Origin of the sequence: Leclercia sp. UBA5076 (genome assembly GCF_002416465.1) — a bacterium.
In the GTDB taxonomy this organism is placed as follows: domain Bacteria; phylum Pseudomonadota; class Gammaproteobacteria; order Enterobacterales; family Enterobacteriaceae; genus Enterobacter.
Window position 1 is genome coordinate 233,898 of the sequence record NZ_DIAO01000014.1, and the last position, 92,053, is coordinate 325,950.

91 protein-coding genes, 1 tRNA gene and 1 pseudogene are annotated in these 92,053 nt (G+C 56.8%); 48 read left to right on the plus strand and 45 right to left on the minus strand.

All coding sequences use genetic code 11. From position 1 onward, the window contains the following. Positions 1-86 precede the first annotated feature (86 nt). From mnmH to ppiB, 7 genes are all read right to left on the minus strand, one after another. Entirely contained in the window at positions 87-1,157 is a 1,071-nt protein-coding gene (mnmH, locus tag B3X29_RS14460; protein WP_103178534.1) for a tRNA 2-selenouridine(34) synthase MnmH, read from the minus strand. 74 nt (positions 1,158-1,231) lie between these two features. Continuing rightward, complete coding sequence (gene purK, locus B3X29_RS14465) at positions 1,232-2,299, minus strand: 5-(carboxyamino)imidazole ribonucleotide synthase (protein ID WP_156654018.1); 1,068 nt, start codon at positions 2,297-2,299, stop codon at positions 1,232-1,234. Next, the gene (purE, locus tag B3X29_RS14470; RefSeq protein ID WP_032616904.1) at positions 2,296-2,805 is read right to left on the minus strand and encodes a 5-(carboxyamino)imidazole ribonucleotide mutase; all 510 of its coding nucleotides are present in this window, start codon (positions 2,803-2,805) and stop codon (positions 2,296-2,298) included. Before purE ends, purK begins: the two co-directional genes overlap by 4 nt. Before the next feature lie 171 nt (positions 2,806-2,976). After that, complete coding sequence (locus tag B3X29_RS14475) at positions 2,977-3,165, minus strand: hypothetical protein (protein ID WP_156654019.1); 189 nt, start codon at positions 3,163-3,165, stop codon at positions 2,977-2,979. 70 nt (positions 3,166-3,235) lie between these two features. Further along, complete coding sequence (locus B3X29_RS14480; RefSeq protein WP_103178537.1) at positions 3,236-3,445, minus strand: YdgH/BhsA/McbA-like domain containing protein; 210 nt, start codon at positions 3,443-3,445, stop codon at positions 3,236-3,238. Between the two features lie 145 nt (positions 3,446-3,590). Continuing rightward, entirely contained in the window at positions 3,591-4,313 is a 723-nt protein-coding gene (gene lpxH, locus B3X29_RS14485) for a UDP-2,3-diacylglucosamine diphosphatase (protein ID WP_159339729.1), read from the minus strand. A gap of 3 nt (positions 4,314-4,316) precedes the next feature. Next, on the minus strand, positions 4,317-4,811 hold the full coding sequence (ppiB, locus tag B3X29_RS14490; protein WP_159339730.1) for a peptidylprolyl isomerase B: 495 nt from the start codon (positions 4,809-4,811) through the stop codon (positions 4,317-4,319). Positions 4,812-4,983: 172 nt separating this feature from the next. On the opposite strand from ppiB, the gene cysS reads away from it, so the two are divergent. Further along, on the plus strand, positions 4,984-6,369 hold the full coding sequence (gene cysS / locus B3X29_RS14495) for a cysteine--tRNA ligase (protein WP_159339731.1): 1,386 nt from the start codon (positions 4,984-4,986) through the stop codon (positions 6,367-6,369). An 81-nt stretch (positions 6,370-6,450) separates the two neighbouring features. On the opposite strand, the gene B3X29_RS14500 is transcribed toward cysS, so the two are convergent. The 5 genes from B3X29_RS14500 to folD all read right to left on the minus strand — a co-directional run bounded on the left by B3X29_RS14500 (position 6,451) and on the right by folD (position 10,998). After that, positions 6,451-6,972 (minus strand): metal-dependent hydrolase, encoded by a 522-nt coding sequence (locus B3X29_RS14500; protein WP_103178540.1) that lies wholly within the window; start codon positions 6,970-6,972, stop codon positions 6,451-6,453. Between the two features lie 72 nt (positions 6,973-7,044). Continuing rightward, positions 7,045-8,061: a Mal regulon transcriptional regulator MalI gene (malI, locus tag B3X29_RS14505; RefSeq protein ID WP_103178541.1), complete on the minus strand. Its 1,017-nt coding sequence runs from the start codon at positions 8,059-8,061 to the stop codon at positions 7,045-7,047. A gap of 74 nt (positions 8,062-8,135) precedes the next feature. After that, positions 8,136-9,635 (minus strand): PTS transporter subunit EIIC, encoded by a 1,500-nt coding sequence (locus B3X29_RS14510; protein ID WP_290556454.1) that lies wholly within the window; start codon positions 9,633-9,635, stop codon positions 8,136-8,138. A gap of 282 nt (positions 9,636-9,917) precedes the next feature. After that, complete coding sequence (gene ybcJ, locus B3X29_RS14515) at positions 9,918-10,130, minus strand: ribosome-associated protein YbcJ (protein ID WP_023334767.1); 213 nt, start codon at positions 10,128-10,130, stop codon at positions 9,918-9,920. 1 nt (position 10,131) lies between these two features. Then, entirely contained in the window at positions 10,132-10,998 is an 867-nt protein-coding gene (gene folD / locus B3X29_RS14520; RefSeq protein ID WP_103178543.1) for a bifunctional methylenetetrahydrofolate dehydrogenase/methenyltetrahydrofolate cyclohydrolase FolD, read from the minus strand. 220 nt (positions 10,999-11,218) lie between these two features. Between folD and B3X29_RS14525 the strand changes: the two genes are divergently transcribed. From B3X29_RS14525 to pheP, 7 genes are all read left to right on the plus strand, one after another. Continuing rightward, a tRNA-Arg gene (locus B3X29_RS14525) sits at positions 11,219-11,295 on the plus strand. Between the two features lie 114 nt (positions 11,296-11,409). Beyond that, positions 11,410-12,708, plus strand: a complete 1,299-nt coding sequence (locus B3X29_RS14530) for a Fic family protein (RefSeq protein WP_103178544.1) — start codon at positions 11,410-11,412, stop codon at positions 12,706-12,708. 67 nt (positions 12,709-12,775) lie between these two features. Then, the gene (gene yajD, locus B3X29_RS14535; RefSeq protein ID WP_159339732.1) at positions 12,776-13,120 is read left to right on the plus strand and encodes an HNH nuclease YajD; all 345 of its coding nucleotides are present in this window, start codon (positions 12,776-12,778) and stop codon (positions 13,118-13,120) included. A gap of 120 nt (positions 13,121-13,240) precedes the next feature. Then, complete coding sequence (locus B3X29_RS22600) at positions 13,241-14,035, plus strand: hypothetical protein (RefSeq protein WP_139156322.1); 795 nt, start codon at positions 13,241-13,243, stop codon at positions 14,033-14,035. A 440-nt stretch (positions 14,036-14,475) separates the two neighbouring features. Next, positions 14,476-16,662, plus strand: coding sequence for a TonB-dependent receptor (locus B3X29_RS14545; protein ID WP_159339733.1), 2,187 nt, complete (start codon positions 14,476-14,478; stop codon positions 16,660-16,662). Between the two features lie 119 nt (positions 16,663-16,781). Then, positions 16,782-18,755 carry a PhoX family protein gene (locus B3X29_RS14550; protein ID WP_103178548.1) on the plus strand — a complete coding sequence of 658 codons (1,974 nt, stop codon included), beginning with the start codon at positions 16,782-16,784 and terminating at the stop codon, positions 18,753-18,755. A gap of 103 nt (positions 18,756-18,858) precedes the next feature. Next, a complete protein-coding gene (pheP, locus tag B3X29_RS14555) occupies positions 18,859-20,247 on the plus strand; it encodes a phenylalanine transporter (protein WP_159339734.1) in 1,389 nt (462 codons plus the stop codon). 44 nt (positions 20,248-20,291) lie between these two features. Here pheP and B3X29_RS14560 read toward each other — a convergent pair whose 3' ends face one another. Then, a complete protein-coding gene (locus tag B3X29_RS14560; protein ID WP_159339735.1) occupies positions 20,292-20,591 on the minus strand; it encodes a helix-turn-helix domain-containing protein in 300 nt (99 codons plus the stop codon). Further along, entirely contained in the window at positions 20,579-20,941 is a 363-nt protein-coding gene (locus B3X29_RS14565; protein WP_103178551.1) for a type II toxin-antitoxin system RelE/ParE family toxin, read from the minus strand. Before B3X29_RS14565 ends, B3X29_RS14560 begins: the two co-directional genes overlap by 13 nt. A gap of 253 nt (positions 20,942-21,194) precedes the next feature. On the opposite strand from B3X29_RS14565, the gene B3X29_RS14570 reads away from it, so the two are divergent. The 4 genes from B3X29_RS14570 to B3X29_RS14585 all read left to right on the plus strand — a co-directional run bounded on the left by B3X29_RS14570 (position 21,195) and on the right by B3X29_RS14585 (position 25,658). Beyond that, positions 21,195-22,433: an MFS transporter gene (locus tag B3X29_RS14570; protein WP_103181038.1), complete on the plus strand. Its 1,239-nt coding sequence runs from the start codon at positions 21,195-21,197 to the stop codon at positions 22,431-22,433. Between the two features lie 14 nt (positions 22,434-22,447). Beyond that, positions 22,448-23,473: a sugar phosphate isomerase/epimerase family protein gene (locus B3X29_RS14575; protein WP_159339736.1), complete on the plus strand. Its 1,026-nt coding sequence runs from the start codon at positions 22,448-22,450 to the stop codon at positions 23,471-23,473. Further along, positions 23,466-24,608 (plus strand): Gfo/Idh/MocA family protein, encoded by a 1,143-nt coding sequence (locus B3X29_RS14580; protein WP_103178553.1) that lies wholly within the window; start codon positions 23,466-23,468, stop codon positions 24,606-24,608. The genes B3X29_RS14575 and B3X29_RS14580 overlap by 8 nt, the downstream gene beginning before the upstream one ends. A gap of 75 nt (positions 24,609-24,683) precedes the next feature. Then, positions 24,684-25,658, plus strand: coding sequence for a LacI family DNA-binding transcriptional regulator (locus B3X29_RS14585; RefSeq protein ID WP_103178554.1), 975 nt, complete (start codon positions 24,684-24,686; stop codon positions 25,656-25,658). Here the strand turns inward: B3X29_RS14585 and B3X29_RS14590 are convergent, their stop codons facing one another. Further along, positions 25,659-26,903 carry a mechanosensitive ion channel family protein gene (locus B3X29_RS14590; RefSeq protein WP_156654027.1) on the minus strand — a complete coding sequence of 415 codons (1,245 nt, stop codon included), beginning with the start codon at positions 26,901-26,903 and terminating at the stop codon, positions 25,659-25,661. Between the two features lie 66 nt (positions 26,904-26,969). Further along, entirely contained in the window at positions 26,970-28,406 is a 1,437-nt protein-coding gene (locus B3X29_RS14595; protein ID WP_159339737.1) for an MFS transporter, read from the minus strand. Positions 28,407-28,513: 107 nt separating this feature from the next. On the opposite strand from B3X29_RS14595, the gene B3X29_RS14600 reads away from it, so the two are divergent. The 3 genes from B3X29_RS14600 to B3X29_RS14610 all read left to right on the plus strand — a co-directional run bounded on the left by B3X29_RS14600 (position 28,514) and on the right by B3X29_RS14610 (position 30,115). Further along, the gene (locus B3X29_RS14600; protein ID WP_103178557.1) at positions 28,514-29,380 is read left to right on the plus strand and encodes a helix-turn-helix transcriptional regulator; all 867 of its coding nucleotides are present in this window, start codon (positions 28,514-28,516) and stop codon (positions 29,378-29,380) included. A gap of 137 nt (positions 29,381-29,517) precedes the next feature. Further along, complete coding sequence (locus B3X29_RS14605; RefSeq protein WP_103178558.1) at positions 29,518-29,847, plus strand: type II toxin-antitoxin system RelE/ParE family toxin; 330 nt, start codon at positions 29,518-29,520, stop codon at positions 29,845-29,847. Next, a complete protein-coding gene (locus B3X29_RS14610) occupies positions 29,828-30,115 on the plus strand; it encodes a helix-turn-helix domain-containing protein (protein WP_290556455.1) in 288 nt (95 codons plus the stop codon). Before B3X29_RS14605 ends, B3X29_RS14610 begins: the two co-directional genes overlap by 20 nt. Before the next feature lie 36 nt (positions 30,116-30,151). Here the strand turns inward: B3X29_RS14610 and nfsB are convergent, their stop codons facing one another. The 3 genes from nfsB to B3X29_RS14625 form a co-directional block, all read right to left on the minus strand. Further along, positions 30,152-30,805, minus strand: a complete 654-nt coding sequence (gene nfsB, locus B3X29_RS14615; RefSeq protein WP_156654030.1) for an oxygen-insensitive NAD(P)H nitroreductase — start codon at positions 30,803-30,805, stop codon at positions 30,152-30,154. 76 nt (positions 30,806-30,881) lie between these two features. Continuing rightward, positions 30,882-31,253, minus strand: coding sequence for an MmcQ/YjbR family DNA-binding protein (locus B3X29_RS14620; RefSeq protein ID WP_103178561.1), 372 nt, complete (start codon positions 31,251-31,253; stop codon positions 30,882-30,884). Then, complete coding sequence (locus B3X29_RS14625; protein WP_156654031.1) at positions 31,243-31,833, minus strand: TetR/AcrR family transcriptional regulator; 591 nt, start codon at positions 31,831-31,833, stop codon at positions 31,243-31,245. Before B3X29_RS14625 ends, B3X29_RS14620 begins: the two co-directional genes overlap by 11 nt. A 190-nt stretch (positions 31,834-32,023) precedes the next feature. Here B3X29_RS14625 and B3X29_RS14630 point away from each other — a divergent pair, with 190 nt between their 5' ends. Continuing rightward, on the plus strand, positions 32,024-33,127 hold the full coding sequence (locus tag B3X29_RS14630) for an MBL fold metallo-hydrolase (protein WP_159339738.1): 1,104 nt from the start codon (positions 32,024-32,026) through the stop codon (positions 33,125-33,127). Positions 33,128-33,159: 32 nt separating this feature from the next. Then, positions 33,160-33,501: a RamA family antibiotic efflux transcriptional regulator gene (locus B3X29_RS14635; RefSeq protein ID WP_103178564.1), complete on the plus strand. Its 342-nt coding sequence runs from the start codon at positions 33,160-33,162 to the stop codon at positions 33,499-33,501. Positions 33,502-33,509: 8 nt separating this feature from the next. Here the strand turns inward: B3X29_RS14635 and B3X29_RS14640 are convergent, their stop codons facing one another. Continuing rightward, positions 33,510-33,752: a DUF1158 domain-containing protein gene (locus tag B3X29_RS14640; protein WP_103178565.1), complete on the minus strand. Its 243-nt coding sequence runs from the start codon at positions 33,750-33,752 to the stop codon at positions 33,510-33,512. A gap of 493 nt (positions 33,753-34,245) precedes the next feature. On the opposite strand from B3X29_RS14640, the gene B3X29_RS14645 reads away from it, so the two are divergent. After that, positions 34,246-36,948 (plus strand): cation-transporting P-type ATPase, encoded by a 2,703-nt coding sequence (locus tag B3X29_RS14645; RefSeq protein WP_409454954.1) that lies wholly within the window; start codon positions 34,246-34,248, stop codon positions 36,946-36,948. 40 nt (positions 36,949-36,988) lie between these two features. Here B3X29_RS14645 and B3X29_RS14650 read toward each other — a convergent pair whose 3' ends face one another. Next, the gene (locus tag B3X29_RS14650; RefSeq protein WP_290556456.1) at positions 36,989-38,110 is read right to left on the minus strand and encodes a YbdK family carboxylate-amine ligase; all 1,122 of its coding nucleotides are present in this window, start codon (positions 38,108-38,110) and stop codon (positions 36,989-36,991) included. Between the two features lie 147 nt (positions 38,111-38,257). On the opposite strand from B3X29_RS14650, the gene B3X29_RS14655 reads away from it, so the two are divergent. The 7 genes from B3X29_RS14655 to B3X29_RS14685 all read left to right on the plus strand — a co-directional run bounded on the left by B3X29_RS14655 (position 38,258) and on the right by B3X29_RS14685 (position 42,679). After that, entirely contained in the window at positions 38,258-38,752 is a 495-nt protein-coding gene (locus tag B3X29_RS14655; protein ID WP_159339777.1) for a GNAT family N-acetyltransferase, read from the plus strand. A gap of 44 nt (positions 38,753-38,796) precedes the next feature. Next, positions 38,797-39,042 (plus strand): YmjA family protein, encoded by a 246-nt coding sequence (locus B3X29_RS14660; protein ID WP_103178569.1) that lies wholly within the window; start codon positions 38,797-38,799, stop codon positions 39,040-39,042. 95 nt (positions 39,043-39,137) lie between these two features. Beyond that, positions 39,138-39,626 (plus strand): cold-shock protein, encoded by a 489-nt coding sequence (locus tag B3X29_RS14665; RefSeq protein ID WP_103178570.1) that lies wholly within the window; start codon positions 39,138-39,140, stop codon positions 39,624-39,626. A gap of 225 nt (positions 39,627-39,851) precedes the next feature. Continuing rightward, positions 39,852-40,565, plus strand: a complete 714-nt coding sequence (locus B3X29_RS14670; RefSeq protein ID WP_159339741.1) for a GNAT family N-acetyltransferase — start codon at positions 39,852-39,854, stop codon at positions 40,563-40,565. A 359-nt stretch (positions 40,566-40,924) separates the two neighbouring features. After that, positions 40,925-41,332 (plus strand): hypothetical protein, encoded by a 408-nt coding sequence (locus tag B3X29_RS14675; RefSeq protein ID WP_159339742.1) that lies wholly within the window; start codon positions 40,925-40,927, stop codon positions 41,330-41,332. A 701-nt stretch (positions 41,333-42,033) separates the two neighbouring features. After that, positions 42,034-42,174 (plus strand): hypothetical protein, encoded by a 141-nt coding sequence (locus B3X29_RS14680; protein ID WP_180210385.1) that lies wholly within the window; start codon positions 42,034-42,036, stop codon positions 42,172-42,174. 352 nt (positions 42,175-42,526) lie between these two features. Then, a complete protein-coding gene (locus B3X29_RS14685; RefSeq protein ID WP_103824124.1) occupies positions 42,527-42,679 on the plus strand; it encodes a Hok/Gef family protein in 153 nt (50 codons plus the stop codon). Between the two features lie 279 nt (positions 42,680-42,958). Here the strand turns inward: B3X29_RS14685 and B3X29_RS14690 are convergent, their stop codons facing one another. Further along, positions 42,959-43,315 carry a DUF4440 domain-containing protein gene (locus B3X29_RS14690; protein WP_103178574.1) on the minus strand — a complete coding sequence of 119 codons (357 nt, stop codon included), beginning with the start codon at positions 43,313-43,315 and terminating at the stop codon, positions 42,959-42,961. A 223-nt stretch (positions 43,316-43,538) separates the two neighbouring features. Further along, complete coding sequence (locus tag B3X29_RS14695) at positions 43,539-44,120, minus strand: hypothetical protein (protein ID WP_159339743.1); 582 nt, start codon at positions 44,118-44,120, stop codon at positions 43,539-43,541. A 585-nt stretch (positions 44,121-44,705) separates the two neighbouring features. Here B3X29_RS14695 and B3X29_RS14700 point away from each other — a divergent pair. Continuing rightward, the gene (locus tag B3X29_RS14700) at positions 44,706-45,155 is read left to right on the plus strand and encodes a carboxymuconolactone decarboxylase family protein (RefSeq protein ID WP_159339744.1); all 450 of its coding nucleotides are present in this window, start codon (positions 44,706-44,708) and stop codon (positions 45,153-45,155) included. A gap of 194 nt (positions 45,156-45,349) precedes the next feature. Here B3X29_RS14700 and B3X29_RS14705 read toward each other — a convergent pair whose 3' ends face one another. Genes B3X29_RS14705 through B3X29_RS14715 form a run of 3 tightly spaced genes read right to left on the minus strand, consistent with a single transcriptional unit; the run spans position 45,350 to position 46,886 of the window. Continuing rightward, a complete protein-coding gene (locus tag B3X29_RS14705) occupies positions 45,350-45,829 on the minus strand; it encodes a carboxymuconolactone decarboxylase family protein (RefSeq protein WP_159339745.1) in 480 nt (159 codons plus the stop codon). A 15-nt stretch (positions 45,830-45,844) separates the two neighbouring features. After that, complete coding sequence (locus B3X29_RS14710) at positions 45,845-46,453, minus strand: FMN-dependent NADH-azoreductase (protein WP_236560464.1); 609 nt, start codon at positions 46,451-46,453, stop codon at positions 45,845-45,847. 7 nt (positions 46,454-46,460) lie between these two features. Next, a complete protein-coding gene (locus B3X29_RS14715; protein ID WP_159339746.1) occupies positions 46,461-46,886 on the minus strand; it encodes a GNAT family N-acetyltransferase in 426 nt (141 codons plus the stop codon). A 108-nt stretch (positions 46,887-46,994) separates the two neighbouring features. Here B3X29_RS14715 and B3X29_RS14720 point away from each other — a divergent pair, with 108 nt between their 5' ends. Then, entirely contained in the window at positions 46,995-48,374 is a 1,380-nt protein-coding gene (locus B3X29_RS14720; RefSeq protein WP_159339747.1) for a PLP-dependent aminotransferase family protein, read from the plus strand. Positions 48,375-48,630: 256 nt separating this feature from the next. Here B3X29_RS14720 and B3X29_RS14725 read toward each other — a convergent pair whose 3' ends face one another. Further along, on the minus strand, positions 48,631-49,659 hold the full coding sequence (locus B3X29_RS14725) for an HlyD family secretion protein (protein WP_159339748.1): 1,029 nt from the start codon (positions 49,657-49,659) through the stop codon (positions 48,631-48,633). Positions 49,660-49,669: 10 nt separating this feature from the next. Beyond that, positions 49,670-51,262, minus strand: coding sequence for an MFS transporter (locus tag B3X29_RS14730; RefSeq protein WP_159339749.1), 1,593 nt, complete (start codon positions 51,260-51,262; stop codon positions 49,670-49,672). Between the two features lie 149 nt (positions 51,263-51,411). On the opposite strand from B3X29_RS14730, the gene B3X29_RS14735 reads away from it, so the two are divergent. Continuing rightward, on the plus strand, positions 51,412-52,197 hold the full coding sequence (locus B3X29_RS14735) for an IclR family transcriptional regulator (RefSeq protein WP_159339750.1): 786 nt from the start codon (positions 51,412-51,414) through the stop codon (positions 52,195-52,197). Between the two features lie 523 nt (positions 52,198-52,720). On the opposite strand, the gene B3X29_RS14740 is transcribed toward B3X29_RS14735, so the two are convergent. Next, on the minus strand, positions 52,721-53,725 hold the full coding sequence (locus B3X29_RS14740; RefSeq protein WP_159339751.1) for an SDR family NAD(P)-dependent oxidoreductase: 1,005 nt from the start codon (positions 53,723-53,725) through the stop codon (positions 52,721-52,723). Positions 53,726-53,831: 106 nt separating this feature from the next. Here B3X29_RS14740 and B3X29_RS14745 point away from each other — a divergent pair, with 106 nt between their 5' ends. From B3X29_RS14745 to pgaD, 7 genes are all read left to right on the plus strand, one after another. Then, positions 53,832-54,779 (plus strand): AraC family transcriptional regulator, encoded by a 948-nt coding sequence (locus tag B3X29_RS14745; protein ID WP_159339752.1) that lies wholly within the window; start codon positions 53,832-53,834, stop codon positions 54,777-54,779. 798 nt (positions 54,780-55,577) lie between these two features. Then, a complete protein-coding gene (locus B3X29_RS14750; protein ID WP_159339753.1) occupies positions 55,578-56,324 on the plus strand; it encodes a Slam-dependent surface lipoprotein in 747 nt (248 codons plus the stop codon). A gap of 52 nt (positions 56,325-56,376) precedes the next feature. Next, complete coding sequence (locus tag B3X29_RS14755) at positions 56,377-57,792, plus strand: surface lipoprotein assembly modifier (RefSeq protein WP_159339754.1); 1,416 nt, start codon at positions 56,377-56,379, stop codon at positions 57,790-57,792. Positions 57,793-58,179: 387 nt separating this feature from the next. Beyond that, complete coding sequence (gene pgaA, locus B3X29_RS14760) at positions 58,180-60,582, plus strand: poly-beta-1,6 N-acetyl-D-glucosamine export porin PgaA (protein WP_236560465.1); 2,403 nt, start codon at positions 58,180-58,182, stop codon at positions 60,580-60,582. Between the two features lie 9 nt (positions 60,583-60,591). Further along, positions 60,592-62,607 carry a poly-beta-1,6-N-acetyl-D-glucosamine N-deacetylase PgaB gene (gene pgaB, locus B3X29_RS14765; RefSeq protein WP_103178578.1) on the plus strand — a complete coding sequence of 672 codons (2,016 nt, stop codon included), beginning with the start codon at positions 60,592-60,594 and terminating at the stop codon, positions 62,605-62,607. Beyond that, positions 62,604-63,938 carry a poly-beta-1,6-N-acetyl-D-glucosamine synthase gene (gene pgaC, locus B3X29_RS14770; RefSeq protein ID WP_103178579.1) on the plus strand — a complete coding sequence of 445 codons (1,335 nt, stop codon included), beginning with the start codon at positions 62,604-62,606 and terminating at the stop codon, positions 63,936-63,938. Before pgaB ends, pgaC begins: the two co-directional genes overlap by 4 nt. Next, positions 63,935-64,372, plus strand: a complete 438-nt coding sequence (gene pgaD / locus B3X29_RS14775) for a poly-beta-1,6-N-acetyl-D-glucosamine biosynthesis protein PgaD (RefSeq protein WP_159339756.1) — start codon at positions 63,935-63,937, stop codon at positions 64,370-64,372. Before pgaC ends, pgaD begins: the two co-directional genes overlap by 4 nt. A gap of 44 nt (positions 64,373-64,416) precedes the next feature. On the opposite strand, the gene B3X29_RS14780 is transcribed toward pgaD, so the two are convergent. Genes B3X29_RS14780 through B3X29_RS14795 form a run of 4 tightly spaced genes read right to left on the minus strand, consistent with a single transcriptional unit; the run spans position 64,417 to position 69,157 of the window. Continuing rightward, a complete protein-coding gene (locus B3X29_RS14780; RefSeq protein WP_159339757.1) occupies positions 64,417-65,916 on the minus strand; it encodes an FGGY family carbohydrate kinase in 1,500 nt (499 codons plus the stop codon). Positions 65,917-65,930: 14 nt separating this feature from the next. Then, positions 65,931-67,349: an L-fucose/L-arabinose isomerase family protein gene (locus tag B3X29_RS14785; protein ID WP_159339758.1), complete on the minus strand. Its 1,419-nt coding sequence runs from the start codon at positions 67,347-67,349 to the stop codon at positions 65,931-65,933. 34 nt (positions 67,350-67,383) lie between these two features. After that, complete coding sequence (locus B3X29_RS14790; RefSeq protein WP_159339759.1) at positions 67,384-68,334, minus strand: transketolase family protein; 951 nt, start codon at positions 68,332-68,334, stop codon at positions 67,384-67,386. Beyond that, positions 68,327-69,157 (minus strand): transketolase, encoded by an 831-nt coding sequence (locus tag B3X29_RS14795; protein WP_156654046.1) that lies wholly within the window; start codon positions 69,155-69,157, stop codon positions 68,327-68,329. Before B3X29_RS14795 ends, B3X29_RS14790 begins: the two co-directional genes overlap by 8 nt. Before the next feature lie 296 nt (positions 69,158-69,453). Between B3X29_RS14795 and B3X29_RS14800 the strand changes: the two genes are divergently transcribed. Continuing rightward, positions 69,454-70,407 carry a sugar-binding transcriptional regulator gene (locus B3X29_RS14800; RefSeq protein ID WP_103178585.1) on the plus strand — a complete coding sequence of 318 codons (954 nt, stop codon included), beginning with the start codon at positions 69,454-69,456 and terminating at the stop codon, positions 70,405-70,407. A gap of 108 nt (positions 70,408-70,515) precedes the next feature. On the opposite strand, the gene B3X29_RS14805 is transcribed toward B3X29_RS14800, so the two are convergent. The 11 genes and pseudogenes from B3X29_RS14805 to hypA all read right to left on the minus strand — a co-directional run bounded on the left by B3X29_RS14805 (position 70,516) and on the right by hypA (position 81,288). Further along, positions 70,516-71,604, minus strand: coding sequence for an ABC transporter permease (locus B3X29_RS14805; protein WP_159339760.1), 1,089 nt, complete (start codon positions 71,602-71,604; stop codon positions 70,516-70,518). A 1-nt stretch (position 71,605) separates the two neighbouring features. Further along, positions 71,606-73,132: a sugar ABC transporter ATP-binding protein gene (locus tag B3X29_RS14810; protein WP_180210766.1), complete on the minus strand. Its 1,527-nt coding sequence runs from the start codon at positions 73,130-73,132 to the stop codon at positions 71,606-71,608. Then, positions 73,132-73,740, minus strand: a complete 609-nt coding sequence (locus B3X29_RS14815; RefSeq protein WP_103178587.1) for a DUF2291 family protein — start codon at positions 73,738-73,740, stop codon at positions 73,132-73,134. Before B3X29_RS14815 ends, B3X29_RS14810 begins: the two co-directional genes overlap by 1 nt. Positions 73,741-73,751: 11 nt before the next feature. Beyond that, the gene (locus tag B3X29_RS14820) at positions 73,752-74,693 is read right to left on the minus strand and encodes a D-ribose ABC transporter substrate-binding protein (protein WP_159339761.1); all 942 of its coding nucleotides are present in this window, start codon (positions 74,691-74,693) and stop codon (positions 73,752-73,754) included. A gap of 135 nt (positions 74,694-74,828) precedes the next feature. Continuing rightward, complete coding sequence (entD, locus tag B3X29_RS14825; RefSeq protein ID WP_159339762.1) at positions 74,829-75,473, minus strand: enterobactin synthase subunit EntD; 645 nt, start codon at positions 75,471-75,473, stop codon at positions 74,829-74,831. Positions 75,474-75,530: 57 nt separating this feature from the next. After that, positions 75,531-77,615, minus strand: coding sequence for a formate hydrogenlyase transcriptional activator FlhA (gene flhA, locus B3X29_RS14830; RefSeq protein ID WP_159339763.1), 2,085 nt, complete (start codon positions 77,613-77,615; stop codon positions 75,531-75,533). A 51-nt stretch (positions 77,616-77,666) separates the two neighbouring features. Further along, positions 77,667-78,677 carry a hydrogenase expression/formation protein HypE gene (gene hypE / locus B3X29_RS14835; protein ID WP_159339764.1) on the minus strand — a complete coding sequence of 337 codons (1,011 nt, stop codon included), beginning with the start codon at positions 78,675-78,677 and terminating at the stop codon, positions 77,667-77,669. Continuing rightward, positions 78,674-79,795, minus strand: coding sequence for a hydrogenase formation protein HypD (hypD, locus tag B3X29_RS14840; protein ID WP_159339765.1), 1,122 nt, complete (start codon positions 79,793-79,795; stop codon positions 78,674-78,676). Before hypD ends, hypE begins: the two co-directional genes overlap by 4 nt. Beyond that, complete coding sequence (locus B3X29_RS14845; protein WP_159339766.1) at positions 79,795-80,073, minus strand: HypC/HybG/HupF family hydrogenase formation chaperone; 279 nt, start codon at positions 80,071-80,073, stop codon at positions 79,795-79,797. The genes hypD and B3X29_RS14845 overlap by 1 nt, the downstream gene beginning before the upstream one ends. Further along, positions 80,064-80,934: pseudogene (hypB, locus tag B3X29_RS14850) on the minus strand (hydrogenase nickel incorporation protein HypB). Before hypB ends, B3X29_RS14845 begins: the two are co-directional and overlap by 10 nt. A gap of 3 nt (positions 80,935-80,937) precedes the next feature. Continuing rightward, the gene (hypA, locus tag B3X29_RS14855) at positions 80,938-81,288 is read right to left on the minus strand and encodes a hydrogenase maturation nickel metallochaperone HypA (protein WP_103178595.1); all 351 of its coding nucleotides are present in this window, start codon (positions 81,286-81,288) and stop codon (positions 80,938-80,940) included. A gap of 233 nt (positions 81,289-81,521) precedes the next feature. On the opposite strand from hypA, the gene B3X29_RS14860 reads away from it, so the two are divergent. From B3X29_RS14860 to B3X29_RS14905, 10 genes are all read left to right on the plus strand, one after another. Then, positions 81,522-81,980: a transcriptional regulator gene (locus B3X29_RS14860; protein WP_159339768.1), complete on the plus strand. Its 459-nt coding sequence runs from the start codon at positions 81,522-81,524 to the stop codon at positions 81,978-81,980. Between the two features lie 77 nt (positions 81,981-82,057). Then, positions 82,058-82,663 carry a 4Fe-4S dicluster domain-containing protein gene (locus B3X29_RS14865; RefSeq protein ID WP_103178597.1) on the plus strand — a complete coding sequence of 202 codons (606 nt, stop codon included), beginning with the start codon at positions 82,058-82,060 and terminating at the stop codon, positions 82,661-82,663. Then, positions 82,663-84,492, plus strand: coding sequence for a formate hydrogenlyase subunit 3 (gene hycC / locus B3X29_RS14870; protein WP_159339769.1), 1,830 nt, complete (start codon positions 82,663-82,665; stop codon positions 84,490-84,492). The genes B3X29_RS14865 and hycC overlap by 1 nt, the downstream gene beginning before the upstream one ends. Positions 84,493-84,494: 2 nt before the next feature. Next, positions 84,495-85,418, plus strand: a complete 924-nt coding sequence (locus B3X29_RS14875; protein ID WP_159339770.1) for a respiratory chain complex I subunit 1 family protein — start codon at positions 84,495-84,497, stop codon at positions 85,416-85,418. Between the two features lie 15 nt (positions 85,419-85,433). Continuing rightward, entirely contained in the window at positions 85,434-87,143 is a 1,710-nt protein-coding gene (gene hycE / locus B3X29_RS14880; protein WP_159339771.1) for a formate hydrogenlyase subunit HycE, read from the plus strand. Between the two features lie 9 nt (positions 87,144-87,152). Then, entirely contained in the window at positions 87,153-87,698 is a 546-nt protein-coding gene (locus B3X29_RS14885; protein ID WP_103178601.1) for a formate hydrogenlyase complex iron-sulfur subunit, read from the plus strand. Beyond that, entirely contained in the window at positions 87,695-88,459 is a 765-nt protein-coding gene (nuoB, locus tag B3X29_RS14890) for an NADH-quinone oxidoreductase subunit B family protein (protein WP_103178602.1), read from the plus strand. The genes B3X29_RS14885 and nuoB overlap by 4 nt, the downstream gene beginning before the upstream one ends. Beyond that, positions 88,459-88,869 carry a formate hydrogenlyase maturation HycH family protein gene (locus B3X29_RS14895; protein WP_103178603.1) on the plus strand — a complete coding sequence of 137 codons (411 nt, stop codon included), beginning with the start codon at positions 88,459-88,461 and terminating at the stop codon, positions 88,867-88,869. Before nuoB ends, B3X29_RS14895 begins: the two co-directional genes overlap by 1 nt. Continuing rightward, on the plus strand, positions 88,862-89,317 hold the full coding sequence (hycI, locus tag B3X29_RS14900; RefSeq protein ID WP_290556457.1) for a hydrogenase maturation peptidase HycI: 456 nt from the start codon (positions 88,862-88,864) through the stop codon (positions 89,315-89,317). Before B3X29_RS14895 ends, hycI begins: the two co-directional genes overlap by 8 nt. 320 nt (positions 89,318-89,637) lie before the next feature. Continuing rightward, entirely contained in the window at positions 89,638-90,018 is a 381-nt protein-coding gene (locus tag B3X29_RS14905; protein ID WP_159339772.1) for a cell envelope integrity TolA C-terminal domain-containing protein, read from the plus strand. An 86-nt stretch (positions 90,019-90,104) separates the two neighbouring features. Here B3X29_RS14905 and arsH read toward each other — a convergent pair whose 3' ends face one another. After that, positions 90,105-90,788: an arsenical resistance protein ArsH gene (arsH, locus tag B3X29_RS14910; RefSeq protein ID WP_159339779.1), complete on the minus strand. Its 684-nt coding sequence runs from the start codon at positions 90,786-90,788 to the stop codon at positions 90,105-90,107. Positions 90,789-90,902: 114 nt separating this feature from the next. Between arsH and B3X29_RS14915 the strand changes: the two genes are divergently transcribed. Together B3X29_RS14915 and B3X29_RS14920 are read left to right on the plus strand one after the other, a co-directional pair. Further along, on the plus strand, positions 90,903-91,223 hold the full coding sequence (locus B3X29_RS14915) for a transcriptional regulator (protein WP_103178606.1): 321 nt from the start codon (positions 90,903-90,905) through the stop codon (positions 91,221-91,223). A 44-nt stretch (positions 91,224-91,267) separates the two neighbouring features. Next, the coding region (locus B3X29_RS14920; protein WP_290556458.1) for an ArsB/NhaD family transporter at positions 91,268-92,053 on the plus strand (786 nt) is incomplete at its 3' end.

The window sequence follows — 92,053 nt, forward strand, 5'->3', positions numbered from 1 at the left end:
CTACATGTGGTGCGGTTTGTTTCCGGTGGCACTGCGCGTACTGGAACGGTGTAGGCCGGGTAAGCGCAGCGCCACCCGGCGTTCTGTCAGCGGCTCAGCCACTCCGCCACGTCCCCATACGTCCCGCGATAGACAATCTTCTCCGCCTTCTTCTCCAGCTGATAGCGATACATCGGGTCGTAATAGTCATTGAGCAGCGGCGCCAGCCAGCTGAGATGCGCCTCGGTACTGCCGGTACGCTGCTGTTCATCCAGAGCGCTGTCCAGCAGGGCGGTCAATTCGGCATAACGCTGTAACCCCAGGCGGCGGCGAATGGCAAACAGGCCGTGGTACAGGTAATCGCGATACTCCAGCCAGCCCGCCTCTTCCCCCCGCGCTTCGTGAAAGGCCTGCCACATCTGCTCGAAATACTCTTCGCGCAGGCGCTCAAGACGCACCTCAAACGGGTCCTCAACCACCACAATGGGCGATTGCGCCATGCGGTCGCGCAGGCACTCTGGCAGGTGGTTGGAGCCAATCATCCGCCCTTCATCTTCCAGCACCCAGCGCGCAGCGTTTTTTTTCAGCAACTCGACGGCGAGATGGTTTTCAAAACTGGCCTGGGAAAGCTGCGGGGCCAGCGTGCGGCCAAAGGAGGAGCCGCGGTGGTGCGCCAGTCCTTCGAGATCGACGCCCTCAGGATGCGCCTTCACCAGCAGCGTTTTGCCGCTCCCGGTGCAGCCGCCAATCAGTACGCTGGGTTTTTGCGCCTGCTCAACGGTCGCCTGGATAGCCGCCTGGCGTAGCGCCTTGTAGCCGCCGACGATCAGCGGGTAATCCACCCCGGCTTCTTTCAGCCACGCCTGCGCGATATGCGAGCGCTGTCCGCCCCGGGCGCAGCAGAGATAGCCCTGCGGGTGAGCAAGGCAGGCGGCGCGCCAGGCCTCCAGTCGCTCTTCACGCGTCTCACCGCTTACCAGACGGTGGCCGAGCGCCAGTGCCGCCTCCGGACCCTGGCGTTTATAGCAGGTGCCCACGGCGGCGCGTTCGTCGTCGTTCATTAGAGGCAGGTTGTGTGCCGCAGGCATGGCACCCTGAGCAAATTCCACGGGGGCACGCACGTCAATTAATGGCGTGTCGGTAGCAAGTATGGCGCGGTAGTCCGTCCCATCGTTCATAAGGATCCCTCAAAACAACAATGGGCAGGATTTTACGCCGGGGAAGGGGAAGGTCAACTCCCCGGCGGTGAGGCTTAGCTGAGCGTTGACTGCGCCCAGGCAATCCCGCTGGCGTACTCCGGCGGCAGCAGAGGGACAATTGCTTCAAGCGTTGCGCAAAGGCGAGGGATATCGCTGTCATTCAGGTTGAGATGGCCGACCTTACGACCCGGGCGCACCTCTTTGTCGTACCAGTGCAGATGCACCAGCGGCAGCTTCAGCCAGTCATCGTTCAGATCGGTACCGATCAGGTTGATCATCACCGACGGGCTATTGACCACCGGCTGCGGCATCGGCAACCGGGTAATGGCGCGCAGATGCAGCTCAAACTGGCTAATGGAGGCGCCGTTTTGCGTCCAGTGGCCGCTGTTGTGGACGCGGGGCGCCAGCTCGTTGATCAGCAGACCTTCTGGCGTGACGAAGCACTCCATCGCCATTACGCCCACGTAGCCCAGCGCCTGCATGATGGCAGAGAGCATGCTTTCTGCCTGCGCTTGTTGCGCTGCGTTGGCCTGCGGGAAGACCACGCTGGTGCGCAGGATCCCGTCCTGATGCAGGTTATGGGTCAGGGGATAAAAGACCGTGCTGCCGTCGTGGGCGCGGGCACCCACCAGCGACACTTCACCGCTGAAATTAATGCCCTGCTCAACGATGCATTCGCCGTAGCACTCGTCCGGCAGCTGGTCGGTTTCCCCGGCGCGCAGACGCCACTGGCCGCGGCCATCGTAGCCGCCCACGCGACGCTTGACGATCGCCAGTTCACCCAGCGCGTCAAACACACCCGGCCACTGGCTTTTTTCACTCAGCAGCTGCCACGGCGCGGTAGCGAGATGCAGATCGTCGAACAGCTGCTTTTGCGTAAGACGGTCAGCAATGATCGGGAAGACGTCGCGGTTAACGAAGGCGTTGTGACGAGCCAGCTCGCGGGTTAACGGCGTTTCCGGCCAGCGTTCGATTTCTGCGGTGATGACGCTCTGCTGAAACGGCACGGCTTCAGGCTCATCGTCCAGCCCGACCGGCCAGACGGCGATCCCCAGCGGTTCACCAGCCTGGCGCAGCATACGGCCTAACTGGCCGTTACCAAGGACGCAAACCTGCTTCATGCCGCACCTCGCGGGTCCGGGTTCTCCAGGACCTCGTCGGTCTGGGCGGTACGCCACGCGACCAGGCGCTGATGCAGTTCTTTATCATGAGTGGCCAGGATCTGAGCGGCCAGCAGCGCGGCGTTAGCTGCGCCTGCTTTGCCAATCGCCAGCGTCCCTACCGGAATGCCGCGCGGCATCTGCACGATGGAGTAGAGGCTGTCGACACCGCTCAGGGCTGCGCTCTGAACCGGGACGCCGAGCACCGGCACCAGGGTTTTGGCGGCAATCATACCGGGCAGATGCGCGGCGCCACCTGCACCGGCAATAATCACCTGATAGCCATTCTCTTCCGCGCCTTCGGCGAAGCTGAACAGCTTATCGGGAGTGCGGTGCGCGGAGACCACTTCAACGTGGTGAGGAACGTTCAGGATGTCAAAGATTTCGGCGGCGAACTGCATGGTAGCCCAGTCGCTTTTGGATCCCATCACGATGGCGACACGCGCCGGATTATTGCTGGAAGACATGCGTCTTAAAACTCCTGTGGTGCACAACTCTCGGCTTTTGAGGCCACAGAGAATAGCACGATACACAGGCAAGGAAAACGGTTGCGCGGCTAAAACTTCCGGCAAAATCCCGCGCTTTCTGCCACAAAAAAACCGCCGAAAGGCGGTCTTTTCACAGGTTGCTTTGACATTTTACAGGAGATTACCTGCGGTCAGGCTCTCTTTATCAAAGGCATGGCTCACATCAATATGATTTTGATGTACTGCTGTGTCGATATTCGAACCCGCCTCCGGGGTGGAGAAGGCGTTCTCGGCGGCCATCGCGCCAGAGGTGAGGGAAGCGGCCAGCAGCAGGGCGCTGACGATAGTGATATTTTTCATTCTTTTTTCCTTCTTCATCCTGTTGTCGCTGTCGCTTGTCTCTTATCTGGCGGCACGGCAATGCGTTAAATTATTTAGTCAGTTCAGCGGTCATATACACGCGGTTGTCGAACTGGGCGCTGGTGATTTTGTAGGCTGCACCCTCTTTAGCGGCCTGCGCGGCGATTTTGGCTTCGGCGCGGTCAATGGTAGAGGCGGTGGCGCTCACGCTCTGGGCAAAAGAACCGAAAGAGATCAGAGAAAGTGCGGCAACTGCAACGAAAGTTTTGATGGATTTCATGGTCGTATTCCTTAAGCTGATTTGTCTGGAGTAGGGCGTTGTTGCCCTGATGTGAGTAATCATAGGCCGACCAGAGTGTGATTAAAATCAAAACGATTAGCGGGAAGAATTCAAAAAAATTGAATGATTTTCAGGCGGGGGGATTTCAGAAAGGGAAAGCGATCAGCTCCACGCCTTCGGGCGTGACCTTAATCATCGATCCTTCGCTATGCCAGGCGCCTAACACCACGCGGTGGGCTTGCTCTCCGTTGGCGGTCAGGTCATGCATGGCCGGGCGATGGGTATGGCCGTGGATCAGCCACTGGACCTGGTGTTTTTCCATCACGCTGACCACCGCCTGCGGGTTCACGTCCATGATGGTCATCGATTTGCTGCTGTTGGCGGCTTTACTGCCGGCGCGCATTTTCGCGGCGATGCGGCTGCGAATAAACAGCGGCAGGGCGAGAAAGAGCGTCTGGATCCAGGGGGTATGCACTTTGGCGCGAAACGCCAGATAGCCGGTATCGTCGGTGCAGAGCGTGTCGCCATGCATTATCAGCACGCGGCGGCCACACAAGTCGAGGACGGTCTCTTCCGCCAGCAGGATCATGCCGCTTTCACGGGCGAAGCGTTTGCCCAGCAAAAAGTCGCGGTTGCCGTGGATAAAGAAGCAGGGGACGCCAGAGTCGACCAGCGCTTTAAGCGCACTCGCTATCTCGCGGTGCAGCGGGTTCGGATCGTCGTCGCCAATCCAGGCTTCGAACAGATCCCCCAGGATGTAAAGCGCATCGGCGTGGCGGGCTTCACCCTGTAAAAAACGCAGAAAACCGGCGGTGATCGCCGGTTCTTCTGTTTGCAGATGCAGATCTGCAATAAAGAGTGTCGCCACGAATTATTCGCTGACGGTCACGCTTGTGATTACAACGTCTTCTTTTGGAACGTCCTGGTGCATGCCGCTGCGGCCAGTAGAAACGGCTTTGATCTTGTCAACCACGTCCATACCTTCAACCACTTCTGCAAACACGCAGTAGCCCCAACCCTGCAGGCTTTCGCCAGAGAAGTTCAGGAAGTCGTTGTCTACTACGTTAATGAAGAACTGCGCGGTGGCAGAGTGTGGCGCCTGAGTACGGGCCATTGCCAGGGTACCGCGGGTGTTTTTCAGACCGTTATTAGCTTCGTTTTTGATAGCCTCTTTGGTCTCTTTCTGTTTCATGCCAGGTTCAAAACCGCCGCCCTGGATCATAAAGCCGTTAATGACACGGTGGAAAATGGTGTTGTTGTAGAAACCTTCGCGGCAGTAGTCCAGGAAGTTTTTAACTGTTTCAGGCGCTTTGTCATCAAAGGTTTTGATTACGATATCGCCATGATTAGTGTGGAAAGTAACCATTTTTGCATCCTGTTCCGTTATAGTGGTGCTTCGACCCCGCCAGGGGCCACAATAAGCGCTTGTTATAGCATAACCTCACGACGCGATCACCTTGCATTGCGTGCTGCTTCGGGTTTGAATTACCATTAGAATATGCTGTTTTCACCCACACACGTCTCACATGGAATCTTCGATGTTAAAAATCTTCAACACACTGACGCGCCAAAAAGAGGAATTCAAACCTATTCATGCCGGGGAAGTCGGCATGTACGTGTGTGGTATTACTGTTTACGATCTCTGTCATATCGGCCATGGCCGTACTTTTGTTGCCTTCGACGTGGTGTCGCGCTATCTGCGCTTCCTTGGGTACAACCTTAAGTATGTACGCAATATCACCGATATCGACGACAAAATTATCAAACGCGCGAACGAAAATGGGGAAAACTTTGTCGATTTAGTCGATCGTATGATTGGCGAAATGCACAAGGATTTCGACGCCCTGAATATTCTGCGCCCGGACATGGAGCCGCGTGCGACGCACCATATTCCTGAGATCATTGAGATCACCGAACAGCTGATTGCCAAAGGTCACGCCTACGTGGCGGACAATGGCGACGTGATGTTCGACGTGCCGACCGATCCGCATTACGGTCAGCTCTCCCGCCAGAATCTGGATCAGCTCCAGGCCGGGGCGCGTGTGGATGTGGTTGAGGTTAAACGCAACCCGATGGACTTCGTGCTGTGGAAGATGTCGAAAGAGGGTGAGCCAAGCTGGCCATCCCCGTGGGGCGCGGGCCGTCCGGGCTGGCACATTGAGTGTTCGGCCATGAATTGCAAACAGCTGGGTAACCATTTCGATATTCACGGCGGCGGTTCAGACCTGATGTTCCCGCACCATGAAAACGAAATTGCCCAGTCAACCTGCGCCCATGACGGCGAATATGTGAACTACTGGATGCACTCCGGGATGGTGATGATTGACCGGGAGAAGATGTCCAAATCGCTGGGCAACTTCTTTACCGTGCGTGACGTGCTGAAGTATTACGATGCTGAAACCATCCGTTACTTCCTGATGTCCGGCCACTATCGCAGCCAGCTTAACTACAGCGAAGAGAACCTCAAGCAGGCGCGTTCTGCTCTCGAGCGTCTCTACACCGCCCTGCGCGGGACCGACACCTCCGTGGCGGCTGCGGGCGGCGAGGCGTTTGAAGCCCGTTTTGTTGAGGCGATGAACGACGACTTCAACACCCCGGAAGCCTACTCTGTGCTGTTCGATATGGCCCGTGAAGTGAACCGTCTGAAAGGTGAAGATGTGCATGCGGCTAATGCGCTGGCCTCTCATATGCGTAAACTGTCTGGCGTACTGGGTCTGCTGGAGCAGGCGCCGGAAGCGTTCCTGCAGAGCGGTGCGCAGACGGATGACGGCGAAGTGGCGGAGATTGAAGCGTTAATCAAGGCGCGTCTGGAAGCGCGTCAGGCGAAAGACTGGGCCGCGGCCGATGCCGCGCGTAACCGTCTCACCGAGATGGGCATCATCCTGGAAGATGGTCCGCAGGGCACCACCTGGCGCCGTAAGTAAGTCCATCAGGCCCGGCGGCGCATCGCTTGCCGGGCATGGGATTATGTAGGCCGGGTAAGGCGCAGCCGCCACCCGGCTTTTTTAACGCCGCTTCCACCACAACAAACCCATCACGATAACCCCCGGCAGCCACACCCACAGCAGTTCCGAGATAATCACCTGATGCCCGTACGGCGTGGTGTAGCGAGAGAGCGCAAAAGGCGCGACCTTAATCACCTGCCAGGGTGCAAAGAAACGTTCATCCGACCACGGCCACAGCCAGCCGACCCCTTTCCCGCCCGTCGTCACCGAGTCCAGCAGGCTGTGCGACAGCAGCGACACGGTTAAAAACAGCCAGCAGCGCACCAGCCCCGCCCGGAACCCTCGTCGCCCGACCAGCACGCAGAGTAACGGCACCACAAAGGCAAACAGCAGCGAGTGGGTAAACCCGCGATGACCAAAAATATTGCCGTAGGCGACGCCAAACTTAAACGCGAGTACGTCGGCATCCGGCAGCATGGCGAGAACGATTCCGGCGAACAGCAGGGGAGGGGGGATCACCCGGCTGCCCAGCCCTAAGCCGAGGCAAACCGGCACAGCAGCGTGGGTAATAATGGTTGGCATAAGGATTATCCATGGCAAATCATGGAAATATAGCAGAGCGCGGCTTAACGCAGAGCCGGGCGTAAATCTGAATTATGCCGATTCCCGGGCGACGAGTTGCCCGGAGAGAGTAATGCGCTGGGTTTGCAGCTCAGGCTCTTTTAGCTGGCGGATCATTAACCCCGCCGCCTGACGCCCCGTCTCTTCGCTGGCGGAGGAGACATAGGTAAACGACGGGGAGGTGAGGTTGACGTGCAGCATATCTTCAAACCCCACCAGCGCCACCTGCTGGGTGAGGAAGACATCTTTCCCCACGGTGCGGCCAACGTGATGGATCCCGGAGATAGAGCCGATCATCGCATCCGGGGAGTGGCAGAGCAGGGCGGTGATAGTGTTGTTCTTCTCCAGCAGCTGACGGGTGGCGAAGCTAACCGCCTGGGTATCGTCGCTGCAGGCGGGGGCGGATTCGTCGCGGAACACCAGCCCGTTTTGTGTCATCGCGCTGCGAAAACCGAGCAGCCGCTGCTCGCGGATGAGGTCACCCTCCTGACCGCCGATATAGGCGATATTGCGATGGCCGCGCTCAATCAGATAGCGGGTCGCCAGATGCGCCGCCTGGCGGTTATCGCGCATCACCAGATTACAGGTTTCGTTGAGCAACGACTGGGAGACCGCCACCAGCGGCAGCGGACACTCACGGATCATGTCAGGTAAGGTAGCATGGCGCGTATCGGAAGCCAGATAGATCACCCCGGCCACGCCCTGCTGCTTAAAGGAGAGCAGGCAGCGCTCAAGATGCTCACCGTCGTTCAGCGGCTGGCCGAGAAAGACCATATATCCCTGCTTTTCCAGCTCCTGGACGATGCTTGCCATTACCTTAATGGAAAAGCTGTCGCTGAAATCACGCAGGATCAGGCCGATAAGGTTGGAGGTGTTGGCGCGAAGATTGGCGGCGGCTACGTTATGCACGTAGCCCAGGGCGGTGATGGCGGCGTGGACTTTTTCGATCGTCGCCTCTGAGATCTTTCCTTTCTGACGCAGAACCAGCGAGACGGTAGAGACCGAAACCCCTGCCTCTCTGGCGACATCAATGATGCTGACCTTCTTCACATCTTCTCCCTGAAATGCCTGATAAGACAACGCCTCCCGTAAGAGTACAGGAGACGTGTCGGACAGGCAGCTTATTATTTACCGATTAGGGTGGACATCGTCTGGGCGATAAACTGCGCCCGGGCGCCAAAGATAACCTGAATGCCGGAATCACCGACGAAGACCACGCCGCGTGCACCGAGGCCGTTCAGACCGTCTTTGTCCACCACATCGCTCTTCGCCACTTCCAGACGCAGGCGGGTGATGCAGGAGCCGACAGAGTTGATGTTCTGCGCGCCACCGAGCAGGCCGATGATTTCGTTGGCGATTTCGGTATCGGTTTTATCGTCCGCATTGGCTGTCACTTCACTGCGGCCCGGCGTTTTCACGTCGAAACGACGGATCACGAAGCGGAAGGTGAAGTAGTAAATCAGCGCCATCGGGACACCGATGATAATGGCGTTGAGGAAGTTGGTCTGGTACCCGTTGAACGACGGCAGGATCCCGAACGACAGGTAGTCGATAAAGCCTGCGGAGAAGGACTTGGCGATATGCGCATGCAGCAGGTACATGGTCATGTAGGCCAGGCCCGCCATGATGGCGTTAAAGACGTAGAGGATCGGCGCCACAAAGATAAAGGTGAACTCCACCGGCTCGGTAATCCCGGTCAGGAAGCAGGTGAGTGCCGCAGAGAAGAGAATACCGGCGGCAATCTTTTTGTTTTTGGTGTGCGCTTCGTGGTACATCGCCAGACAGGCCGCAGGCAGCGCGAACAGCATCAGCGGGAACTCGCCCTGCATGAATTTACCGGCGTTCTGGTAGGTATCGCTGCTGAAGGATTTCACCCCTTCTTCCAGCATCTTGAACCAGATGGTCTGGTCGCCGTGGATCACCTGGCCCGCCTGGGTAGTGTAATCCCCGAACGAGTACCAGAACGATGGATACCAGATATGGTGCAGACCCAGCGGGATCAGCGCACGCTCCACCAGACCAAAGATAAAGGTCGAGGCCGCCTGGTTATCACCGTTAACGATCACCGACAGCGCGTCGATACCGGCCTGGATATGCTGCCAGACGTACGGCAGCAGCAGCCCCATCACGAATGAGAGGAACGCCGTGGCGATCGCCACAAAACGCTTTCCGGAGAAGAAGCCGAGGAACTCCGGCAGCTGCATGGTGTGGAAGCGGTTATAACACCACGCGGCGAGGATCCCGCACAGCAGGCCGCCAAAGACGCCCATCTGCAGGGTCGGGATGCCCACCACCATGGCGTATTTCCCGCCCTGGGAGGCCATCTCCGGCGTAATGCCGAGCACGGTGCCAATGGTGATGTTGGTGACAAACACCGCCACCGCTGCCGACAGCGCGGCGATACCCGATTCCGACGCCAGGCCGACGGCAGAGCCGATGGCAAACAGCATCGGCAGGTTATCAAAAATGACGCCGCCCGCGTTCATCATCAACGGCAGGTGGAATTTATCGCCGAAAGCCAGCAGCAGGCCCGCAGCGGGAAGCAGCGAGATCGGCAGCATTAATGCGCGACCAATCATCGACAATTTTGACAGCGATTTAACAAACCCTGATATCAGACTCATGCTGATTTCCCCCGAGTGCGCTCTGTGAGCGCTGTTATAGTGAGTAGAACGTTTTAGTAGAACGTTCTACTTATCGTGATGAAAGGCTGAAATCCGCGCAACTGAATTCTCACCTTTTAACAGATGAAATAGTGATTATTTGAAGTTGATCGATAATTAACCGTGATGGTCGTGGGGGAATCGTGAAGAGAATTGCCGGGTGGCGGCTGGCGCCTTACCCGGCCTACAGACAGAGCCCGTATGTAGGCCCGACAAGCGCAGCGCCGCCGGGCATCAGACGGCTCAGGCCGTTACGGTGACGCTCTGGCCTTCAAAACTCACAGTCTGTCCGGCTACGATCTTGCAGCGCTTGCGGGTTTCTACCACGCCATCAACTTTGACCAGACCGTCAGCAATAACGATCTTCGCCTGGGCGCCGCTCTCGCTCCAGCCTTCGAGCTTCAGCAGATCGCACAGCTCAACATGCGGGTGTTTACCTAATGAAAATGTCGCCATCTTACGCTTCCTCTACGTCGTGATACTCAACGCATGCTTGTAAAGTATTCTGAATCAGTGTTGCAACGGTCATCGGGCCTACGCCGCCCGGAACCGGGGTGATATAAGAGGCACGGGCGGCGGCATCGTCAAACACCACATCGCCGACCACTTTGCCGCTCTCCAGACGGTTAATCCCCACGTCCACCACAATGGCGCCTTCCTTGATCCACTCGCCCGGGATAAAGCCCGGCTTGCCGACCGCCACGATCAGCAGGTCAGCATTTTCGACGTGCTGGCGCAGATTTTTAGTAAAGCGGTGGGTGACGGTGGTGGTGCAGCCGGCCAGCAGCAGCTCCATGCTCATCGGGCGACCGACGATATTGGACGCACCAATCACCACGGCGTTCAGGCCGTAGGTGTCGATGTTATAGCGCTCCAGCAGGGTCACAATGCCGCGCGGCGTACAGGGACGCAGGCGAGGCGCGCGCTGGCACAGGCGGCCCACGTTGTACGGGTGGAAGCCGTCCACATCTTTGTCTGGCGCGATACGTTCCAGCACTTTCACATTGTCGATGCCCGCAGGCAGCGGCAGCTGAACCAGAATGCCGTCGATCGCTTTATCGGCGTTCAGGGTATCGATCAGCTCAAGCAGCTCTGCTTCCGTGGTGGTTTCCGGCAGATCATAAGAGCGGGAGAGAAAGCCAACCTCCTCGCACGCTTTACGTTTGCTGCCGACATAAATTTGTGAAGCCGGGTTGCTGCCGACCAGCACAACCGCCAGCCCGGGGGCGCGTTTTCCCGCGGCCAGACGTGCTGCCACTTTTTCCGCAACCTCAGAGCGCACCTGCTGCGCAATCGTTTTACCGTCAATAATCTTTGCTGCCATCAGAGAGAAGATTCCGTCTGTAAGGAGTGAAAGGGGGGATGAGCATATTTTGTCAGAAGCGCGCGCTGCTGTCAGTCACACTTTGCGGATTTTCCTGTTAAGCGGCGCTGAGGAGGGGCAGGGGTATGAACTGAAAGAGGATTGTACTAAAATCAATTGACTCAACCGGCGTTGACCGTATAATTCCACGCGCTTCACCACTGCGAAGTTTCTTCTCTGTGCGCCCTTAGCTCAGTTGGATAGAGCAACGGCCTTCTAAGCCGTAGGTCAAAGGTTCGAATCCTTTAGGGCGTGCCATTCAAGCACCTTTTAGTTCCCCAACGTCTCTTTTTATTGATCTCTCCGCGCACGCTTTTTCACGCAACTACGTTAAACTAGCTCAAATATGAGATATTTTGAGATAGTTTAAGTATGTCCATAAAACGTCCTCCCAGACTGATACCGTTAGAATCCCTGACGGGCGCAGATATTGTTGCCCACCAGCACTACGCGCGTACTACGGACGACAAAGGCCGCTATCTGCCCTTCGATGAATTCAGACACCGTTTATCCTATCGCGATAACGTCGCGCTTGCCTGGACATTGACCCGCCGCGCCAGGGATGCTGCGCTACAGCGGATCGCTTACCGTAACGAGGCTGGAGAGCAGGCCGGATTCATGCTGACTTCTGCCATCTCCGCCACCTGTGAACGGGTGGATAAACACGCCACCCGTCTGGCGCTGGATAACCTGATATACCGGTTACGTGGCGCGGGAGCGGCTCTGATCCAGCTTCAACTCGATGAACCGATCACCAGCTCGCAGCTGGAAGGGGCTAATACCACCACGCTGGTGGCCAGGAAGATGTTGGGTTCCGGTCGGGCACCGCGAACCGAAGGTGAGCATATGATCGCCGGAAATGCGCGGCTGATGGCAGAGATCCCCGACCTGCTGAATGAACCGCTGACACCCGATCTTATCCGCCGTTTTCATGCGACAGGTATGGAAGGGATTAATAACGCGAAATATCAGCCGGGCGAGTTCCGTACGACAAACGATATCGTGATCGCCGACTACGACGGCAATGTGATTCACCAGCCGCCCGCGGCAGATCGCCTTCCTGCCCGCCTGCAGGGAATTTGTGACTGGGTGAACAGTACCGCGGAATATGTTCATCCGCTGGTAAAGGCGTGCATTTTGCATTTTATGATTGCCCATGAGCATCCCTTCCGGGACGGGAACGGGCGCACCAGCCGGGCGCTGTTCTACTGGTTTATGCTGAAATCGGGGTACGAGGCCTTTAAATACATCTCTATCAGCAGCCTGCTTTATGCCGCTCCGGTGAAATATGCGCAAAGCTATCAGTACACGGAAACGGACGGCATGGACCTGACCTATTTTCTGGAATACCAGTCCGGCATCATCCGCCGCGCCCTGGACCAGCTATTGCGGCATGTTGACGATTTGGTCACCAGAGCGGCAAACATTGAGCGGGTCCTGTTCGAGTCGCGTGCATTATCGCGCCTCACCTCCCGCCAGGTCACGCTGCTGAATATCATGCTGGCAACGTCGACAACAGATTATACCGCCGCTGACGTGAGTGAGGCTCTCGGGATTTCCGATAACACTGCCCGTAAGGATCTACGTGCGCTGGTACGCGAGGGGCTGGCTGAAGAAACCGCGGCGAATGACCAGAAAACGGTTTACAAAATCGCGCGAAACCTCGTTTAACCTTCGGTTCCATTCTGCGATATAGTAGGGGCATTCTCGTCTCACCTTCTGACAGGTAACACCGGCAATGGCTCTGATCCCCAAAAACTACGCGCGGCTGGAAAGCGGCTACCGTGAGAAAGCCCTCAAAATCTATCCCTGGGTATGCGGACGCTGCTCGCGGGAGTTTGTCTATTCAAACCTGCGTGAACTGACGGTTCACCATATCGATCATGACCACACCAATAACCCGGAGGATGGCAGTAACTGGGAGCTGCTGTGCCTGTTCTGCCATGACCACGAGCATTCGAAGTACACCGAAGCCGAGATGTACGGAACTACCGTGGTGGCGGGCGAGGATGCGCAAAAGGATGTGGGGGCAGCCACCTACAACCCCTTTGCCGATCTGAAATCGATGCTCAACAAAAAATAATCATTGAGTTTTCCAGGCCGGGCAAGCGACGCGACCCCGGCAACGCCCGAACAGATAACGGGTGAGTCTTCAGAGGGAATGATGTCCGGTATTGCGCATTACTATGTCCAGCAGCAGAGCATGAACACGCAGCAAGTGGCGACGCTATCGGCTCAGACCGCCTCTTCAGGGGCGTCGCAGACCAGCGTCCCGGCCTCTTTTCAGCAGGTATCCCACGCATCGCAACCGATCGTTTCGCAGCCCGCTATCCCGACGCTCAATTCCGCTGATACCCGCCAGACCGCCGTTGCCGCGACGCCCGCCTCGTTTGGTCAGCTGGATCAGTACGCCCGTATCCAGGGCTGGAGTGAGAAGCAAATCGCGTTGATGAATCGCCTGTCAGCGTACAAAAACAGCCGCTCCGGTCCCGCCTGGCGGGCGCCAGGCGCAGGTGTTCGCGGGATTCGCAATAACAACCCCGGCAATCTGGAAGCCAGCTGGGCATTTAGCTGGCTGGGGCAGAATGGCACTGACGGGCGTTTCGCCACCTTTGCCACCCCCGAACACGGGATACGCGCGCTGGGGGTCAACCTGCTCTCCTACCAGCGACGCGGGCTGGATACCATCAGCAAAATTATCTCCCGCTGGGCGCCACCGCAGGATAACAACGATACCACGGCCTATATCCAGAATGTCAGCCAGGCGCTCGGCGTCTCGCCCACCACCCGGCTGGATGTAACCTCGCCTGAGATATTACGCGCCCTCAGTAAGGCGATTATTCGTCAGGAAAACGGCAATGTGCCGTTTTCGGATGAGGTCATCAACAGCGGCGTCTTTTCGGCGCTGGGGATGGCGGAGCTGTCTGGTGCCCAGCCTGCGGTGTTGAAAAGCATGCCGGTTGACTCCCCCTTTGTGTTGCAAGCCCGCAAAGAGTAACCCGCGCTCATCTCCCTTTTTACTTTGTTGCTCCTGTTTACACTTGATCATATAAAGATAATGAGTATAGTTCTCATTCTCTTTAGTGTTTGTGGGCACGTATGGACCTTCCCGCAGCAACAGTGAGGCAGCTCTCACACGGAACACTGAGCGTTAACGGGAGACGCTGCCCTGGCCTGACGGCCTGACACCAAAATCCAAATCGCAAACCGATGCGATGCAGGCGTCCTCTTCATACTTTTGCACGGTAAAGGATGTTCCTGATGAGCCAAAAATTGTCCGCCCCAACACCTGCTTTAGCCCCCACGCAGACCAGCGTCGTCAAACGCTGTCTGGCTAACGAGCCCGACAGCGTGGCCCGTATCGCTCTGAAATAGTCTTTTTATAACAACGAAGGCCCGGCGACGGGTCATTTTGCGCGCACGTTGAAAGAGTTAATCATGAACAACACCAGAAAAATGAACAAAACGCTGCTGGCTCTCGCCATCGGCGCCATCGCCCATTCCGCCGTCGCGGCGGAGAGCAAAAAAGAAGAGACCCTCGTGGTGCAGGCCGCACCCAGCGATTTTAAACCCGGCGGCGACCAGCTGGTGCCGGCCTTCCTTGACGGGCAGGTGGCAAACGGCGGGCGCATGGGGATGCTCGGGCAGCAAAATGCCATGGACGTACCGTTTAACATCATCAGCTACACCTCGAAGCTGGTGGAAGATCAGCAGGCGCGCACCATAGCCGACGTGGTGGCTAACGATGCGGGCGTCCAGTCCGTGCAGGGCTACGGCAACAGCGCGGAGAGCTACCGCATTCGCGGCCTGAAGTTCGACGGGGATGATATGACCTTCGGCGGACTCTCCGGCGTGCTGCCGCGTCAGGTGGTGGACGCGCAGATGGTAGAGCGGATAGAGATCTTTAAAGGGGCCAACTCCCTGATGAACGGTGCGGCCAGCTCCGGCGTGGGCGGGATGATCAACCTTGAGCCGAAACATGCAGGCGCCACGCCGCAGGCGAAAGTGGGCGTGGACTACACCTCCGATTCTCAGATTGGTACTACCCTGGATGCCGGACGTCGCTTCGGTGACAACGACCAGTTTGGTGCCCGCGTCAACGTGGTCCACCGGGAAGGGGAAGCCCCGGTCGCCAACGACCGCCGCCGCACCACGCTGCTCTCCACCGGCCTCGACTATGCGGGCGATAACTTCCGCAGTTCCGTGGATCTGGGTTATCAGAAAAAAACCTTCCACGGCTCGGAGACCGGGGTCAACGTCTTCGGCGTGGATTTCGTGCCGGAGCCGCCGAAAAACGATCGTAACTACTCCCAGAAGTGGGCCTACAGCAATATCGAAAACGAATTCGGCATGTGGCGCAGCGAGTATGACATCACCGATAACTGGACCGCCTATACCGGTCTGGGGGCACAGCACGCCCATGAAGAGGGGCTTTACAGCGGTGCGAAGCTGGTGGACAGGAGCGGCAAAGCCACCGCAACCCGCCTGGATACCAACCGTATCAGCGACAGCGTAAGCGGCATGGCGGGCATTCGCGGTAACTTCGATACCGGCTTTGTGTCGCACAAGGTGAACGTCGGCTACTCGGCGATGACCAAAAATGAAAAAATCGCCTGGAAGATGTCCGCCGCGAAAGATAACCCGGTCACCAACATCTACCACAACACCGGCGTGGATGCGCCGCCGAGCACCAACTTCAACGGCTCAGGCGGCAACTACAGCGATCCGCTGACCAGCGGCCGCACCCGCACTCAGGGCTGGCTGCTGAGCGACACCCTCGGCGTGCTGGACGATAAACTGCTGTTTACCGTCGGGGCCCGTCATCAGAAGGTGGTGATCCGCGGCTATAACAAAATCACCGGGATGGAAAATGCGGCTGACAGCTTCGATGGCGACCGCTGGATGCCTACCTACGGCGTGGTCTATAAGCCGTGGGAGACGGTCTCGCTCTATGCCAACCACACCGAGGCGCTGCAGCCGGGTAAAACCGCGCCAAACACCGCCATCAACTACGGTCAGAGCACCGGTATCGTCCACTCGAAACAGAACGAAGTGGGTGTGAAGGCCGATTTCGGTCGCGTTGGCGGCTCGCTGGCGTTGTTTGAGATCAAAATGCCGTCCGCCATTCTCGACAGCCAGACCAAATACTACGGTCTGGATGCCGAACAGCGTAACCGCGGTGTGGAGCTGAACATCTTTGGCGAGCCGATGCTGGGCCTGCGTCTGAACGCCAGCGCCACCTGGCTGCAGGCGGAGCTGACCAAAACCAACAACGGCGTAAACCAGGGCAACGACGCGATTGGCGTGCCGAACTTCTACGGCGTGCTGGGGGCCGAGTATGACATCAAACCCGTCGATGGCCTGACCGCCACCGCCCGGGTGAACCACTCTGGCTCACAGTATGCGGATCTCGCCAACAGCAAGAAGCTGGATAGCTACACCACGCTGGATCTGGGTGTGCGTTACCGCTTCGCGGTGAACAATGACCAGAACCAGATGACCGTTCGCGCCGGGATCGAAAACGTCACCGATGAGAACTATTGGGCAAGCGTGGATGACAGCGGCACCTACCTCTTCCAGGGTGAGCCGCGCACCTTTAAGGTCTCTGTCGGCTACGAATTCTGAGTTCGTTCTTTATTAGTGGGGCAGGGATGCCCCACTGTCTGACTGTTATAAAAATGTAATCAATTGTTCTTATAGTGTTCCCACTTTATCGTTTCTTAGCCAAAAGAAAGGAAGCCATCGTGGGTAAACCTCTTAAGTCCGTATTCAAAAAAGAACATCGTGACGATGTCAGCAATCCCAGCGCTAACCCGGTATTTTCCAGCGTGGCGGAGATGTTCCTCTCCCGCCGTCGCTTCTTGCAGATGGGCGCCGTAGCCGGTGCCGCCGCCTCTTTCCCGTTCCTGCTCAAGCCTGAAAGCGCCCTTGCGGCGGTTTCACAGCCTTCCGCTCTGAGCAAGGCGGTTTCGCTCGGCTTTACCAGCATTCCGGTCTCCACCGACGACACGGTGAGGGTGCCGGAGGGCTACATCGCCCGGCCTTTCTACCGCTGGGGCGACGCCACCGGCATCAAGGGTGCCATGCCGGCGTTCAAATTTGACGCCAGTAACACCACCGACGAGCAGGCGGCCCAGGCGGGCATGCACCATGACGGTATGGCGTGGTTTAGCCTGCCGCAGGGGGAGGAGAATCCCGGCCACGGCCTGCTGGCGATGAACCATGAGTATATCGACAACGGCATGCTCTTTACCGATGGCACCGCCAACTGGAGCCTGGACAAAGCGCGTAAAGGCCAGAACGCGATGGGCGTGTCGGTTATCGAAGTGAAAAAGAACGGCAGTGACTGGGAAGTGGTGCGTCCTTCCAGCTTCGCCCGCCGCATCACGGTCAACACCCCGATGCAGATCACCGGCCCGGCGCGTCAGCAGGAGTTAATGAAAACCGCCGCCGATCCGCAGGGCGAGCGGGTGCTCGGTACCATGCAGAACTGCGCCAACGGCCACACGCCGTGGGGAACTTATCTCACCTGCGAAGAGAACTGGTCAGATATTTTTGTTAAGAAAGGCGAGCGGAACGCGCTGGAGAAGCGCTACGGCATCAGCGACAGCGATGAGTCCTACCGCTGGAGCGAAGTGGACGACCGCTTCAACGTGGATAAAACCCCTAACGAGCCGAACCGCTTTGGCTGGGTAGTCGAGATCGACCCCTACAACCCGGACTCGACGCCGCGCAAGCACACCGCGCTGGGGCGCTTCAAACATGAAGGCGCCGCTGTCACCCTGGCCGCCGATAAGCGCGTGGTCACCTACATGGGCGACGACCAGAAGTTTGAGTACATCTACAAATTTGTCTCCGACAATAAATATAACCCGGCGGATCGCGACGCCAACATGCAGCTACTGACCACCGGCACGCTCTACGTCGCCCGCTTCAACGACGACGGCTCCGGCGAATGGCTGCCGCTGGTTTTCGGCCAGAACGGGCTGGATAAGAGCAAAGGCTTCGAAAGCCAGGGCGATCTGCTGATCAAAACCCGTCTGGCGGCCGACGCGGTGGGCGCGACCAAAATGGACAGGCCGGAGTGGATCGCGGTCGATCCCCACAGCAGCGGCAGCGTCTACTGCACCCTGACCAATAACAGCGATCGCGGTAAAGAGGGCAAAGCGCCGGTGGACGCGGCCAACCCGCGGGCCAATAACACCTTCGGTCACATCATGCACTGGCTCGAAGAGGGGAGCGATCCCGCGGCCCTGCGTTTCAAATGGGATATTCTGGTGCTGGCCGGACGCACGGAGACGACGGATGAAAAGGCGAAGGGCAGCATGAAGGGGGCCGAATTCGGCAGCCCGGACGGCCTGTCGTTTGACCATCAGGGCGTGCTCTGGATCCAGACTGACGTCTCCTCCAGCACCATTAACAAGAAAGCCTACGAGGGGATGGGCAATAACCAGATGGTGGCGACCATTCCGGGCACCAACGAGTATCGCCGCTTCCTGACGGGCCCGCGCGGCTGCGAAATTACCGGCATCGCCTTCACGCCGGATAACCGCACGCTGTTTATCAATATTCAGCATCCGGGTGAGGGCGGGGACGACATTACCGACCCGGCAAACCCGCGCGCCGTCTCCAACTGGCCGGACAACAACCCGAACGGACGTCCCCGGGCGTCAACGGTCGTCATCACCAAAGCGGACGGCGGCCTGATCGGTTCGTGATCCCCTCCCGCCGGGCAGCAACCGTTGCCCGGCGTTTAACTTGCTCCCGTCTGCCTGAAGTGTTAAAAGGTGCCCCTTCCTCAAAAAGAGACAGGGCCAGGCCGTGAGAAACGCCTCATCCGCTTCAGACAAAAGTGCTGCTGAAGCCGCGTCGGAACAGACACCGACGCTCCATCGTGGTTTACATAATCGACATATTCAACTTATCGCTCTCGGTGGCGCTATCGGCACCGGACTGTTCCTCGGTATCGGGCCCGCGATTCAGATGGCCGGCCCCGCCGTGCTGCTGGGCTATGCCATTGCAGGCATGATCGCCTTTCTGATCATGCGCCAGCTCGGTGAGATGGTGGTTGAAGAGCCGGTCTCCGGCTCCTTTGCCCATTTCGCCTACAAATACTGGGGCCCTTTTGCGGGCTTCCTGTCGGGCTGGAACTACTGGGTAATGTTCGTGCTGGTGGGCATGGCGGAGCTGACCGCCGCAGGCATCTATATGCAGTACTGGCTCCCGGACATACCCACCTGGGTCTGGGCCGCGGCGTTCTTCATCATCATTAACGCCGTCAACCTCGTGAACGTGCGCCTGTACGGTGAGACGGAGTTCTGGTTTGCCCTGATCAAGGTGCTGGCGATTATCGGCATGATCGGCTTTGGTCTGTGGATGCTCTTCTCCGGGCACGGCGGCGAGCGGGCGACTATCGACAACCTGTGGCAGCACGGCGGCTTCCTCGCCACCGGCTGGAAAGGACTGATACTGTCCCTGGCGGTGATCATGTTCTCCTTTGGCGGACTGGAGCTTATCGGCATTACCGCCGCCGAAGCCCGCGATCCGCACAAGAGCATCCCGAAAGCGGTCAACCAGGTGGTCTACCGTATTTTGCTGTTCTATATTGGCTCGCTGGTCGTCCTGCTGGCGCTCTACCCGTGGGTGGAGGTGAAGTCGGACAGCAGCCCGTTCGTGATGATTTTCCACGATCTGAACAGCAACCTGGTGGCATCGGCACTTAACTTCGTGATTCTGGTGGCCTCGCTGTCGGTCTATAACAGCGGCGTTTACTCCAACAGCCGGATGCTGTTTGGCCTCTCCGTGCAGGGCAACGCCCCGAAATTTTTAACCCGCGTCAGCCGTCGCGGCGTGCCGGTTAACTCGCTGCTGCTCTCCGGGGGCATTACCTCGCTGGTGGTGCTGATCAACTATCTGCTGCCGCACGAAGCCTTTGGCCTGCTGATGGCGCTGGTGGTGGCAACGCTGCTGCTGAACTGGATCATGATCTGTCTTGCCCACCTGCGTTTTCGCGCGGCGATGCGCCGCAAAGGGCGCGAGACGCAGTTCAAAGCGCTGCTCTACCCGGCGGGTAACTACCTCTGTATCGCTTTCCTGGCGATGATCCTGGTGCTGATGTGCACCATGGATGGCATGCGCACCTCGGCGATCCTGCTCCCGGTGTGGATTGTCTTCCTGTTTGCGGCGTTTAAACTCTCCCGCAAAAAGTAGTGCGGTTTCTGCCCGGCGGCGCTGCGCTTGCCGGGCAGAAATAATCAAATGTGGAATGTGACCCGCTTGCCGGTAGGCAATATGACATCAATACTCACTTCGCCACCTAAAGCTGTAACGTAGCGTTTCAGGGTAGAAAGGCGTGGATCATTATCCGGCTGCTCTATTTTCGCAACAGTAGGTTGTTTAACGCCCATCGCGGCGGCAAGCTCTGTTTGCGACATATTGAGCTCTTCACGCAGTTGGTTGAGCGCAACAATAATGCGTAATTCTTCAACCTTAGCGGCTATCCGCTCCTGGCTTTCTTCACTCTGCTGGGCCATCAGTTCTTTTAACGTTGCCATTTGGCCTCCTTACTCGCCAGATATTTGCTGAACTCAGCGTCAGCTATGTTAATCATACGTTTATAGAAACGCTTATCACCCGCGCCTGTCTTGTTGCCAGCGCATAAAATAATGGCCTGACGCCCGGGATCAAAGGCAAAAAAAGCGCGAATCGGATCGCCTGCATGCTGAATGCGTAGCTCTTTCATATTGGTGTATTGCGATGCCTTAACGGTATCAACCCATGGTCGCCCCAGTTGAGGGCCATACTCAGAAAGAATATGCAACGCTGCCAGGACATCTTCTTTCAGGTCTTGTTTCTGATGGTGAAACCATTCGTCAAACATATCCGTTGTTTCGACTTCCCACATAGTGATTTCCTTATAGCCTTCTGGCTATAAAATAATATAGCCAAAAGGCTATACCTGCAACTGCCCAGCCTCCATAAAAACCGTAGGCCGGGTAAGGCGAAGCCGCCACCCGGCACCCCCGCACACCCCACTTCACCTTTATCGTGACCCCTCTCGCACTTCTTAACCGATCCCCAGGATCTTTGTTTTGTAATCGATTACTTTTCACTTGATGCGATTTGTAATCGATTACTTTTTACGGGTGGGGCTTATCATGGTGTCGACAACTGAAAGTAGTGGAAAGGTGACAGGGGAGTACCGGCTGCTGGTACCGCGCCTCTCCCTGATGATGTTCCTGCAATTTTTTATCTGGGGTAGCTGGTCGGTAACGCTCGGTCTGGTGATGACCCAGCACAACATGTCATTGCTGATTGGCGACGCCTTCTCCGCCGGGCCGATCGCCTCTATTTTATCGCCGTTTGTGCTCGGAATGCTGGTGGACCGCTTCTTCGCCTCGCAGAAGGTGATGGCGGTGATGCACCTGGCCGGGGCGGCGATCCTGTGGTTCGTGCCGGGGGCGCTGATCGCGGAGAACGGCGCGCTGCTGATCGGCTTGCTGTTTGGCTACACGCTTTGCTATATGCCGACCCTGGCGCTGACCAATAATATCGCTTTCCACAGCCTGGCGAACGTCGACAAAACCTTCCCGGTGGTCCGCGTATTTGGCACCATCGGCTGGATTGTCGCGGGGATCTTTATCGGCGTTACCGGCGTGGCCGCAAGCATCACCATCTTCCACGTGGCGGCGGCCAGCTCCGTCCTGCTGGCGCTCTACAGCCTGACGCTGCCGCACACGCCTGCCCCGGCCAAAGGGATGCCGGTGAAGGTGCGCGATCTCTTCTGCGCCGACGCCTTCGCCCTGCTGAAAACCCGTCACTTCTTTATCTTCTGCCTGTGCGCGATGCTGATCTCCGTCCCGCTCGGCACCTACTACGCTTATACCGCCTCTTACCTGGCGGATGCCGGGATCGCGGATGTCAGTACCGCCATGTCCTTCGGCCAGATGTCCGAAATCTTCTTTATGCTGGTGATCCCGCTGCTGTTCCGCCGTCTGGGCGTTAAATACATGCTGCTGATCGGCATGCTGGCGTGGTTTGTCCGCTACGCGATGTTTGCTCTGGGGGTAAGTGAAGAGGGGCGCATCCTGCTCTATCTCGGCATCCTGCTGCATGGCGTCTGCTATGACTTCTTCTTTGTGGTGGGCTTTATCTATACCGACCGCGTGGCGGGCGAAAAGGTCAAAGGCCAGGCGCAGAGCATGATCGTGATGTTCACTTACGGTATCGGCATGCTGCTGGGCTCGCAGATTTCCGGCGCGCTCTACAACCGCCTGGTGGCGGGGCAGGCCGTGCCACAGGCGTGGGTAACATTCTGGTGGATCCCGGCGGTGGCTGCTGCTGTGATTGCACTCGTTTTCCTTGTCTCGTTCAAATATGACGATGACAAGGCGTAATTTCTGGAGGTGGTATGAGGACGATTAAAGGCCCGGGTATTTTTCTGTCGCAGTTTATCGGGGCACAACCCCCGTTCAACACCCTCGACGGGCTGGCCGGTTGGGCGGCGGAAAAGGGCTACAAAGCGCTGCAAATGCCCTGCAACCATAAAGCGATTTTTGACGTCGAGCAGGCGGCAGAGAGCCAGACCTACTGCGACGAGATAGGCGGCAGGCTGGCGGAGAAGGGGCTGGTCATCAGCGAGCTCTCCACTCATCTGGAGGGGCAGCTTATTGCGGTCAATCCGGTCTACGACGAGGCGTTCGATAACTTCGCTCCTCCGGCGGTGCGCGGTAACGCCAGCGCCCGCCAGGCCTGGGCGACCGATATCGTGAAAAAGGCGGCGGTCGCCTCGGCACGGCTCGGTTTAACCGCCCACGCCACCTTCTCAGGATCGCTGGCCTGGCCGTTTATCTATCCCTGGCCTCCACATAACGAGACGCGTTTTGCGGAGGCGTTCAGCGAGCTGGCCCGCCGCTGGCGACCCATTCTGGATGCGTTCGATGAGCAGGGGGTTAACGTCTGCTATGAAATTCATCCCGGAGAAGATCTGCACGACGGCGTCACCTTCGAGCGTTTTCTGGCGCTGGTAGACAGCCACCCGCGCTGTAACATGCTTTACGACCCAAGCCACCTGCTGTTGCAGCAGATCGACTATCTGACCTGGATCGATCACTACCACACCCGCATCAAGGCGTTTCACGTTAAGGATGCCGAATTCCGTCCCAACGGGCGCAGCGGGGTGTATGGCGGCTATCAGAGCTGGATCAACCGCGCCGGACGCTTCCGGTCGCCGGGGGACGGGCAGATCGACTTTAAGGGCATCTTCAGCAAGCTGACCCAGTACGACTACGACGGCTGGGCGGTGCTGGAGTGGGAGTGCTGCCTGAAAGATGGCGAAACCGGGGCGCGGGAAGGGCGCGAGTTTATCTCCTGCCACATTATTCCCGTATCCGATCGGGCGTTCGACGATTTCGCCGCAGGAGAACTTCATGATTAACGTCGGCATTATCGGCAGCGGCTTTATCGGCCCGGCGCATATCGAAGCCCTGCGCCGCCTGGGGTATGTGCAGGTGGTCGCCCTCTGCGATGGCTCGCTGGAACAGGCGCAAGAGAAAGCCCGGGCGCTGAACATTCCTCACGCCTACGGCAGCGTGGATGCACTGCTGGCGCACCCGGAGCTGCACGTGGTGCACAACTGCACCCCTAACCATCTGCATGCGGCGATCAACCGCCAGATCCTGCGTGCCGGTAAACATGTTTTCTCCGAAAAGCCGCTGTGCATGACCCCAGACGAGGCGCGGGAGCTGGTCACGCTGGCGGAACAGGCGGGGGTGATACACGGCGTGAGCTTTGTCTACCGTCAGTTTGCGATGGTGCGCCAGGCGGCGAGCATGGTGGCGCAGGGCTCCCTCGGACGGCTCTTTGCCGCCCACGGCAGCTATCTGCAGGACTGGATGCTGCTGGAAACCGATTACAACTGGCGAGTTGATGCGGCGCTCGGGGGCGCATCGCGGGCGGTGGCCGATATCGGTTCTCACTGGTGCGACACCATTCAGTTTCTGACCGGACGGCGCATCACCGACGTGATGGCCGACCTCTCCATCGTCTGGCCGACCCGCAAGGCGAATCTGGCCGGGAATCAGACCTTCAGCCAGGCGGGCGAGGCGGTATATGAAGACAAACCCGTCACCACCGAGGATTTCGGCTCGGTGCTGTTCCGCTTCGACGATGGCAGTAAGGGCAGCTTTACCGTCTCGCAGGTGAGTGCCGGACGTAAAAATCGCCTCAGCCTGGAGGTGAACGGCAGCGAGGGCTCCGTGGCCTGGGATCAGGAGGTGCCCCAGCAGCTATGGGTAGGGCATCGCGCCCGGGCCAATCAGGTACTGACGGACGATCCGGGTCTGATGAACCGCGACGTGGCCGACAGCGCCCACTTCCCGGGCGGCCATATCGAAGGCTGGCCGGACGCCTTTAAAAATATGATGGCGCACTTTTATCAGGCAGTACAGACGGGCAGGATGCCGGAGAAGCCGGTGTTCGCCACCTTCCATGACGGAGCGAGCGTCATGTATATCATTGATGCGATAGTCAAAAGCCATCAGCAGCAGCGCTGGGTCGCAGTCGCGCAGTAACACGTTGCCCGGTGCGCCGGGCAGCCCATTTATGGTAGCCTGCTGCAAACGCAAACCGCAGGATCACTCGTCGCTATGTCAATTCAGAAAATCGCCCAACTGGCGGGCGTCTCGGTGGCGACGGTATCGCGCGTGCTGAATAACAGCGATACCGTCAAAGCCAAAAACCGCGATCGCGTCTTGCAGGCGATTAAAGAGGCGAACTATCAGCCCAATCTTCTGGCCCGCCAGCTGCGCACGGCGCGCAGCTATATGGTGCTGGTGATGGTTTCCAACATTGCCAACCCGTTCTGCGCCGAGGTGGTGAAGGGCATTGAGGAGCAGGCGGAGAAAAACGGCTACCGCATTCTGCTGTGCAACTCCGGCTCCGATATTGAACGCTCCCGCTCGGGGCTCAGCCTGCTCTCCGGCAAAATGGTCGACGGCATTATCACGATGGATGCCTTCACCCGCCTCCCCGAACTGGCGGCACTCATCGGCGATGCCCCCTGGGTACAGTGCGCCGAATACGCCGATGCGGGTGCGGTCTCCTGTGTGGGGATCAACGATGTCGACGCCTCCCAGCATGTGGTCAGCCGTCTGGCCGACGGCGGGCGACAGCGGATTGCGCTTATCAACCACGATCTGAGCTACAAATATGCCCGCCTGCGCGAGCGGGGCTATAAAAGCGTGCTGCATCTGCGCGATCTGGCGTATCAGGCGGTAGAGTATGCGAGCGATCTGAGCGCGGCGGCCGGGATGACGGCGATGAGCAAACTGCTGGCAACAGAGCCGCGCCCGGATGCGGTATTTGCGGTCTCCGATACCCTGGCCGCGGGAGCGTTACGCGCTATCGAAAAGGCCGGGCTGCGCGTGCCGGAAGATATCGCGGTGGTGGGTTTCGATGGCACCGAGCTGTCGGAGATGGTCTCGCTGACCACCATTGAACAGCCATCGCGGGATATCGGGCGCAAGGCGGTCGATCTGCTGCTGAACAAAATCGACAACCCCGATGCGCCCACGGAGCGGGTGATGATGAACTGGCGCTTTATTTCCCGCGCCAGTACCTGATTATTTCGCCAGCACGCCGGCCAGGGAGCGAATATCGTTCCCGGTGGGCGACTGGTGAATACGCAGGCCAAATTCATCGATCACCGCAAAAATATGGTCGAAAATATCGGCCTGAATCGCCTCATATTCCGCCCAGATGACGGTGTTGGTGAAGGCATAGATTTCAATCGGCAGGCCGTTGGCGTCGGGGGCTAACTGGCGCACCATCAGGGTCATATCCTGGCGAATACGCGGATGGTTGCGCAGATATTCATTCAGATAGGCGCGGAAGGTACCAATATTGGTCATCTTACGCAGGTTCAGCACCGATTCGCCTTCCCCGTTTTGCTGATTCCACAGGGTGATTTCCTCATGGCGCGTGGCCATATAGGGCTTGAGCAGCTTCGCCTGAATCAGCCGCTGCTGTTCCTGTTCGTCGAGAAAATGAATGCTGGTGGTATCAATATTCAGGCTGCGCTTAATCCGTCGTCCGCCGGAGGCTGACATGCCGCTCCAGTTGATAAAAGCGTCGGAGACCAGCGCCCAGGTCGGGATGGTCGTAATCGTGTTATCAAAATTGCGCACCTTGACGGTGGTCAGGCCGATATCGGTCACCGTGCCGTTCGCGCCATATTTCGGCATCTCCAGCCAGTCGCCGAGCTTGAGCATATCGTTGGCCGAGAGCTGAATACCCGCCACCAGCCCGAGAATGGGATCTTTAAACACCAGCATTAATACGGCTGCCATCGCGCCCAGGCCGCTAATCAGAATGGCGGGAGACTGACCGATCAGCAGAGAGATAATCAGGATCCCCACCAGAATGGCGCTCACCAGCTTGATCCCCTGGAAGATGCCTTTCAGCGGCAGCTGGGAGGCGGTCGCCATTTTTTGCGACAGGTTGAATATCACGTCCAGCAGCGAGAAGAACGCCAGCAGGGCATATACCATCACCCACAGCTTCGCGCAGGTGGTTAATATCTCTGCCGCGTCGCTGCCTTTTTGCAGCCACAATACCGCCTGAACGTTGACGATGATCCCCTGCAGGGTAAAGGCCAGGCGGTGAAATAACTTATTCTCGGTAATGATTTGCAGCCATAAATGGCTGCTGGCCCGGGCCCGTTTCTCGAAGGCCCGCAATACCACTTTGTGCAGAATAAAGTGAATAATCAGCGAAGTAAGAAAAATAATTCCAAAGATAATCACGAGGGAAGTGGTGTGATTAATTTCAATTCCTGACTCTTCGACCAGGGAAATAAACTCCTGCATAACATCTCCTGTATTAAAGCAGCCGCCATAATGGCGGCTGCGGATCGATTATGCAAACCCAGGGGTTTATCGGGACGCGTGGCAGGCTTTCGTGACCGGCAGGCTAAGGCGATGGCGCAGCCGCAGGGTCGCCAGCGCCAGCACCACCATCATGCCCGTTTCTACCGCCAGGAAGAGGTTAATCGCCTCCGCGTAATCCCCGTGATGGTTTTGCAGGGCGTGGAGCAAAATCGCGCCAAATATCGCAGGCCCCAGGCCGAGCGCCGCCTGTTGCAGGGTGCTGAGAATGGCGCTGGCGGCCCCGGCGTCATCGGGCTGAATATCGCGCATGCCGATGCGGTAGAAACTGTTCACAATCAGTGCCTGGCCGTAGCCCACCAGCCCGGTGGCCGGGGCGAGGGTCAGGGCGGTGTTCTCCAGTCCCCAGATGCGGAAGGTGGCGATCAGCGCCAGCAGGCCGGTTATCTGGATTGCCAGGCCGGTAAGCAGAAGGGTGCTGGTGCTGTAGCGGGCAATCAGGCGCGGGGCAAACCACGCCGAGACAAAATAGGTCACGCCCAGGGCGATAAAGCTGTTGCCGGACTGCCACGGCGCCATCCCCAGACCGGTCTGCATGGTCAGCGCCATGCAGAACATAAACCCGGACCAGACGCTGAAAAAGAGCAGCGCAATCAGCACGCCAAAGCGGATGCTGCCGAGCTGCATTAAGCGTGGCGGGATCAGCGGGTGGGCCCCTTCGCGCTCTTTTTTACGCGCGTTCAGCGCCATCAACCAGGCCAGAGGGACAATAGCGACCAGCATCGCCTTCAGCGGCCACGACCAGTGCCACTGGGGCCCCAGCGCCATCGGGAACAGCAGACAGCAGAGGATCGCGGCCAGCAGCGCAGTACCCGGCCAGTCGATGCGCGACGGCGTATCGCGACGGGTTTGCGGAACAAAACGGCGGCTCAGGGCCAGCACCAACAGGCAGATCGGCACGTTGATAAAGAAGGCGTTGCGCCAGCCCAGCCCGGCGATATCCGCCGACACCAGCCAGCCGCCGCCCATCTGCCCGACAATAAAGGCGATCCCGCCGATGCCGCCAAACAGGCTGATGGCTCTGGCGTGGGCGGTGCCTTTCAGGGTCACGTGAAGGGTGGCAAGAATTTGCGGCACGATCAGCGCTGCGCCCGCGCCCTGCACGATGCGCGCGGCCAGCAGTTGCTCGATATTGCCCGCCATCCCGCACAGCAGTGAGGCCAGACCAAAACTCGCCACGCCCCACATAAACAGACGGCGGCGCCCGAGGTTATCCCCCAGCTTGCTCCCGAGCGCCAGACAGACGGCGAAGGCCACCCCGTAGAGCGCCACAATCAGCTCCAGCTCGGTGGCGGTGGCATGCAGCGAGTGGGTGATGGAATCCAGCGCCACGTTGGTGATCGAGGTATCGATCAGCGGCAGCATCTGGCCGGTTAACAGCAATATCAGGCCTGCCCGGCCCGGTGAAACAACTGACCTATTCATGGTGACTCCATTGCGTCAAACAGCGTAGCGTCGTAGCATCAACCATCTGATAAACGGGTACCAGTTCTTGCTTATACTGGTACTGGCACTACCATGCAGGGGGCACTATGGCGCTGATGTCTGAACCGGTCACCGCACTGCAGGATGACACCCGAAAACAGTTGGGGGCTTTTCTACGCGCCCGACGCGAAAGCCTCGATCCGCAGCGTCTTGGCCTGCCGCGCAGCGGTCGCCGCCGCACGCCGGGCCTGCGGCGTGAAGAGGTGGCCATGCTGGCGGATGTGGGCGTCACCTGGTACACCTGGCTCGAGCAGGGCAGGAATGTGAATCCGTCCAGCGCGGTGATGGCGGCGGTAGCGAAAGCGCTGCAATGTACCCCGACCGAAGCCCGCCACCTCTTTCTGCTGGCCGGCCTGCCGCCGGGCGAAGCGCCGCAGGCGGTCTGCTGCGAGGGGATCAGTGAAGGCACCCGCCGTCTGCTCGATACCCTGATGCCAAAACCCGCCAGCATCCAGAAACCGAATTTCGATATCGTGGCGTGGAATGACAGCTTCGGCCACCTGATGGGCGTCGACTTTAACGCCATTCCGCCGGAAGATCGCAACTGTATCTATCTCTTCCTCACCCATCCCGCGTGGCGCGCCCGGCTGGGCAAGCGTGATGACGTGCTGCCCATTTTTGTCTCCTATTTTCGCGCGGCGATGGCCGAGCACCGGGGCGACCCGCAGTGGGAGGCCAAACTGGCACGCTTCTTTGCAGTATCTGAAGAGTTTGAAACCCTGTGGCACCAGCGCAACGACGTGCGCGGCGTGGAAAACCAGCTCAAGCTCTTTACCCATCCCGAACTGGGCGATTTTCATCTCCAGCAGATGTACTGGTACTCTGCTCCGCGCAACGGCTCGCGGCTGCTGGTCTATCTGCCGGTGGATGAGGCGGGAGAGAGGGCAATGGCGTGGCTGGCTGCACAGAAATAATTTCTGCGAGGGGCTTTCAGGGAATAGAAGTCACTCCGGTCTGACCTGGATAAAGGGGGTAAGGTAAATCACGAAAGGCAAAATTAGCCTTTAATGCAAATTGCCTTACATGCTAATATCTTCAGGGATGAAAAATCGTGTTCAGACTTATCGTTCATCAGGCAGTCAGAGAAGAGATCCTCTCGTTGCCTGCAGGCGTACAGGCGAAGCTGATTCGTCAGCTTGATAAATTGCGTGCTAACCCAACGGCACTTCGGGAGCCCGACAGCAAGCCATTACCCCATGGTTTGTTTGAAATAAGAACCGTCGGTCTGATTCATAGTCGCGGGATCTATGTGTATCAGCGGGAAAAAACAATTTATCTGTTGCGTGTATTTATCAAGAAGATGAAGAAAACGCCTTCTGCTGAAATCCGTCTGGCACTGAAAAGACAACAGGAGATGTTGGATGAGCAAGAAGATCATTGACTGGGATACGTTAAGAGCGGAGCTGTTAAGCGATTCAGATGTGCAGGCTGCCTTTGACGCCGAAGAGCGTAAGGCGCGGCTGCAGGAGATGCTGGCACAGTGGCGCAAACAGGCGGGGCTGACGCGTGCTCAGGTGGCGGAGCGCATGGGGGTCAGCGCGCCAACCGTCTCCCGAATGGAAGCCAATATTACCCGGGCGAGTCTGGATACCTTAACGCGTTATGCGTTGATGTGCGGCGTTAAGCATCCGCAGATTACGCTCTATTGAAAACAGGCACGCCGGAACCCAGCGTGCCAGTAGTCATTAGCACTCAGTCACAATCGTGCTCAGCGGCAGACGCGATTTCGGCAGCGTGGCGTTGAAATCTTCCACGCTGTGATGCCCGACCGGCACCACCACCAGGCTGGTGAAGCCTTTCTCTTTCAGACCAAACTCTTCGTCGAGGATGGCGGCGTCGAAACCTTCAATTGGCACCGCGTCCAGACCCATTGCGGCCACGCCCAGCAGGAAGTTGCCGACGTTCAGGTAAACCTGTTTTGCCATCCACTGGTGGTCATCTTTCAGATCGACACGGTGCATATCGGCGAAGAAGGTGCGGCCCTTGTGGTTAGCGGCTTTCGCTTCCGGGGTGGCGAAACGGCCATCGGCCTCTTCCTGATCCACCACGCGGTTCAGCCAGGCATCGTCCATCGCGGTTTTGGCGCAGAACACCACCACGTGAGAGGCATCCAGCATTTTGCGTTCGTTGAAGACAAAGCCACCGGCTGCGGATTTCGCCACGCGCGCTTTGCCTTCTTCGGTGCTGGCGACGATAAAGTGCCACGGCTGCGAGTTGGTACTCGACGGGCTGTACTGCAGCAGGGTTTTCATTTTTTCTGCCTGGTCGGCAGTCAGTTTTTTACTCGGATCAAAGGCCTTCGTTGAGTGACGCTTTAAGGCAACAGAGATGATATCCATAACGACTCCTGGGGTTTAATGCAAAAGGGAAAATGATACAAAGGGAAAGGAACAAAGGTAAGGGCATTCCGAGCGCTTAAGGGCCCGGACGCAGACGTTTTTGCTCTTTTTTTGGCAGCTTATCCACCACCAGATGCCACGAATCATTGACCAGATCGGCTATCAGCTCAGGAGTGATATCCTCCGCTGCATAAACCGAGATCCAGTGCTTTTTATTCAGATGGTAGCCAGGCTCAATGCCCCGGTAGATCTGCTGGTTGAGCAGCGATTTTTGCGGGTCGGACTTCAGGCTGACATGCAGGCGCCCGTGTGCGACGCCAATCAGCATAAAAATCTTGCCGCCAACCTTAAACACATCGTAGTCCGGGCCAAACGGCCAGCACTGTTCGGTAAAGGGCAGCTCCAGGGCCACCTGTTTTGCGCAGGCGGCGAGGGTTTTACTGTCCATCGCTATCCTCTTCGGCCAGCGCCCGCCACATCGCTTCAAAACCCAATGCCTTAAATTCGGCTGCGCGGGCCGGTTCGCGAGTAGCGAAGGACATGGTGGTCTCCGCCAGGGATAAAAAGAGCGCGTCGCCAAACAGCCGGAACTCTTCCGACATAAACACCGGGCGGATATGGCGACGGCACAGCTCGTGCAGCTCCGGGAACATCTCGTGTACCGCCTGCTCGGTTTCGGCGTTGATCTTCTCGCTCACCCCAAGCTGGCGGATGGCGCCGTGGGCCACCGGATTGCGGATCCCCCAGTCAACGTAGCTGTTCCAGATATTGCGGGTATGCTCTTTTGGCTGGGTCAGGGCGCGATCCATATTCGCCAGCATAGTCTGGCACAGATCCTGCTTCAGGTGCAGGTAGAGGGCGTTAAGCAGGTCGTCTTTGGTAGCGAAATAGCGAAACAGGGTGCCTTCTGCCACGCCCGCACTGCGGGCGATTAACGCGGTAGAAGCCGCAATGCCGGACTGGGCAAACGCGCTGGTTGCCGCGTCCAGCAACGCCAGTTTTTTATCTTCACTTTTCGGACGAGCCACTGCATTTCCTCCAGGTAATGTGCAAAAACCCCGATTGAATCATGCCCTTTGTGGGGCTGCAACGTGGAATGTCAAAGATCTTAAAACGTCTTGACGACTTTCACATCACTTCTATAATGAGTGCTTACTCACTCATAATCAAGTTTTGCCCGCGCAGGCCATCGGATGGGGCGCGAATTCGGGTCGGGATATGAAAAAGCGTTTTATTGTTAGCGTGGTGGTAGTGATGATGATTGCATCCGCGGCGAGTTTGCCGTTTGTACTCAATGCCGGGTTCGGCCAGCCGCCACAGGGCGCGCAGCTGAATGAGTTTGCCGCCTCGCCGCAATATCGCGACGGCCAGTTCCATAACACCTTGCCGACGCCCGGCTTTACCGGCAATAAGAACATGCTGGCGGCGTGGTGGGATTTTCTGGTGACGAAGCGTGAGAACGCGCGTCCGGCCCAGCCGCTGCCGCTGGTGAAAACCGATCTGGCGCAGCTGCCCCTGGATCAAGAGACGCTGGTCTGGCTTGGCCACTCCTCGTGGTATCTGCAGCTGGCAGGCAAACGCATTCTGATCGATCCGGTATTCAGCAACTATGCCGCACCTTTCTCTTTTCTCAATAAAGCCTTTGCCGGGGAGTACCCGTGGTGTGCCGAAGAGATGCCCGATATCGATCTGCTGATTATCTCGCACGATCACTACGATCATCTCGACTACGCCACCATCAAAGCCCTGTTGCCCAAAGTGAAGCGCGTGGTCACGCCGCTCGGGGTGGGATCGCACCTGCGCTACTGGGGCATGGAGCCCTCGATCATTGAGGAGCGGGACTGGGAGCAGTCGGTGCGGATCAGCGACGATCTCACCGTACATGTCCTGCCGGCGCGCCACTTCTCCGGGCGCGGGCTCAAGCGCAACCAGACGCTGTGGGGCAGCTTTATGTTTGTCACCCCAGAGACGAAAGTGTTCTACAGCGGTGATTCTGGCTATGGCCCGCACTTTAGCGCCATTGGCGAGCGCTTCGGCGCCGTCGATCTGGCGATCATGGAGAACGGCCAGTATGACCAGGACTGGAAGTACATCCACATGCAGCCTGCCGAAACGGCGCAGGCGGCGGCGGATCTTAATGCCAGCGCGGTCGTACCGGGCCACTCCGGGCGCTTTGTGCTGGCAAAACACACCTGGAACGACCCACTGATCCAGCTTACGCAGGCCAGCAAGGATAAAAAATATCGCCTGCTGACCCCGGAGCTCGGTGAGCCGGTCAGGGTAGATGATGCCACGCAACAATTTCGTGCGTGGTGGGAATAATGTTAAATCGAAGAGCAGAGGGGGAGAGCAGCATGACTATTTCCGCTCAGGTTATCGACACCATTGTCGAGTGGATCGACGACAACCTTCATCAGCCGTTGCGTATCGAGGATATCGCCCGACATGCGGGCTACTCCAAGTGGCACTTACAGCGGCTGTTTATGCAGTACAAAGGCGAGAGTCTGGGGCGCTATATTCGGGAACGTAAGCTGCGGCTGGCGGCGCGGGATCTGCGTGAATCGGATGAAAAGGTCTACGATATCTGCCTGCGTTACGGCTTTGACTCCCAGCAGACCTTTACCCGCGTCTTTACCCGCACCTTTAACCAGCCGCCTGGGGCGTATCGCAAGGATAACCACAGTCGCGCGCATTAACGGCAGGCTTAATGCGCAAACCAGCGGCGCCAGATGAACCGCAGAATAAAGAATTCAATGGCGCCGAGCAGTAAAAACCACAGGCAAAAGATGATGGTGTAAAGCTGATTCAGATCCATCAGATGGAAGAGGGTCATCAGCTTTTGCGCCACCACCAGCCCCAGCGACGGCGCAGGCAGTAACAGAACGGAGAGAAAGGCCATCAACAAAATGCCGCCTGCCGTTAACAGCGATTCTAACGGGTGTCTCATGATTATGTTAATCGTCAGTTAAAAATAACATTGTCACGGATAGGGCTTCGTAAAGCAATATCAACCGTCAGACGCAGGCGCGATAAATAATTGTCCGCTAATTCGCTGTTATTTCCCCCGCCAGAAAGATCTCTATTCAATTAACCTGCATTAATGTCAATTATTGTCACCCTCCGGCAAAGACTTTTACAAAGGTATAGGTGCTCATTCCAATTAACGTCGCAATAACAATGGCAACGAAAATATATAACGCCAGACGTCGTCCTCGATAAATCCCAAACATGGTTCCCTCTCGTTTAGTTTCGGTTTAGAAATAATTTGTAAAAATCGCTCTGGTGAAATGAGACGTTACCGGTTTAATGCCGCCGACAACAATAATAGTGCGATAAATTAATTTTCCTGACAACTCAATATTGTCGACAGATTTATAAAAGCAGAGATGGAATTCAGGCTTTTGCTCACCGCAAACTGAAGGAGCTGAAATATGACCAAAATGCACCACACCCAGACGCCGCCTCCTACCACGCCAGACATGGCCTATCAGCAGACCGTAGAGCAGACGCTTGCCGCGCAGCAGAGCACCGCGGCGGGTCTGAGCCGCGCACAAGCACAGGCGCGGCTGGACAAACATGGTCCCAACGCGCTGCCGGAGAAAAAAGCCAGACCGGCCTGGCTGCGTTTTCTGGCCCATTTTAACGATGTGCTGATTTATGTATTGCTGGCCGCTGCACTATTAACGGCAATAATGGGCCACTGGATCGATACCCTGGTTATTCTGGGTGTGGCGGTCATTAACGCGTTGATTGGTCATATTCAGGAAAGTAACGCCGAAAAATCACTGAACAGCATCCGGAATATGCTCGCCAGCGATGCCCGTGTTATTCGTGACGGCGATCATGAAACAATACCCACAACTGAAATAGTTCCCGGGGATATTATTTTCCTGCGTGCCGGGGATCGTATTCCGGCCGATATGCGTTTAATTGAGGCACATAATTTACGCGTTGAAGAGGCTATTCTCACCGGCGAATCGACGGTGGTGGATAAACACACCCAGCCGCTGAACGGGGAATTACCGCTCGGCGACCGCACCAACCTGGTCTTCTCCGGTACCACGGTGAGCGCAGGCGGCGGCGTTGGGGTGGTCATTGCCACCGGCCAGGAGACCGAACTGGGCCACATTAACCAGATGATGGCCGGGATTGAAAAGCATCGCACCCCGCTGCTGGTGCAGATGGACAAACTCGGCAAGGCCATCTTCGGGATCATCATGGCGATGATGGCCGCGCTGTTCGTCTTTAGCCTGCTGCTGCGCGACATGCCGATCGGCGAGCTGCTGCTCTCTTTGATTAGCCTGGCCGTGGCGGCGGTGCCGGAAGGTCTGCCTGCCATTATCTCGATTATCCTGTCGCTGGGCGTGCAGGCGATGGCCCGCAAGCGCGCCATCATCCGTAAACTGCCCACAGTCGAAACGTTAGGAGCGATGACCGTGGTCTGCTCGGATAAAACCGGCACCCTGACCATGAACGAGATGACCGTCAAGGCGATCATCACCGCCGACAGCTGCTATCGCGTTGAGGGCGACAGCTATGCCCCGGAAGGCAACATCTCTCTGGAGGGCAGCGACGAGCCGGTGAAGATCCAGCCCGGTACGGTGCTGGAGCACTATCTGCGTACCATCGACCTGTGTAACGACAGCCAGATGATTCAGGACGAGCGCGGCCTGTGGCGTATCACCGGCGGGCCGACCGAAGGCGCGCTGAAGGTGCTGGCGGCAAAAGCGCAGCTGGCGCCGGTCACCACCACGCTGATTAACAAGATCCCGTTCGACTCCCAGTATAAGTACATGAGCACCCACTATCGGATAGGGGATGAGGAGCAGATCCTCATCACCGGCGCGCCGGACGTTATTTTCGCTCTCTGCGCCCGGCAGCAGACCCGTAACGGTGCCGAAGCCTTTAACCGCAGCTACTGGGAAGCCGAGATGGAGCGTTATGCGCGCCAGGGGTTGCGTATGGTGGCGGCGGCGTACAAACCGGCGAACGGTGAGCAGACCTTAACCCACGACGTCCTCAGCCACGGCCTGATCTTCCTCGGTATCGCCGGGATGATGGATCCGCCGCGTCCGGAAGCGATCGACGCCATTCATGCCTGCCAGCAGGCGGGGATCCGCGTCAAGATGATCACCGGGGATCACCCGCAGACGGCCATGAGCATCGGCCAGATGCTGGGGATCGCCAACAGCGGCCAGGCGGTGACCGGCTCCCGGCTGGAACAGATGGATGATAGCGAGCTGGCACAAGCGGCGGTGGAGTACGATATCTTCGCCCGCACCAGCCCGGAGCATAAGCTGCGTCTGGTGAAAGCCTTGCAGGAGAAAGGTGAAATCGTCGGCATGACCGGCGACGGCGTAAACGATGCCCCGGCGCTGCGCCAGGCGGACGTGGGCATCGCGATGGGCATTAAGGGCACGGAAGTGACCAAAGAGGCGGCGGATATGGTCCTGACGGACGACAACTTCGCCACCATCGCCAGCGCGGTGAAAGAGGGGCGTCGCGTCTACGACAACCTGAAGAAGACCATTCTGTTTATCATGCCGACCAACCTCGCGCAGGGGCTGCTGATTGTGATTGCCCTGCTGGCGGGGAACATCATTCCCCTGACGCCGGTGCTGATTTTGTGGATGAACATGGCGACCTCCGCCACGCTCTCCTTCGGGTTGGCATTTGAGGCCGCCGAGCGCAACATCATGCGTCGCCCGCCGCGTCAGACCGGGCAGCACGTGATGGATGGTTATGCCGTCTGGCGCGTGGCCTTCGTCGGCACCCTGATTGCCGTCGCCGCCTTTGCGCTGGAAGCCTGGCTGGCTCCGCGCGGCCACAGCGCGGAGTTCATCCGCACCGTGCTGCTGCAGATGCTGGTCTGTGCCCAGTGGGTCTACATGATTAACTGCCGCAACACCGAAGGCTTCTCCCTGAAGCGCGGTTTGCTGGCGAACAAAGGCATCTGGCTGGTGACGGGCGTGCTGTTGCTGCTGCAGCTGGCGATTATCTACCTGCCGTTTATGCAGATGCTGTTCGGCACCGAAGCGCTGCCGCTGCGCTACTGGGGTGTAACCCTGGTGACCGCGGGCGCGATGTTCTTCATTGTCGAAATCGAGAAGCGACTCACCCGCAGGTTCCGTAAGGCGGCATAACGTTTGCCCCTCTCCTTTGGGAGAGGGGGAAAGAGAGCGATTACGGACTCGTCGCCCACAGCTCGGCATGTTTTTGCACCAGAGAAATGAGCGAGCCGCCGTCGGCGATAAAGTCCCGCATGCGCTGCGCCTCGCTCTTCTCCTGTTTCAGGCTCTGGGCAATCTCTTCAATCGCACTCGACGCCCCGAGATTTGCGGCAGAAGGCGCGACGCGCTCCAGCAGCCAGGCGAGATCTTCTGCAATGGTTTTCTGCTCCCCGGTATGGACGTCCGTCAGGATCCCCTCCAGCCCGTAGCGGCAGGCCTGAAAACGGTTAAAGCGGTAGAGCAGAAAATCCCGCTCCTGATGCTTGTAAGGCCGGGTGGTGAGCAGCCAGTGGGAGGTGGCCTGGATCAGCCCGGCGATATTGATGGCATGGGCGAGGGTCAGCGGCGTGTCCATCACCCGTACCTCTACGGTGCCAAAATGGGGGCTGGGGCGAATGTCCCAGTGCAGATCTTTAATGCTGTCGATCATGCTGGTATGGCTCAGGCGGCGGAACAGCCCTTCGAACTCCTGCCAGCTGTTGACCCACGGCATCAGGCCGTTATCCGGAAAGCCGGAGAAGATATTGAGGCGCGAAGAGGAGAATTTGGTGTCGGTGCCCTGCATATAGGGCGAGCTTGCCGCCAGGGCGATAAAGTGTGGCACGAAGCGCGACAGGCCGTGCAGCAGGTAGATGGCGTCATCGCCAGTGCGACAGCCCACATGAACGTGCTGGCCGAAGACCGTGGCCTGCAAAATCAGATAGCCAAAGCGCTCCAGGGTGGCGTTATAACGCTCGTCTTCGCATACCTCCTGACGCTGCCACTTCTGAAACGGATGCGTGCCGCCGCCGCAGATCTGGATATGGTGCTCCGCCGCCGCGCGCAGGATACTCTGCTGCATGGCGGAGAATTGCGTCGCCGCCTGGTCGATGTTCTGGCAGACGCCGGTGGCGATCTCCAGCATGCTTTCGGTGATATCGTGCTTCACTTCACCGCTTTTGATGTCATCTTTCACGGCGGCGATCAGGGCGGATGAGTCCTGGCTCAGATCGTAGCCCGGCGGGTTGACGACCTGGAGTTCAAGCTCAATGCCGAGGGTGTAGGGTTCAGAGGATTTAAAATCGGGTAAAGGCATGGCGCACTCCGTTGTCTGTGATGAGTTGAGTATAGACAATGGGTGAAGTTCTCCCTTTCCCTATGGAACAGGCCCAGTCTACCTTGACGCTCCAGAGTCGTTATCGCTATTAATATTGGCCTGATTATTAATATTAAGGTGCAAGTAATGGTCTCATTTCGACCCCTGACAGAGGATGAGTATCCTGCTTATCTGGACTATTTTATTGATGATTATGCCGGGGAGATCGCCTCAAACTACGGACTCTCTCAACACGATTCTCTTGCCAGAGCGAAGCAGGAAATTGCTGAAATGCTTCCTGAAGGCGTGAATACGCATGGACACGTTTTACTCTCTCTTGTTGCGCCGATAGATCAGACCAACAGGCCTGTCGGTTATCTCTGGTACAAACCCGATACGATGATGCGTTCAGTGTTTATCTACGATTTTCATATTTTCACCTCTTGTCAGGGGGAGGGGCTGGGTAAACAGACTCTTCGCGTTTTTGAAGCGCATCTGCGCGAAAGGGGCTTTAAAGAGATCAGACTGCGGGTGGCAGGGGATAATGCCCGTGCCCGGCATCTTTACGAGACCAGCGGTTTTGGCATTACCGGAGTCAACATGAGCAAGTCTATTGTGGCGCCCGCGGAAAAAATATTGTGAGGATGCTAAAATCCTCGCAACAACTGACACCCTGAGGATAACGCATGAGCAACGACGTACCGATTAAATACTATGACATCGTGGATGAGTACACGACGGAAGCCGCCGAACCGGTCAACGAGTCAGAGCGTGATTCGCTGGCGCTCTATTTCCAGTTGCTGATCACTCGTTTAATGAATAACGAAGAGATCAGCGAAGCGGCGCAGACCGAGATGGCGGTGGAAGCCGGCATCAACACCCAGCGCATTGACGATATCGCCAATTTTCTGAACCAGTGGGGCAATGAGTAGTTCCTGCATGAAAGACATAGTCTGCGCAGGCGTTGTGCTTTACACTGCGCGCGGCAAAAACTGAGTTAGTAACGATTAATTAGGCGGTAACGGCAATGGCGATGAACGGAACAATCACAACCTGGTTTGCAGATAAGGGCTTTGGATTTATCAAAGATGAAAACGGCGATAACCGCTATTTTCATGTGATTAAGGTCGCCAATCCCGATCTGATTAAGAAAGATGCCGCGGTAACGTTTGAACCGACCACCAACAACAAGGGGTTGTCGGCGTATGCGGTGAAGGTGATCCCCGAGAGCAAATATATTTACCTCGATGGCGAGCGTCATAAGATCACCTCCATCAAATCTTACCTGGTCTACAGCGAAGAAGAGCCCGCCGAAACCCGGATTGATAAAGAGAACGGCGTGCTGTCGGTGAAGAGCCTGATGGGCAATATCGCGCCGAAATCAACGGCCAAAGCGGGCGAAATGCGCACGGTAAGAAAACTGGCTATCACCACCTTCCAGGGCAAAACCTTTATCTTCTCCGAAGATGAGATTGACCTGGACGCCACGGTGAAAATGCTCAAGAACCTGAAGTAATCTGCATCCTGCCGGGTAGCGGCTGCGCCTTACCCGGCCTGCAAACCAAAGCGGCGCGAAACGCAGACCCGTGCAAGCGCAGCGCCGTCCTCTCATCGACCTTCTCTCCTGATACATCGCCAGTATAAAGAATTATTTACGCGATTAACGCGCCCGGCAGTACTGTTATGCAGACAATCCTGTATTGTGAAATAACAAACCGTTAACAAAGAAGGGGGTAGCAGCGTGCCGGAGATGAATATCTGGGGACAGATGGTTAACGATCCTGTTCCCGGCTGGCAAGGGGCCAGTGTACTGGAGCGTGGGGTGCTGGAAGGGCGTCTTTGCCGCCTTGAGCCGCTGAATGCGCACCAGCATGCGAGCGATCTGTTCGAGGCCTACGCGCTGGGCGACGACAGCGACTGGACCTGGCTTGCCAGCAATCAACCTGCCAGCGTGGAAGAGACCGCCTGCTGGGTGCAGGGCAAAGTGCAGGATATGGCGCTGGTGCCTTTTGCAGTGATCGATCGCCAGAGCGAGCGCGCCGTCGGGCTGGTCTGTTATATGGCCATTGAGCAACAGCTGGGTTCGGTGGAGATAGGGCATGTCACCTGGTCGCGCAAAATGAAAAACAGCCCGCTCGGCACAGAGGCGATCTGGCTGCTGCTGAAATATGGTTTTGAGCGAGGCTATCGCCGTCTGGAGTGGAAGTGCGATTCGATGAACATCCCCTCGCGCCGGGCCGCAGAGCGGCTGGGCTTTACCTGGGAAGGGCGGTTGCGCCAGAAGCTGGTGCGTAAAGGCCGTAACCGCGACAGCGATATGCTCTCCATCATCGATAGCGAATGGCCGGAGCGGGACGCGGCTCTGCGTGGCTGGCTGGCCGCAGATAATTTTGATAACGATGGACGGCAGATCAAACGCCTTGAGGCGTTTCACGCTCGCCCCGAAACGGCATAACAGTGAGTCTACCGCAGGCGCCCCTCTGAAAAGGGGCCCCTGCACCGTTTATTTTCTTTTGCCATTAACAATATTATTTATTCAGATTACTCCGCAATTAAAAGTATACATTTATTATCTTTAGCAGCCCGAATTAATACGCCTTATTATCACCCCGTTGGTATTAATTGCGCGGATGATAGCACTCAGCGGAAATAACCAACCTGTCTGTAAAACGTTCGTGGAGCGCAGCCTTTTCGGCTGGCGCAATCTTGTGCCGCGCGGTGAGGCCAGGCGTTTGTTTGTCGAAAGCCGTCATGATTCATGGTGATGTGAATTAATTATTAAATCCTTTACTTAATTTAAAAGAGAAATTTGAAATGGGCATAATTAAAAAAATTCTTCTGGCTATTGTCATCATTGCTGGTGTGCTGAATATCTCCAGACAGGCTCACGAATATGGCCTCGATATTGGCTTGCAGTTGCTGACAGTATTTATCCTGAGTACCACTTTCCTGTGGCGCTGGGCGTCCGGCCACCTGCCACATATCGGGAAACCAGTCGCGATTACGCTCATGATGGTAACCATGCTGATCGCGCGGGTAATTGTTGAGTATGCCATCGCCGATCATCTGCACGTTGACCTGGTGGAGGTCATCCATACCAGCCTCAAATACAGCCCATGGCTCTGGCTGGCGATGTTCCTGGGTTCGGGTGTGAAGGTCTTTTTCTGGCGCTGGCTGTTTGCGGGCGTGCGCCAGGAGAACAGATCGGATGTTACCGCCTGAGGGCAGGGCAGAAACCGGCGCAGGAACGCGAGCACGATCGTAAGGCGCGCTACAACCATCATCACCACCGTTAAACAGGTCAGCCCACCTCTTTGGTGGGCATGATATCGTCCGGTTACCGCACTTTATGAGCCTTGACTCATTTGACTAAAGTCAAACTTTAGTGACTTATTTAATTGTCTTAATAATGTTATTTAGTGACGGTTTTTAAAAAGTTGTTACTAGATAAAATAGTCTTTAACTAGTCTTTTGCTCTGGTTGAGTTTGACGGGGTTATCTGAAGAGTACAGCTCAAACGCATAGGGTATCGGGTCATTCTCTCTGAGTATCACTCTCTTCAGGCACATAACGCTCTGGTGCGCCTGACATTTGCGCAATCCCGGTAAAGATGGCCACTTTGACAATCATTGAAGTCTTATTCATGAAGTCTAATCGCAAACATAACGTTCTGCGCTTCCTGTCTATTGTAAGACATATTATTTTCTTTCATTTGAAAATAATCTATCGATAAAGTCTTTCTAATTTAACACATCTTCAACAAGATATGTCTCAGGTTTTGAATATTGACATGTGTTAAGCAGACTTTCATATTTCAGGACATGAAATAACTGCATGCTTAAGACGGAGGGAGTGTGGACAAAATCAGAAGTTATCCATCAAAGCGCAGACCGCGAGGTGAAAGTAAAAATGCCCGGTTAACCATGCTGAGCGCACGTATCGATGATGAGCTTTGTGAATACGTGCAGGCCACCGCTTACGAAACGCGTAAAAGCAAACAGGACATCATCGCAGAAGCCCTGATGCTTCATCGCCAGCACTATCAGCTTAACCCTGGTAACTGAAGCACGCCTCAGCGTACAGGTTCGTCAAACGAAAAAGGTTGTACAGAATGAGGTTTCTACGCCTCTGGCATGATTGCACTCTGCTCCGGTGATGACGTCGATGTAACCCACTTCATGCCAGCATCTAAACGTTTTCTGAAAAAGTAATTTAACTGGCTAAATAACCAGTGGAAAGGCGGTTTTTTCACCGGTACGAGCGTAGTATTGCAGCGGGTGCCTGATGCTTTCTTAGCTCAGGCAGGTCTGGAGATGCAGAAAGCAAAAGCCCCGGAGATGTTTCCATCAACCGGGGCTACCACTCCAAACCCAGACAATTTGGATGGTAGCCTCTTCTTAGCAAGGAGGCAATGACATGCTTAACAAGTACGCCTTTTGGGCGATCCTGGTGCTGGCTTTAACTGTGCTGGGCGTCACGTTTCTGGTTCGCGAAACGTTATGCGAGCTGAGCTTTAAGGAGCGTGATGTGGAAGTGAAAGCTGTTCTCGCTTACGAAACGAAGAAGTAGCGGTATGCGGGGAGCAATCCCCGCTTATCCGGTTGTAGGTTTGGTACAGGCACCCGTTTTTTTGCCCCGTCTGGCGTATCGCCAGGCGGGGCATTTTTATTTCAACAGCGTTGTAGCATCCATCTTAGGCAAGTCTCTATTTTCGGACGGTTTGTTGAGGTTTTTGGGGAGAATTCATAAATGCCTTCAGTCCTTTTATGCGGCGCTTAATAAGGCGTTATGCCAAATAACCTGATGTCACGTCCGCTATGAGCGAGGAGCGGACGTTGCATCTTGCATCTAAACGCGCTTTAACTCAGGCGTTCCCTGATGGAATATCAATTGCCATTGGCCATTGCCACTCATTTCCCAGCATGAGGAACGAAGAGAGGCATTACTGCCATCTGGATCAAAAGTTCTGTAATGCAATATGGCGAAATTTTTTCTAACGATGATAAGTCTAAAGTCGTCACTGTGAATTATTGGACTTTTATCTTCAGTAGAAAGTGCCTCTATTGTTTCTGCCCTATCAACTAACATGCCAGATCGCGTTATCTCTCGAAATTCCTCATGAAGTATCTCTTCAAGCCATTCCCGATCGTTCCGCTTGTCATCATGAAGAGAACATTCGAGACTTTTTAATCTCTCAAGGAGCATAGTATTGTCCTTATTACATTGGGCCATTAACTTTTAGGACAATGAACGCTGAAAAGCAACATCCCCTTCTGGCACAAAGCGGACATCCCTCCTTCATGCGCTCTTTCTGCCGTCAGTTAACCCAGTCTTCCAGCGTGAGGTCCGGTACCGGCACGTCACCACGACCGTTTCTTCGTCTTTGTAATTCTGGGCCGACGACCTGCATCCGGCGCGCTTCTGCGCCTCAGAACACGGGCCGCTCCGTTGGTGGCAGGCGCAGCGCGTCGCGTATCTGATCGACCATATCCAGAAAATCCCCCACTTTCTGCAGGAAGAACAGTTGATTATGCACCTCCATCAGCGTCGGTAAATCACGACGGGCGGCCTCGATAAAGAGGGCAAACGCCAGTGAGGAGCCATGCGGGATGTGCGTGATGTCAGGCAGCTGTGAGGCACGCAGTTCAAGCAGGGGAACGCCGTTACGCATGATAGTCTGCAGATCTTCCTGTTTATAAATGCCCAGCAGACGACACCAGGTCCGGTTCTCGGCCAGCGTCTGGGCGCTGTCATACCAGTAGTCAGCGAGGGCGGCCCCCATCATGCCAGCCACGTCTTTATCCATCAGCGCAACAAGGCTGTTCCCGCGCATGAAGTTACCGATCAGATCCCCGAACGAGGCCGACAGGAACTCTTTGATAAAATCGCTTTTTGACTTGCCAGCCGCCCTCGCCTGCTCCGTGATCTCAATATCCACATCAAGCGGCATGTTCCGCACGGTCAGCGTGCGGGTGAATCCTTTTTCGGTACTTTCGTTCTGTTCAGCCATGTTTGTCTCCAGAGGGGGATGATTTATCAGAATCGATAGCGTCTATCTCAAAAATGCCACGATGACTACAAACTATTGCATTCCGTTTCAGATATAAATCCTGTATGCATATTTATTGTTATGGTGCTGTCATTGTTAAATATTAACCACCTGTAAACAGGGCGCATTACCGGCCACACAGAGATCCGAAAAAAGGTAAAGTCGGATCCTGCTCAAATTGATAAGGGCGCAGTGTCAGAATAAGAAGACTGAAGCAGCGAGATATACAGACATACCCCTTGTAAGAACAAAACTTTCATATCAAGAGGTAGGATTCCGAGTCAGATCACAAGGTGCAGTTCCAGTAGAAAGATTAAAACCGGCCGTTCTAAACCATCATTGTTGAATAAATTAAAAGTGAAATTAGAGTCATGGCATTCCGTTTTTATCATGTCCTACGCGTTTTGTTCTTACTTGTGTCTTTTTTATAGGCCAATTTTGATTATTATGATTTAAGTCTGAAGTATCAATTAGTAACCCTTCTGAAGAAGGTGGGGCTATTTCCGTAGATAAATCATCTACCTAACTATCTCTAAAGGAAAGAAAATGAATCGTCCAAATTGGTTTCAAGTATCTGCAGAAGGCTCAAAGGCACTGGGAGCGCTACATCATTTCGCCACAAAAGGAACAAATCTTCCGGAAGAGCTAATACATTTGGTTTTTTTAAGAGTATCTCAGATTAATGGCTGTGCACATTGTATTGATATTCACACACGCGATCTTATAAAGTGTGGTATGTCAGTAGATAAGATAGTACTGATTCCAGTGTGGGAAGAGGCTACTTATTTATTCTCGGATCTGGAGCAAGCGGCATTGGCATGGGCAGAAGAAGTTACCCGTGTAAGTGAGACACATGCTTCGGATGAAGCATATTCTGCAGCGCTTTCAGTATTTGGTGAAAAAGATTTGGTCGATTTGACCATCGTTATTGCAACAATGAATGCACTTAATCGTATGGGCGTCAGCTTTCGAATGAAGCCGCTGGCCAAGGCGTAAATTACCATTCGTTTTCTTCTCGCGATTGGTTATTAATTTCCCCAATGAAAAAACCGCCGAAAGGCGGTTTTTTCATTTTTTAGCAGCAAGTCATGAAAATAATCAATCTTAACATTCTTTTAGGTATGGAAACTTATGCAAGCTTAGATTCAAAAATAAAGCCGCCAACGTGAAGCGTTGGCGGCGGACATTTATCAATGTAATTCAGCACGATCCAGACCGTAAGCGCTATCCATCGAGCCTGGTGCCATCTGTGATAAAATCTGCAGGCGATTCCAAGCGTTGATTACAGCAATGGTGAATGTTAACTCTGATACTTCCACTTCAGAGAAATGTTCGCGCAATTCGCTGTACAGCGCTTCGCTTACACCATCATTACCAATGCGTGTCAACGCTTCAGTCAGTGCCAGAGCCGCTTTCTCTTTGGCGCTGAATAATGGCGATTCCCGCCAGATTGCAACGTGATAAAGACGCAGTTCACGCTCCCCATGCATTTTTGCTTCTTTAACATGCATATCCAGACAAAACGCACAATGATTCAGCTGTGAGGCACGGATATCCACTAAGTGCTTAAGTTTTTTATCCAGCGAGATTTTTCCTAATGCCATAGATGCATCGGCAAGTGTTTTAGCCAGTGCCGGGATGGTTTTGAAATGATTCACACGTGACGACATATTGTAATCCTCTTTTTAAAATAAACGATCAATGGTTTGTAGTGCATGGGGTAATGCTGTAGTACGAGTGACGGGATCATGCGTGCCGTCTACCCGAATAAATTGCACGTCGGTAATGCCAATATATTCAAGCGCTACGCGAATGTATGGCGTGAACTGGTCATCTGCTACAAATGGACCGTGGGCAAATACGCTGCCGCTGGCGACAACGCAATACACCTTTTTGCCACTGACGAGCCCTATTTTTTTGCCCTCTGGCGTAAAGGCGAAAGTTCGTCCGGCGCGGGTTATATGATCGAACCAGGCCTTTAACACAGAAGGCAGGCCGAGGTTCCACATCGGTGATGAGATAACCAGCGTGTCACAATCTAAAAGCTGATCTACCAGTTGTTCCGAAGTCTGAATAGCGGTGAGCTGAGCTTCACTGCGTAGGTCTGGTGGGGTAAAAAAACCAGCAATGGTAAATGCATCAAGATGTGGTAGCGGCCGTTGAGCCAGGTCCAGCACTGATTCTTCAAGCCCGGCATGATGCGCGCGTAATTTTTCTACCAGGCGCTCAGACGCCGCGCGGGATGCCGATCCTGATAAATCCGGGCTGACTTTAATGTGAAGCAGTTTCATCATTTTTTCCTCAGGTGAGATCGCGATAAAAGTGCAGGCCGAGGGCGGTGTATCCGACACGTTTATAAAATGCCTGGGCTCCTGAATTACTAATGGCGGTATCAAGGACTATCTGACCACAACCATATTCACGTGCGATTACCGCTAAATGATTCAACAGCTTTGCACCCATCCCCTGACCGCGAGCCTCGTTCACTGTTACCAGATCGTCGACGTAACAGAATTGCCCGTGAATGAAATTTTCGAGCACTCGATAACCGGCCAGCGCCATTGGTTTGCCATCCTGCTCCAGTCCTGCAAGCCGATAGCCTTGCGCCTGCTGGCGCTGTACCTGGGCGATAAATTGTTTCTCATTCGTTAGTTTGCTGCGTAGCTCTTGCATCAGCGCAAAGCAACGGGCAAGGGCAATGACTGTGTCGTAATGTACAATCTTCATGACGCCTCATAGTGAGTGGCTTAGTTAATAGCCATATCTTAATCTTGTATGTCTTGTTAAAAAGGGTCATTATTAGACTTAATTGATAGGACATTTAAGGTGCATTTGATGGGGTACAAAGAGATTTATGCCCGCTATCGTCAGCAAATTCAGGACGGCCTTTTGAAACCGGGGGAGCGCGTCCCCTCGATTCGTTCGCTAGCGAGCGAGTTGCAGGTCGCGCGAAAAACGGTGGAAACCGCGTATGAAATTCTTACTGGAGAAGGCTATTTCGTAAGTCTGGGGGCGAAGGGGACCTATATAAATCCGGAGCTCCGGCTAACCTCAACGGTCAGCGCAGACAACGCTGTATCGTCTTGTTCACTTAACACACAGGTTACTGAAAGGAAGGGTGATCTGAGGCTCGGAATCCCTGCCCTGGATGAATTTCCCCATAAAAAATGGTTACTAATATCGGGAAAAGCGGCGCGAAGTCTTCGTCCGGAAGAAATGCTCATGCCCCCGGTAATGGGCTTTCAGCCGCTACGTGAGGCCATTTCAAGTTATCTCAATATTTCAAGAGGACTGAATTGCCGACCGGAGCAAATCTTTGTTACCAGCGGCTATCGGGCCAACTTACGGTTAATTCTGTCGGTACTTGCACAGCCTGAAGATAAAGTGCTGTTTGAAGATCCTGGCTACTTTTATGGTCAGCAATTATTGAAGCGAATGGCATCCAACCTGCACTATATACCTGTTGATCGGCAGGGCATGGATGTTGATTATCTTCAGCGCTATCATAACGATGCACGCTTCGCTATCGTTACACCCACTCATCAAAGTCCGCTCGCAGTTAGCCTTTCATTACCGCGTAAGCATCAGTTGCTGGCCTGGGCACAGCAAAACAGTAGCTGGATAATCGAAGATGACTACGACGGAGAGTTTCATTACACACGAAAAGTAATCCCGGCGTTGAAAAGCCTCGATATGCATGACCGGGTTATTTATACCGGTACGTTTAGTAAAACGATAATGCCAGCTATGCGTATCGGCTATATGGTAATACCACAGGAGACGGTAGCCCGTTTCAGTGAACTGGGCGAAATCCTTGAAACGGGTCTACCATTACTGCCGCAAAAAATACTTGCGCAATTCCTTAGCGAAGGGCATTTCTACCGGCATATAAAAAAGATGCGCTTACTCTATCAGCAGCGGCGGCGCATGATGCTTGAAGCAATTGAAACGAGCTTTCCAGGGTTATTTGAATTTGAGCTTACAGATGGCGGGATGCATATTGTCGCCTTCCTGCAACGCGGTATTGAAGATACTGCATTAGCTGCATTATGGACACAGCACGAGCTTTACGTCCGGCCACTCTCGAGTTGGTATGCGCAGACACAAAAACGTTATGGGTTAGTAATTGGATACACTAATATTCGCTCAACCGAAGAGGCGCAGAAAATTTTGGAGCGGGTTAAGGAAAAAACACTGGCGCTTATGCAGCATTAAGCTTTTTGATAGCCAGGCGTGAATAATAATCTCTTGTTTAACCGTATCGTTGCCTGATAAAAATATTTAGTCGATCACTCCCTGTAAATGAGGGTCGACTAAATATAATCGTGATAGTACATGTGTTTTTTAACAGGAATTTAGTCTGGTGTCGGTGCCATATATCTCCTCCAGGATATTACGTATAGCTAACGGGAACACCGGTTCTAAGCCAGACGTTCCAAAATAGAGCGGGGTTTTGAGAATATCTGGAATATTAGCGGATCTCAATTTCAGGAACGGCTGACATCCCGACGCGCAATAATTTTGCATCGGGTTGATTACCATCCAGCACTATTTTCACCGGTAAACGCTGGACGACTTTAGTAAAGTTACCCGTTGCATTGTCTGGCTGGATGGCTGAAAACGTTGCGCCGGTTGCAGGAGCGATACTATCGACATGTCCAGTAAACTTTTTGCCCGGCATGGCATCAATTTTAATTAAGACCTTCTGCCCCTGCTGAACATTTGCCAGCTGTGTTTCAAGATAATTGGCAGTGATGTAAGTTTGATGTAGCGGAACCACGGCCAGTAGACGTGTCCCTGCGTTAACGTAGGCACCGAGGCGCACCGAACGCTGGCCTACCATCCCATCGACTGGTGCAACAATACGCGTATAAGAAAGGTTAAGCCTCGCCTGACTGACCTTTGCCTGCGCGACTGCAACATCGGCTTCCGCCTGACGTAATGCAGCCCTCAACACGCCTACCTGTTTTTCTGCTGAGGTCAGAGCAGCTTCGTTCTGACGAACGACTGCGGATGCAGAACGCTGCGTTGAATGGGCTTTTTGTTGATCGTCCGCAGCGACGGTACCTCTTTGATAAAGCTTGTTAAAACGTTCGGCGTTCTGACTGGCGTACTGCGCCGATGCCTGACTGGCTAAAAGGGTCGCTTTAGTCTGGGCAATAATGGATTGTTGCTGCTCCAGTTGTGCAAGGCTGCTCAGGTGTTTTGCTTGACTAAGCTGCAAATTAGCTTGCGCCATTTCAAGCGCTATTTTGTAGTCTCGGTCATCCAGCGTGGCCAGTGTTTGCCCTGCTTTAACCCGTTGGTTATCCGCGACATAGATATTTTTGATATAACCCGATACTTTTGGTGCTACCAGTGTGTAATCCGCATTTACATAGGCATCATTGGTACGGGTATCATTATTCAGCATTGTCGACCATACGAAAAATATCATCGTCATCATCAGGATTAATAATGCGCTGAGCAGAATCGTTCTTCTGGATACAGAAAATTTCATTTAACCACCTCTATTCAGTCATGGCAGGTTGAAAACGTGTCTGGGGCGGCCAGACACGTTTTGGCAACCAGATAGTGAGTAATAACAGGAGGACGGCAAAGCCAGTCATCAGCAGATAGCTGTCGCCCAGACTCAGAACAATTGCCTGATGTTTCAATAGGGTGATAAATCCCGCGATGTTCTCGGTGTTGCTGATGCTGCCGTCGTGTAATAAAGGGATACTGCTGCTGGCCTGCTCACTGACCGGTGTCGATATCAACCATGGGCGGTTGGCTACGTTATTGACCAGAACATTAGAATGAAATTGTTCTCTGTGATTTATAAACCATTCCACTAAAACGCCAGCAGCGATGCTTGAAAAACCCCGTACGGTATTGAACATAGCAGAGGCATAATGTCCTTCCGGGGGAGCCACAACACTGGTTGCGCTCATAAGCAACGGTAAAATAATTGACGGTAATCCAATCGCCTGCAGAACCTGTATGGCCCAGAAATTCTGGCGTGCCCAGCCGCTGGTTATCTGCATACCCATCAGGCTGGCGGAAATCATCAGAGCAATCCCGAAAGCTATCAGCCAGCGACAATCAACCCAGCGCAGACTAAGCAGTGCGGCAACAAGCGGGGTGATAATTAACTGCGGGAGCCCAATGGTCAAAGCCAGTGGCGCAAATTGCGCTGTTCGAAAGCCCTCTACTTTGCCAAAGAAATTGGACGGCAAAGCCGAGCCAGCCAGCGCCAGTACCAACACTACAGCGAGCGCCATCAGGCCATATGAAAAGTTACTTCTCTCCAGCATCTGTAATTTGAACAAAGGGAGGGGATGAAACCATTCATTAATCAGAAAAATCGCCAGGCACACGATGGCGCTGGATAACAGACAATTAAATAACGGCGATTCAAACCAGTCCAGACGTCCACCCTGAGTGATGGCGATTATTAAAAACGTCATACCAGAACAGCCGGTAAGCATACCGAACAGGTCGATCTGTTTAAATCGGTCGAGATAAATCGGGTCCTGCGGCAAACCCCAGCCAATAAATATCATCGAAATCAAAATGGCGGGGACCACTTGCCAGAACATGAACATCCAGCTCACTTCATCTGTCCAGAATGCCGCCAGTGAAGGTGCCACATTTGGACCAAAAGTCGCAGTCAGAGCATAAGCTCCCAGGCCATAAAGTTTTATAGATGGTGGCAGAAAACGTAGCGCCACAGTCATGAGTAAGGGAGGAAGTGCACCGCTAAACAGGCCCTGTATCGTTCGCAAGAGAATAAACAACTGCGCGTTCGGTAGTAAGGGTAAAAGTATGCCGCAAACCATAAAACCGCCAGCGCAACCAAGAGCCAATTTACGCAGCGAAAAAGTCACAGCAAACCATGGTGCGATCATCATCGCCACTACTTCCGCGGCCTGGTAGGCAGATGTGAACCAACTGGCTTGATCATAAGTCACGCCAATTCCGGCACGCACATCTGCAAGCGCTATATCTATAACCCGACCATTAAGGCCGGAGGTCAAGGCTGCAATCAGTACACCCACAAATCCCATTGCAAGGCGCCAGGTAAAGGGGGGCGAGGGTGGGGTAGAACGCTGTGCATTCATACAATGTTCTCGTGCATTAAATCGGTACGATGTACCGTATTGTGGTACAGTGTGACATCTTACATTGCGAGAGCGTCCGTTGCAATGTGATAATTAATACATGAACTGAGGTAACAGGCTGCCCGTCACCGGACAATAAGGAGCTCTATATGGCCGTAAATGCTTCAAGCTTTGAGGATGAAAAACCCGCGGGGATTCAGGTTATCGCCCGCGCAGCTGCGATTTTGAATGTGCTGGGTAAGCACCCTGGCGGCATGAGTCTGGGGGAAATTGCGCAGGAGGTTGCTCTCCCTCGTTCAACGGTGCAGCGTATAGTCGCGGCCTTAGAGAGTGCTCAACTTGTGCGTAGCAGCGGTGCAGGTGGCCTGCGTCTGGGACCAGCACTACTCAAACTTATTTCCAGTGTGCACAGCGATGTAGTGGATCTTGTACGTCCCTTCCTGGAACAACTTTCGGCCAATATTAATGAAACAGTGACCCTTGCACGTGCCAGTGGTACCCAGCTGGCAATCGTCCATTACGTTGTAGCATCACGTGAATTACGTGTTGTACCTCGTATTGGACTTAATTTGCCGCTCTACAGTACTTCCGGCGGACGTGTGTTACTGGCTATGGAAAGTGATGAAGATGTCCGCATCCTGGTAGGCGAAGCCTATGAAGATCTCACCGGAATGACAGTCAAAACGCTTCCACAGCTTCTGGAACTTATCGCCGATGTCCGTGCCAGGGGGCTGGCTATTGATCTGGGTGAAACTCTTGAGGGTGTCTGCACGATAGCGGTAGCGCTGGACACACTTTTTGGTCGTTTTTCTATCTCCTTATTAGTTCCGGCGCCACGTTTCCATAAACATGAAACCTTTTATCGGCAAGAACTCATGCAATGCAAGGAGGCGATAGTTAATGAAATTGGAAGAATAATTTCGGTAGGAGAATAACTAACAGCAGGAATAAGTGTTTTCAACGAAATTTGTGAGGCCGCTTGCACGGCCTACCCCATCCTTCGTTGACCTGCTCCCATTGATTAACACCACGATGTTAGTAATGTCTTCATCAGCAACGTGAGGACATCCCCATAAAGAAGCATTTTCTGACGAACAGTTCATCAGTATTCTCCGCGTGGCCGAGGCTGGCATTTCCGCTATCAAGGTTTTAATGCCTCCTCACTGCGCTGTAAACAACATCTCTCTGGGAAACAGAAAGATCATTAAATTTTACTTTATCACCGTACAAAGCCTTTGTTTTTAGATGTTATTGTTCAGTTCTACAAGTGAAATGAAGTACCTCAGTAACAGTAAGAAAAGTTGAAAATGACGTAGCTTTATGCATTCATGATTTCCACTGGTGCTACTTACCATATACCCACTTATGTTTCATGGGTATATGGCACGAATTCGACCGTTTTAGCTTTTGATATAATGCTGTATGGATTAGAACGAGAGGTCGACCATGGGCTTTTGATTACTTTGAAAAAGAAATATTCAGCATAGCTTCGCTCAGCTTCCACAGACGTTGGGCTGCGACTTGGTCGATAGCATAAGGCATAGCATCTAATGTTAGTTCTTTCGGCTGGTTGAATGGGTTAAGCATGTCATCTTCCAGAACCCCGGTAATGTCTGAATTTGCACAAAAGACGCCGCCTTTTCCGTTTAGTTGTGGGCTGACCGCACACCAGACATGGGTCGCTGCGCCTTGAGGGATGGATTTCATGTCGTGTTCAGGAGCGATCACGGGATTACCGTTTGCATCGAGATTGCCCATGTTTTTCAACTGCTCAATCGACATATGCTTTGCCAACCCGGTCACGATACCTCCCGGATGCAGTGAGAAAGCACGGACGCCGTAGTCACGCCCCCTCCGATCCAGCTCAACCGCAAATAGTACATTGGCGGTCTTTGACTGACCATACGCACCCCATCCATCATAGGCACGGCGCTCGAAATTAACGTCGTCCCATACGATATCCGACAAACGGTGGCCGAGCGAGGAAACGGATACAACGCGCGCGCCGTGCGCGCGAAGCAGAGCTGGCCAAAGGCGTAGGGTCAATTGAAAATGGCCGAGATGGTTGGTTGAGAACTGCATCTCATTGCCTCGACTGTCTCGAGCTAACTCCGGCAAAGCCATGATGCCGGCGCTGTTAACCAAAATATTCAACGGCATCCCGGATTGCACTATGCCGTGCGCGAAGGTATCGATTGAAACAGGGTCGGTCAGGTCCATCGGCCTGACTTCAATTCCTCCACCGATTTCAGTAATTATTTGGCGGGCGCGATTTACGTCGCGGGCGGGCACAATCACTCGTGCGCCAGCCGAAGCGAGCGTTCGGGCAGTTTCAAGACCCAGCCCAGCGTAACCGCCAGTAACGATCGCGAGTTGTCCGGTCAAGTCAATACTTCGAATGACGTCAATTGCCGTTGTATAAGCAGTAAATCCTGAACCGAGCGGCTTTTGCAACGTGGTCATATAGAGCACTCCAGTGGTTAATTGCTTTAAACCGTAGTGTGCACCTGTGAATTAGTACGTTTAATACGCTAAAATACTTTTTTCTTTAGCGAAAGTACAAAACGTAATGCATGACCCTCTGTCCCGTACACTCGAACTTGTCGAGGCGCGAACAATCTATGCCGGTGGTTTCATTGGCGGCGGTGATTGGTCAATCCGGTTCCCGCCACCACGTAAGATCAAGTTTTTTGTGATCGGTCGTGGTTCTTGCCTGCTGGCCCTGGATGGAATTGAAACGCCCTTCCGACTTGCCACAGGCGATGTTTTTTTACTCACACGCAACGCCGGATTTACCGTGGCGAGCGATTTGAGGCTAGTACCTCTGCCTTCAAGCGAGGTTTACACGGGTAGAAATTCACGCATCATCCCAGTGGGACAAGGTGACGATTTCCTGTTTCTGGGCGGTCACATTGATACCAATCATGCAGGCGGGCGCTTGATGGCTGAGAATTTGCCTGATTTTTTACATTTCTCTGCTTCCGAAAGTGGTGCGAATCGACTTAGCGCATTGATCGGGGAATTGGTTGAAGAGGCGGCCGGTTGTGTACCCGGTGCTGAAATGGCCTGCTCAAGTCTAGCGCATCTACTTTTGATCCAAATATTGCGCCGCTACCTTTCCGCACATGAGTCAGACGAGGCGGGCTGGTTTCGAGTCGCCTGTGATTCGCGGTTAGCCCCAGCGTTGGCGTTAATGCACAGTGATCTGGCCCGAAAGTGGACTCTGACCGAATTGGCACGTGCTTGCGCCATGTCTCGAACCAGCTTTTCTAAGCACTTTCGTGTAATTGCTGGCATACCGCCATTTACTTATCTTACTGAATGGCGGATGCGCCACGCTGAACATGAATTGCGCCGCGAAGGTAGCTCAGTCGTCAAGGTCGCTCTGTCGGTTGGCTACAACTCCGAAGCTGCGTTCAGCATCGCGTTCAAGCGTGTGATGGGCCACTCTCCTCGTCGCAATACTCATCGCAGCACAAAAGGTTTAGTTTGTGGCTCAACACCTGATGATGCTTAACTTGTCACAAAACCTCAAACCTATGCACTGTAACTGTTAGGCCTTGACGCAACCTTGATGCGATCGCTGGTTTTCATAGCAACAGAGAAAAGCCCTCTTACTTTATCGTGAAGCAACTCGTAATTCCGCTCGCAAGTAAGATATAACGAAGTTCGACCACTCTGGCTGGTCCGAATTGCTTAGCCTCGAACTGGCGCTCTTTGGTATCAAGGCAACATGCATTCACTCGGAACCGTTTCGCACCGATTTCCTCGATGCGATCTCCGTCATATTCGGCGATGTCATCAACGACCGCTCCTGACACAAAGCGGACCATTATAAATTTTCTGATGCAGGCGGTAATCGCGACTTTTTCAGGCTTTCCACCTGCAATGCAACCTATAGAACTCTTCAGTCTTAGGGCTATATCAGCACCGCTGAACGCATCGCCCTCTTTTGCATGGCCGTAACAGAGCAGACTGATTCCTCTGATATCGGGTTTAAAAGACGTTCAGGATTGTTCCATTAAAAAACGTAAAAATCTGAGTTGCATTATTTGTAATAGGCAGAAGAGAGGATGAATAAGGGCACATAATGAAGCGTGCGTGAAGAAACGCTAATTCATCCCCTTAAGTTAAATTAACGCCGATTAACAGAGCCCCAGGCGAGACATTGTGTAAGTGGTTGTTAAGATTAATCTTAGAATGAACGGCGATAAGGACTAATCATTAGAGATGCTAAATGTTTTGGCGTAAATTCATTCGCAAAAATTATGTTACAAATCCTGCGAATTTATTCACAACCAAGGACGTTTAGCGTATGGGGATTTTAAAACCTGGTTTATTACTGACCGCTTTTGTGTTGACTGCATGTGGTGGTGGCGGCGGCGGCGGGGGTGGTGGCGGAGGCGACAGCACGCCTCCGGTAACCACTGCGCCTGTGCAAACGGATAACGGCAATACGGGTACCACCCCGGAAACCCCTGCCACGGCACCGGTCAGCCTGACCACCGGCGGTACCCTTTCTGGTTGGACCTACACCACCCCTGAGGGCCGTGAATATGTTATGCGCGGCACCGGGATCTCTGCGGGCCTGGTGCAAACCCAGCGGCTCACCCGTGACGACCGTTCCCCGGTCTCCTCAACGTCATGGTGCTGTGGCCGGATGAGTTACACCACATTCGGTACCTGGACACAGTATGAAAAAGGTCAGCATGAGGTCTTCTACACCGGGGATGCCACGCTCGCGGCTAACGTGCCAACCCAGGGCACTGCGACCTATGTAGGTCACGGTATGCGTGAAAATATCCTGAGCGATGCCAGCTTTAACATTGATTTCGCCGCGAAAACCATCAACGGCACTATTGCCGGCAATGATACCTTTGGTAGCGAAATTGCGATGCAGGGCAACATTGCCAACGGTGGATTCACCGGTAATGCGCAATCCGGCGGGCAGGCGGGGACCTTCACCGGACATTTCAATGGTCCCACAGCTGAAGAGTTAGGCGGTCTGGCGCAGTTTGCAGACACGACTAAAAACGCATCCTTTGGCGCGACACGTCAATAAAACGTTTTCCGGTCAGCCAGGCTGACCGGACCTTCAGATGGTAAGCCTTTCTATGAATATTTTGCGTACTGGCGCACTGAGTTTGCTCTGCCCGCTCAGCGTTGCGTTTGCTGCGCCGCCGGAAACCGACTCAATTCCTGCAGCTCCCCACCTTGAACGACTGACCACGCCGGACAAGCGCACCGGGCCTGGCGATAAGACGCTGCATGTTACCAATGCGCAACTGGCGGAACAGCCAGAGCTGGCAATGGCGATGCTCGATCAGGCCATTCGTGAAGAGAAGTGGCCGATGGTTCGTGCCATTTTACCTGTCTATGCGGCCTCACCCAATCCGGATTCAACCCTGATTCATTTTGCAAAAGCCGGTCTGGCGCGCAGTCAGGGGCATTATGCAGAGGCGATCGAACACTATCGCGCTATTCTGAGCAGGCATCCTGACTTTGCTGCGGTGCGTCTGGATTTAGCGCGGGCCATGTTTGAAAATCGTCAGTTTGACGCGGCTGATTATCAGTTTCGTCGGGTATTACAAAGCAATCCGCCTGAGAATATTCAGCAGGTCATTGCGCAATATCTTGAGCGCATTCAGCAAGGCAGCGCATTAACGGGTTCCTTCAGCGTGAGCTATCTGAATGACAGCAATGTGAATAATGCGTCATCGGGTAAAACCATTCGGGTTGGCGATCGTCTTTTTATTCGTAATAAAGAGAGTTTCCCTCAGCGCGGGGAAGGTTTCTGGTTCAATGGCGCATTACAAAAAGATGTTCAACTCTACGATCAGCATGGCTTGCGATTTATTGGTACGGTAAACGGTAAGAGTTACTGGAATAACCATGATTTTGATGATATTACCACCCGCGCTTATGCTGGCTATCAATGGCGTAATTTCCGACAACAATTCGCCCTGTTACCTTTCTATGAAAAAAGATGGTATGGCACCGAGGCCTATTCTTCTGGCCCTGGCGTCCGCGCCGAATACAGTTATTTACTTACGCCCACCTGGCAGGTGAGTCAGGCGCTGGAATATCAGAAACTGGATTATGATAATGAAGATTATCGATTCCTGCACGGGCAAAATCGTTACTCCTCCACAACCCTGTCCCATGCCTTCAGTAACCGGGTGTCAGGGTTTGCCGGCTTCGATCTGCTCGATCAGCAGACCTTCACTCGCAGTGAATCTAACCATCGGGTAGGTTTACGCAGCGGGGTGCAGGTGGATATGCCCTGGCAACTCTCTTTTGCCGCCACCACGGCCATTGCCAGACGCAATTACCAGGCCGACAGTGATATCTTCTCGACGCGACGGAAAGATAACGAACAGATCTATAATCTCTCGCTCTGGCATCGCGACCTCTATTTCTTTGGGGTGATGCCGAAACTGAATTTCACCTGGAAGCAGGTCGACAGCAATATCGATTTCTATGATTATCGACAGAGGAATGTCCTGCTATCGCTGGATAAGAATTTTTAACAGACGTTTACCAGGCCATTTTACTGAGTGTGCAGAAGAAGTCTGATACGAAAGGGTGAAATTAAGATGAAAAGCACGCTTCGGCGTGTTTTTTATTTTATGGATTGGTAAAACTTCAGCGTGGCTGCTAACTTTTTTGAGCGGCGTTCAGGTCCTTTTTTTAAAGCAAATAGTCTTTTATTGAATAATGATAAATACGAAGAAAGTATGAGATTTTAAATTTTCCGGTGCTTTTTAGTTTCTTGTTTAGCTATTGCATTTTCGTCATCTTTTAGCCATGAAAAAATGAAAGGCTCATGTTAAAACAGAGATAAAGGGATAGCTATGCTCAGAGTTTCCTGCCCCTCTTGCGTTATTAATCCCTTGCGTTCGGGACGATATTTATTAATGGTGAGCATGTTATTCCCGACATGGGTATACGCTGAGATGTCGACCTACGACGAGCTTATTATTCAGGCGCGGGATGGTGACCGCCAGCCTTTATTGCAATACCTGGCCGTTCGGGAAAAGGAGACGCAGTTAACAGCGGGAGAGATTGCTGACTGGCTTCAGGTTTCCTCATGGGCTAATAATGATGCGGAGACGCTGGCGGTATGGGAGCGTTATCGCCAACACATGGCCATCCCTGCCAGAGGGCAGGTCGCTGCCGCCCGCGCGCTGCGTAACCAAAAGCAGTGGAATGCCTCGCTGGCCGTCTGGGAAAGCGTTCTGCAAGATGAACCCGGCAATAGCGACGCCCGCACCGGCTGGATAATGACGCTCGCAGATGCCCATCGCAACGAGCAGGCCGTCACCGAAGCCCGGCGCTGGGCAGACGAGGAGCCGGGGCCAGAGAGAGAGGCCCTGCTGGCTTATGTTTATCATGCTCAGGGGAAAAACTGGGATTCTGTACTGGCGGCCAGCCACCTCGATACCGATTCAGACCGCAACAAAAACGTGGTGCCCACGCTGTTGGCTGCGATGTCGGCCAGCCGCATTGCGGGCCCTGCGCTGACCCTTTCAGAGCGCTTTCCGCAGCCTGATGCCATTAAACGTCAACTTGAACTGGATGCGGCGGCGCAAACCGTCCGCGCTGCGTTCACGCCCACCCGCAATGAAGATGAACGATTTCTGGTGGCAGATAAAGCCCTGGCTCGCTATGACGCGCTGATTGCCGCATGGGAACACCTTCCCGAGGCGCAAGCTGATGTGCGACGCGCCAGAATTGACCGGCTGGGGGCGCTGGTTATTCGTAAACGCATGGCGGAAGCGATCGCCGAATTTGAATCGCTTGAGGCGAACGGAACGCCCGTGCCTGACTACGCCAGAAGATGGGTCGCTTCTGCCTATCTTGCGCAGAAGCAGCCGGACAAAGCCGAGTCGCTGCTTGAAAGCATCTATTTTCCGCGTGGCTCGACCCTGGCATCCACGCCGCTGACTATGGACGATCAGCAGGAACTGCTCTATGCCCGTCTCGATAACAACCATTTCGACGAAGCGAAGCAGCAACTGGATGACTACAGCAAAGAGAGCCCTTACCTGCGAAAGATCTATGGCTCTCCTACGCCGCAGCCCAATGACAACTGGCTGCTGGCCAGAACCTTACAAACCGAATATCTGGTGGCCGTTAATGATTTGCCCGCAGCCGAGAAGCATGCGGAGCGGTTGGCGCGCACAGGATCGGGTAACCAGGCACTGCGTATTGCCTATGCCTCAGTGCTGCTGGCGAGAGGATTACCGCGTGCCGCAGAGGGCGAACTTAAGCTTGCTGAAGTCATTGAACCCAGCAACCTGGCGCTGGAAAGGCAGCAGGCATGGACGGCCATGGAGCTACAGGAGTGGCAACAGGCCGAGGAACTCACAAAAGATGTGGTCAGCCGTAGCCCGGATGATGCCGCCACGTTGCAGCTTGAACGACTGATGGCGGTGCATAACAAAGCGGAACTGCGGATAGCCGGATCTCAGGGCATCTCATCCGACAATCCGGTCAGTGGCAAAGATGATTTTACCCTCAACACTGCGCTTTATAGCCCGCCTGTTAACCAGAACTGGCGGCTGTTTACCGGCTACAACTTTGCCCGCGGCGAGTTTGAGGAGGGGAAGGGAATAAGCCGGGACCTGCTGGCGGGCGTGGAATGGACCTCAAGGAATAGCTGGGCCGAAATGGAGATCTCCGGGCGCAACGATAACACCGATCAGAAAATCGGCGGACGCCTCTCCGGCTGGTACGATTTCAGCGACAGCTGGCGGGTCGGAGGCTCGGCGGAGCGGTTATCCCGTAACACGCCGCTGCGTGCCCTGCGCAATGGGGTAAACGCCAACGGTGGCGATCTGTGGTTACGCTGGTATCAGAACGAACGACGGGAATATCAACTTTCCCTTTTCGGTGCCCATTTCACCGACGGCAACGATCGCCTGGAGTATGGCATCAGCGGTAAAGAACGCCTCTGGACGTCGCCACGTTTTACGCTGGATTTTATCCCTGGCATCGGCGGCAGCCACAACAGCAAAGAAGATGTGCCTTATTACAACCCCAAACGCGATCTTTCGGCAGTGGCAGGGCTGCGTGCCGAACAGGTGCTGTACCGCCATTACGACACGGTCTGGAAGCAGCAGTTTGAAGCGGGGGCGGGCAGTTACTGGCAAAAAGGGTACAGCGCTGGGGCCATCAATCAGTTTGGTTACGGGCAACGTATTCAATGGAATAACGTAGTGGATGCCGGGGTGAAACTGACCTGGGATAAGCGTCCTTACGACGGGAAGCGGGAGCGCAATATTGCCCTCGCATTTGATCTGAATGTCAGGTTTTAAGGGCGCATCATGATGAAACGATGGCTTCTCGCCGCGAGGGTAATCGTCGGGTGGATGATGATGAGCATGTGTGCACTGGCCGCGGCACCACGTTATCTTCCTCCCGCCGAACGGCCGGCGCTCTATGCGGACCAGCCCTGGCCCAAAAACAGCTTTCTTGTGCTGGCCTGGCACGACGTGGAGGACGGCGCCGCCGATCAGCGCTATCTCTCCGTGCGCACCAGCGCCCTGAACGATCAGTTTGCCTGGCTGCATGATAACGGCTACCACCCGATTAGCGTGCAGCAGGTGCTGGATGCCCATGCAGGAAAAAGCACCTTGCCGGAAAAGGCGGTGATGCTGACCTTTGATGATGGATACAGTAGCTTCTCGACGCGCGTTCTGCCGCTGCTTCGGTTGTTCAGATGGCCTGCTTTGTGGGCGCCAGTCGGCAGTTGGGTGGATGCACCGGAACATTCGCTGGTGGATTTTGGCGGACTCAAGACGCCGCGGGAAAAATTTGCCACCTGGAAGATGGTACGCGAGGCGAGCGAGTCGGGGCTCGTGGAAGTGGGTGCGCACACCTGGGCATCCCATTACGGTCATCAGGCCAATCCGCAAGGCAGTCAGGAGCCCGCAGTCGCTAACCGTTTCTACGATAAAACCCGCGGGCAGTACGAAACGGATGCGCAGTTTGAAAAGCGTATAAATGCCGACCTGGCGCGTATTACGGGCAAAATCAAAGAGGTCACCGGGAAAGCGCCGCGCGCCTGGGTCTGGCCCTACGGTGCGGCGAGCGGAACAACGCTGAAGCTTGCGCATCAGCAGGGCTACCAGATGGCTTTCACCCTAAACCAGGGGCTGGCGAATGCCGCCAGGCTGGAAGACGTTCCCCGGGTGCTGATTTCCAACAACCCTTCGCTGCGTAGCTTCGCCAGCCAGATAGCTCAGGTCAGAGAACCTGAAAACATGCGGGTTATGCATGTCGATCTCGACTATGTCTACGACAAAAACCAGGCTCAACAGCGTAAAAATATCGATCTGCTCATCCAGCGTGTTTTCGATATGAAGATCACCCATGTCTTCTTACAGGCCTATGCCGATCCGAAAGGGGACGGCAACGTCAATGCGCTCTATTTTCGCAGTCGCTGGCTACCGATGCGGGCGGATCTGTTTAACTTCGTCTCCTGGCAGTTACAGACCCGTGCCGGGGTGAAGGTTTACGCATGGATGCCGGTACTGGCGTTTGGGTTAGACCCCTCGGTGCCTCGCGTGGCGGCATGGTCGCCAGACAACGGACGCATTGCGCCAGATAACCAGCATTATTTGCGCTTATCACCCTGGAATGCGGTTGCCCGGCAGAGAATCAACGACATCTACGAAGACCTGGCGCGCCATGCCAACTTCAACGGCATCCTGTTCCATGATGACGCTTTTTTAACCGACTTTGAGGATGCCTCCCCGGATGCGCTCAAAGCCTATCGTGCAGCAGGCTTCCCGGATAACCTCGCGGAGATACGCGCCAATCCGCAACTGCTGGCGCGCTGGACGCGCTTTAAAAGTCGCGCCCTGATTGATTTTACCCGACAGCTCACGCAAACCGTGCGTGCCGTGCGCGGCCCGCAGATCAAAACTGCCCGCAACATTTACGCCATGCCGGTACTGGATCCGCAGAGCGAAACCTGGTTTGCGCAGAATCTGAATGATTTTCTCAGCACCTACGACTGGACAGCGCCGATGGCGATGCCGCTGATGGAAAATGTCCCGGTCAACGAGGCCAATGCCTGGCTGGACAGACTCGTCGGGCAGGTCGCCCGTTTCCCTGGCGCGCTGGATAAAACGGTCTTTGAACTTCAGGCGCGGGACTGGCGTAAGGGGGCAGGGCAGGACGCTATTAGCGGTGAAATGCTTAACGGGTGGATGCGACAGCTCAAGATGAGCGGTGCCGGAAACTATGGCTACTACCCGGACGATTTCATTAACGATCAACCCCGGATGGCAGAGATCCGTTCTGCTTTTTCCTCTTACTGGTATCCGCAAAAATGACCGATCGCCTCATCGCCTTCCTGATCCTTTGCCTGATGTTCAGTTTTCCGCTCGGCGTGGCGGTGATTTTTACCGGTGAAGTGATCCTTAATTTCGTCTTTTTCTGGCCGCTGTTTATGTCGGCCCTCTGGATAAGCGGTGGGCTTTATTTCTGGCTTCACCGCGAGCGCCACTGGCCGTGGGGGCCGGGCACACCGCCCCCTACACTCGCAGGCAATCCGCTGATTTCCATTCTTGTGCCCTGCTTTAACGAAGGGCTGAATGCACGCGAGACTATTGAAGCGGCGCTGGCGCAGCGTTATGAAAATATAGAAGTGATTGCTATCAATGACGGTTCTATAGACAACACCGCGACCGTGCTGGACCAGTTAGCGAGTAAATATTCGCGGCTGCGGGTGATTCATCTGGCGGAAAATCAGGGCAAAGCGGTCGCCCTGCAGGCAGGTGCCGCGGCGGCGCGCAGTGACTTTCTGGTGTGTATTGATGGTGATGCGCTGCTGGACAGAGATGCGGCGGTGTATATGGTCGCACCGCTGCTCAATTACCCTCGCGTGGGGGCCGTGACCGGTAATCCGCGTATCCGTACCCGTTCAACGCTGATTGGGCGAGTCCAGGTGGGGGAATTTTCATCTATCATCGGCCTCATCAAGCGTACCCAACGCGTCTATGGTCAGGTCTTTACCGTTTCCGGTGTCATTGCCGCTTTTCGCCGTCGCGCCCTGGCAGAGGTGGGGTACTGGAGCCCGGATATGATCACGGAAGATATTGATATCAGCTGGAAGTTACAGCTGCGCCATTGGTCAATTTTCTTCGAACCTCGGGCGCTGTGTTGGATTTTGATGCCCGAGACGCTGAAGGGGCTCTGGAAACAGCGTCTGCGTTGGGCGCAGGGGGGCGCGGAGGTGTTTATTGTCAATATGCGTCGCTTGTGGAGCTGGGAGTACCGGCGCATGTGGCCTCTGTTTCTTGAGTTTTGTATGTCAACCGCATGGGCCTTTGCCTATGCCGTCAGCATCCTGCTGTTTCTCATCGGGCTGCTTATTCCGATGCCCGATTCTTTATATGTTCAGCACCTTTTCCCACCGGCTTTTACTGGCCTGATGCTGGGCGTGGTCTGTCTGTTGCAGTTCGCGGTCAGTCTGTTTATTGAACGACGCTACGAGAAAGGTATTGCGGCGTCACTGTTCTGGGTTATCTGGTTTCCGGTGGTGTACTGGATGTTGAGCCTGTTCACTACGCTTGTGGCTTTCCCGAAAGTGATGCTGCGCCGTAAACGCAGCAGAGCGCGTTGGGTGAGTCCCGATCGCGGTATTGGGAGATTAAAACCATGATCCAACCATTAATTTTTACTGAACAACGGCTGTTTCCACGCGCGCTCGATTTGCTGTTAACGATCGTTGCCTGGCTGGGGTTTAGCTGGCTGATTTACAGTGGTCTGATAAGCGCGATTGAACATGATCCGTTTATGGGGACCAGGCCGTTCTACACCACGCTCAGTACGTTGAGTATCTACCTGCTGGTGGCCTGTCTTATCGATCTGGCGCTGATCGCCTGGGCAAAATATAACCAGCTGCGCTTTCGTGTTGAACGTCGTAAGCGCCGGCCTGGACTTGAGCGCCATGAAGTGGCGGCAAGTTTCAATATCACTCCTGAACTGGCGCTAATGATGAACCAGGCCCAGGTTTTTACCCTCGCCCATTATGATACGGGGGCAATAGACCGCGTGTGGATGGCGAAAATTCTTGCTGACGTGCGAAGCGAGTAACGAAAAACCGTGCCCCGTCTGGCGTATCACCAGACGGGGCATTTTTACCGCCGCACCCGGGCAACCGTCTCCTGCCAGGCCTGCCAGCGGGTCTGTAGCCGGGCGTGACGCGCCATGTCCGGCGTAAAGGTGACATGCTCCGGCAGATACTGGCGCAGCTGGGCGGTGGTCAGGTTAAACAGCGCCTTACGCGCCAGCAGTGCCGCCCCCATCGCTGAAAGTTCCGCCACGTCGCTGCGCATCACCGGGCAGCCGAGAAGGTCCGCCTGGTACTGCATCAGCCAGTCGTTTTTTGTCGGCCCGCCGTCCACCATCAGCGCGTTCAGGGTAAAGCCCGGATGGGCGCGCATCGCCTGCACCACGTCGGCAATCTGATAGGCGATCGACTCCAGCGCCGCGCGGATCAGGTGCGCCCGCTTCACGCCGCGGCTCAGGCCGTGGATCATCCCGCGGGCATTCTCATCCCACCAGGGGGCGCCAAGGCCGGTCAGCGCCGGCACAAAATAGACGCCGAGCGTGGAGTCTACCGAGCGGGGGAGGGTGTTGAGCTCATGGATAAGCTCCGCCTGCGACAGCTCGCTTAGCCCGGTGCTGTCCGCCATCCATGCCACCGCGTCGCCGGTGTGGGGGATATTCCCCTCCAGCCCGTAGACCAGCGTCTCGCCGTCGTGCCAGGCCACGGTGGTGGCCAGGGCTCTCACCTCGCTGCGGGCGGAGGCCACCGGCGCCATCACCGACGAGCCGGTGCCGTAGGTCGCCTTCACGCAGCCTTCCGCCCCCAGACCGTGGGCAAAGAGCGCGGCGTGAGAGTCACCGATCATCGCCATCACCGGCAGTCCGTCCGGAATAGAGGGGCCGCCGCGGGTGTAACCAAACAGACCGCTGGAGGGTTTAATCTCCGGCAGGGCCGCGCGGGGGATGCCAAACAGCGCCAGCATCTGCGGGTCCCAGTCGGCGCTGTGCAGGCTCATCAGTTGGGTGCGGGCAGCGTTGGCGTAGTCGCAGCTAAACGCCTGCCCCTGGGTCAGGTTCCACAGCAGCCAGCTGTCAACGGTGCCGAGGCAGAGCTCACCCCGGGCGGCACGCGCTGCGCCGTCGGGGATGTTATCCAGCAGCCAGCGCATTTTGGAGGCAGAAAACAGCGGCGCGATGGGCAGGCCCGTGGCCGCTCTAATCTCCGGGCCGTGGCCCTGCTCACGCAGCTGGTGGCAAAAGGCCGCGGTGCGGGAACATTGCCAGCTCAGCGCCGGGGCAATGGGTTTGCCCGTTGCCCGCTCCCAGCCCACCACGGTTTCACGCTGATTGCTGATCGCCAGCGCCGCCACTCTCTCTACCCCGACGGTGGCCAATGCGCGGGCCACCACCTCCAGAGAGGCCTCCACCAGCAGGTTGGCGGATTGTTCAACCCAGCCTTCGTGGGGCGTCTGGATTGCCAGCGCCCGGGAGAAGCTCGCCACCACATGCCCGCTGGCATCCAGCGCCACCGCTTTGGCATTGGTGGTGCCCTCGTCGAGGGCGATGATAATGTCCTTGTTCACCGACATAGCGGCCTCCAGCCTTAACGATGAAGGTAAGTTGAGACGCCAAGGTAGCGGGTAAAGGCTTCATACAGGATCTCCGCGCTGGCGGAGTGGTTCATCGCCACATGATGCTCAAAACCGTTGCGGCAGATCCAGTTCAGCAGGTTCTCCAGATGCGGCACCTGGATCACCGCCCGGCAGCCCACCGTGTCGAGCGGATCGTCCACCGACTGGCCCTGGCCCACGTAGGCTTTAATTTCCCCGGTCAGATCGTCGGTGCTCAGGCGGAAGTAGGTCAGCGGCCCGCTTTTCAGACGACCATGCACCGCGCCGCAGGTGTTCTCTTTCCCGACCGTGGTGCCGATGATGTCGGCGGTGCCCATATGCGGGGATTCAAGGCTTTCGGCGGCGAAGTTACCGCAGTGGAACAGCACGCACTTGTCGCGCTCGTCGCCGAAGTTATTGTTCCAGTCGGCAATGGAGGCCGGGTTCATATTGCTGCTGGCCAGGGCGTACATAGAGAGGGCGCCCATCACGTCCACCTCGCAGGCGCTCGGCATCAATTGCCCGGACATGACGCTCATGATCGAGCAGACGTTAATGCCGAGGTTCTCCTGCAGCGAGGTCCAGCACTGGATGGCGGTAGTGTCGATGTCGTTGGCGACCACCCACTCGCTGATCACCACAAACAGCTTCGCCATGGTCACCAGCTTGTCGGCCGGAATACGGCTGGCGTCGGCGTTATCGATCAGGATCCGCCGTTTTTCATCCACGCGGATGTCATCGTCGCGCAGGGTTTTGATCCGGGTAAAGACTTCTGACAGGTCGAGCGTCTCCACGGCGATGCCGAGGCGTTCGAGCAATTTTTCGCTGTAGCGCACGGTGTTAAAGCCCGCCGGACGGGCACCGATTGCCCCCACGCGCACGCCGCGCATGCTGCTCACCACGCGGCAGACCTGTTCGAAACGCTGCAGATCCTGCGCAAACACCTCACCGTTGAGGGCGCAGACGTGCTGGGTGGTCAGGGTAAAAGGAATGCCGTACTGACGCAGGTTGTTGCACAGGGAGATCTTGCCGCAGAAACTGTCGCGGCGGGTTGCCAGCCCCATTTTATCGAGGTTGTCCTCCTCGGCCTGCACCAGCACCGGCACGTTCAGGCCGGAAAGACGCAGGGTCTCGGCGATGGCTTTTTCATCGCCAAAGTTAGGCAGCAGCACCACCACGCCGTGAATGCTGTCGCGGTGGGCGCGAAACAGCTCGGCGCAGGCTTTCGCATCCTGACGGGTCTCCACGCCGCCGAGTTCGGTCTGGCTGGGATCGAGCATAATGGTGTTAATACCCAGACGGCCAAAGAGGGCGATCGCCTGCTCGCGCGCTTCCGCTACCAGATAGCTCGGGAAGAACCCCCGGTTGCCGATGACCACGCCCATTGTCAGTTGTTGAGGAATTCGGGACATTGCTTTTCTCTCCAGTAAGATGTTGTTGTTATTTTCAGCAAACCTGTCGCGTCAGCATTTCCCGGGCGTGCTTCACCACCCCGGCGACATCAATCTCGTGGCGTGCCCGCGTTGACGCTCTGTCGGCAGCAATCGCGTATTGTCCATCCGGGATCCCCAGCCGTTTCAGCGGCACGGCGCATCCCGCTTCGGCCAGCACTTCCGCCACCAGGCTGCCGACGCCGCCGTTGACGTTATGCTCCTCGACGCTTACCACTGCCCTGCACGGGGCAAGGGCGGCCAGCAGCTGTTGGGTATCACAGGGACGAATAGATGGAATGCTGATAACAGTGGCGTCAATACCTTCTTCCGCGAGTTGTGCAGCAGCTTCCACAATTTCATGTACCGTCGAGCCCATCGCCACCAGCGCCACGTCAGGGCCTGCGCGCAGGACGTCAATCTTGCCCGGCGTAAAACGGTAGCTGTCGTCATGCAGTTCCGGCAGGTTTTTCCCGTCGAGACGGATATAGACCGGGCCCACATGATCGAGGGCGTAATCGATGATCTGGCGGCACTCGTTCGGGCTCGACGGGGCGTAAATTTCGATATTGCCGAAGCCGCGCATGATGGCGATATCGTCGATGCTGTGGTGGGTGCTGGCGAGCGGGCCGTAGCTGGCCCCCGCGTTCAGGCCGAACAGCTTGACGTTGGTGTTGTTGTAGCAAATGTCGACTTTGATCTGCTCGTTAGCCCGCGAGATCAAAAATGGCGCGGCGTTGCAGGTGACGGCGATCTTGCCGCCGATTGCCAGACCGGCAGCGGCGCCCACCAGCGTCTGCTCAGCGATGCCGACGTTGACCAGGCGGCCCGGAAAACGCTGCATAAAGGGGGCAATTTTCGCCGTGGAGGTGGAGTCCGCCACCACCGGCACCAGGTCCACGCCGCGTTCAACGGCGTCAATAAAGGCATTCACCATCACCGTGGCGAGGTGTTCGCTATTACTCATCTTTCAGTTCCTCCAGCGCCAGTTCAATCTCTTCCCCTTTCGGCACCCGGTGGTGCCATTCAGGCCGTCCCTGAATAAACGAAATTCCCGCGCCCTTGGTGGTGTGGGCGATCACCACATGGGGTTTGCCGTTGGGTTTCAGCCCTTCCAGGGTGGCGACCACGTCCGCCATGTCGTTACCGTTGCAGGTGGTCACCTCCAGGCCGAACGCTTTCCATTTCTCATCCAGCGGATCGGTATTGAGGATCTCTTTGGTGGAGCCCGCCAGCTGGAGGTTGTTTTTGTCGTTGATAATGAACAGGTTATCCAGCTGATAGTGGGCAGCGACCAGCGCGGCCTCCCAGTTGCTGCCTTCCGCCAGCTCCCCGTCACCGGTCACCACAAACACCCGGCGCGCGCTGTTGTTGCGTTTTGCCGCCAGGGCGATCCCCACGGCCACTGGCAGACCATGCCCCAGCGCGCCGGTATTCAGCTCAATCCCCGGCGTTTTATGTTTCACTGGATGGCCCGGCAGGTGAGAGTCGGCATGCTGATAGGTGGCGAGCCACTCAACGGGGATAAACCCGGCCTCGGCCAGCACGCAGTAATAGCCGCCCACCGCGTGGCCCTTCGACTGGATATAGATATCGCGTTCATCGCTATCCTGAAGCGCCGGGGAGCAGTTCAGAATGCGGAAGTAGAGGGCGGTGAGCAGTTCGACCTGCGACAGATCGGCCCCGGTGTGGCCTCCCGCCGGGCTTTCGGCATTCAGCACGATGATCCGGCGACGAATCGAGCGCGCCCGGGTTTCAAGCTCCGCGATGGAGAGCGAAAACGGATTCATAACATACCTCCTGAATTTATAATCTGTTGTGAATAATTATTCCAGCCGGGTAAGTTATTTCCCTGTTCTCTCTGTCAGAGCAGGGATTTATAACCGCTTTGAATATATATTCAATGCTGATTTATTATTCATGTAATGTAAGGTATGCCCAGTCAGGAGGTTTGTCTACGGTTTGAGCGGGCAAATTTCGAAGAAAGGAGAAAAGGATCACATTTGCCTGGCGGATCGGGTGGGCGCTTGCTTGTTAAATATTCAGTGATGAATAAAAATAACGACAGCCGATTAAGGGGAACGTTATGTCGAAACAGGATGAACAGCGATTGCTGGTGAAGATCGCCACACTTTACTACAGCGAGAATAAAAAGCAGTCCGAGATTGCCTCGCTGCTGCACCTCTCACAATCCTTCGTGTCGCGAGCGCTGACGCGTTGCCAGAAAGAGGGGCTGGTCAAAATTACCGTCGTTCAGCCTACCAATATTTTTGTCTCGCTGGAAAAGGCGCTGGAGGAGCAGTACGGCATCCGCCAGGCCATCGTGGTGGACGTGGGCGAGAGCCCGTCCAGTGCCCAGATCAAGCACGCCATCGGCAGCGCGGCGGCGCACTATGTCGAAACCCGCCTGCGTCCGGAAGACCTGGTGGGGATCTCCTCCTGGAGCAGCACCATCCGCTGCATGGTGGATGAGATGCACCCGCAGAATATCCGCGCCGCGGGGGTGATCCAGCTCCTTGGCGGCGTAGGTCCCAACGGCAACGTGCAGGCGACCATCCTCACCCAGCAGCTGGCGGCACACCTTGGCTGCCCGGCGTGGCTGTTGCCGTCGCAAAGTATTGAGCACTCGGTAGAGGAGCGCGCCCGGCTGGTGAGCAGCCCGGACGTGGCGGCGGTGGTAAGCAAATTTGCCGAAGTGGATGTGGCGATCGTCGGCATCGGCGAGCTGGAGCCGTCGCAGCTGCTGAAGAACTCCGGCAACTACTACAACGAAGAGATGCTCAAACTGCTGGCCGAACGCGGGGCGGTAGGGGATATCTGCCTGCATTACTACGATGCGAAAGGCGAGCCGGTGCTGAGTGCCGAAGAAGATCCGGTGATTGGTATGGAGCTGGCGCAGATCCGCGCCTGCCCGCAGGTAATCGCCCTGGCGGGCGGGGAAGAGAAACGCAACGCCATTCGCGGGGCGCTGGAAGGGAAGTATATCGACGTGTTAATCACCGATTACCCGACGGCGCGGAGTTTATTGAAGACATCGTAAGCAGTGCATTTTGCCCGGCGGCGGCTTCGCCTTGCACGGGCCTACATGTTGTGCCGTTGTAGGCCGGGTAAGCGTAGCGCCACCCGGCATAAACCCCGCACAATGTCGCTACTTTCCTTCCATCACCGCCTTCTGCGCCACCACCGCCGCTTTCTGCTGCATCCGGTTTTGCATCTGGTCGATAATCACCGCCACGATAATCACAATCCCTTTGATCACCATCTGCCAGAACTCGCTCACCCCCATCATCACCAGGCCGTCGGCCAAAAAGCCGATGACGAAGGCGCCGATCAGGGTGCCGAGAATGGTGCCGCGGCCGCCAGCAAGCGAGGTGCCGCCCAGCACCACCGCGGCGATGGCGTTCATCTCAAAGGCGGTGCCGTTGGCCGGATGGCTGGCTAACAGCTGGGCGGAAACCACAATCCCGGCGATGGCAGCGCAGAACCCCGACAGGGTATAGACCAGCACTTTCACCTGCTTGACCCGCACCCCGGAGAGTTCTGCGGCGCGCTCGTTATCGCCGATGGCGTAGACGTGGCGGCCAAAGGGCAGGCGGCGGGCGATGTAGGCGATGACCAGCGCCAGCACGATCATCATCCAGATGGCCCACGGAATGCCGAGGAACGTGCCTGCGCCAATCTCATCAAAGCCGGTATTCCCCAGCTGCGGGTTACCGGAGAGCCCCGGGAAGGTCTGGCCGTCGGAGGTCAGCATCGACGCGCCGCGCAGCACGTACATGGTACCCAGCGTGCAGATAAAGGGCGCGACGTTATAGCGGGTGATGATCCAGCCGTTCACCGCCCCTATCAGTGCGCCGATCAGCAGCACCACGGGCACAATCACCCACACGCTCGGGAAGATGGCGATGCCAAACATCGGCAGCACAATCCCTTTGGTGATCATCCACCCGGCGATCATCCCGCACAGCCCCAGGGTAGCGCCGATGGAGAGGTCGATCCCGGCGGTGATGATCACAAAGGTGATCCCCAGCGCCAGGAAGGCGTTGATGGCGATATGTTTAATCATGATCACCAGGCTGCCGGTGGAGAGAAAGCCCGGCACGGTCATGGTGAAGAAGCCGACAATCAAAAACAGCGCAATGAAGGTGCGCATTTTCAGCAACAGCAGCAGAACATTTTCCCGGGAAAGCGAGGCCCCTTTATGCGGTGCCAGCGCGACAGACTGTGTCGTTTTCATCTTAGAACCCCTGAGCACTTGCGGTTACCAGTGCCGACTCTTCGGCCCGATCGCGAACAATATCGGCGGTCAGTTTGCCGCCGGACATCACCAGAATGCGGTCAGATACCGCCATAATCTCTTTCAAATCCGAGGTGGAGAAGACCACCGCGATCCCCTCCTCAGAGAGCTGCACCATCATGCGGAATACGTCCGCTTTGGCCCCCACGTCGATGCCGCGGGTCGGCTCATCAAGGAAGAGCACCTTCGGGTTGGTCAGCAGCGAGCGGCCAATCACCACCTTTTGCTGGTTGCCGCCGCTGAGCGCCTGGATCTCTACTTCCGGGGTGGAGACCTTAATCGACAGGTTGCCGATGGTGCTGGCGACGACCTGCTGCTCCGCCTTTTGCGCGATGGCAAAGCCGCGCTGCAACCGACGCCAGAGGCTGGCGATGGTCAGGTTGCTGGCCACCGACGAGCCGGGGAAAATGCCGGTGCGTTTGCGGTCTTCCGGCACCAGGCTCATCCCCATGCGGATACGCTCGGCGGTGGTTAAGCGCTGGGGCACCGGTTTACTGTCGAGCCACAGCTTGCCCAGATAGTTGCGCTCGGTGCCGAGCATGCACTCAAAAAGCTCCGTGCGTCCGGCCCCCATCAGGCCGTAGATGCCGACGATCTCCCCGGCTTTGACCTGGAAGCTGACGTCGTTGACCACCGTATTCCCGGCAGCGTTGACGCAGGTGATGTGCTCCGCTTCCAGCACCGGCGCGCCGAAGGTGCGGCCCGGCTCAAGGAAGTTACTCACCGGGTCGCTGCCGAGCATCTCGCGCACAATCCACGGCACGTCGATATCCTGCACCTTCGCTTCGGCCTGGAATTTGCCGTCGCGCAGAATGGTGATCACATCGCCTATCGCCATCAGCTCTTCCAGGCGGTGGGAGATATAGATGATGGAGACCCCCTGACGGGTCAGCTCGCGGATCACCCGAAACAGGATCTCCACCTCGGTTTTACTCAGCGCCGAGGTGGGCTCGTCGAGGATCAGGATGTCGGCATCCTCGGCCAGCGCCTTGGCGATCTCGATCAGCTGCTGCTGTCCCACCTTCAGGTTGCCCACCAGTTCACGCGGGGAGATAGGCTGATCGAGGCGCTTCAGCAGCTCCGCGGTGCGGGCCTCCTGTTCCGCCTCGTTGATCGGCGTTACCCCTTTTTGCAGCTCGCGACCAAGGAAGACGTTCTCCGCCACGTTGAGGTTCTCAAACAGGTTCAGCTCCTGGTGTACCATGCCAATGCCGTGGGCGGCGGCATCCCGGGTACTGGCGAACGAGACCTGTTTGCCGTTGAGCCACATCTCGCCGAGGCTGGGCTGCTGGACGCCTGCGAGGATCTTCATCAGCGTCGATTTCCCGGCGCCGTTCTCGCCGATAATCACGTTCACTTTGCCGCGCCAGACGCGGTAATCGACCTTATCCAGCGCCACGGTGCCGGGAAAGAGCATCGAGATGCCGCGGGTGCTGAGGATAATGTCGTCTGCCGGGGTATCGCTCATCACGGCGTCTCCTGTTTCAGTTCCAGCGCTGCCGCCTCATTCGCCTTGCCGCCCGTCAGGGTGGTGGCGAACAGCACGGTGGCATTTTTGCCGCTCCAGCTGTCGTCAATTTTCGGCAGATGCTTCGCCGCCTCGCGGTTCAGGGCGCGGGAGAGCTGGGCATACTGAACCTGGTTGGTAAATTCATCGAAGCGGAACCCGGCGGCGTCGCGGATGGCGTTACCGCGCATCACCGGACCGCTCTGGATCTCCACCGGCTGGCCGTTCACCGTCATCACCAGCTTCTGCTCACGCGCGTTGCTGGCATCCACGCGCTCCACCTTGCCGGTAAGGCGCACGAAGACGCTCTGCGGTGTGGCTGCGGGCGTGTTCAGCTGGGTGGAGAGGGCGCTGGCGTCCAGGGCATGATTTTTCGCGGCGTCGAGGATCCGCGGCTGCCAGGTTTGTTGCGCGATCTGCTGTGGGGTCTGGTTGTCAAAGCTCGCTTTGGCGTTGGGATCGGCAGGCATGATCGGCTTGCCGTTCTCATCCAGATCCACCACGGTGCAGGCCGTCAGCAACAGGGCGGCTGCGCCTGTCAGCGCGGCGCCCCATTGTGTTAATCGCATACTGCCTCCGCTTATTTGCTGAGGTTAAACAGGTTCAGCTTGCTGGCGTTGGATTCGTCGATGAGCACGCAGTCCATCAGCTGCTTCTCATCTTTTTGCGCTTTGCCGTTTTTCAGGTAGTAGTCGGCCTGCTCAACGGCCATCTGCGCCTGCTGCCAGCCCGGCTGCAGGACGGTGGCTTTGATGTTGCCTTTTTTCAGGATCGAGTCGCGGGTGTAGTCGCTGCCGTCAAAGCCGACCACAATCACGTTGTTCTTCCCGGCGGCCTTCAGGGCGGCTTCGGCGCCCAGCGCCATGGTGTCGTTACCGGAGATCACGCCCACGATATCGGGGTTGGTCTGCAGGATGGCTTCCATACGGGTGAAGGCTTCGGTCTGGCTCCAGTTGGCGGTCTGCTGCGCCACCATTTTCATGTCCGGGTAGTCGTCGATGACGTCGTGATAGCCCTGGGAGCGCACGTGGGCGTTGGTGTCCGACGGACGGCCCAGCAGCTCAACGTATTTCCCTTTGCCGTCCAGCAGCTTGACGAATTTCTCCGCACCGAGCTGCGCCCCCTGATAGTTGTTCGAGACAATCTGCGCTACCGCCACGCCGGTTTTGTTGATTTCACGATCGATCAGGAAGGCAGGGACGCCTGCCGCTTTGGCCTTCTCCAGCGGACCAACGGTGGCATCCGCCCCGGCGTTATCCAGAATGATCGCTTTCGCCTTACGGGCGATGGCGGTCTCAATCAGCTGGTTTTGTTTGTTCACGTCATCGTCGTGCGAGGCGACAAGGGTGGTATAACCCAGCTCCTTTGCTTTCGCCGCCGCGCCGTCGGCTTCAGCCTTGAAGAACGGGTTGTCGTGTGAGGGGGTAATAATCGCAATGAGTCCGTTATCGGCGGCAAACAGGGAACCGGAAGCGGCGATCATTGAGGCCAGTAAAGCGGATTTTACAAAGGTCGTGTTCATTCTTTTTCTCCACATTGAATATTTATTCAATAATGATTTATTATTCATTGTAACGATAAGACTGCCTGATAAAACTGTCTACGGTTCAGGCAGCTAATTTGTTTAAAAGGAGAAAAGGATCACGATCCTGAGCAATTATTCATCACAGATCAGCGTCACCACCGTCGCGTCTTTATGGAGCCAGTGCGCGGTAAATACCTGATTTTGTGTGAAGGGAGAAAGCGGGCGGGTCAGCATTAAGGTCAGCGCGTCGGCGGTCAGGGAGGTGACGCGCGCGCACTCAAACCCCATCCACGCCTGTACCTGAGGGAAGAGCGCTTTGAACAGGCTCTCTTTGGCGCTAAAGGCCAGGGTGAAGGCGAGCGCGAAGGGAAGACCGCAGTCGGCCAGCACGTGGGCTTCCGCAGGATCAAGCACCCCATCCTGAATCTCACGCGCTTCGTTTTCCGCGATAATCGCTTCGCAATCGATCCCCACCAGGCCATTATCGCGACAAATCGCTACCGCCTGCGTGCCGCTGTGGGAGAGGCTGCCCCGCACCCCGGCAGGCCACAGCGGTTCCCCGCTGCTGCCGATGCCGGGAATGGCCTGCCTGTTGAGGGCATGAAAGGCGGCGATGCGCCCGGCCAGATGATCGGCTTTGCGTTTGCGTCCGGCGTCAGAGAGCTGGTGATGGTGCGGCAGCCAGAGCAGATCGGCCTCGGTGAAGGTGGCGGGATCGAAGGTGACGCGGTGAATGGTCTCTCCGGCGAGAAGAAATGTGGCGTGGGTGGTCTGCATATTCTTCTCGCGGTGGACAAAAGGAGCGCTATCTTAACCTGTTTGCGGCCCGGTTGCTCAGAAGAGGGCGTTTTTGTCGATCCCCAGGCGCTTCATGCGCGACAGAAGGGTGGTGCGTTTCAGCCCCAGACGCTGGGCCGCGCCTCGCGGTCCGGCGATCACGCCGTTGGTCTCTTTCAGCACCCGCACAATGTGCTGATACTCCTCCTCGCCTTCGCGAATTTCGCTCACCACGGTCTCCGGCGCGGTACTGCTGGCGCGATGAAAATCGATATCCGGCATCGAAAGCTGCAGGACGTTGCCGCGGGTGAGCAACACGGCACGCTCAATCACGTTTTCCAGCTCGCGCACGTTGCCCGGCCACTCCATCCTGCTGAGCTGGCGCAGGGTCTCCGCCGGAATGCTGTCGATGTTGCGCCCCAGACGGTGGGCAATCTTAAAGGTGAAGGATTTCACCAGCAGGGGAATATCTTCCGGGCGTTCGCGCAGCGGCGGCAGGAAGATCGGGAAGACGTTAAGACGATAGTAGAGATCGCTGCGGAATTCGCGGTCGGCCACCATCTGCGTCAGATCGCGGTTGGTGGCGGCAATCAGCCGCACGTCGGTGTGGATGATGCGGTTGCTGCCGAGGCGCTCAAACTCCTGCTCCTGGAGCACGCGCAGCAGCTTGGGCTGGAGCTCAATGGGCATATCGCCCACTTCATCCAGAAACAGGGTGCTTTTGTCCGCCAGCTCAAAGCGGCCAATGCGCTGGGCGCTGGCGCCGGTAAAGGCCCCGCGTTCGTGGCCAAAGAGATCGCTCTCCAGTAGCCCGGCAGGCATCGCCGCGCAGTTCATCTTCACCATCCGCCGGTCGCTGCGCCCGCTCTGGTTGTGAATGGCGCGGGCAATCAGCTCCTTACCCGTGCCGGTCTCGCCGAGGATCAGCACGGTACTGTTGCTCCGGGCGACCATCTCCACCTGCTTCATCACCGTCATCATGGCGCTGCTGCGGCCAATGATTTCGCCAAAATCGGTGGCAACGTTGTTGATCTGCTCGGTCAGGGCGAGGTTTTCGTCGATCAACCGCTCCTTGAGATGGCTGATTTCCCGGTAGGAGAGGGCGTTATCCACGGCGATGGCGACACGTTCGGCAATCTGGTTCAGCAGCTTCAGATTGGACGGGGTAAACACCTGGGCGTTGCACTGCGCCAGCTTCAGGGTGCCCAGCACCCGGTCGCGGAACATCAGCGGGAACAGGCAGAGGGTCTGATCCTGCTCGCCCCACATATCAAACAGCATGCGTTCATAGGGGGCGTGCTGATCCCGGTGATGCAGGTTAAGCATCAGCATCTGCCTGTTGCGCATCACTTTTTCGGACAGGGTGCCCTTTTCATCCACTTCGCTCTGGTCGTGCAGGGGCGCCTCTTTATCGAGATAGTGGGTGGAGTAGACGAGGAGCTTCCCTTTGCGATCGCTGCGCAGCACCATGCTGATGGAGTCGATGCCGAAGTTGCGCTGGATCTCCTGCGCCACCTCCGACACCAGCTCATCAAGGTCGAGCTTCGACAGCACGGCGTTGGTGATCGCCACCAGCAGGCGAAAATCGTTACGCTCCCGCCAGAGCAGGTCGTAGTTGTCGCTGTTGTGCAGCCGCGCCTGGATCTGCTCCACGGCCAGCCCGGCCGCCTGGGTGAGGGTTTGCAGGCGGGAAAAATCGCTGTCGCTCCAGGGTTTCTCCTGGGTGCGCAAAAACTCGCAGCCGCCGAAGATGCGGCCATCGGCGGCGATGGGCGTCAGGCAGTAGTGGGCAAATGAGGGATAACGATCGAGGGCGGCAAGCTGCGGCCAGGTCTCGTTAAAGGTCGCCGCCGTGCAGTGCAGCACGTCCGGGCGGGAAAGCATGCGGCGAAAAGGGCCGCTCGCCAGCAGGGGCTCATCTTCGTAGCGGATATCACAGCCCTGTTCGTCGGTGCTGTAGAGACAGACCCGGCGCGATTCCGACTGCCAGAGCAGAATATGAACGCTATCGGCGAGGTTTATCTGCCGGACATGCTGGGTCAGCGCCTGCGCCAGGGCGCAAAGATCGGTCTGTTGCAGCAGAGTACGGGTAATGTCGAACAATCCGTGATCGACAGGATCGTTGGTGGGTGTATACGACATGCGTTTTATCCAGAGTATCCAGAAAAATAAGAGACGAATGCGCCGCCCGGATCAGCAAATTCGCGGCAGTGGCTCGCTGTGGGGCAAATTCAGCGACCGTTTTACGCCGTATAGTCCGGTAAGTCGTACCCCTTTGTGCTCAACCACCTCACCAATAATAGCGGCGTTCACGCCCAAAGGATGCGCCCGCAGCCGGGCCAGCACCCGTTCGGCCGCCTGGCGTTCCACCACGATAGCCAGCTTGCCTTCGTTGGCGAAGTTGAGCGGGTCAAGCCCCAGCAGTTCGCACGCGCCGCGCACGGCAGGTTTCACCGGCAGGCTGGCTTCTTCTATTTCAATCCCGCAGCCGCTGCTGGCGGCAAACTCATGGGCCACGGCGTTCACGCCGCCGCGGGTGGCGTCGCGCAGGGCTTTGATGCCGGGCTCGCCACGCAGGGCCTGGATCAGCGGCGTCAGTACCGCGCAGTCGCTCTGCAGATCGCCCTCCAGACCTAACCCTTCGCGCAGGTTAAGGATGGTGGCGCCGTGATCGCCGAGCGTGCCGCTCACCAGCAGCACATCCCCGGCCTCAATCTGGCGCATACCCCAGTTTACCCCCTCGGGCACCGAACCGATACCGGCGGTATTAATAAACACTTTATCTGCCGCGCCGCGCGGTACCACCTTGGTATCGCCGGTGACGATGGCAATGCCCGCCGCCGCCGCGGTGGCGGCCATGCTGGTGACGATGCGCTCAAGGGTCGCCATCTCCAGCCCCTCTTCGAGGATAAAGCCGCAGGAGAGCCAGCGCGGGATCGCCCCGCTCACGGCGACATCGTTGGCGGTGCCGCAGATGGCCAGCTTGCCGATATCGCCCCCCGGAAAGAAGAGCGGGTCAATCACGTAGCTGTCGGTGGAAAAGGCCAGCCGGTCGCCGTGGACGGTCAGTTCGTGCAGCGGGATCCGGGCCTGGTCTTCCTGTTCATCCAGCAGCGGGTTGGCGAAGGCGCGCATAAAAAGCTCGCCGATCAGCTGCTGCATCGCCTGTCCGCCGCTGCCGTGGGCGAGGGTTATCTGTTTCAACTTTCACACTCCTGAGAACGGTACTGATACCAGGCGCTGCACGCCCCTTCCGATGAGACCATCAGCGCGCCAAAGGCGCTTTGCGGCGTACATTTGCCGCCAAACAGCGGGCACTGCGCCGGTTTACAGCGCCCGGTGAGTACCTCGCCGCAGCGCGCCTCGGGATCGTCGCAAATCTGTTGCGCCCGGGGGCGAAAGTGACGCTCGGCGTCAAACTGACGATAGGCTTCGGTGAGATGCACGCCGGAGTGCGAAATCACCCCCAGCCCGCGCCACTCGCTGTCGCCTTCAATGCCGAACACCTCGGCGATGGCCGCCTGGGCCACGGCGTTGCCCCCTTCCGGGACGATACGGCGATACTGATTTTCGACCTGGCTTATGCCGGCAATCTTCTGCTCCACCAGCATCAGCACCCCCTGTAGCAGATCCACCGGTTCAAAACCGGCCACCGCCAGCGGGCGCTGATGGTCGGCGGCGATAAAGTCGTAGGCATGGATGCCAATCACCATGCTGACGTGCCCCGGCGCCAGGAAGGCGTCGATGCCGTTTTCCGGCTGCGCCAGCAGGCTTTTCAGCACCGGGATCAGCGTGATGTGCTGGCAGAAAAAGAAGAAGTTCTGCACGTTAAGCGCTTTTGCCTGGCGCAGGGTCAGGGCGGTGGCGGGCATGGTGGTTTCAAACCCCAGCCCGAAGAAGACCACCTTGCGATCCGGGTTCTGCCGGGCCAGCTTGAGCGCGTCGGCGGGGGAGTAGATGATCCGCACATCCGCGCCGCGCATGCGGGCGTCGAGCAGCGAGCCATTTTGCCCCGGCACCCGCATCGCATCGCCGAAGGTGCAGAAGATCACCTCCGGATGGCTGGCGATTTCGATGCAGGTATCGATCCGCCCCATCGGCAGGACGCAGACCGGACAGCCGGGGCCGTGAATAAACTCGATGTTGTCGGGCAGGAGCTGATCCAGCCCGAACTTAAAGATGGCGTGGGTGTGACCGCCGCACACCTCCATAATGCGCAGCGGACGGGCATAGGTGTAGGCCAGCAGCCCGGCCCGGGCCTTCAGGGCCTCGATCAGCTGCATCACCTTTTGCGGGTCGCGGTATTCATCAACAAAGCGCATCAGCGGGGATCCTCGCCAAACAGCAGCGGGCCGACGTCCGGCTCCACCTCAAACATGTTCTGCAGGGCGGCGAGGGTATCCAGCGCCTCCTCTTCGTTAATCACGCTCATGGCAAAGCCGACATGCACCAGCACCCACTGCCCGAGACGGCTCTGGCCCTTTTCGTCACGATCGCCAACAAGGGTCAGATCCACATCGCGCAGTACGCCGCACACCTCCACGCTGGCCTGCATGCCGTCATGGATGGCGCTGATCTTTCCAGGAATGCCTATGCACATCGCTGCGCCTCCAGCCAGTCGAGCCAGGCGTCCATCCCGTCGCCGCGGGTGGCGGAGACCAGCAGAATCGCAATTTCCGGGTTTACTTCCCGGGCGGCGGCGAGGCATTTCTCCACGTCAAAATTGAGGTAGGGCAGCAGGTCGACCTTGTTCAGCAGCATCAGCGAGGCGGCGGCGAACATGTGCGGGTACTTCAGCGGCTTATCCTCGCCTTCGGTAACGGAGAGCACCGCCACCTTATGGCGCTCGCCAAGATCGAAGCTCGCCGGGCAGACCAGGTTGCCGACATTCTCAATAAACATAATGCCGCCATCCTCCAGCGGCAGGCGCGCCATCGCATCCGCGATCATCTGCGCGTCGAGATGGCAGCCCTTGCCGGTGTTGACCTGGATGGCGGGGGTGCCGGTGGCGCGGATCCGCTCGGCGTCGTTCACCGTCTGCTGATCGCCCTCGATCACCGCGCAGGGTACGCGCTGCTGCAAACGTTTTAAGGTCTCGGTCAGCAGGGTGGTTTTACCGGAGCCGGGGCTGGAGACCAGGTTCAGCGCCAGCTGGTTGCGGGCGCTGAATAGCGCGGTTGCGCCGGGCGAGCGCATTATTTTTGCCCAGCACGTCCATCTCGATCTCCACCATTTTGCGCTGGCTGAGGCCGGGCGCATGGGTGCCCGCCTCGCCGTGGCCGTAATCCAGCTGGCCCGCCAGGGGCTCTGTCGGGGTAAAAGCCTGAGCGTCCACGCGGGTGATGCGCAGCGCCGGACGGTGTGCCGGCGCAAAGGGGGCGCTGCGAAAAGCGGAGTGCGGGTTATGCTCATCGCCTTCAATATAGAGGTTGCCCTGATCGCAACCGCAGGTGGTACACATGGTTTACTCCTGTTCAATTTCCAGACGCGTGATATGCAGCCCGTCATCAGCGACGATATTCAGGTTCGCCCCGCCGCACTGCGGGCAGCGTCGTACGCGGTGGGTCACCAGCTCGACGTAGGCTTTGCAATCCTGACACCAGCATTCCGCCTGCTGCTCTTCGAGATGCAGGGCGCAGCCTTCGGCGACCGTCTCGCGGCACACCAGCTCAAAGCAAAACTGCAGGGCGCTGCTCTCCACACAGGAGAAGGCGCCGACGCGCAGCCAGACGCCCGTCACGCGTTTCGCCTGATGCTGGTGAGCCTGTTTTTCGATCAATTCCAGCGCCTGCTGGCAGAGGGTGATTTCGTGCATTGTGCTGTTCCCGGTAAAGTCTGGCCGGATTAAGCAATATTGATGCCATCTTTTAGCAGCAGGGTGGCGAGAGCGGACACGCTGCCCGGTCAAAGATGACGAAATGACATGTCATTTTGTGTGATCTTTTCGGCTTTAAAAATAATTTACCTTCAAATTCAACAAATTAAAAAATGGCACGAAACGTGCTTAAGGGAGCGAACTCTTTACACATTACGCATCAGGTACGTCACATGACACTTTCCGAATTAAGTGAGAAGGCCACCATCATTGCCGGACAGCAGCGGGTGCTGCGATCCCACTGGAACCACTACGGCAATTCGTTGATTCAGGCCATCACCCTCTCTAAAGCCAGCCTGCACCTTACCGTGGGCTGCAACACCGACAGCGGGCTCGGCTTCTGGCTGTTCGACCACTTCCTTATCCGCGTCACGCCGGAGCAGGCGTTCAACGGCCATATCTTCAGTTACACCGTTGAAGAGCGCGATAACCCCGAAAGCGTGCTGATTGGCCACGTCCGTCTCGGGGACGATGGCATGCTGGATGGCGAGATCAACGTCGACCAGCGTGAGGCGGTGCTGAACCATTTCCTGAACAAAATCAGCGGGGTTTACGCCGCGATCTGGCAGGCAACGCAACGCGGCGAATCCCTGACCCTCGCCGTCCTCGCGCAGCACCACGCTGCGGTCTGAGCCGGGTGTCGACAGGTGTCGAAAATGACACTTCCGCCCGTTTTTCGTCAAAAATGACTATCACCAGAGGAAACCAGGTGAATCGTTTTGTAATTGCTGATCCCTCGCTCTGTATCGGCTGCCACACCTGTGAGGCGGCCTGTTCAGAAAACCATCGCCAGCATGGCCTGCAAAGCCAGCCGCGGCTGAAAGTGATGCGTAACAGTAAAGACTCCGCGCCGCAGCTCTGTCATCACTGCGAAGACGCCCCCTGCGCCCAGGTCTGCCCGGTCAACGCCATCACCCGCGTTGACGGCGCTATCCAGCTCAATGAAAGCCTGTGCGTCAGCTGCAAGCTGTGCGGCATCGCCTGTCCGTTCGGCGCCATCGAGTTTGCCGGCAGCCGCCCGCTGGCGATCCCCGCCAACAGCAACACCAGCAAAGCGCCGATGGCGCCCCCGGCTCCGGCCCGCGTCAGTCCGTTCCTCGACTGGGTGCCGGGCGTGCGCGCCATCGCGGTGAAGTGCGACCTGTGCCACTTCGACCCGGACGGCCCGGCGTGCGTACGCACCTGTCCGACCAAATCCCTGCGTCTGGTGAATAACCAGGATATCGCCCGCGCCAGCAAGCGCAAACGCGAGCTCACTATCAATACGGATCTGGGCGATCTGTCGTTGTTCCAGTCGCAACAAGGAGAGCGCTGATGAATGCCTTTTCGTTAATTAACCAGGCGCTGGGCTGGTACCTCGTCAGCGCCGTGCTGGCGCTGGTGTTCAGCGCCAACCGCACGCTCAGCGGCGCCATCACCGGCTTTGGCGGGGCGATTGCCAGCGCCCTGGCGGTAACCGCGGGGGGAATTGCGCTGCTGGCCGCGCCGCACATCTCCCTGCCGGGGGAGATCGCCTGGCTTCACGTCAACATCCAGATGAGCGGCATCCGGGCGGTGTGGCTTATCGCCATCGGTCTGCCGGCGCTGCTCATCAGCCTCTTTACCGTCGCCTGGCATCGCCACCCGCAGGCTAAAAGTAACGGCCTGCTGACCAACCTGCTGATGGCCGCCGCCGTCGCCGCGATCATGGTTGATAACCTCGGCTGGCTGGTGGTGATGGCGGAGATCATGGCCCTGTGCGGCGCGTTTCTTACCGGCTGCGCTCAGTCCGGCAAGCTCTGGTTTGTGCTGGGGCGTCTGGGGACGCTGCTGCTGGCCTTCGCCTGCTGGCAGGCGTGGCGCTACTACGGCACCCTGGACTTTGCGGTAATGGGGGCGATGGCCTCTGACCAGGCGCCGGGAGCCAGCATCTGGCTGCCGGGTCTGGCGGGCTTTGGCCTGCTGGCGGGGGTGATCCCGCTGCACGGCTGGGCACCCCAGGCGCATGCAAACGCCAGCGCGCCTGCCGCGGCGCTCTTCTCCACGGTGGTGATGAAGGTGGGCCTCTACGGCATGCTGACCGTCGCGCTTTGCGGGGCGCTGCCGCCGCTGTGGCTCGGGGTGCTGCTGCTGGTGATGGGCATGATCACCGCCTTTGTCGGCGGACTCTATGCCCTGATGGAGCACAACATCCAGCGCCTGCTGGCGTACCACACCCTGGAGAACATCGGCATTATCCTGCTCGGCCTGGGGGCAGGGGTGAGCGGCATCGCGCTGCAAAGCCCGCTGCTGGTGGCGCTGGGCTTTACCGGCGGGCTCTATCACCTGGTGAACCACGGCCTGTTTAAAACCACGCTCTTCCTCGGCGCGGGTGCGGTGTGGTATCGCACCGGCCATCGCGATATCGAGAAGCTGGGCGGCATCGGCAAAAAAATGCCGCTCATCTCCCTTGCGATGCTGGTGGGGCTGATGGCGATGGCGGCGCTGCCGCCGCTGAACGGGTTTGCCGGGGAGTGGGTGATCTACCAGTCCTTCTTTAACCTCGGCACCCACGATGCCTTTGTTGCCCGCCTGCTGGGGCCACTGCTGACGACCGGCCTGGCGATCACCGGCGCGCTGGCGGTGATGTGTATGGCGAAAGTCTACGGCGTCACCTTCCTCGGCGCACCGCGTACCCCGGAGGCGGAAAACGCCTGCTGCGCCCCGTGGCTGATGACCGCCAGTACCGTGCTGGCGGCGCTCTGCTGCGTGGCGGGCGGCGTGGCCGCGCCGTGGCTTCTGCCGGTGATTGGCCGCCTGTTCCCGGTGAACGGCGGGGCGGTGAACACTGTCTCCCAGCCGATGATCACTCTCCTGCTGCTGGCGGGGCTGCTGCTGCCCTTTATCGTTCTGGTGCTCTTCAAAGGCAACCGCCTGGCGAACCGCGCCCGCGGCTTTGCCTGGGTGTGCGGCTACGACCACGAGCAGTCGATGGTCATCACCGCCCACGGCTTTGCCATGCCGGTTAAGGAGTCCTTCGCGCCGGTGCTGAAGCTGCGCAAATGGCTCAACCCGGTGCGCTTTATCCCCGGCTGGCAATGCGACTGCACCGCCGTGTTGTTCCACCGTATCGCCCTGATTGAGCTGGCGGTGCTGGTGGTTGTCGTTATCTCCCGAGGAGCCTGAACATGACTTTGATCTACGCACTGATTCAGGCGCTGGTGCTCTTTGCCGCAGCGCCGCTGCTGGCGGGCATCACCCGCGTGGCCCGCGCCCGCCTGCATACCCGTCGCGGGCCGGATATCTTCCAGGAGTACCGCGATCTCATCAAGCTGCTGGGCCGCCAGAGCGTGGCCCCGGCCGCCTCCGGCTGGGTCTTCCGCCTGATGCCGTTGGTGATGGTGGGGGTAATGTTCGCCATCGCCAGCGCGCTGCCGGTGATCACGCTCGCCTCGCCGCTGCCCGCGCTGGGGGATCTCATCACCCTGATCTACCTCTTCGCCATCGCGCGCTTCTTCTTTGCCATTGCCGGGCTCGATACCGGCAGCCCGTTCACCGGGATTGGCGCCAGCCGCGAAGCGATGCTCGGCGTGCTGGTGGAGCCGATCTTGCTGCTCGGTCTGTGGGTTGCCGCTCAGGTGGCAGGCACCACCCACATCAGCGCGGTGACCGCCACCATCTACCACTGGCCGGCGGCGCACACCGTAACGCTATTCCTTGCTCTGTGCGCCTGCGCCTTCGCCACCTTTATCGAGATGGGCAAGCTGCCGTTTGACCTTGCCGAAGCGGAGCAGGAGCTGCAGGAAGGGCCATTGTCGGAGTACAGCGGGGCGGGCTTTGCCCTGCTCAAGTGGGGCATCAGCCTGAAACAGCTGGTGGTGCTGCAGATGTTCGTCGGGGTGTTTATCCCCTGGGGCCAGATGAGCCACTTCTCCGCAGGCGGCCTGGCGTTGGCCGTCGTCATCGCCGTGGTCAAGCTGGTCGTGGGCGTACTGGTGATCGCCCTGTTTGAGAACAGCATGGCGCGCCTGCGCTTTAACGCCACCTCACGAATTACCTGGGCCGGTTTTGGTCTGGCATTTTTAGCTTTCGTCTCCTTGCTGGCGGCGTGACTGTAGAGAATACCCATGTCTGAAGAAAAAATTGGTCAACACTATCTCGCCGCACTGCACCAGGCCTTTCCTGGCGTGGTGCTGGATGAAGCCTGGCAGACCAAAGATCAAATCACCGTCACGGTGAAAATTAACTACCTGCCGGAAGTGGTCGAGTTCCTCTATTACAAACAGGGCGGCTGGCTGTCGGTGCTCTTTGGCAACGATGAGCGCCAGCTCTGCGGCAGCTATGCCGTCTACTACGTGCTGTCGATGGAGCAGGGCACCCGCTGCTGGCTCACCGTGCGCGTGGAGGTGGATGCCGATAAACCGGAATTTCCGTCCGTCACTCCGCGTGTGCCTGCCGCCGTCTGGGGCGAGCGCGAAGTGCGCGACATGTACGGCCTGATCCCGGTCGGGCTGCCGGACGAGCGCCGCCTGGTGCTGCCGGACGACTGGCCGGACGAACTCTATCCGCTGCGTAAAGACAGCATGGATTACCGCCAGCGTCCGGCCCCGACCACCGACAAAGAGACCTACGCGTTCATTAACGAGCTCGGCGACAAGAAAAATAACGTGGTGCCGATTGGCCCGCTGCACGTCACCTCCGACGAGCCGGGCCACTTCCGCCTGTTCGTTGACGGCGAGAACATCATCGACGCCGACTACCGCCTGTTCTACGTCCACCGCGGCATGGAGAAGCTGGCCGAAACCCGGATGGGCTACAACGAAGTGACCTTCCTGTCAGATCGCGTCTGCGGTATCTGCGGCTTTGCCCACAGCACCGCCTACACCACCTCGGTGGAGAACGCGATGGGGATCGTGGTGCCGGAACGCGCCCAGATGATCCGCGCCATTCTGCTGGAGGTGGAGCGTCTGCACTCGCACCTGCTCAACCTCGGCCTGGCCTGCCACTTCGTCGGTTTTGACTCCGGCTTTATGCAGTTCTTCCGCGTGCGCGAGACCTCCATGAAGATGGCGGAGATCCTCACCGGGGCGCGTAAAACCTACGGCCTGAACCTGATCGGCGGTATCCGTCGCGATCTGCTGAAAGAGGACATGATCGCCACCCGCCAGCTGGCCCAGCAGATGCGCCGTGAGGTGCAGGATCTGGTGGATATTCTGCTGAGCACGCCGAACATCGAACAGCGCACCGTGGGCATTGGCCGCCTCGACCCGCAGATCGCCCGCGACTTCAGCAACGTCGGCCCGATGGTGCGCGCCAGCGGCCACGCCCGCGACACCCGCGCCGATCACCCGTTTGTCGGTTACGGCCTGCTGCCGATGGAAGTGCACAGCGAGCAGGGCTGCGACGTCATCTCCCGCCTGAAGGTGCGCATCAACGAGGTCTTTACCGCTCTGAACATGATCGACTTCGGCCTGGATAACCTGCCGGGCGGCGCGCTGATGGTGGAAGGCTTCACCTACATCCCGAACCGCTTTGCGCTGGGCTTCAGCGAAGCGCCGCGCGGGGATGATATCCACTGGAGCATGACCGGCGACAACCAGAAGCTCTGGCGCTGGCGCTGCCGGGCGGCCACCTACGCCAACTGGCCGACCCTGCGCTACATGCTGCGCGGCAACACCGTCTCCGACGCGCCGCTGATTATCGGCAGCCTCGATCCTTGCTACTCCTGCACCGACCGCATGACGGTGGTGGATGTGCGCAAGAAGAAAAGCCAGGTGGTGCCGTACAAAGAGCTGGAGCGCTACAGCATTGAACGCAAAAATTCGCCGCTGAAATAAGGACTTGCCATGTTTACCTTTATCAAAAAAGTGATCAAAACCGGCACGGTGACGGAGTCCTATCCCCTCCAGCCGATTGCGGTCGACAAAAATATGCGTGGCAAGCCGGAGCACGATCCCCAGCAGTGTATCGGCTGCGCAGCCTGCGTGAATGCCTGCCCGTCGAATGCCCTGACGGTGGAGACGGATCTGCAGTTCGGCCAGCTGGCCTGGCAGTTCAACCTGGGGCGCTGCATCTTCTGCGGCCGTTGCGAAGAGGTCTGCCCGACTACTGCCATTAAGCTCTCCCAGGAGTATGAGCTGGCGGTGTGGAGTAAAGCGGATTTCCTGCAACAGTCGCGCTTTGACATCTGCCACTGCCGGGTCTGCAAGCGCCCCTATGCGGTGCAGAAAGAGATTGATTACGCGATCGCCCTGCTGCGCCACAACGGCGACCAGCGCGCCGAATCGCATCGCGAGAGTTTTGAAACCTGCCCGGACTGCAAGCGCCTGCAGGGGCTGACCCCGGCGGACAAAATCCAGCTGACCCGGGAAATGGAGGAAGCGACACGATGAGCGAACTGTTAGGGCCACGTAACGAGCAGGGGATCCCGGTCCCGGTCACGGTGGACGAGTCCATCGCCAGCATGAAGGCCTCGCTGCTGAAAAAAATCAAACGCTCCGCCTACGTCTACCGCGTGGACTGCGGCGGCTGCAACGGCTGCGAGATTGAGATCTTCGCCACCCTGTCGCCTATCTTCGACACCGAGCGCTTTGGCATCAAGGTGGTGCCGTCTCCGCGCCACGCCGACATTCTGCTGTTCACCGGGGCGGTGACCCGCGCCATGCGCTCCCCGGCGCTGCGGGCATGGGAGTCGGCCCCCGATCCGAAGATCTGCATCTCCTACGGCGCCTGCGGCAACTCCGGCGGCATCTTCCATGACCTGTACTGCGTCTGGGGCGGCACCGACAAAATCGTGCCGGTGGATGTCTACATTCCCGGCTGCCCGCCGTCGCCTGCCGCCACGCTCTACGGTTTTGCTATGGCGCTGGGGCTGCTGGAGCAGAAGATCCACGCCCGCGAGCCGGGCAGCCAGGACAACCAGCCCGCCGAACTGCTGCATCCGGAGATGGTCCAGCCCCTGCGGGTACGCATCGACCGCGCCGCCCGCCGCCTGGCGGGCTACCGCTATGGCCGCCAGATCGCCGACGACTTTATGCGTCATCTGATCGAGGGCGATGAGAGCGTGGCCCGCTGGCTGGCAAACGAGAACGATCCGCGCCTGAACGAGATCGTGGGTAACCTCCTCGAGGTGGTCGGGCAGGAGCGTGTGTGATGAGTGAGACGGTGGTATTCAGCCAGCTCAGCCGCAAGTTCATTGACCAGAATGACAACACGCCTGCTGATGCCCAGCAGGTGATCTACTACGGCCTGGCCATCGGCCATCATCTGGGGGTGATCGACTGCCTGGAGGCGGCGCTCACCTGCCCGTGGGAGGATTACCTGGCGTGGATCGCCACCCTCGAAGCGGGGAGCGAGGCGCGGCGCAAGATGGAGGGCGTGCCGCGCTACGGGGAGATTGTCATCGACAGTAACCATATTGTGATGCTGGCCAGCGCCTTTGACGCCGCGATAGCGCGCCAGACGGCGCAGCAGCAGGAGTGGAGCGAGGCACTGCTCGTGATGCTCCACGCCATTCACCAGGAGAACGCCATCTACCTGATGGTGAGGAGGCAACGTGACTGATGTATTACTCTGCGTCGGCAACAGCATGATGGGCGACGACGGCGCCGGTCCGCTGCTGGCTGAGATGTGCCGGGAAGCCCCGCGCGGCGACTGGGTGGTGTTTGATGGCGGCAGCGCCCCGGAAAACGACGTGGTTGCGATCCGCGAGCTGCGCCCGGCGCGCCTGCTGATTGTCGATGCGACGGATATGGGGTTAAACCTCGGTGAGATCCGCCGTATCGATCCGGACGACATCGCCGAGATGTTTATGATGACCACCCACAATATGCCGCTCAACTACCTGGTGGATCAGCTGAAGGGGGATGTGGGGGAGGTGGTGTTTTTGGGGATTCAACCGGATATTGTGGGGTTTTATTATCCGATGACGGAGAAGGTGAAGGCGGCGGTTGAGAAGGTTTATGAAAGTCTTCTGGACCGGGATGGGGTGCTGGGGTTTGAGGAGTTGTAGCGCGTAATCACGAAGGTACCTCTCTGGAAATGCCCGGTGGCGGCTAGCGCCTTACCGGGCCTACGTTTATTGATAGCGTGGGTTTTGTAGGCCGTGCAAGGCGTCAGCCGCCGCCCGGCAAGTGCGAGCACAATATTAAAACCGGGTTGCTGACTGCGTGTACCTCTCTGAAAATCCCGGTGGCGGCTTACGCCTTACCGGACCTGTGCCTGTGTTTTTTATTAGTTCTGATTTTCGTAAAGTGGTAAACCGAAATTAATTTTAACGGATATATGAGCACAGGAGTTTAAGGCGTGAGATCGCATGAAAGAGTAGGGAAGATGTTTACGCTTGCCGTTGTGGTCAGCCTTGCGGCGGGTTGTGCGCCGTTACAGCCTTCTGGATGCCACAAAACCACCGCGATGGGGAGTTGCAGTTCTGGCCGCTGGGACGATCAGGATGCGTGGGGCGCGCAGGCGCGGGGGATCAAGGCGGCGATAGAAGATAAAATTGCTGAGCCACAACGCTGGAAGGGCAAAAAATGCCGACTGCATATGGAATTTGCGCAGGATGGTACGGCTTTAAAGGTATCAACCAGCAAGGGCAACAAAGAGTATTGTGAGGCGGTGAAACTGGCGGCCCAAAAAGCGAAGTTCCCGACGTTTAGTAATCCGGAGGTGTATAGGGATTTTCAAAAGGCTGGGTTTGATATGCAGGGGTAGGTGGCGGACTATTGTTGAAATGTCCGCTTTGTGCCAGAAGCGGACGTTGTTAAGCTCATGCAGTATGGATTCACGAAGAACAGACGTTATATTTTGTCCTGATTGACACGGGATGAAAGCTCCTGATGGCTCTCTTTTCGCTCGCTGTAACGATCCGCAAGATAACCGGTTTGTCCCTTAAGCAGCAGTGTGATTTTAAACAGCTCCTCGGCTACATCGACGATGCGGTCATACCATGACGAAGGTTTCATTCGGCCGTTTTCGTCGAACTCTTGCCATGCCTTGGCTACGGAGGACTGGTTGGGGATCGTAAACATCCGCATCCAGCGACCCAGAATGCGCATCTGATTCACGGCATTGAAGGACTGCGAACCGCCGCAAACCTGCATTACCGCAAGCGTTTTACCCTGTGAAGGACGCACTGCGCCTTTACTTAAGGGTATCCAGTCGACTTGTGCCTTCATAACTGCGCTCATTGCGCCATGCCGCTCCGGTGAACTCCACACCATCCCGTCACACCATCTGACAAGACCGCGCAGCTCGGTAACTTTAGGGTGCGTGTCCGGCGCATCATCCGGCAGGGGTAAATCGGAGGGGTTAAAGAGTTTCACATCCGCGCCCATCGCCGTCAGCAGGCGACCGGCTTCCTCCGCGGCAAAACGGCTGTAGGAGCGCTCCCTTACTGAGCCATACAGGATCAGAATCCGTGGCGGCTCCTGCAGGTGCAGGCGTTCGGCAATGTGTTGATCAAAGCATTCAGTATTCAGTATTCAGTATTCAGGGCAGGAAATTGTTCCATTTTTCTCCTCCGGAGAGAACAGGTGATTTCAAAATAAATACATATGATTTAACATATGTGTATTCTAATGGGAACGGAGTGAAAAATGCTACAACCTGTTCAGCTTTTCAAAATCCTGTCGGATGAAACCCGGCTCGCCATCGTGATGCTTCTCCGGGAGTCCGGAGAACTGTGCGTCTGCGATATCTGTGCGGTCACCTCCGAATCGCAGCCCAAAATATCGCGACATATGGCTATTCTGCGCGAGGCCGGGCTGGTACTTGACCGTCGGGAAGGCAAATGGATCCACTATCGTCTGTCACCCCACATACCGGCATGGGCAGCAGAGACAATCACGACGACCTGGCAGTGTATGCGGGAGGATGTGCGTGAATGGCTGGATAAATCAGCCTGCACCACCTGCTGAGAAAGGAAAACACATTTACATAATCATATATAACGGAGTCTGAGATGCTTTTGGCAGGGAGTATGTTTTTACTGACGCTGGTACTGGTGATCTGGCAACCCAGAGGCCTGAGTATTGGCTGGAGCGCGAGTATCGGGGCTGTGCTGGCGCTGGGAACCGGTGTCATCCATATCGCTGATATTCCCGTTGTCTGGAATATCGTCTGGAACGCGACAGCGGCATTTATTGCGGTCATCATCATCAGCCTGCTGCTCGATGAGTCCGGCTTCTTTGAATGGGCCGCACTGCACGTCTCCCGCTGGGGTAACGGACGTGGCCGCCTGCTTTTCACCTGGATAGTCTTGCTCGGTGCTGCTGTTGCTGCGTTGTTTGCCAATGACGGCGCCGCGCTGATCCTGACGCCGATTGTGATTGCGATGCTGCTCGCACTGGGGTTCAGCCAGGGCACGACACTGGCCTTTGTCATGGCCGCAGGATTTATTGCAGATACGGCCAGCCTGCCACTCATTGTGTCTAACCTGGTTAATATCGTCTCGGCGGACTTCTTCGGTCTGGGCTTTACGCAGTACGCCTCCGTTATGATCCCCGTGGATGCGGCAGCGATTGCGGCCACGCTGGTCATGCTGCATCTCTTCTTCCGCAGGGATATTCCGGCAACGTATGACGTTTCGCTGCTGAAGACGCCTGTCAGTGCGATCAAGGATCCGGCCACCTTCAGGGCGGGCTGGATTGTCCTGTTATTGCTGCTTGTCGGTTTCTTTGTTCTGGAGCCGCTGGGGATCCCGGTCAGTGCGATAGCGGCGGCTGGCGCAGCAGTGCTGTTTGTGGTG

Coding starts and splice junctions, on each gene's coding strand:
- mnmH (WP_103178534.1), bottom strand. CDS start 1,157: ATGAACGATGGGACGGACTACCGCGCCATACTTGCTACCGACACGCCA.
- purK (WP_156654018.1), bottom strand. CDS start 2,299: ATGAAGCAGGTTTGCGTCCTTGGTAACGGCCAGTTAGGCCGTATGCTG.
- purE (WP_032616904.1), bottom strand. CDS start 2,805: ATGTCTTCCAGCAATAATCCGGCGCGTGTCGCCATCGTGATGGGATCC.
- B3X29_RS14475 (WP_156654019.1), bottom strand. CDS start 3,165: ATGAAAAATATCACTATCGTCAGCGCCCTGCTGCTGGCCGCTTCCCTC.
- B3X29_RS14480 (WP_103178537.1), bottom strand. CDS start 3,445: ATGAAATCCATCAAAACTTTCGTTGCAGTTGCCGCACTTTCTCTGATC.
- ppiB (WP_159339730.1), bottom strand. CDS start 4,811: ATGGTTACTTTCCACACTAATCATGGCGATATCGTAATCAAAACCTTT.
- cysS (WP_159339731.1), top strand. CDS start 4,984: ATGTTAAAAATCTTCAACACACTGACGCGCCAAAAAGAGGAATTCAAA.
- B3X29_RS14500 (WP_103178540.1), bottom strand. CDS start 6,972: ATGCCAACCATTATTACCCACGCTGCTGTGCCGGTTTGCCTCGGCTTA.
- B3X29_RS14510 (WP_290556454.1), bottom strand. CDS start 9,635: ATGAGTCTGATATCAGGGTTTGTTAAATCGCTGTCAAAATTGTCGATG.
- ybcJ (WP_023334767.1), bottom strand. CDS start 10,130: ATGGCGACATTTTCATTAGGTAAACACCCGCATGTTGAGCTGTGCGAT.
- folD (WP_103178543.1), bottom strand. CDS start 10,998: ATGGCAGCAAAGATTATTGACGGTAAAACGATTGCGCAGCAGGTGCGC.
- B3X29_RS14530 (WP_103178544.1), top strand. CDS start 11,410: ATGTCCATAAAACGTCCTCCCAGACTGATACCGTTAGAATCCCTGACG.
- yajD (WP_159339732.1), top strand. CDS start 12,776: ATGGCTCTGATCCCCAAAAACTACGCGCGGCTGGAAAGCGGCTACCGT.
- B3X29_RS22600 (WP_139156322.1), top strand. CDS start 13,241: ATGAACACGCAGCAAGTGGCGACGCTATCGGCTCAGACCGCCTCTTCA.
- B3X29_RS14545 (WP_159339733.1), top strand. CDS start 14,476: ATGAACAACACCAGAAAAATGAACAAAACGCTGCTGGCTCTCGCCATC.
- B3X29_RS14560 (WP_159339735.1), bottom strand. CDS start 20,591: ATGGCAACGTTAAAAGAACTGATGGCCCAGCAGAGTGAAGAAAGCCAG.
- B3X29_RS14565 (WP_103178551.1), bottom strand. CDS start 20,941: ATGTGGGAAGTCGAAACAACGGATATGTTTGACGAATGGTTTCACCAT.
- B3X29_RS14570 (WP_103181038.1), top strand. CDS start 21,195: ATGGTGTCGACAACTGAAAGTAGTGGAAAGGTGACAGGGGAGTACCGG.
- B3X29_RS14575 (WP_159339736.1), top strand. CDS start 22,448: ATGAGGACGATTAAAGGCCCGGGTATTTTTCTGTCGCAGTTTATCGGG.
- B3X29_RS14580 (WP_103178553.1), top strand. CDS start 23,466: ATGATTAACGTCGGCATTATCGGCAGCGGCTTTATCGGCCCGGCGCAT.
- B3X29_RS14585 (WP_103178554.1), top strand. CDS start 24,684: ATGTCAATTCAGAAAATCGCCCAACTGGCGGGCGTCTCGGTGGCGACG.
- B3X29_RS14590 (WP_156654027.1), bottom strand. CDS start 26,903: ATGCAGGAGTTTATTTCCCTGGTCGAAGAGTCAGGAATTGAAATTAAT.
- B3X29_RS14595 (WP_159339737.1), bottom strand. CDS start 28,406: ATGAATAGGTCAGTTGTTTCACCGGGCCGGGCAGGCCTGATATTGCTG.
- B3X29_RS14600 (WP_103178557.1), top strand. CDS start 28,514: ATGGCGCTGATGTCTGAACCGGTCACCGCACTGCAGGATGACACCCGA.
- B3X29_RS14610 (WP_290556455.1), top strand. CDS start 29,828: ATGAGCAAGAAGATCATTGACTGGGATACGTTAAGAGCGGAGCTGTTA.
- nfsB (WP_156654030.1), bottom strand. CDS start 30,805: ATGGATATCATCTCTGTTGCCTTAAAGCGTCACTCAACGAAGGCCTTT.
- B3X29_RS14620 (WP_103178561.1), bottom strand. CDS start 31,253: ATGGACAGTAAAACCCTCGCCGCCTGCGCAAAACAGGTGGCCCTGGAG.
- B3X29_RS14630 (WP_159339738.1), top strand. CDS start 32,024: ATGAAAAAGCGTTTTATTGTTAGCGTGGTGGTAGTGATGATGATTGCA.
- B3X29_RS14635 (WP_103178564.1), top strand. CDS start 33,160: ATGACTATTTCCGCTCAGGTTATCGACACCATTGTCGAGTGGATCGAC.
- B3X29_RS14640 (WP_103178565.1), bottom strand. CDS start 33,752: ATGAGACACCCGTTAGAATCGCTGTTAACGGCAGGCGGCATTTTGTTG.
- B3X29_RS14645 (WP_409454954.1), top strand. CDS start 34,246: ATGCACCACACCCAGACGCCGCCTCCTACCACGCCAGACATGGCCTAT.
- B3X29_RS14650 (WP_290556456.1), bottom strand. CDS start 38,110: ATGCCTTTACCCGATTTTAAATCCTCTGAACCCTACACCCTCGGCATT.
- B3X29_RS14655 (WP_159339777.1), top strand. CDS start 38,258: ATGGTCTCATTTCGACCCCTGACAGAGGATGAGTATCCTGCTTATCTG.
- B3X29_RS14660 (WP_103178569.1), top strand. CDS start 38,797: ATGAGCAACGACGTACCGATTAAATACTATGACATCGTGGATGAGTAC.
- B3X29_RS14665 (WP_103178570.1), top strand. CDS start 39,138: ATGGCGATGAACGGAACAATCACAACCTGGTTTGCAGATAAGGGCTTT.
- B3X29_RS14675 (WP_159339742.1), top strand. CDS start 40,925: ATGGGCATAATTAAAAAAATTCTTCTGGCTATTGTCATCATTGCTGGT.
- B3X29_RS14680 (WP_180210385.1), top strand. CDS start 42,034: ATGCTGAGCGCACGTATCGATGATGAGCTTTGTGAATACGTGCAGGCC.
- B3X29_RS14685 (WP_103824124.1), top strand. CDS start 42,527: ATGCTTAACAAGTACGCCTTTTGGGCGATCCTGGTGCTGGCTTTAACT.
- B3X29_RS14690 (WP_103178574.1), bottom strand. CDS start 43,315: ATGCTCCTTGAGAGATTAAAAAGTCTCGAATGTTCTCTTCATGATGAC.
- B3X29_RS14695 (WP_159339743.1), bottom strand. CDS start 44,120: ATGGCTGAACAGAACGAAAGTACCGAAAAAGGATTCACCCGCACGCTG.
- B3X29_RS14700 (WP_159339744.1), top strand. CDS start 44,706: ATGAATCGTCCAAATTGGTTTCAAGTATCTGCAGAAGGCTCAAAGGCA.
- B3X29_RS14705 (WP_159339745.1), bottom strand. CDS start 45,829: ATGTCGTCACGTGTGAATCATTTCAAAACCATCCCGGCACTGGCTAAA.
- B3X29_RS14710 (WP_236560464.1), bottom strand. CDS start 46,453: ATGATGAAACTGCTTCACATTAAAGTCAGCCCGGATTTATCAGGATCG.
- B3X29_RS14715 (WP_159339746.1), bottom strand. CDS start 46,886: ATGAAGATTGTACATTACGACACAGTCATTGCCCTTGCCCGTTGCTTT.
- B3X29_RS14720 (WP_159339747.1), top strand. CDS start 46,995: ATGGGGTACAAAGAGATTTATGCCCGCTATCGTCAGCAAATTCAGGAC.
- B3X29_RS14725 (WP_159339748.1), bottom strand. CDS start 49,659: ATGAAATTTTCTGTATCCAGAAGAACGATTCTGCTCAGCGCATTATTA.
- B3X29_RS14730 (WP_159339749.1), bottom strand. CDS start 51,262: ATGAATGCACAGCGTTCTACCCCACCCTCGCCCCCCTTTACCTGGCGC.
- B3X29_RS14735 (WP_159339750.1), top strand. CDS start 51,412: ATGGCCGTAAATGCTTCAAGCTTTGAGGATGAAAAACCCGCGGGGATT.
- B3X29_RS14740 (WP_159339751.1), bottom strand. CDS start 53,725: ATGACCACGTTGCAAAAGCCGCTCGGTTCAGGATTTACTGCTTATACA.
- B3X29_RS14745 (WP_159339752.1), top strand. CDS start 53,832: ATGCATGACCCTCTGTCCCGTACACTCGAACTTGTCGAGGCGCGAACA.
- B3X29_RS14750 (WP_159339753.1), top strand. CDS start 55,578: ATGGGGATTTTAAAACCTGGTTTATTACTGACCGCTTTTGTGTTGACT.
- B3X29_RS14755 (WP_159339754.1), top strand. CDS start 56,377: ATGAATATTTTGCGTACTGGCGCACTGAGTTTGCTCTGCCCGCTCAGC.
- pgaA (WP_236560465.1), top strand. CDS start 58,180: ATGGTGAGCATGTTATTCCCGACATGGGTATACGCTGAGATGTCGACC.
- pgaB (WP_103178578.1), top strand. CDS start 60,592: ATGATGAAACGATGGCTTCTCGCCGCGAGGGTAATCGTCGGGTGGATG.
- pgaC (WP_103178579.1), top strand. CDS start 62,604: ATGACCGATCGCCTCATCGCCTTCCTGATCCTTTGCCTGATGTTCAGT.
- pgaD (WP_159339756.1), top strand. CDS start 63,935: ATGATCCAACCATTAATTTTTACTGAACAACGGCTGTTTCCACGCGCG.
- B3X29_RS14780 (WP_159339757.1), bottom strand. CDS start 65,916: ATGTCGGTGAACAAGGACATTATCATCGCCCTCGACGAGGGCACCACC.
- B3X29_RS14785 (WP_159339758.1), bottom strand. CDS start 67,349: ATGTCCCGAATTCCTCAACAACTGACAATGGGCGTGGTCATCGGCAAC.
- B3X29_RS14790 (WP_159339759.1), bottom strand. CDS start 68,334: ATGAGTAATAGCGAACACCTCGCCACGGTGATGGTGAATGCCTTTATT.
- B3X29_RS14795 (WP_156654046.1), bottom strand. CDS start 69,157: ATGAATCCGTTTTCGCTCTCCATCGCGGAGCTTGAAACCCGGGCGCGC.
- B3X29_RS14800 (WP_103178585.1), top strand. CDS start 69,454: ATGTCGAAACAGGATGAACAGCGATTGCTGGTGAAGATCGCCACACTT.
- B3X29_RS14805 (WP_159339760.1), bottom strand. CDS start 71,604: ATGAAAACGACACAGTCTGTCGCGCTGGCACCGCATAAAGGGGCCTCG.
- B3X29_RS14810 (WP_180210766.1), bottom strand. CDS start 73,132: ATGAGCGATACCCCGGCAGACGACATTATCCTCAGCACCCGCGGCATC.
- B3X29_RS14815 (WP_103178587.1), bottom strand. CDS start 73,740: ATGCGATTAACACAATGGGGCGCCGCGCTGACAGGCGCAGCCGCCCTG.
- B3X29_RS14820 (WP_159339761.1), bottom strand. CDS start 74,693: ATGAACACGACCTTTGTAAAATCCGCTTTACTGGCCTCAATGATCGCC.
- entD (WP_159339762.1), bottom strand. CDS start 75,473: ATGCAGACCACCCACGCCACATTTCTTCTCGCCGGAGAGACCATTCAC.
- flhA (WP_159339763.1), bottom strand. CDS start 77,615: ATGTCGTATACACCCACCAACGATCCTGTCGATCACGGATTGTTCGAC.
- hypD (WP_159339765.1), bottom strand. CDS start 79,795: ATGCGCTTTGTTGATGAATACCGCGACCCGCAAAAGGTGATGCAGCTG.
- B3X29_RS14845 (WP_159339766.1), bottom strand. CDS start 80,073: ATGTGCATAGGCATTCCTGGAAAGATCAGCGCCATCCATGACGGCATG.
- hypA (WP_103178595.1), bottom strand. CDS start 81,288: ATGCACGAAATCACCCTCTGCCAGCAGGCGCTGGAATTGATCGAAAAA.
- B3X29_RS14860 (WP_159339768.1), top strand. CDS start 81,522: ATGACACTTTCCGAATTAAGTGAGAAGGCCACCATCATTGCCGGACAG.
- hycC (WP_159339769.1), top strand. CDS start 82,663: ATGAATGCCTTTTCGTTAATTAACCAGGCGCTGGGCTGGTACCTCGTC.
- B3X29_RS14875 (WP_159339770.1), top strand. CDS start 84,495: ATGACTTTGATCTACGCACTGATTCAGGCGCTGGTGCTCTTTGCCGCA.
- hycE (WP_159339771.1), top strand. CDS start 85,434: ATGTCTGAAGAAAAAATTGGTCAACACTATCTCGCCGCACTGCACCAG.
- B3X29_RS14885 (WP_103178601.1), top strand. CDS start 87,153: ATGTTTACCTTTATCAAAAAAGTGATCAAAACCGGCACGGTGACGGAG.
- nuoB (WP_103178602.1), top strand. CDS start 87,695: ATGAGCGAACTGTTAGGGCCACGTAACGAGCAGGGGATCCCGGTCCCG.
- B3X29_RS14895 (WP_103178603.1), top strand. CDS start 88,459: ATGAGTGAGACGGTGGTATTCAGCCAGCTCAGCCGCAAGTTCATTGAC.
- B3X29_RS14905 (WP_159339772.1), top strand. CDS start 89,638: ATGTTTACGCTTGCCGTTGTGGTCAGCCTTGCGGCGGGTTGTGCGCCG.
- B3X29_RS14915 (WP_103178606.1), top strand. CDS start 90,903: ATGCTACAACCTGTTCAGCTTTTCAAAATCCTGTCGGATGAAACCCGG.